Annotated in this window: 103 protein-coding genes, 2 tRNA genes and 1 pseudogene (2 of these 106 cut by a window edge); 16 read left to right on the forward strand and 90 right to left on the reverse strand. The window is 47.8% G+C overall.

Features of this window, described 5'->3' with window-relative positions; all coding sequences use genetic code 11:
• A protein-coding gene (tig, locus tag MKZ13_RS24460) for a trigger factor (RefSeq protein WP_339178895.1) crosses the window boundary here: on the reverse strand, positions 1-891 show its 5' portion. It extends 450 nt beyond the left edge of the window; only the first 891 of its 1,341 coding nucleotides appear in the window; it begins with the start codon at positions 889-891; the stop codon falls past the left edge of the window.
• Between the two features lie 138 nt (positions 892-1,029).
• Complete coding sequence (locus MKZ13_RS24465; protein ID WP_256704391.1) at positions 1,030-1,872, reverse strand: hypothetical protein; 843 nt, start codon at positions 1,870-1,872, stop codon at positions 1,030-1,032.
• A gap of 325 nt (positions 1,873-2,197) precedes the next feature.
• Between MKZ13_RS24465 and MKZ13_RS24470 the strand changes: the two genes are divergently transcribed.
• A tRNA-Arg gene (locus tag MKZ13_RS24470) sits at positions 2,198-2,271 on the forward strand.
• A gap of 624 nt (positions 2,272-2,895) precedes the next feature.
• Positions 2,896-4,125 (forward strand): MFS transporter, encoded by a 1,230-nt coding sequence (locus MKZ13_RS24475; protein ID WP_339178897.1) that lies wholly within the window; start codon positions 2,896-2,898, stop codon positions 4,123-4,125.
• 126 nt (positions 4,126-4,251) lie between these two features.
• On the opposite strand, the gene MKZ13_RS24480 is transcribed toward MKZ13_RS24475, so the two are convergent.
• From MKZ13_RS24480 to MKZ13_RS24490, 3 genes are all read right to left on the reverse strand, one after another.
• Entirely contained in the window at positions 4,252-8,220 is a 3,969-nt protein-coding gene (locus tag MKZ13_RS24480; RefSeq protein ID WP_339178898.1) for a S8 family serine peptidase, read from the reverse strand.
• Positions 8,221-8,613: 393 nt separating this feature from the next.
• Positions 8,614-9,384, reverse strand: a complete 771-nt coding sequence (locus MKZ13_RS24485) for a methyltransferase domain-containing protein (protein ID WP_339178900.1) — start codon at positions 9,382-9,384, stop codon at positions 8,614-8,616.
• Positions 9,385-9,583: 199 nt separating this feature from the next.
• A tRNA-Arg gene (locus MKZ13_RS24490) sits at positions 9,584-9,657 on the reverse strand.
• A 280-nt stretch (positions 9,658-9,937) separates the two neighbouring features.
• On the opposite strand from MKZ13_RS24490, the gene MKZ13_RS24495 reads away from it, so the two are divergent.
• A complete protein-coding gene (locus MKZ13_RS24495) occupies positions 9,938-10,231 on the forward strand; it encodes a DUF4870 domain-containing protein (protein WP_017692583.1) in 294 nt (97 codons plus the stop codon).
• 178 nt (positions 10,232-10,409) lie between these two features.
• Here the strand turns inward: MKZ13_RS24495 and MKZ13_RS24500 are convergent, their stop codons facing one another.
• Positions 10,410-10,766 (reverse strand): hypothetical protein, encoded by a 357-nt coding sequence (locus MKZ13_RS24500; protein WP_145325244.1) that lies wholly within the window; start codon positions 10,764-10,766, stop codon positions 10,410-10,412.
• A gap of 30 nt (positions 10,767-10,796) precedes the next feature.
• Positions 10,797-11,096 (reverse strand): hypothetical protein, encoded by a 300-nt coding sequence (locus tag MKZ13_RS24505; protein WP_145325243.1) that lies wholly within the window; start codon positions 11,094-11,096, stop codon positions 10,797-10,799.
• A gap of 192 nt (positions 11,097-11,288) precedes the next feature.
• On the opposite strand from MKZ13_RS24505, the gene asnB reads away from it, so the two are divergent.
• The gene (gene asnB, locus MKZ13_RS24510) at positions 11,289-13,133 is read left to right on the forward strand and encodes an asparagine synthase (glutamine-hydrolyzing) (RefSeq protein WP_221821026.1); all 1,845 of its coding nucleotides are present in this window, start codon (positions 11,289-11,291) and stop codon (positions 13,131-13,133) included.
• A gap of 145 nt (positions 13,134-13,278) precedes the next feature.
• Here asnB and MKZ13_RS24515 read toward each other — a convergent pair whose 3' ends face one another.
• The 9 genes from MKZ13_RS24515 to MKZ13_RS24555 form a co-directional block, all read right to left on the reverse strand.
• Positions 13,279-14,976 (reverse strand): methyl-accepting chemotaxis protein, encoded by a 1,698-nt coding sequence (locus tag MKZ13_RS24515; RefSeq protein ID WP_221820877.1) that lies wholly within the window; start codon positions 14,974-14,976, stop codon positions 13,279-13,281.
• Positions 14,977-15,387: 411 nt separating this feature from the next.
• A complete protein-coding gene (locus MKZ13_RS24520; RefSeq protein ID WP_221820878.1) occupies positions 15,388-16,248 on the reverse strand; it encodes an STM4011 family radical SAM protein in 861 nt (286 codons plus the stop codon).
• Positions 16,245-17,633, reverse strand: coding sequence for an STM4012 family radical SAM protein (locus MKZ13_RS24525; protein ID WP_339178908.1), 1,389 nt, complete (start codon positions 17,631-17,633; stop codon positions 16,245-16,247). The genes MKZ13_RS24520 and MKZ13_RS24525 overlap by 4 nt, the downstream gene beginning before the upstream one ends.
• A gap of 47 nt (positions 17,634-17,680) precedes the next feature.
• Positions 17,681-18,466 carry an STM4013/SEN3800 family hydrolase gene (locus MKZ13_RS24530; RefSeq protein WP_339178910.1) on the reverse strand — a complete coding sequence of 262 codons (786 nt, stop codon included), beginning with the start codon at positions 18,464-18,466 and terminating at the stop codon, positions 17,681-17,683.
• Positions 18,459-19,712: an STM4014 family protein gene (locus tag MKZ13_RS24535; protein WP_339178911.1), complete on the reverse strand. Its 1,254-nt coding sequence runs from the start codon at positions 19,710-19,712 to the stop codon at positions 18,459-18,461. Before MKZ13_RS24535 ends, MKZ13_RS24530 begins: the two co-directional genes overlap by 8 nt.
• Before the next feature lie 21 nt (positions 19,713-19,733).
• Positions 19,734-20,576, reverse strand: coding sequence for an STM4015 family protein (locus MKZ13_RS24540; RefSeq protein WP_339178914.1), 843 nt, complete (start codon positions 20,574-20,576; stop codon positions 19,734-19,736).
• Positions 20,577-20,929: 353 nt separating this feature from the next.
• On the reverse strand, positions 20,930-21,553 hold the full coding sequence (locus tag MKZ13_RS24545) for an XTP/dITP diphosphatase (RefSeq protein WP_017692573.1): 624 nt from the start codon (positions 21,551-21,553) through the stop codon (positions 20,930-20,932).
• A 1-nt stretch (position 21,554) separates the two neighbouring features.
• Complete coding sequence (gene rph, locus MKZ13_RS24550; protein WP_221820883.1) at positions 21,555-22,310, reverse strand: ribonuclease PH; 756 nt, start codon at positions 22,308-22,310, stop codon at positions 21,555-21,557.
• 119 nt (positions 22,311-22,429) lie between these two features.
• Positions 22,430-23,485, reverse strand: a complete 1,056-nt coding sequence (locus MKZ13_RS24555; protein WP_210109903.1) for a GerMN domain-containing protein — start codon at positions 23,483-23,485, stop codon at positions 22,430-22,432.
• A gap of 186 nt (positions 23,486-23,671) precedes the next feature.
• Between MKZ13_RS24555 and MKZ13_RS24560 the strand changes: the two genes are divergently transcribed.
• On the forward strand, positions 23,672-24,238 hold the full coding sequence (locus MKZ13_RS24560) for a phosphatidylglycerophosphatase A (RefSeq protein ID WP_339178917.1): 567 nt from the start codon (positions 23,672-23,674) through the stop codon (positions 24,236-24,238).
• A 161-nt stretch (positions 24,239-24,399) separates the two neighbouring features.
• Here the strand turns inward: MKZ13_RS24560 and MKZ13_RS24565 are convergent, their stop codons facing one another.
• The 5 genes from MKZ13_RS24565 to MKZ13_RS24585 form a co-directional block, all read right to left on the reverse strand.
• Entirely contained in the window at positions 24,400-25,053 is a 654-nt protein-coding gene (locus MKZ13_RS24565) for a ferric reductase-like transmembrane domain-containing protein (protein ID WP_339178919.1), read from the reverse strand.
• Between the two features lie 36 nt (positions 25,054-25,089).
• Positions 25,090-26,133, reverse strand: coding sequence for an FAD:protein FMN transferase (locus MKZ13_RS24570; protein WP_339178922.1), 1,044 nt, complete (start codon positions 26,131-26,133; stop codon positions 25,090-25,092).
• Positions 26,130-26,546, reverse strand: a complete 417-nt coding sequence (locus tag MKZ13_RS24575) for a hypothetical protein (protein ID WP_339178924.1) — start codon at positions 26,544-26,546, stop codon at positions 26,130-26,132. Before MKZ13_RS24575 ends, MKZ13_RS24570 begins: the two co-directional genes overlap by 4 nt.
• Before the next feature lie 198 nt (positions 26,547-26,744).
• Complete coding sequence (locus MKZ13_RS24580; protein WP_339178927.1) at positions 26,745-27,728, reverse strand: MBL fold metallo-hydrolase; 984 nt, start codon at positions 27,726-27,728, stop codon at positions 26,745-26,747.
• A 27-nt stretch (positions 27,729-27,755) separates the two neighbouring features.
• On the reverse strand, positions 27,756-28,499 hold the full coding sequence (locus tag MKZ13_RS24585; protein WP_339178929.1) for a methyltransferase domain-containing protein: 744 nt from the start codon (positions 28,497-28,499) through the stop codon (positions 27,756-27,758).
• A gap of 232 nt (positions 28,500-28,731) precedes the next feature.
• Between MKZ13_RS24585 and MKZ13_RS24590 the strand changes: the two genes are divergently transcribed.
• Positions 28,732-29,607: a DUF72 domain-containing protein gene (locus tag MKZ13_RS24590; protein WP_339178932.1), complete on the forward strand. Its 876-nt coding sequence runs from the start codon at positions 28,732-28,734 to the stop codon at positions 29,605-29,607.
• Between the two features lie 190 nt (positions 29,608-29,797).
• Here the strand turns inward: MKZ13_RS24590 and MKZ13_RS24595 are convergent, their stop codons facing one another.
• From MKZ13_RS24595 to MKZ13_RS24625, 7 genes are all read right to left on the reverse strand, one after another.
• On the reverse strand, positions 29,798-31,975 hold the full coding sequence (locus tag MKZ13_RS24595) for a glycoside hydrolase family 88 protein (RefSeq protein WP_339178936.1): 2,178 nt from the start codon (positions 31,973-31,975) through the stop codon (positions 29,798-29,800).
• 57 nt (positions 31,976-32,032) lie between these two features.
• Positions 32,033-32,854, reverse strand: coding sequence for a polysaccharide deacetylase family protein (locus tag MKZ13_RS24600; protein WP_339178939.1), 822 nt, complete (start codon positions 32,852-32,854; stop codon positions 32,033-32,035).
• 17 nt (positions 32,855-32,871) lie between these two features.
• On the reverse strand, positions 32,872-36,225 hold the full coding sequence (locus tag MKZ13_RS24605; protein WP_339178941.1) for a glycosyl hydrolase: 3,354 nt from the start codon (positions 36,223-36,225) through the stop codon (positions 32,872-32,874).
• A 128-nt stretch (positions 36,226-36,353) separates the two neighbouring features.
• Positions 36,354-37,859, reverse strand: coding sequence for an extracellular solute-binding protein (locus tag MKZ13_RS24610; RefSeq protein ID WP_339178944.1), 1,506 nt, complete (start codon positions 37,857-37,859; stop codon positions 36,354-36,356).
• 18 nt (positions 37,860-37,877) lie between these two features.
• Positions 37,878-38,765: a carbohydrate ABC transporter permease gene (locus tag MKZ13_RS24615; RefSeq protein ID WP_017692544.1), complete on the reverse strand. Its 888-nt coding sequence runs from the start codon at positions 38,763-38,765 to the stop codon at positions 37,878-37,880.
• A gap of 12 nt (positions 38,766-38,777) precedes the next feature.
• The gene (locus MKZ13_RS24620) at positions 38,778-39,707 is read right to left on the reverse strand and encodes a sugar ABC transporter permease (RefSeq protein ID WP_339185447.1); all 930 of its coding nucleotides are present in this window, start codon (positions 39,705-39,707) and stop codon (positions 38,778-38,780) included.
• Positions 39,708-40,039: 332 nt separating this feature from the next.
• Positions 40,040-42,346 (reverse strand): AraC family transcriptional regulator, encoded by a 2,307-nt coding sequence (locus MKZ13_RS24625; protein WP_339178948.1) that lies wholly within the window; start codon positions 42,344-42,346, stop codon positions 40,040-40,042.
• 314 nt (positions 42,347-42,660) lie between these two features.
• Here MKZ13_RS24625 and MKZ13_RS24630 point away from each other — a divergent pair, with 314 nt between their 5' ends.
• The 3 genes from MKZ13_RS24630 to MKZ13_RS24640 all read left to right on the forward strand — a co-directional run bounded on the left by MKZ13_RS24630 (position 42,661) and on the right by MKZ13_RS24640 (position 47,355).
• Complete coding sequence (locus MKZ13_RS24630; protein ID WP_339178951.1) at positions 42,661-44,016, forward strand: dipeptidase; 1,356 nt, start codon at positions 42,661-42,663, stop codon at positions 44,014-44,016.
• A gap of 962 nt (positions 44,017-44,978) precedes the next feature.
• Positions 44,979-45,614: a TetR-like C-terminal domain-containing protein gene (locus tag MKZ13_RS24635; protein WP_339178955.1), complete on the forward strand. Its 636-nt coding sequence runs from the start codon at positions 44,979-44,981 to the stop codon at positions 45,612-45,614.
• A gap of 154 nt (positions 45,615-45,768) precedes the next feature.
• Positions 45,769-47,355: an oleate hydratase gene (locus MKZ13_RS24640; protein ID WP_339178957.1), complete on the forward strand. Its 1,587-nt coding sequence runs from the start codon at positions 45,769-45,771 to the stop codon at positions 47,353-47,355.
• A 589-nt stretch (positions 47,356-47,944) separates the two neighbouring features.
• On the opposite strand, the gene MKZ13_RS24645 is transcribed toward MKZ13_RS24640, so the two are convergent.
• The 4 genes from MKZ13_RS24645 to MKZ13_RS24660 all read right to left on the reverse strand — a co-directional run bounded on the left by MKZ13_RS24645 (position 47,945) and on the right by MKZ13_RS24660 (position 51,300).
• A complete protein-coding gene (locus MKZ13_RS24645; RefSeq protein ID WP_074096289.1) occupies positions 47,945-48,316 on the reverse strand; it encodes a hypothetical protein in 372 nt (123 codons plus the stop codon).
• Positions 48,317-48,481: 165 nt separating this feature from the next.
• Positions 48,482-49,702, reverse strand: coding sequence for an N-acetylglucosamine-6-phosphate deacetylase (nagA, locus tag MKZ13_RS24650; protein ID WP_339178961.1), 1,221 nt, complete (start codon positions 49,700-49,702; stop codon positions 48,482-48,484).
• Complete coding sequence (gene nagB, locus MKZ13_RS24655; RefSeq protein ID WP_210109933.1) at positions 49,699-50,427, reverse strand: glucosamine-6-phosphate deaminase; 729 nt, start codon at positions 50,425-50,427, stop codon at positions 49,699-49,701. Before nagB ends, nagA begins: the two co-directional genes overlap by 4 nt.
• Positions 50,428-50,436: 9 nt before the next feature.
• Positions 50,437-51,300: a MurR/RpiR family transcriptional regulator gene (locus MKZ13_RS24660; RefSeq protein ID WP_339178963.1), complete on the reverse strand. Its 864-nt coding sequence runs from the start codon at positions 51,298-51,300 to the stop codon at positions 50,437-50,439.
• Between the two features lie 146 nt (positions 51,301-51,446).
• Between MKZ13_RS24660 and MKZ13_RS24665 the strand changes: the two genes are divergently transcribed.
• Complete coding sequence (locus MKZ13_RS24665; RefSeq protein WP_339178966.1) at positions 51,447-51,794, forward strand: hypothetical protein; 348 nt, start codon at positions 51,447-51,449, stop codon at positions 51,792-51,794.
• Positions 51,795-51,942: 148 nt separating this feature from the next.
• On the opposite strand, the gene MKZ13_RS24670 is transcribed toward MKZ13_RS24665, so the two are convergent.
• Positions 51,943-52,482 (reverse strand): DUF4303 domain-containing protein, encoded by a 540-nt coding sequence (locus MKZ13_RS24670; RefSeq protein WP_339178968.1) that lies wholly within the window; start codon positions 52,480-52,482, stop codon positions 51,943-51,945.
• A 170-nt stretch (positions 52,483-52,652) separates the two neighbouring features.
• On the opposite strand from MKZ13_RS24670, the gene MKZ13_RS24675 reads away from it, so the two are divergent.
• Positions 52,653-52,946, forward strand: coding sequence for a hypothetical protein (locus tag MKZ13_RS24675; protein ID WP_339178970.1), 294 nt, complete (start codon positions 52,653-52,655; stop codon positions 52,944-52,946).
• Between the two features lie 202 nt (positions 52,947-53,148).
• Here MKZ13_RS24675 and MKZ13_RS24680 read toward each other — a convergent pair whose 3' ends face one another.
• The 6 genes from MKZ13_RS24680 to MKZ13_RS24705 form a co-directional block, all read right to left on the reverse strand.
• Positions 53,149-53,373 carry a helix-turn-helix transcriptional regulator gene (locus tag MKZ13_RS24680; protein ID WP_017692532.1) on the reverse strand — a complete coding sequence of 75 codons (225 nt, stop codon included), beginning with the start codon at positions 53,371-53,373 and terminating at the stop codon, positions 53,149-53,151.
• 244 nt (positions 53,374-53,617) lie between these two features.
• Positions 53,618-54,607 (reverse strand): YhcN/YlaJ family sporulation lipoprotein, encoded by a 990-nt coding sequence (locus MKZ13_RS24685; RefSeq protein ID WP_339178972.1) that lies wholly within the window; start codon positions 54,605-54,607, stop codon positions 53,618-53,620.
• A gap of 271 nt (positions 54,608-54,878) precedes the next feature.
• Positions 54,879-55,895 carry a DUF4340 domain-containing protein gene (locus tag MKZ13_RS24690; protein WP_221820918.1) on the reverse strand — a complete coding sequence of 339 codons (1,017 nt, stop codon included), beginning with the start codon at positions 55,893-55,895 and terminating at the stop codon, positions 54,879-54,881.
• Entirely contained in the window at positions 55,892-57,286 is a 1,395-nt protein-coding gene (locus MKZ13_RS24695; RefSeq protein ID WP_339178974.1) for a GldG family protein, read from the reverse strand. The genes MKZ13_RS24690 and MKZ13_RS24695 overlap by 4 nt, the downstream gene beginning before the upstream one ends.
• Positions 57,287-57,290: 4 nt before the next feature.
• On the reverse strand, positions 57,291-58,007 hold the full coding sequence (locus tag MKZ13_RS24700) for an ABC transporter permease subunit (RefSeq protein ID WP_339178977.1): 717 nt from the start codon (positions 58,005-58,007) through the stop codon (positions 57,291-57,293).
• Positions 58,004-59,089: an ATP-binding cassette domain-containing protein gene (locus tag MKZ13_RS24705; RefSeq protein ID WP_339185448.1), complete on the reverse strand. Its 1,086-nt coding sequence runs from the start codon at positions 59,087-59,089 to the stop codon at positions 58,004-58,006. Before MKZ13_RS24705 ends, MKZ13_RS24700 begins: the two co-directional genes overlap by 4 nt.
• Positions 59,090-59,325: 236 nt before the next feature.
• Between MKZ13_RS24705 and MKZ13_RS24710 the strand changes: the two genes are divergently transcribed.
• Complete coding sequence (locus MKZ13_RS24710) at positions 59,326-60,408, forward strand: glycosyltransferase family 4 protein (protein ID WP_313771445.1); 1,083 nt, start codon at positions 59,326-59,328, stop codon at positions 60,406-60,408.
• Between the two features lie 65 nt (positions 60,409-60,473).
• Here MKZ13_RS24710 and MKZ13_RS24715 read toward each other — a convergent pair whose 3' ends face one another.
• Both MKZ13_RS24715 and MKZ13_RS24720 read right to left on the reverse strand, forming a co-directional pair.
• Positions 60,474-61,958: a DHA2 family efflux MFS transporter permease subunit gene (locus MKZ13_RS24715; RefSeq protein WP_221820927.1), complete on the reverse strand. Its 1,485-nt coding sequence runs from the start codon at positions 61,956-61,958 to the stop codon at positions 60,474-60,476.
• Between the two features lie 261 nt (positions 61,959-62,219).
• Positions 62,220-62,579 (reverse strand): hypothetical protein, encoded by a 360-nt coding sequence (locus MKZ13_RS24720; RefSeq protein ID WP_047841226.1) that lies wholly within the window; start codon positions 62,577-62,579, stop codon positions 62,220-62,222.
• Between the two features lie 186 nt (positions 62,580-62,765).
• Between MKZ13_RS24720 and MKZ13_RS24725 the strand changes: the two genes are divergently transcribed.
• Positions 62,766-64,004: a glycosyltransferase family 4 protein gene (locus tag MKZ13_RS24725; protein WP_221820929.1), complete on the forward strand. Its 1,239-nt coding sequence runs from the start codon at positions 62,766-62,768 to the stop codon at positions 64,002-64,004.
• Positions 64,001-64,171: a hypothetical protein gene (locus tag MKZ13_RS24730; RefSeq protein WP_221820931.1), complete on the forward strand. Its 171-nt coding sequence runs from the start codon at positions 64,001-64,003 to the stop codon at positions 64,169-64,171. The genes MKZ13_RS24725 and MKZ13_RS24730 overlap by 4 nt, the downstream gene beginning before the upstream one ends.
• A 145-nt stretch (positions 64,172-64,316) precedes the next feature.
• Here the strand turns inward: MKZ13_RS24730 and MKZ13_RS24735 are convergent, their stop codons facing one another.
• The 21 genes from MKZ13_RS24735 to modA all read right to left on the reverse strand — a co-directional run bounded on the left by MKZ13_RS24735 (position 64,317) and on the right by modA (position 81,918).
• Entirely contained in the window at positions 64,317-64,847 is a 531-nt protein-coding gene (locus MKZ13_RS24735; protein WP_221820933.1) for a GNAT family protein, read from the reverse strand.
• A gap of 249 nt (positions 64,848-65,096) precedes the next feature.
• On the reverse strand, positions 65,097-65,813 hold the full coding sequence (locus MKZ13_RS24740; RefSeq protein WP_221820935.1) for a glycosyltransferase: 717 nt from the start codon (positions 65,811-65,813) through the stop codon (positions 65,097-65,099).
• A gap of 96 nt (positions 65,814-65,909) precedes the next feature.
• Positions 65,910-66,626, reverse strand: coding sequence for a glycosyltransferase (locus tag MKZ13_RS24745; RefSeq protein WP_221820936.1), 717 nt, complete (start codon positions 66,624-66,626; stop codon positions 65,910-65,912).
• The gene (locus MKZ13_RS24750; protein ID WP_339178986.1) at positions 66,623-67,564 is read right to left on the reverse strand and encodes an NAD-dependent epimerase/dehydratase family protein; all 942 of its coding nucleotides are present in this window, start codon (positions 67,562-67,564) and stop codon (positions 66,623-66,625) included. The genes MKZ13_RS24745 and MKZ13_RS24750 overlap by 4 nt, the downstream gene beginning before the upstream one ends.
• Positions 67,546-68,373: an SDR family oxidoreductase gene (locus MKZ13_RS24755; protein WP_036605842.1), complete on the reverse strand. Its 828-nt coding sequence runs from the start codon at positions 68,371-68,373 to the stop codon at positions 67,546-67,548. Before MKZ13_RS24755 ends, MKZ13_RS24750 begins: the two co-directional genes overlap by 19 nt.
• On the reverse strand, positions 68,370-69,356 hold the full coding sequence (locus MKZ13_RS24760) for a polysaccharide biosynthesis protein (protein ID WP_017692517.1): 987 nt from the start codon (positions 69,354-69,356) through the stop codon (positions 68,370-68,372). Before MKZ13_RS24760 ends, MKZ13_RS24755 begins: the two co-directional genes overlap by 4 nt.
• A complete protein-coding gene (gene wecB, locus MKZ13_RS24765; RefSeq protein WP_339185449.1) occupies positions 69,349-70,440 on the reverse strand; it encodes a UDP-N-acetylglucosamine 2-epimerase (non-hydrolyzing) in 1,092 nt (363 codons plus the stop codon). The genes MKZ13_RS24760 and wecB overlap by 8 nt, the downstream gene beginning before the upstream one ends.
• A gap of 14 nt (positions 70,441-70,454) precedes the next feature.
• Positions 70,455-72,101 (reverse strand): glycosyltransferase family 4 protein, encoded by a 1,647-nt coding sequence (locus MKZ13_RS24770; RefSeq protein WP_339178992.1) that lies wholly within the window; start codon positions 72,099-72,101, stop codon positions 70,455-70,457.
• A 45-nt stretch (positions 72,102-72,146) separates the two neighbouring features.
• On the reverse strand, positions 72,147-73,286 hold the full coding sequence (locus MKZ13_RS24775; protein ID WP_091020900.1) for a glycosyltransferase: 1,140 nt from the start codon (positions 73,284-73,286) through the stop codon (positions 72,147-72,149).
• Positions 73,287-73,346: 60 nt separating this feature from the next.
• Positions 73,347-74,441, reverse strand: a complete 1,095-nt coding sequence (locus MKZ13_RS24780; protein ID WP_339178996.1) for a glycosyltransferase — start codon at positions 74,439-74,441, stop codon at positions 73,347-73,349.
• Between the two features lie 440 nt (positions 74,442-74,881).
• Positions 74,882-75,223, reverse strand: coding sequence for a hypothetical protein (locus MKZ13_RS24785; protein WP_051446920.1), 342 nt, complete (start codon positions 75,221-75,223; stop codon positions 74,882-74,884).
• A 1-nt stretch (position 75,224) separates the two neighbouring features.
• Entirely contained in the window at positions 75,225-75,524 is a 300-nt protein-coding gene (locus tag MKZ13_RS24790) for a hypothetical protein (RefSeq protein ID WP_237177808.1), read from the reverse strand.
• A complete protein-coding gene (locus tag MKZ13_RS24795) occupies positions 75,521-75,862 on the reverse strand; it encodes a hypothetical protein (RefSeq protein WP_017692510.1) in 342 nt (113 codons plus the stop codon). The genes MKZ13_RS24790 and MKZ13_RS24795 overlap by 4 nt, the downstream gene beginning before the upstream one ends.
• 23 nt (positions 75,863-75,885) lie before the next feature.
• Entirely contained in the window at positions 75,886-76,173 is a 288-nt protein-coding gene (locus MKZ13_RS24800; protein ID WP_339179001.1) for a nucleoside-diphosphate sugar epimerase, read from the reverse strand.
• A gap of 121 nt (positions 76,174-76,294) precedes the next feature.
• Positions 76,295-77,047 (reverse strand): amino acid ABC transporter ATP-binding protein, encoded by a 753-nt coding sequence (locus MKZ13_RS24805; RefSeq protein WP_339179004.1) that lies wholly within the window; start codon positions 77,045-77,047, stop codon positions 76,295-76,297.
• Positions 77,044-77,754: an amino acid ABC transporter permease gene (locus MKZ13_RS24810; RefSeq protein WP_036673453.1), complete on the reverse strand. Its 711-nt coding sequence runs from the start codon at positions 77,752-77,754 to the stop codon at positions 77,044-77,046. The genes MKZ13_RS24805 and MKZ13_RS24810 overlap by 4 nt, the downstream gene beginning before the upstream one ends.
• Positions 77,755-77,839: 85 nt before the next feature.
• Entirely contained in the window at positions 77,840-78,595 is a 756-nt protein-coding gene (locus MKZ13_RS24815) for an amino acid ABC transporter permease (RefSeq protein ID WP_339179006.1), read from the reverse strand.
• Positions 78,596-78,618: 23 nt separating this feature from the next.
• A complete protein-coding gene (locus MKZ13_RS24820) occupies positions 78,619-79,458 on the reverse strand; it encodes a transporter substrate-binding domain-containing protein (RefSeq protein WP_339179008.1) in 840 nt (279 codons plus the stop codon).
• Positions 79,459-79,756: 298 nt separating this feature from the next.
• On the reverse strand, positions 79,757-80,089 hold the full coding sequence (locus MKZ13_RS24825; protein ID WP_017692504.1) for a hypothetical protein: 333 nt from the start codon (positions 80,087-80,089) through the stop codon (positions 79,757-79,759).
• Positions 80,090-80,362: 273 nt separating this feature from the next.
• Positions 80,363-81,049 carry a molybdate ABC transporter permease subunit gene (gene modB / locus MKZ13_RS24830; RefSeq protein ID WP_221820951.1) on the reverse strand — a complete coding sequence of 229 codons (687 nt, stop codon included), beginning with the start codon at positions 81,047-81,049 and terminating at the stop codon, positions 80,363-80,365.
• Positions 81,046-81,918, reverse strand: coding sequence for a molybdate ABC transporter substrate-binding protein (gene modA, locus MKZ13_RS24835; RefSeq protein WP_221820952.1), 873 nt, complete (start codon positions 81,916-81,918; stop codon positions 81,046-81,048). Before modA ends, modB begins: the two co-directional genes overlap by 4 nt.
• A 237-nt stretch (positions 81,919-82,155) precedes the next feature.
• On the opposite strand from modA, the gene MKZ13_RS24840 reads away from it, so the two are divergent.
• Entirely contained in the window at positions 82,156-83,199 is a 1,044-nt protein-coding gene (locus tag MKZ13_RS24840) for a helix-turn-helix transcriptional regulator (RefSeq protein ID WP_339179014.1), read from the forward strand.
• Between the two features lie 141 nt (positions 83,200-83,340).
• On the opposite strand, the gene MKZ13_RS24845 is transcribed toward MKZ13_RS24840, so the two are convergent.
• Positions 83,341-85,413, reverse strand: coding sequence for a beta-galactosidase (locus MKZ13_RS24845; RefSeq protein WP_339179016.1), 2,073 nt, complete (start codon positions 85,411-85,413; stop codon positions 83,341-83,343).
• 277 nt (positions 85,414-85,690) lie between these two features.
• Here MKZ13_RS24845 and MKZ13_RS24850 point away from each other — a divergent pair, with 277 nt between their 5' ends.
• Positions 85,691-86,446, forward strand: coding sequence for an AraC family transcriptional regulator (locus tag MKZ13_RS24850; protein ID WP_339179019.1), 756 nt, complete (start codon positions 85,691-85,693; stop codon positions 86,444-86,446).
• 79 nt (positions 86,447-86,525) lie between these two features.
• Here MKZ13_RS24850 and MKZ13_RS24855 read toward each other — a convergent pair whose 3' ends face one another.
• The 27 genes and pseudogenes from MKZ13_RS24855 to MKZ13_RS24985 all read right to left on the reverse strand — a co-directional run.
• Positions 86,526-86,759, reverse strand: a complete 234-nt coding sequence (locus MKZ13_RS24855) for a helix-turn-helix transcriptional regulator (protein ID WP_076211193.1) — start codon at positions 86,757-86,759, stop codon at positions 86,526-86,528.
• Between the two features lie 9 nt (positions 86,760-86,768).
• The gene (locus MKZ13_RS24860; protein WP_221820956.1) at positions 86,769-87,245 is read right to left on the reverse strand and encodes a DUF2975 domain-containing protein; all 477 of its coding nucleotides are present in this window, start codon (positions 87,243-87,245) and stop codon (positions 86,769-86,771) included.
• Positions 87,246-87,453: 208 nt separating this feature from the next.
• Complete coding sequence (locus tag MKZ13_RS24865; protein ID WP_169480557.1) at positions 87,454-87,789, reverse strand: DUF3024 domain-containing protein; 336 nt, start codon at positions 87,787-87,789, stop codon at positions 87,454-87,456.
• Between the two features lie 41 nt (positions 87,790-87,830).
• Positions 87,831-88,100, reverse strand: coding sequence for a 30S ribosomal protein S14 (gene rpsN / locus MKZ13_RS24870; RefSeq protein ID WP_036605831.1), 270 nt, complete (start codon positions 88,098-88,100; stop codon positions 87,831-87,833).
• 318 nt (positions 88,101-88,418) lie between these two features.
• On the reverse strand, positions 88,419-89,615 hold the full coding sequence (locus MKZ13_RS24875) for a GTP-binding protein (RefSeq protein WP_339179025.1): 1,197 nt from the start codon (positions 89,613-89,615) through the stop codon (positions 88,419-88,421).
• A 312-nt stretch (positions 89,616-89,927) separates the two neighbouring features.
• A complete protein-coding gene (locus MKZ13_RS24880) occupies positions 89,928-91,148 on the reverse strand; it encodes an MFS transporter (RefSeq protein ID WP_339179028.1) in 1,221 nt (406 codons plus the stop codon).
• A 41-nt stretch (positions 91,149-91,189) separates the two neighbouring features.
• Entirely contained in the window at positions 91,190-92,383 is a 1,194-nt protein-coding gene (locus tag MKZ13_RS24885; protein WP_221820958.1) for an MFS transporter, read from the reverse strand.
• A 14-nt stretch (positions 92,384-92,397) separates the two neighbouring features.
• A complete protein-coding gene (locus MKZ13_RS24890) occupies positions 92,398-93,150 on the reverse strand; it encodes an ABC transporter ATP-binding protein (protein ID WP_339179032.1) in 753 nt (250 codons plus the stop codon).
• Positions 93,151-93,960, reverse strand: coding sequence for an ABC transporter ATP-binding protein (locus MKZ13_RS24895; RefSeq protein WP_221820960.1), 810 nt, complete (start codon positions 93,958-93,960; stop codon positions 93,151-93,153).
• Positions 93,941-94,837 (reverse strand): nickel/cobalt ABC transporter permease, encoded by an 897-nt coding sequence (opp1C, locus tag MKZ13_RS24900; RefSeq protein WP_145325175.1) that lies wholly within the window; start codon positions 94,835-94,837, stop codon positions 93,941-93,943. The genes MKZ13_RS24895 and opp1C overlap by 20 nt, the downstream gene beginning before the upstream one ends.
• Positions 94,837-95,769, reverse strand: a complete 933-nt coding sequence (gene opp1B, locus MKZ13_RS24905) for a nickel/cobalt ABC transporter permease (protein WP_133387061.1) — start codon at positions 95,767-95,769, stop codon at positions 94,837-94,839. Before opp1B ends, opp1C begins: the two co-directional genes overlap by 1 nt.
• Before the next feature lie 13 nt (positions 95,770-95,782).
• Positions 95,783-97,411 carry a nickel ABC transporter substrate-binding protein gene (gene nikA / locus MKZ13_RS24910; protein ID WP_339179038.1) on the reverse strand — a complete coding sequence of 543 codons (1,629 nt, stop codon included), beginning with the start codon at positions 97,409-97,411 and terminating at the stop codon, positions 95,783-95,785.
• 227 nt (positions 97,412-97,638) lie between these two features.
• Complete coding sequence (locus MKZ13_RS24915) at positions 97,639-98,940, reverse strand: opine metallophore biosynthesis dehydrogenase (RefSeq protein WP_339179041.1); 1,302 nt, start codon at positions 98,938-98,940, stop codon at positions 97,639-97,641.
• 56 nt (positions 98,941-98,996) lie between these two features.
• The gene (locus MKZ13_RS24920; RefSeq protein WP_221820963.1) at positions 98,997-99,791 is read right to left on the reverse strand and encodes an SAM-dependent methyltransferase; all 795 of its coding nucleotides are present in this window, start codon (positions 99,789-99,791) and stop codon (positions 98,997-98,999) included.
• A 43-nt stretch (positions 99,792-99,834) separates the two neighbouring features.
• Positions 99,835-100,695, reverse strand: a complete 861-nt coding sequence (locus tag MKZ13_RS24925; RefSeq protein ID WP_339179045.1) for a diaminopimelate epimerase — start codon at positions 100,693-100,695, stop codon at positions 99,835-99,837.
• 295 nt (positions 100,696-100,990) lie between these two features.
• Positions 100,991-102,216, reverse strand: a pseudogene (locus tag MKZ13_RS24930) (amidohydrolase).
• A 50-nt stretch (positions 102,217-102,266) separates the two neighbouring features.
• The gene (locus tag MKZ13_RS24935; protein WP_036673426.1) at positions 102,267-103,328 is read right to left on the reverse strand and encodes an LLM class flavin-dependent oxidoreductase; all 1,062 of its coding nucleotides are present in this window, start codon (positions 103,326-103,328) and stop codon (positions 102,267-102,269) included.
• A 240-nt stretch (positions 103,329-103,568) separates the two neighbouring features.
• The gene (locus tag MKZ13_RS24940) at positions 103,569-104,441 is read right to left on the reverse strand and encodes a LysR family transcriptional regulator (RefSeq protein WP_145325170.1); all 873 of its coding nucleotides are present in this window, start codon (positions 104,439-104,441) and stop codon (positions 103,569-103,571) included.
• 69 nt (positions 104,442-104,510) lie between these two features.
• Complete coding sequence (gene ssuE, locus MKZ13_RS24945; protein WP_339179049.1) at positions 104,511-105,059, reverse strand: NADPH-dependent FMN reductase; 549 nt, start codon at positions 105,057-105,059, stop codon at positions 104,511-104,513.
• 123 nt (positions 105,060-105,182) lie between these two features.
• Positions 105,183-106,100, reverse strand: coding sequence for an ABC transporter permease (locus MKZ13_RS24950; RefSeq protein ID WP_339179051.1), 918 nt, complete (start codon positions 106,098-106,100; stop codon positions 105,183-105,185).
• 61 nt (positions 106,101-106,161) lie between these two features.
• Positions 106,162-107,094: an ABC transporter permease gene (locus tag MKZ13_RS24955; protein WP_036605816.1), complete on the reverse strand. Its 933-nt coding sequence runs from the start codon at positions 107,092-107,094 to the stop codon at positions 106,162-106,164.
• Positions 107,095-107,135: 41 nt separating this feature from the next.
• The gene (locus MKZ13_RS24960) at positions 107,136-108,779 is read right to left on the reverse strand and encodes an ABC transporter substrate-binding protein (RefSeq protein WP_221820969.1); all 1,644 of its coding nucleotides are present in this window, start codon (positions 108,777-108,779) and stop codon (positions 107,136-107,138) included.
• Positions 108,780-108,952: 173 nt separating this feature from the next.
• Complete coding sequence (locus tag MKZ13_RS24965; protein WP_339179055.1) at positions 108,953-110,296, reverse strand: LLM class flavin-dependent oxidoreductase; 1,344 nt, start codon at positions 110,294-110,296, stop codon at positions 108,953-108,955.
• A gap of 322 nt (positions 110,297-110,618) precedes the next feature.
• Entirely contained in the window at positions 110,619-110,897 is a 279-nt protein-coding gene (locus MKZ13_RS24970) for a glutaredoxin family protein (RefSeq protein ID WP_221820974.1), read from the reverse strand.
• A 217-nt stretch (positions 110,898-111,114) separates the two neighbouring features.
• Positions 111,115-112,068, reverse strand: a complete 954-nt coding sequence (locus MKZ13_RS24975; RefSeq protein WP_339179058.1) for an aminoglycoside phosphotransferase family protein — start codon at positions 112,066-112,068, stop codon at positions 111,115-111,117.
• 193 nt (positions 112,069-112,261) lie between these two features.
• Positions 112,262-113,989, reverse strand: coding sequence for a glycosyltransferase family 2 protein (locus MKZ13_RS24980; RefSeq protein ID WP_339179060.1), 1,728 nt, complete (start codon positions 113,987-113,989; stop codon positions 112,262-112,264).
• Between the two features lie 66 nt (positions 113,990-114,055).
• Positions 114,056-115,343, reverse strand: partial view of a GT-D fold domain-containing glycosyltransferase gene (locus MKZ13_RS24985; RefSeq protein WP_339179063.1) — the 3' portion only. The gene runs 254 nt beyond the window's last position; only the last 1,288 of its 1,542 coding nucleotides appear in the window; its start codon lies off the right edge, out of view; its stop codon occupies positions 114,056-114,058.

Consider the following 115,343-nt stretch of genomic DNA (forward strand, 5'->3'; position numbering starts at 1 on the left):
CTCAGCCACTTTTTCTACAACTGCATTTTCTTGTGCAGCTTTGGCTTCGTCAGCTTTACGGGATTCCAATTGTGTTTTCAGGTCAGCTTTGTACTCTTCAAGAGTGTCGAATTCGCTAACATCTTTAGCAAACTCATCATCCAATGCAGGAAGCTGTTTGCGTTTGATTTCGTGAATTTTCACTTTAAATACCGCTTGTTTGCCAGCAAGTTCTGCTGCATGGTAGCTCTCTGGGAAAGTCACTTCTACGTCTTTGAAGTCACCTGTGGACAGACCCACAACTTGTTCTTCAAATCCAGGAATGAATGTGTTGGAACCCAGTTCCAGGGAATAACGCTCAGCTTGTCCACCTTCGAAAGGTACACCATCAACGGAACCATCGAAGTCGATTACTGCAACGTCGCCGTTAGCAGCGGAACCTTCATCGATTACAACGAGTTCAGCGTGACGTTGTTGAAGACGCTCAAGTTCTTCAGTCACTTCTGCTTCAGTTACTTCACCTTTTGCTACAGCAACTTCGATTCCTTTGTACTCACCAAGAGTAACTTCAGGTTTCACAGTTACTTTTGCTTTGAACTTGAAAGTTTGTCCTTTAGCGAATTGTTCAACATCTACGTCAGGACGATCAACCGGGAAGATATCCGTTTGGTCGATTGCTTCTGTATAAGCTTCAGGAAGCAAAATGTCGATTGCTTCTTGATAAAGGCTCTCTACACCAAAACGTGCTTCGAAGATGGAACGTGGTACTTTACCTTTACGGAATCCAGGTACGTTTGCTTGTTTAACCACTTTATTAAAAGCTTTGTCGAGTGCTGCAGTTACACGATCTGCATCCACTTCAACCTCAAGAACCCCAAGGTTCTTCTCTATCTTTTCCCAAGTTGCTTTCATTGTATACTTTCCCCTCCAAAATTCACATGTTCACGTAGACAATCACGTACAAAATAACCATTTTAGTATAAACAAGATTAGATTCTTTTTCAAGGGGAATCCCTTGATACGGTTTAAGGAAAACGTTTCCGGCCTCTATTAGCCATCCAATCCGGCAGATACAAACTGCTTCATGGAACGATAAGCCTGCTCCAGCCGAAAGCGCATTGCCCCTGTCACAGCATACATTGAGCGAGTATTTTCCTCATCATGCGAGCCACCCAGACTGTCTGCAACGGTCATATGTAGAGCTGCTGCCCATATATCTGTCATGGAATCATTTTCTTCCAACATGGATACATAATCACGAGTTCCATACACGGCCATGACATATTGTATCCATAACTCCTGAGCAAAATAAAAGAGCGTAGGTTCATGAACCTCCGTCTGATCTGCCACTCGTTCCAAAATCTGAACGATCTGGAGCGGGAATTCCTCTGGTTTAAGAGGCACGGTATCAATCTCGACTTCAACCTGCTCTTCGCCTCTCGTAAACAGGATCATACCTTGAACGCCTCGGCGACGCAAGGTTTGCAGCACCCGAAATTGAAGCAAAGGGTGAAGTGACTTCTCTTTTAACCAACTCGTAAGTGCCTCATCAATCTTCGGCAGATCAAGATAGGCCAGCTGCTCCAAAGCCAGCATTGTCTGTTCAGACAGCGGCTCTTCCATGACTGTGCGAAGCATCTTATCTGCATAGCCATCATCCTGTTCAAGCTTCATTCGGGCATGCTGTCGTGCCATGTCCTCCTCACTAATCTCTTCTTCCTCTTCTCGTTCTTCAAGAACGGCAGGCGAGGTTTCTTCATATTGAGGAAACGCAGCCTGAAGCCATTCGAGCAGGGCCCGCCATTCATCGTAGTGGCGCTCTTCCTGTCCCTGACATTGCAGCAAAAAGTGAAGCAATTTCATCGCTTCACCATACCGTTCATTTTCAAGCATAACTGTCAATTGAATCTGGTAATAGTCCAGCGTCTTAGGAAACAGCACAATATTGTTGTTATGCTCGGTTTCCGGGGTCGTGGATTCCTTAATGGGAGCACCTCCTCTATATCCTGAATCTCCAGTTGGCAACAACCTAAATAGATATATATTAAAACGATTGTTGATCTATTTTTTTGAGTTCTCCTGATATTCTAACATAACCTTAAATATAATGAAAAAAACGTTACTGCCGCCAAATATCATATACGAAAAACAGTTTAAAATAAAATGCTTGATATTCCTGTATGCATATGATAAAATCAATTTTGCTTGAAAAAATCATGTCTCAGTAGCTCAGCTGGATAGAGCAACGCCCTTCTAAGGCGTCGGTCGGGGGTTCGAATCCCTCCTGGGACGTATTAAAAAGAAGCTTCCTTCGGGAAGCTTTTTTTGCGTTCTGGGGATGAGAACCCCAATGGTTCGTCGGAGCATTCGCTTCGTTAGCACCACTTCGCAGTCTCGACTGCAAGGAGAGTATCCCTCCTGGGACGTATTAAAAGAAAACTTCCTTTGGGAAGTTTTTTTTGCGTTCTGGGGATGAGAACCCCAATGGTTCGTCGGAGCATTCGCTTCGTTACGTGCTCTATGTCACTGCATTGGAGGGCCCGCATTTGATCACTCTATAAGCAACAGGTGTCAGTATAACGAACATAGGACACTTTATTTGCTCCAAATTCAGCATCATGGAATTTTAACGAATCTTAGTGAGCTTATTTCACCATTCTGGGGTATTAACTCACTTATTTGCACTTCATAGCCTGATTAACGTCGCTGAGGTTCGTTAGAATCTGAAAATAGCGGTTTTACCCATTATAAGACCTCGTGGATTCGTTAGAGTTCACAGGTTAGTCAAGGCACCCACGGTCCATTGGGTGTTTTTTCATTTCATTGCTCAATATTGACATAGAATGTTATGCTTACGGAGTGGATTATGTAACAATCCATACATATTAACTTCTTAGGACACAGGAGATTTTATCAATGTCATCATCAATACAGCAACACTCATCTATCCATACCGAGGAAGAACATTCTTCAACATCCAAAAGATTCGGCCTGTTGTTAGCAGGCATTATCGTCATCGCCGCTACCATGAGGTCACCGATTACAGCAACCGGACCTGTAGTGGAGATGATCCGCTCAGATACAGGTATCGGCCATACAATGGTCGGGCTTCTGACCTCACTTCCTTTGCTCGCCTTTGCAGCAGTCTCCCCCTTTGCACCACGTCTTGCCAAACGGTTAGGACTCGAATCTGCTCTGCTATTGGCTGTCATGATTGTAACCATTGGGGTGGCCCTACGCTTGTTGCCTTCCGTTCTCTCCTTATATGCTGGAACCGCAATTTTGGGGTGCGGCATTGCATTAAGCAACGTGCTTTTGCCAAGTTTGATCAAACGCGATTTCCCATTGCGAGTAGGTATCGTCACCGGATTATACTCTGTATCCATGAACATATTTGGCGCCATTGCCTCAGGTGTGAGTGTGCCCGTAGCAGGAGCCACATCTATAGGTTGGCGTGCTTCGTTAGCCATGTGGGCCTTGTTGTCCATATTGGCGCTTCTCTTGTGGCTCCCCCAGATCGCCGCAGGACGTCAGCGAATGTTATTCATAGCCACTCAGAGTGAAGGGACGCCTGTACGTCTACGGACCTCTTCTCTGGCCTGGTTCATTACTTTATTTATGGGTCTGCAATCTCTAATATTCTATACAACGATTACCTGGCTTCCCGAGATTCTCGCTGAGCAAGGATTCAGCCCCACCTCAGCAGGGTGGATGCTCTCCCTAATGCAGATGGTTAGTGTACCAGCTACCTTTATCGTTCCAATCCTCGCCGGCCGAACGCGAGATCAGCGTGTTCTAACCGCGATAACGTGCTCTTCTTTAATTATCGGGTATGCTTTATTGTTAAGTGGCATCGCTTCGCTCGTTACCATTGGTGTCACGTTGGCAGGAATAGGTGCTGGAGCTTCATTTGGAATGGTAACCATGTTCTTCGTCCTTCGCACAAAAGATGCCAGACAAGCTGCCAGCCTGTCCGGTATGGCCCAGTCCTTCGGATATATGCTTGCGGCAGTGGGACCTCTACTGTTCGGCATGCTTCATGACTGGACAAAAGGATGGACCCTGCCGTTACTAATACAGGTCATTCTGGCCATCGCTTTGTTAATCGCAGGGATTCAGGCCAGCAAAAATAGAATGATCGGTTAGTCATACATTTCATTTATAAAAAACAAAACGGCCTCCATCCTGCAAATCAGGATGGAGGCCGTTTATGCATAGAACAATTCCTTCATTAATTTAATCAATTTTAATCAATTTCAATGAGGGATGAACTTACTTCACTTTTACCTTAATCGTGTCTGTGCTGGTCACTCCAGCTGCGTTAATTAACTCTGCCCGATACGTATACGTGCCCGATGCTTTCCCGGACAGTGTAGTCACAGCACTTTGCGCATTAGGTGTAGCCGAACGGAGTTCTTGCGTATCGATCAACTTATCATTTTCATAGAGACGATACTCTGTAGCGTTGGTCCCCCACCACAGGTTCATGGTCACCTTATAATGGCCGTCGCCATCCCAGTTATCGTGAGAAAGAACCGCTTTGCCTGGCGTTGCGTTGGTAACCCGAACAGTCAATGTCTGACTCCGCGTTGTTCCCTTGTCGTTGGTCAGCTCAGCCACGTACGTATACGTGCCATTGGCTTTGCCCGTGATCTTCGTCTGAGCAAACTGCGCCCAAGGTGCGTTGTAAGTCAGCTTCTGCGTATCAATCAAAACCCCGTCCTCATATAACTTGTAGCTAGTTCCGTTCTCACCCCACCACAGGTTCATGGTAACGATATACGAGCCCTCTGGCAGGCCGTTGCCTACCCAGTTATTGTGAGACAACACAGGCGTACCTGGGGCCTTGGTTGCCGGAGTTTCAGGTTCAGTCTCCACGGCTTCCAATTTCAGTGCCGTATTGGCTGTGCCCGCAAGCCCCTGTTGGTCTTTTACTGTAAGTTCAACAGCATACTCACCGGCTACAATCCCCTCCAAAGGAAGGCTGAAGCTGCCATCAGCTTGTACTTCAAAGACTCCTTCTTTATAAACCGAACCATCCTCTTTTTTCACAACATACGTTGCTTCCAGGGAAGCGGCCGGATCAAACGTGATGTCCCATCCGCTGGCAAGCGCAGGAGCTACACGGAAGTACAAGTCTTCCACGCTACCATTAAGAACAACAGGCTCATCCTCTCTGAACTCCAACGCTTCTGGTGCAGTTACAGCCGGAGCTGTCTTTTTCACCAAAAATGGCGAAGTGTCTTCCTTATAGGTTTTGCCGTCTGTACCAATAGTAGTGATGTCTACCGTATATAAACCATCCGGAATCTCAGTCACTTCATCGGTTGTGTAATCTGCATATGAGCCGTCCCAAGCAAGGTTGTATCTTGCATTGGCATTGAAGTTAAAATAGTTACCAAAGATGGAGCCGATATAACCATCTTGATAATATCCACCTTCCGGATTAAGACCATCATAGATCTCAATCAGGGCAAATGTCATTGGATTATAGAATTCCATCGCTACATTAAGGGTATCCAACGTACCATCAGCCTTCAATGGATAGTGGAATGGATTTTTCTCAGTGCCTTTTACGGTTTCAATATATTTAACCCCGCTCAACGTAACGTTGAAATGAGCAACATATGGCACAGTAAAAGTATTGGTTCCGTTTGAGAATTCAATGTATCCTTGTGCTTCTGTAGTTGCAGTAACCCCTCGTGGAACGGTGATTGTTACTGCAAGTTCTTCTTCACCATTCAGTGTGAAGGAACTCTTGTCTACCGCAACGGATACACCAGCGACATTACGAGTTGGATTCACATTTACGGTGTAATCCCCTCCACTACCATTAAGCGCTTCAACTTTAATCGTTTTGGTAATCGTCTTTTCATCTGTGCTCAGGAAATTACCGTAGTTGATACTTCCCGTGATATTCTCCTTCTCAACAACAGAGCCACTTTCTGTGTATTGAGTTACATCAAGCACTTTGACAAAAGCAGCAGGATCTATGGTATTTACAGCCTGAATACGGCCAGCACCTTGATCAAATACATCAAACTTGGTTGTATCCAGCACCTTACTATTGTTCATCAGTGCAACTTTGATATCAAATGGTGTCCATTCCGGATGTTTCTCGATCAGCAGCGCAATCAAACCAGCTACATGAGGTGTAGCCATACTTGTACCTGATTTACGATCATAAGCTTGTGCATAATCTGCGTCCGGCTCATCCTTGCCGTAGGCAGGAATCGTAGACAAAATGCTTGTACCTGGTGCAACAATATCCGGTTTGATGTCCAGTGTGACCTTTGCAGGTCCACGTGAACTGGATGAATTCATTTCATCGCCCGGAGTTTGGGAACGTTCAAAATCACTAAAGCTCACTTCAACGGCTTGGCCTGCGTCCAGCTCAGCCTTGATCACATCTCCATCTTCCTTGGACATGCTCAGTGTTGGAATGAGTTCAAAGTTATCGCCCAGACTTACACCGATTGGGCCGGGAATGTTGTTATATACAATAACAGCCAAGGCTCCAGCCGCTTTAGCATTGGCGATTTTCTCTACAAATGCGATTTCACCACGCTGTATTAATGCCACTTTACCTGTAAAATCCTTGCCTTCAAAATCAGTTGGCTTACCCAGTGCTGCAAATTCAAGTCCATATTTGCCTGTCAAAACAGTTTCAGGGTCTGCAGACAGGCTCCATCCCATCAGATCCAGACGGTAAACCGACTCTGTAACAGCCAGTGGAGCTTCAGTCGGAGCAATTACAGACTCTTCTTCCACAGGAGCAGCTTCAGGAGAAGCTTCAACCGGTGCAGAAGGTGATACAGATGGAGTATTTTCAGTATTTTCTTCTGTTGTAACTTCTTCTACATTCGGAACTTCAGCTTCGTTAGAAACTGTGTCCTCCACAGCTGCTGCACTTTCCTCATCAGCAGTTGCAGGTACACCTTGCTCCGAACCTTCTGGCTCTTCTGTTCCAGGTGCCGTACCCAGTTCAGGAGATTGTTCAACCTCTGGCACCGGTTGTTGTTCAGGTTGTGCCTCTTCGCCTTCCTCACCAATCCAGAAGTGGGTATCGGCTGTAATCACCTGGCTAGGTCCTGTAGAGTTACCTACTGTAATGGCCATTGCAGACGCACCCGGAGAACCGAGTGTATAACGGTTGGGACCACTGTTACCACTTGCAGCAACCGCTGTCACGCCAGACAGCATGGCATTGTTCAGGGCAACTGAAGTAATATAACTCGGATCGTTGGCGGCGTTACCTAACGAGAGATTAATTACGTCCATGCCATCTTGAACAGAACGATCAATTCCGCCGAGTACCCATGAGGTTTGACCACTACCATACGGTCCAAGTACACGGTAAGCATAGATATCTGCTTCAGGAGCCACACCAACAATACCGTAGTCCCCCGCCTCGCGAGCAGCAACGGTACCCGCTACGTGCGTACCGTGGGAGGTATAATAGGCGCTTCCAGTATCATTGAACTCAGGTTCACCCGAAGCTTTCCATTCTTGATATGTCGCTTCATACGGATCATTGTCGTTTCCAACAAAGTCCCATCCGCCTTTGTAAGCTTCCTGCAAATTAGGATGTTCATAGTCAATCCCTGTATCGATGACGCCGACTTTAATGCCATTTCCTTTGTAACCCAGATCCCATACTTCAGGTGCACCAATAAAAGGCGCTGTGTCTTTCATATACGGGTTCACTTCATCTGTCTCAGGCGCTATTGTAACTTCAAGGTCAGGATATACGCTGACCACGCCAGGTATTTGAAGCAATTGTCCCACCTGGTTTCCTTTAAGTTCAATTGCTACACCATTCAGGGCATATGCATATTCTTCCAATACTTCATGTTTGATTTTCTTCTGAGTGAGGCTATGTACAAATGACTGTTGTTGTTGCTCAACTTGAGTCACAGCCTTTGTTTCCATAGAGGAGGTAAAAGATTTTCCAGAGAGGGTTGATTCACCTTGCGCTACTGCAACAGGTTTATTGGAAAGCTCAACGATCACTCGGGTGTTCTCTCCACCCAGACCTTCCAAGCTTTTATCCAAAAATGGATCTGCGGCAAGTTTTGCTTCCCGTCCTGCAAGAATCTCTCTCCATTGTTTGGCTTCGGCTGTACTGGGTAAGTTGTCAAGCTGAATAACTGAATCTACGGGAGCGGCTCCAGCCGCGGGGAGAATAATGGAAAAGACCATCAGAACACTTAATAACGTGGATATCAATCGTTTACTCAAGGCTTAGCCCCTCCTTTTAAATGTGAATACCTCACCAAATGATGGGTTCCTGCTGTTTGTGCGTACTGCAATACACACTCCAATTTCACCGCCTATCTGCAAGAAGGATTGACCCTTGGTAAATTATTCTATCAAAATACCACATTTTCCTTCTAAATACTTACAAATATGATATAGAAATTACTTATATGGGTCTTGAGTATGATAAAATTACCCATTTGTAATTATTTGTCGTTTGAATATTCCACTTTTAAAATAATGCATCAAAAAAACCAAGAGCCTCTTTATCCGAAAGAGATTCCTGGTGTATAGGTGAAGCGTGGTTAGCATATAAAGGAATTGCGATAATTCGTTTAACATCGATAAAATTGCTACACATCACAAAATTCTACTTTATTCTGACTTCACGGCTTCAATACGCAGGCGCTTGTAATCGGCATACATCGCATCATCTTTCCAAAGGTGAGACATCACGATCTGACTGGTTTCATGGCATATTTGTTGTATCTCTTCATGATTGAGACCTTCAAAATAGTCCCCTCCAAAATGAGTCAACCAGCCTACTATACCTTGCTCACCATCTTCCAATCTGGTAGGACGGTCATAGTGATAGGCATGACGCACCACAAATCCACGTTGCTCTAAAATATGGCTATATTCTCCGATCGAAGGAAAATACCAAGGATTGCGTTCCGATGCACGAATACCCGTGTTTCGCTCCATAACCTGCTCTAATGCATTCACAATGGTCTGCACGTTCCCTTTACCACCGAATTCTGCTACAAAACGCCCTCCGGGCTTCAAAGATTTCCATATACTATCCACCACTAGTCGTGGGCTTCGCATCCAGTGCAGGGCTGCATTGGAGAAAACGGCATCATACAGTCTATTCGTCTCAAACTGATGACCGTCTCCTTCCACAAACTCAAGTTCAGGGAATTTCTCCCTCGCACGGCGAGTCATGTCTGGCGAAGCGTCCATGCCAATAACTTCAGCTTCGGTCAGAGAAATTTCATGTGTCAAATCCCCCGTCCCGCAACCCAGATCAAGAATGTATTCCCCTTTTTGGGGTTGAAGCCAAGAGATCAGATTTTTGCCGTATCCGGACACAAAAGCCAGTTTGTTGTCATACTCATCTGCTTGCCATTTATTTAATGATTTCATGAATACCACCGTCGCTTTCGTTATTGATATTCTCATTGTGGCATAGAATTGTTATTCTTTAAATATATAAATTCTATATTGTTTATAGGTATAACCAATAAGAGTGCTAACGAAGCGGATGATTCTACGAACTATTAGGTGTTCTCCTCCGTTGAACGAAAAACAAGAAGCTTCCCGAAGGAAGCTTCTTGTTTTTTTACGTCCCAGGAGGGATTCGAACCCCCGACCGACGCCTTAGAAGGGCGTTGCTCTATCCAGCTGAGCTACTGAGACAAATATGTATAATAAATTTTCGGCGCGGTTCTTATTATACTCTGTTTTCTATATTTTTCAATAGTTTTATAAAAAAATTAATAATTACACTTATAACTGTACTTTTCCGTGTTATTATCATACTCCAGTACCCTTCGGAATATGATAGCTTGAACCGGGCTATATTGAGGAGATGGGTACTACTTGAGCAGGATTTACTTCAGACATTTTCAATGTCAGGAATGCTGGGTAATCTTTTGCATACATACATTTCAATGATCCATTGAAGGAGAGAATCGTCATGAGACAGCTTTTATCAGCCCTATCCTATTTCAGTATTTTCTTTGCTCCGTTCCTGTTTCCGATCATTATATGGATTGTCGCCAAGGATGATTACATTGAGGGACATGCAAAACGTGCCTTATTCTCACATGTATTCCCCTTTCTCGCTGCCATTCCGTTATTTTATTTCTTCGTAACTGCGCATAGTCTGGGTTCCGCCGTTGGGTTTGTCATTCTATTCTTTGTGATTTACGGATTAAGTTTTGTGTACAACGTGGTCAAAGGGATTCAAGTACTGCGCGAGTATGCTTGATCAACATACCCACCTATTCTGACCATCGCATAACAAAACCCGCCGTTCAACAACGGCGGGTTTTTCCAGTTACAGATGCTGTCACAGCAACTGGCAACAGCAACAGATCACATCTACGTATAACTCAACATCGAACTCTACTCCGCTAACACCACATGTATTGCTGGAGCGTTACCTGTTAAGCCTGCCCAATCAGATAGCGCTGAAGTGTTGGACCAAGCAAACCAAAGGCAAACAGTTCACTTTGAAACCGAGCTTTATCTTCTTCGGCAGTAATGCCTTCGCTGTTCTCAAAGGCGGTTTCTGTCGCCTCTTCAAATGCGGTATGCATATTATTGTTATACCAGTCGATCGCCGAATCGGAGTGATTACGTACAATTCGAACAACTTCCAGCGAATTTCCGGGCTGAGTGGAGGCCACGTATACAAGTAATGACGGGTCTCCGGCATTTCCAGGCTGCACTTCAACCTCTGCACAGGACAACCCATCTACCTCAGTTAATCTGCGTATTTTGGCATCTTGAATGGCATACATTCGTATCGCGCTCCTTTTCCTTTGTGCTTATCATGTACTTTGTTCAATCTGGTATCGCGTCTCTGGTGTACCCAATCGATAAATCTCCCGATACACCTGTTGTAATACCGTTTCATACGCCCGGTTTACGGACTCCTCCGGTGTATCTGGCCATGGGAATACCATGCCAGGAAAGGCCTCTTCCTCCTTTTCCTGCATGAGATTGAGCAGTCCCAGTAATTGCTCCGCTTCCTGTGGTGTTGCCTGAATGATCCATTCATACGATGTTACAGACGGATCCGGAATAACGGAGCGGCCCATGACAGACACATAATACTTCATACTGTCCATTGCATGTTCTCTCCTTCACAGGCATGTTGAGGCCGTTGTCCCTAGAACTAGTTTCCGAAGAGGACAGACATTTTATGCCTGCTTTCGGCATATATTTGTTACGACCTCTGACGAAAAGACAACATTTGCTGGTTGCCAGTAACTAAGCAGCCATACGGATGAATGACTCGACCAAGAAAGGATGAACAAACCATGTGCGGTATTACCGGCTTCATACAGTGGAATCGGGATTTGACCCAGGAATCAGAGCTGCTGGTCCGTATGACGGATAGCTTGTCGAACCGGGGGCCTGACGCTTCAGGTACATGGATCTCCAATCCTTGTGCCTTTGGACATCGGCGTCTTAGTGTAATGGACCCCGAGAACGGCGCACAGCCCATGCATGCGTTACAGGGAGATACCTCCTATACCGTCGTGTATAACGGAGAACTATACAATGCACCCGAGTTGAAAAAGGAATTGCTCCAGCGGGGGCATCAGTTCCGCACGCAATGTGATACGGAAGTGTTGCTCGCCTCTTATATTGAGTGGGGACCGGCATGTGTTGACCGGTTTAACGGTATTTTTGCCTTTGCCATATGGGATGGGGGACGCGAACAGGTTTTTATCGCACGAGATCGCCTTGGCGTGAAACCTCTGTTCTACAGTAATGCCAAAGACACTCTCGTATTTGGTTCAGAGCCCAAAGCTCTACTTATTCACCCTGATGTGGAAGCCGCTGTAGGCCCGGAAGGATTGGCCGAAGTGTTTATCGTAGGGCCTGCACGGACACCAGGACACGGCGTATACTCTTCACTGAGCGAACTCAAGCCCGCGCACGCGCTGATCTATAACCGAAACGGTATCCGAACCTATGCCTACTGGAAACTGGAAAGCCAGAACCACGAACATAACCTGGAAGAGACGGCAGCCGAGGTACGCTCTCTCTTGCAAGATACACTGGAGCGCCAGTTGGCTTCGGATGTTCCAGTATGCTCTCTTTTATCAGGAGGACTGGACTCCAGTGCCTTGTCTGCATTAGCCGTGGATTATTACAACCGGACCGGGCAAGGCCAAATCAGTACGTATTCTGTCGATTATGTGGATAACGCCAAGCATTTCCAGGCGCATTCCTTTCAGCCGGGTGCAGATGGTCCCTGGATTAAGCGAATGGTGGATGAACTCAAGACCGACCATCACTGGATTGAGATTGAGAACGGAGAACTGGTTCATGCACTGACACAGGCCATGCTAGTCAGGGACCTGCCAGGTATGGCAGATGTAGACTCCTCGCTCTATTTGTTCTGTAAAGAAATCAAAAAAGGGGCCACCGTTGCCATCTCAGGCGAAGCAGCGGATGAAGTGTTTGGCGGTTACCCCTGGTTCCATCGAGAAGATATGCTGAACTCCGGTACGTTTCCGTGGTCTGTAGCGCCTGATATGCGAGCAGCATTGTTATCCCCGGATATTCGGGAATGGATTCGGCCACTCGATTATTTGGCAGACCGCTATTCGGATGCAGTGGCTGAAGTGCCTCTGTTGGACGGGGAAACGGGTAAAGCTGCACAAATGCGGGTGATGTCATACCTGAACATTACACGTTTCATGCCTACACTTCTGGATCGCAAAGACCGGATGAGCATGGGGGCAGGACTGGAAGTGCGGGTACCTTACTGTGACCATCGTCTGATCCAGTATGTGTTTAACATCCCTTGGGAAATGAAAATAACGGGCGGACGGGAAAAAGGTATTCTGCGTAAAGCACTCGAAGGTGTCCTTCCTGACGATGTGTTATATCGCAAAAAGAGTCCGTATCCGAAAACACATAATCCACAATATCTGGCCGCGGTCAAACAACAGGTACTTGATATCCTGGATGATCCCACTTCGCCGATTTTGCCTTTGATCGACAAAACTCAGATCCGGAATCTTGCGTCTTCACCAGATGCAGCTTCCAATCTTCCCTGGTTCGGACAGTTAATGTCGGGTCCCCAGTTATTTGCTTATCTGACTCAGATCAATACCTGGTTGCGGACATATAAAGTCGCTATTCGTTAAATCATGTTATGCATTGATTCATCAAGGTGAATTATTTAAGGGTGCCCAAACAGTAACTACTGTGTTTGGACACCCTTTATTACTTTTTTATAAGAATCTCTGTACGTATGCGTTCGTTCTTCATCCACATTCCACTCAGTTCAATTTATTGCACTTTGAAACGACTGACGGTCTGTTGCAACTGTTCTGCCATCAAGGAGAGATCATTGGCTGCGGAAGCAATCTCCTGCATCGCAGACAACTGCTCCTCAGAAGATGCACTCACTTCTTCTGTTCCGGCGGCCCCCGTTTCGGTCACTTCCATGATTGTTTTCATAGACCTATTAATCTGTTCTACCCCTGTTGACATTTGCTCAATTGAAGCAGAGACTTCCTGTGTTTGCCCCGCTACGCCCCCAACCGCCTCACGAATTTCATCAAATGTGGCTCCCGCCTGGTGAACAAGTGTAATCCCCTCTTGAACCTCTGCGGATACAACCACCATAGATTCAGCAGCATTTCGCATTCCCTTCTCAATCGATGCCACCAATGGAACAATTTGATTAGCAGAAAGCGCAGACTGCTCAGACAGCTTCCGAACCTCTGTAGCAACAACCTGAAACCCTCTTCCCTGTTCGCCAGCTCGTGCAGCCTCAATAGCAGCATTAAGGGATAGGAGATTCGTCTGTGCTGATATTTCCGAGATGCTGTCCACCATTTTAACAATATCCTGAGAGTGTCTGCTCAGTTCCTGGATCACGACCGACAGATTCGACACCGTCCCTTGTATAGAATTCATTTGACCTATCGCAGACTGAACTGACTCGCTACCCGATATTGTTTTTACGGAGACTTTGGTAGCTTCTTCAGACATATGGAGTGTGTTCTCCGTAACTTGTTGAAAGCCTGTCGTTAACTCATTCATCGTCTGGAATCCATCACTCGCCATTCGAACCTGTGTATCCATACCTGTTGCAATCTCACCCATTGTGATGCCCACTTGCTCTGTGGCGGTTGCTGTCTGTTCGGTGCTTGCCGTCAACTCCTCTGAAGAGGCAGCTACCCGTTCTGCACTGTCTCCTACCTGATGAATGAGTGTACGCAAATTTGCAGACATGATGTTAAAGGCTTGGGCGAGATCACCAATCTCATCCTTGTTACGGACCACAATAGGCTCACCAGTCAGATCTCCGTCTGCAATCCGGCTCGCGGATTGGGCAATAGCAGCAACAGGCAAGGATATCATTCTGCCAATGACATACGTCACAAGTGCCCCGATTAGAAGAGAAGCCACTCCAATAATTGCAATCCACCTAAGGACCTGCACAATCTGAAGATTAGCCTCCACAACGCCTGAGTTCATGGCATCTTGTTGATGCGTTTCCATACCTTCCACAATGCCTTCAAATTCAGAGATCAGACTTGGGGCTGTATCCTTCAGTAATCTTGAGATTTCACTGTTATTCCCCTGTCTTGTCAATGTCATAATCTGCTGCGCAAGTTCATAATATTGGCTCATCGCTTCATCCGATCGTGAAAGGTAATCTTTCATCTTTGAACTTGAAACTGATGATTTTAATTCTTCATTTAATGCTATGTAATCTTCATAAGCTTTATTAAATGCCTGTTCGTTCTCCGCACTGTCTTCCAGAATATAATTTCTCAAAGCAATCTGCTGTGATTTAAGATCAATCGACATATTTTTAATGAGTAATAGTTTGCTTGTTCTATCATTAATTAATTCTGTATACGTTTTCTCAACGGCTATAAACTGCGTATATGTTATAACCGTTATAGCCACCAATAATAACAGCACAGATGAGAAACCCATAAGTAATTTACGGCTAATTGAGATTTTTTTCATGTGTACTCCCCCGAAAGTTCAGATAACGTGCATGATACTCCTACATCCACCCTCCTTTCAATTAAATTGAGACTTTAGACCCAATTAAAAATATAATTCGCGATTATATGTACAAATACTATTCATAAAAGGGTCTTTTTTCCTATTCATACTAACCCATAAAATATAAAAATTGAATCATAAACTTAAAAATATTATTTTTCAAAATTGTCAAGGCCCTTTTAATAAAGAACACAAACACTAACTCTAGTCCCGTAAAACAAAAAAAACACCTTCCAGAAGGCAAGTCCAAACCAAAGGTCTGATCCTGCCTATACTAAAAGATGCGTTTGAAGTTACGCTGATATGTGGTTTAGAAACGAATAACCCTATTCCAGCTCCCCAGTGGAATAGCTAAATATGAAATGCCGGTCAACGAATCAATACCGGATTACGTTCAAGTAGCCCGCTGCCAAAGGTTTCTCTGAACGGGGAATCCTCCATATGGATATAACCGATGTAACAGCCACATTTTTTCATGCGACAGGGCCGATCCGCTGCCAAAGCCTGCAAACCATCGCGGTACAGATGTCCAATGATACGGCGATCCTTATAACACCTTTTCACATGCCCGGACCCCTGTACATAAAATACTTCCGAACCGGCAGAACATCGTTTGCCCAAGCTTTCATAATCCTGCAGATTACCTTCAAAAAGCGGATCAAGCCCACGTAAAAACTGAATCTCTTCCGGTGTGTAATACTTGGGCCGATCTTTGAAGGCATTGACCCACATATACACATCATCCGGTAAAGCCTGTCTCATCGACTCGATTGCGGGGAAAGCACTACGGAGTCCGACAGTACCGACACTAAAAGCAAGTCCCATCTGACGCAAGGTCAGACATTGTTTAACAAAAGAAGCCTCTTTTGTCTCACGAGGATGATACGTCGCCCAAAAGGCTGCTTTGTTCGCATCCAGCTCTCTCGCCCAATCCAGTTTGACGGACAGGTTGGTTTGAATTGCAACTTTATCCACATGTGGCATATGTGACAGCTCAACCATCGCTTCCCTGTACCACCGACGCACCAAAGCTTCACCATAGGGATTAAAGAAAATCGAAAATTGGTGTCCCTCAACTTCCTGCTCGCTCACCCAATTCACAAATTGACGCAATTGTTGTTCATCCACTTCCAACGTCTCTTTGGAATCCACGGTTTTGCTAAAAGGACAGTAGGGACAGTCGTAATTACAGGAAGACAACTTCCCCCGATAATACAAAGTCGCTCTCATGAGAAAACAAACCCTTCCATCTGTTCACGAATTTCGGCAGATATAAGCCAATCTCCAATCGCATCGGAGTAACCTAGTCCTTCTTCTGTCAGACGCAGCACCTGCTTGTCCTCATCACTCTCCAACTCCGCCATGCCCTCTGTCAACAGTTCAGCCAACCAGGCATAGTCGGACATCACATCGGTACCAAAGCGCTGTTGGTAGTCAGACAACGTCAATCCCTCGCGATGCAGCAAGGCTTTCAGAATAAAGCGCCGTCTCTGTTCCTCACGGCTTAACACGATGCCATAATCCGCCACATCGTAGCGCTCGGTCGCCACATAATCGGCAATGATGCTTTGTGTGGCCTTGTAACTCACGCCATACTTGGAAGCATAATGTACTTCACTCGTATAAGAGCGTGCGCCACATCCCAGACCAACCATGCCCTCCTCCTGACAGCTATAAGGCAGAAGCACTTTGGAGGACGACTGTTCTTTGGCAAATCTGCGCATCGAATATTGCACATAACCTTTACTTTTTAAAGTCTCACGTGCAGCTTTATACAGCTCCATCCGAATGTCAGGTCCCTGACGGCGAATATCATCAGGCTTCACGATTGTATTTTCCCGTGTATACAAGGGATAGATAAAGATCTCGCCCGGTTCGTAGGCCAGAACTCTTTCCAATGAATAGATCCACGATTCCACCGTTTGACCTGGCAAACCATAGATCAGATCCAGATTTAACAACGGGAAATCATACCGAGTAAGCTTCTCAAGCGCTCGTTCGACCTCCTGCGGTTTTTGTGGACGATAGATGGCAGATGCTTCAGCTTCAATAAAACTCTGGATGCCCATACTGATACGATCCACACTTCGTTCCTTCATGATGGCCAGCTTGGCTTCCGTAACGGTATCCGGCGACGTTTCCACCGAAATCGATGCTTGCGCAGGGTCCAGCCCCATCACATGTTCAGCAATTTCAAACAGACGATTTAACTGAACCTCATTTAATAATGTAGGCGTTCCTCCACCAATCGCGAACCGTGAATACGGTTTTCGAGATGTAATAGGTGCCCACTGCTTCGCCTGACGCTCCAGTGCATCCACATAGCGTTCATGTGTATCATCCCGTCGATCCGGCAGTGTGAACAGATTACAGAATCCGCAACGAGCAGCGCAAAAGGGAATGTGCATATATAAAAAATACGTATCGGTATTCTCTCGTTCCCACAGTGGCCCCAACGGTAGTGGTGGGTCAAGCTCCCGATAGGCGGTCTTGTGTGGGTACGAGTATAAGTAAGAACGATAAGGGAATGCCAGTATTTCACTGAGACTTGTAGCTATATTGGATCCGGACTGTGTGGAATGGCCTGTTGTTGTATGTTGTATATGTTTCTCCATCGGTTTCCTCCTGTCTCCGGTTGTTGTCCTCATAAGATCAATACATTCTATACTAAAAATTCACGGTAAGGTACCGTCCACACCACATCATGTGCGAGCCGATGTCCTTGATACCCGTCTTCACCGTAAGCTGTACCATGATCGGAAAAAGCCAGGCAATACGCAGGCCGGGCGCGTTTACTCATCGCCTCGAACAATGGTCCAAGAGCCTCATCTACATATCGAAGTGCAGCCCTTTGAGTTTCCACCGAGTCCTCCTTGGCTCCTTCCACAAAGTAACGATTGGGTCCATGAATGGCAGACACGTTCAAAAACATAAATATCTTTTCATCCGGCGCTGTCTGTTCAAGCAACTTTAATGCATGCTGTACCTGATGCTCTGTTGATTTGGGGTTGGTTACCCCAAAGTTCATTCGCCAGTAGCTCTGTTGGAAATAGCCGGGCAATACTTTCGCAAGCGGGTTTTTTTTCGTAAAAAAGATGACACCGCCAATACAGATGGTACGGTAACCTTCAGCTGCGAACCCGGATACGATATCAGGTGTATCAAACAGCCAGGTGTGTGGATGTGTTTTGAGCCCAGTATTCCGGGAATGAAATAGCCTAACATGAGATGCCTTGTCCGTATTAGCAGGAGTCGGCATAAAACCACCAAAAAAAGCATGGTGTGCTGCATATGTAAAACTGCCCGGGGTATGACGTTTCTCCCACGGACCCGAACCACACAGATTAGGACAATTCTCCTCTTCCAGCTTGGCTACGTCATATCGTAACGTATCCAGCGTAATCATTAACAGATCATGGGAGCCCACAATGGTGTTCATATCAGGCATGTTGAATAGGCTCCTTTCGTAAAAGTTCCATTTCCCACTCATAGGTTCCGAGGCCATGATGCTCAACTCTGTATAACAGATCTCCAAACGGATTCACATCCAGCACATAAGCACGCGGATTCGAACCACTCGTAAGCATCACATCAATCCCGGCTGACCACGAGTTGGGAAATGCAGACATGGCTGCTTGCGCTGCCGTCCTAACCAGCGACATCCGCTGTTCATCCAGCTCTGCTTCAGCAGGCAGCATACGCTCATTGCGCAGATGCAGATTGGTAATCGGGGTACGGCTCAGCCGCATAATCGCGTGACCTGCCTGTCCACCTGCAACCAGTTGGCGAATATCGTAGGCCCGTTGATCAAGTGTGGCTTTGGGCATCCATCGTTCAATCTGTGCACCTTCTGCACATAACCAGTTCATCAGCGTAGCAATCTCTTCACTGCGGGTATACTTGCGTAGACGTCCTTCATTGAAGAAAATCGTCTTGCCCTGCCTCTGTTCCATCCCCAACGTTGTTACAGCGATTTCATCACCCGTTCGGGGATTGACTTGATAGGCAACAACTCCTGAAGCCCCGGAGCCGCACGCAAGCTTCACAAACACACGATGCATCTCGGCAGCCTTCATTGAGCTACGCAGGTCCATATAATTGCGGATTGGCTGCGAAGATGGAAGCGCCGGAGGTACATCAACTCCATGTGAAGATAGATGTTGCTGACATGTTCTCTTGTCAAACATCAATTGGATATCGGCGGGATCATTCATGAATCGGACTTCAGGCCATGTTTCCCGAGACTCACGGCCGATTCGATCCAGACATGTTTTCCAGCCACGGAACCACTGAGCAGGAGCGTAGATTCTTCCCCACTCCTGTTCCAGCGCAAGTGCCTGTTCTGCGGAAAATTCTTCTGCTCCCATTTCACCCGTTAATGTTGTCGGTGACGTATCGTTCACAGCTCCAAGGAACAGTAGGTCACGCTCCACTTCCCACTCCTCACCAGGAGCATCAATCCGAATCAGGGGTACGGGCAGATTGGAATCTACTGTATCAGCGATGGTTCGACCCTGTCTCCAATTCTGGAGCAATTGAGCATATGGCAGTACAACCGCAGGTTTCAAACCCAATCTATGCCTAGCCTCTTGCAGCCCTTGTGTTCGTCGGTTATCAGGGTTTCCGATCAATAAAAAGGGCTGATCTTGCGTTAGATCATACACATCTATTGGCTGGTGCAGTCTTTCATTCATTCCCTTTACACCTGACATCAACTATTCCGTTAAGGATGGATAACGCCAGTCATCCTCATCACTCTGTTGCTGGTCGCTAACATCTACAGAAATACCCGATTGGTTCCAGCGACTGATCATTTCATTGGTCATGTAATGGTAACTTAGATCAAGATGTTTCAGTTTCTTGATCTTGTCACTGGCAAGCAACGCTTCAGCCCCTTCATCGGACAACGTTCCTTGCGATAGATCCAGTACTTCAAGTTGATCCAGAATAGGTGCTTCAGCTGCTGCTTTGGCAATCTCGTCCTGAATTTCACTGTCTTTCAGACCCAAGTAAACCAGCTTTGGAAATAATCCTTTTTCTAACAAAGGGAGTACATCTTCAAGTGATCCATCGAAACCATAATTATCCACACCCAGGTACAGTTCCAGTTTACGCAATTCAGGCAACTTGGCATGGGTGATTGAAGATAACACGTCTTTCGGCAGCCCACCACAAATAATAATCAATTCTTCAAGCTTGGCATGCTGGAGTGGTTCCAGACTGAGGCCGCTACTGCCCATTACAGAGAATGATTTTAATTCTGGAAAGGCACCTAACAGTGGTGTGAGATTTGTCTGGATAATCCACGATACTTCACATTCTTCGAATCCCATATCTCCAATAAACAGTTTCTTCAATGACGGAAAGCTTGGAGCCGACTCGACGAGCGTACCCATGAACTCATCAGGCGAATTTTCATAAGCCTGTCCCCAATCTCCGATGACCAGACTTTCCAATGAGCTGGCTTCCGGTTTAGCCGCCAGTTCTTTAATTAACTTTTCCATACGAATGCCGTCCTCATAATCATCGTAAGATACAACAAGCTTCACTTCTTGCATAAGTGGATCCCTCCGTTTAAGGTCATATGTGATTCGTTAGTTTGAATGTTAACCCATACTACACAAGGCTTGCAACTTCTTCCAACTCCAGTCCCAATGAGATTCCCAATCGTGCAACGTAAACTAATTTTCATATAGGTATAAGAACATACGTTCTATTATATAGTCACAGAAAATAGCCCTCACCATTAGGTATATGGATGGACCTCACCAAACCCGATCAAATACTTCATTTCATACAAAAAGCGTTAATGGCGGGCGAACCATCCCATCGGAATGCTTCTGTCCTTCCATTAACGCTTTGATGTTCACATATCATGAAGTTAAATCAAGATGTTCTGTTCCGTTTAATCTCAGCCTTCAAGTCTGGATACAAGCGCTCTCAGCGCGTGACCACGGTGGCTAATCGCCTGCTTTTGCTCAAGCGTCAGCTCTGCCATCGTCATCTCGTATTCAGGTACATAGAAGAGTGGGTCATATCCAAAACCGCCAGCACCTGCAGCTTGAGCCGTGATCCAGCCTTCCGCAGTGCCTTCTGATTCATACTTATCACCTGTTGTCGGATCGTACAGTACCAACGCACAGACAAAACGAGCCGGACTTAGCAGCGGCTGTTCGGTGTCCTCACCGGATTTTAACGATTCCAGTGTCTCCAGCAACTTTGCATTATTCTGTGCATCCGTTGCTCCTTCGCCTGCATATCTCGCTGAATATACCCCTGGCTCACCATCCAACAGGTCTACGCAAAGTCCTGAATCGTCTGCCAGAACAGGCAATCCAAGCGCATCACCAACCGCCTTGGCTTTCTTCCAGGCATTCTCCGCAAACGTTACGCCATCTTCTACCACATCCGGCAGCTCCGGATAGTCAAACATGCTCTTGACCTCTTTGCCAAGCGGTGCGAAAGCATGAGCGAATTCACGGACTTTACCCGCATTGCGGGTTGCAACAATGAGGATTGGGCTGTCCAAACTCATCTTAAGCTTCCCCTAATCCACGCACGCCGATCTTGAGCGCAATCGGTCCGAGCACTTCTTTTTGACGCTCGATCATCTCCAGAATTCCCTGTTCGCCCAGTTCCAACATGGCGTTCAGCTCACGGCGATCAAATGGTGCTTCCTCACCTGTTCCCTGAAGCTCAACGTATTTACCGCCGCCTGTCATCACCAGGTTCATATCCACCTTGGCTTTGGAATCTTCATCATAGTTCAGATCCAGTACAGGCTGTTCACCCACAACACCCACACTTACTGCTGCAATGAAATCCGTAATCGGGAATACTTGCAGTTTGTGCTGTTGGGAGATCTTGTTCACGGCAAGCGCCAGCGCTACAAACGCACCGGTAATGGACGTTGTGCGTGTGCCTCCGTCAGCTTGAATAACATCACAGTCCAAAGTAATCGTACGCTCACCAAGAGCCTGCAGATTAACTACCGAGCGCAGTGCCCGACCAATCAGACGCTGGATTTCCATGGTGCGTCCAGTTAATTTGCCGCGATTGGCTTCACGTTGGTTCCGGGTATGTGTTGCACGTGGCAACATGGAATATTCCGCTGTTACCCAGCCTTTACCCTGCCCTTTCATAAAGGGTGGTACACGTTCCTCTACTGTAGCTGTACAGATCACCTTTGTATCTCCAACTTCAATCAGTACAGAGCCCTCGGCGTATTTATTCGTGTTCACTGTTAAATTCAGCGGGCGCAGCTGTTCGCTGGTTCGTCCGTTTGATCTCATATTTTCTGCCTCCTACGACTTAAGCATCCTGTAATGTTGAACTTATTCACACTTTTACGAATCCCTTATATTTTACCAAAGAGTTCGGTTAAAAGCATCCTTAAGCATTTCTTCGTTCATTAAATCGGAATTTCGTTGATATATTCAGGCTTGGAAACCGGCGCACTGTAATCCCTGTTATCGTCACCCATGACCGTTTTTTGGCCATTCCATTCGATCTGCACTTTGGCATCCTTGCTGGCTGTGTTCTCCGCAGTGGTTAATACGACAGACTGTAACAGCTCGCTTGGCACGATATCCCCTTCGGCAAACATATCATCTTTCAAGGCAACCGTTACCGTGCCATCCTCTGCCGTTTTGACCGATTGCAGCTCCGTTCCGCCTGTCATGACCTCTTCCAGTTCTCCACCTTTGTCAGGTCCCTTGATCAGCTCATTCAATGCTGCCTGCACCCGATCTTCACCAGGTGTAACCAGACGTGTCACCGGAACATAATATTGGATGCCTGCTGGTGAAGCAGCGGAGAAATAGACCGTGACCGGGCTGCTATTCGTCACAAACGTATCACCCAGATCCAGATTGATTCCCACAGCCCGATTCAGCGGTTCAGGCAGCGGCGTGCTGTTTACCGGCATTTGCGTTAACTTTTTGCCATCCACCCAGATCTGCACATTCTCCACATCAGGTGTTCCCGTCAATGTCCACGTGACAGCTTCTAGCATTTTCCGTTCTTCCTTCGCATCATACTTGGCAAAATTACCCGAGAACTCAACGACCGCCAGCTTGTCATCCGCGTGAATCGTTACATTCTGCACAACCGTTCCCTGTGGGAGAACGCCCTGGAATCCTTCAGGCAGCATACCCGCATAGGCCCCGCCTGTGACAAGTGTATCCAGTGCTGTCTTCGGACTACTTGCGTCTGTTCCGGAAGGAAGTGTCAGGGATACCGGAGCGAGCAGCCCCTGCTGGTCTTGCAGATATACCGTCGTTAATGGGAGCATTGCGAGTGCACCATTTCCTTCGGCTGCCTGAATCATGGCTGCTTCCTGAATGGGCGGTGGTGGATCAACAGCTTCGGAAGACTGTGCTCCAAACATGCCGCAGCCTGACAATACCATAGGAATACTCAGCAGCGCTGCTGCCGATACCGTACGCAAAGATTGGATCTTTCTCATGATCACGTTCCCCCTCATCATTTTTACAGTTTGTACTACCATGTATACGAGCCTTTGTCCAAAAAATAACTAAAAGATAATCGCTTCGCTGAAAACTTATAATTATCTTTAAGAAACGTAAACAGGTTAATAACGTATTAGGAAGCAAGAGTAGGGACATTGCTAACTTCAGAGGAGGAATCGCCCATGGAACATCCTGAGAAAGAAAAAATCCCTTACAGCCTGAATAGCCGCAAGGTGGCGGAGGCAACAAGGGAATGGCTGCATAAGCGGGGCGTCACGATCCCTGAGATCGCAGAGCTGGTCATGTTATTGCAGAAAAAATATTATCCAGGTCTTACGATGGAAGAATGTATCGAAAATGTGGAGATGGTTCTCCGTAAACGTGAGGTACAGAACGCTGTTCTGACCGGGATTCAGCTTGATATTCTGGCAGAACAGGGGCAGCTCATATCTCCTTTGCAGGAGATGATTGAGAACGACGAAGGACTGTATGGCGTGGATGAGATTTTGGCATTCTCCATCGTCAATGTATATGGCAGTATTGGATTTACGAATTATGGTTATGTGGACAAGCTGAAACCAGGGGTGCTTGAACGACTGAATGACAAGAGCCTGGGCCCTGTCCACACGTTCTTCGATGATATTGTCGGTGCGATTGCATCGGCAGCGAGCAGTCGGATCGCGCATCGCAAACAATCCGAGCTTGAAGAAGCTCTGGGAGAAAAACCTGTCAGTGATGACGCTGTATAATACGTAACTCGTTTCATATCTGAAGCCATGTGGAACATTGGACATGCGTATGGATGCTTCGTTAAATAACTGTTCAATAAAATAACTGTTCATGGAAAAAGCGGCCTGATGGCCGCTTCTTTTGCATGTGTAACGATACATATTGGATAATCCACATGCTATTATTTCAGATGTTTAGGTCGTACCGTTCCCACCAAACCAAAACCTTCAACCCAATTCTGCTCGGAAGGTGAACCAGATGTTGCCCGTTTCGGTCCAATCGTGATTTCCGGGCCTTTGCGCTCTCGCAACATGCCACGCAGCACCGTGATACCGAGAATGCTGAGTCCGGTAAATACATACATCATCCGCATGATGATATTGCCAGAATCCGTTCCGGTAACCATGCCGTGAACCAGCAGACCAATGAACACTGGATAGGACAACATGTGGAACATGAACCACCATTTACGGCCCAGCTTGTTCCGCAGATCACTGGATAACAGGACAATCACTAATCCGTAGAAGGCTAACGTTCCCAGACCACTGCCGATCGGATGCACGGAGGCGGTAAAAGGAATCAGAAGTTCTCCCCAGCTAAATGGGCTGTAATGATCAATATATAACGTTAATGCGTGCACGAGTCCAAGTCCGAAGGCGAGCCAGGTCGTTCGAGTATGCCATTTGAACATGTCTGCTTTTGGTTTGCCTTTGGCCAGAGGCATCCCTTGCGCAATGCCCAGAAACACACCGGCAAAGAGCAGCACATAAGCAGCAATTCCACTAATTCGAATGATATTCCACGTTGGCAGGTAATCTACAATCCATTGTGCCATAACCGGCTCCCCCATATCTGTTAGACTTGTCCTCGTTTATAATAGACTGAAGCGATGATCCGGATCAAAACCGGGCCAGTGCTCAGCGAGCGTATCCGTATTCCCTCTAAAATAAATACTCCCATCCCGTGTCATCCACAGGACGTCATGCCGATCGTAATGTCGGTTTAACCAGCCCACGGCTTCGGCACTTCCCAGAATGCATACCGTCTTGGCAATGATCTCGCATTGCGAAGCATGCTGTCCCATAACGGTACACTGCAATACGTCCGTATGTGCGGGCTCCATCGTCCGGGGGTCAATGAGGTGATGTGCAAGGCTTCCGTCCGTATTTTGCCATTGTCTGCGGGAAATACCCGAAGTGGCAACAGCTCCTCGCTGTAAACGGATCGCTCCCGACGCAGCACCCTGATTCTGCAAAGGATCTGCTACTTGCAAGGTCCATTGGGAATGGTCTGGTGAACCCCATACTTGAATATCTCCACCCGCGTTAATCAACCCCGCCGGAATACGCAATGTTCGCTGCAACCAATCTGCGATTCGCTCCACTGCCCAGCCCTTAACAATGCCTCCCAGGTCCAGCTCAGCTCCGGGGTCCAGATGAACCATCCGGCTACCTTCCCGCTGAATCCAGCTCGGACGGCTGTGGTCATATCGATCTTCCATCCAGCCTGATGATTCAGGTGTTCTCGTTCGCAATATGCGTTCAAGCAATGGACGTTGCAATTGTCGTTGCTGCACCTTCTCGAAGCTTAGATCATATCCCGAAGCCTGAAGAGCCTGCGAGATACCCGGTTGAAAAATCCCTTCAGTAAGTCCAATATATCCATAGGCCAGACTCAAAACTTCATCCATCGCAGCGGAGATGGGCATCCATCCGGTCGAACCATTCAGACGATTTAGTTCACTGTCTGCCACAAATCGGCTGAAACGTTGCTCCTGCGTCTCAAACCAATTCTTCACTACGGTTGCTGCATGTTCAGCTTCTTCCCGCTCAGCGGACAGTTGCACTTCAACATCCGTGTTCATCGCATGGAATTGAAACCGGAGCGGACGAGTAACTTGCTCCGTGCGGCTCATGATGCACCTGTGCGTGACTGATAGTTGCCACTGCTGTATCCAGAGTCTGTACTCTGGTTATTTTGTCCGAAACGCTGAGAATCTGAATAATTCCCCTTGTTACTCGTGCTCTGATCTGGCCCAGCTGCTTGTGTGCTATCGGATGTTCCATTATATTGACTATCATTATTGTCATTGTCCTGCGTGTTCCAGTTGTTGCTGTCCGTTGTACTGTTGATCCATTCATCCATCACATCATCATGCGTATCCACTTGGCTTGAAGCAGTAACGCTTGTATCTGTGCCATTTGCTGCTGCGTAGGCCACATCAAAGGCATCCGAAGTTCTTACATATTGAAAGAGTGCAGCCACGGTCAACGTTGCTGCCGCTGATGCTTGCCATTTTCTCCATTGATTCCGTTTTCTTCTGGTCATCGCTCTTCCCTGCTTTCTTTAGGGTGTGTCTCAAGACACGCCCTAGCGAAGTTCATAGATGTATCATAGGCGCGCTGGCTTAAAAATAGATGAATGAACCGTTAAGAGAGGCTAAAAAGGCCCAGAACAGGTGAATTTCCTGTCCCGAGCCTCTATATAAGATCGTATTATCATTTCATATCGATATCATCATTCCGTTTAGATTTTATAATAGAACATGCCATCCGGTTGCTGCTCTTGCTTCATTACTTCGCGTCGAATTAACTCCTGCAAATGGGCCAACGTCTCACTCATGGCAAACCGCAGTTGATGGGTACCCAGCCGATTGCCAAACATGTGCACACAGATGTCATAAGCATTCGCCGGTGACTCCTGAATTCGCTCCGTCATCTTCTGAAGACGTTCCTCGTGATGAGCCAGCAATTGAACTGTCCGTTCGGTGAACTGGGCAAAAGGATTCCGATGCCCTGGATACGCCAGCTTGACATTTAGCCCCCCGAGACGTTGCAATCCTTCCATATAAGACAATAATGGCTGAGGGTCACTGCCGGGTTGCAGACTGATATTCGGTGAAATCTGTGGCAAAACTGCATCTCCGCACAGAATCTCCATGGACTCCGGCGCATAAAAGGATAAATGTCCTGGAGCATGTCCACCCGTCTCCACAGCAATCCAACGTTTCCCGCCCATATCGAGCCACTCGCCATCTTCAACGGGTGTGACATTCGGAAGTGGCGTGATCTGCGAAGTAAATGCCTTCATATGTTCATGTATCTGCTCAGTCTTGTCTTCCGGCATACCATGACGACCATAATAATCAGGTAATATTGTATTAATGCGTGAATCTGGTCCCCACATATAATCGGCCTCTTGGCGGGAGCGTGTGGACATTCGAACGGGTGCGCTCGTCATCTGTTGCATCCAACCCGACAACCCAAGATGATCGGGGTGATGGTGGGTCAGTACAATTTGACGAATATCGCTAAAGGTCCGGCCGAGATCTGCCAGCGCTTCACTCCATTCCTGTTCTGTTTCCGAATTACGCGGTCCCGGATCTATAATAGTTATCTTTCCACCCGGTTCTGATAACACATAACTGTTCACCCATCGCAAGGGAAACGACATGCTGATCTTGACCCGGTGTATGCCCTCTGTCATGGACATCTCTTCTGTGCGCTTCATGTTATCCCCCTTCCAGACTGTCTCTGTTCACTCCACAGGACGACGACCCACAAAAATCATGCGCGGAGAAGTCTGCTCGTCATATTTCTCTTCGTCATAGCCACCATGTACCTGATCTACCCGGAGTCCGGCGGCACTTAACATCTGACTCAGTTGATCCCGTGTGTACAACTTCACACGCTCCTGATATACCCGTGGTTCATGCCCGGATGTGGTATCCGTAATACGAATTTCCTTTTGCACAAATCCATCCTCAATCTTGCGGAACTCCTCAATTCGCTGTCCTTCATCCTCTCGGACGGAGTGCGGAACCAGATGACGAGTCACATAAGCCGTATTCATAAAATCAATAATGTAGCTGCCACCCGGCCGAAGCATGCGATGAATGGCACGTAATACTTTCAATTGTTCTCCGTCCTCAAGGAAATAACCAAACGATGTGAACAGATTGACTACGGCGCCGAAGCCACCTTTCAGCGGGAGTTCACGCATGTCCGCAAGACACCACGATACTCGGTGTTCAGTGTCCATTAGTCGGGCTTCGCGCAAAAGCACATCAGAAAGATCGACCCCGGTCACTCGTAATCCCGCATCAGCAAGTGCCAATGAGTGCCGTCCCATACCGCAGCATAGATCCAATACTTCAGAGTTAGGCTCAAGCTTCAACCATTTGATCATTTTATGTACTTCCTGATAGGCACCCTGCACATCCCGGTGCTTGTATACGAGCAGATAATCTTCTCCAAAACTCTTTTCATACCATTCCGTCATCCATTCTCGCCCTCCACTTGGTCACTGGCTCTCTATCTGTAGTACGCTTTGTTCAGGCCTCATCATTTCCGCTAGCTTTAATGTATTGTAACGTCTTTATTCTGCAAACTCAAAAAATTCCAGTAAGTTTCCAACATTGAAGAGCCAAAATGCACACGATATAATGTTAGACATATGCCTGTAAATCGGTTAATTATAAGAGGTTGTTCAAAAAGCAACAGGAGGTGTTCTTATGATTCGCATCGGACTTACCGGATGGGGGGATCAGGAAGATCTCTATCCAAACCGTACCAAAGCCAAAGACAAACTCAGTCTATACGGACAATACTTCTCCACTGTGGAGGTGGATAGTTCCTTCTACGCCGTTCAGCCGCGGGATCGAATGGCACGATGGGCTGCAGAGACACCCGAATCCTTTGCTTTTATCATCAAAGCCTACCAGGGAATGACCGGACATCTGCGGGGCAAGCCCTACTTCACCAGCACGTCGGAGATGTATAAGGCTTTTCGGGAATCACTGGAACCGGTCATTGAAGCCGGCAAGATGCAGGCAGCCTTGTTTCAATATCCACCTTGGTTTGAGTGCAATAAGGACAATGTCAATGAGCTTCGTGAAGTGAAACTTCGAATGGAGGGCATTCCGTGTGCCCTGGAATTCCGTCATCGCAGCTGGTATGAAGATAGCATGCGCGAGCGGACGCTTTCGTTCATGAAGGGGCAAGGCTGGATTCATAGTGTCTGTGACGAACCTCAGGCGGGTTTAGGTTCCATTCCTATCGTGCCACAGGCCACGGATTCGGAGATGACACTGGTTCGCATGCATGGACGCAATGTGTCCGGGTGGCATCAGAATGGTGCGCCCAATTGGCGCGAGACCCGTTACCTGTACCGTTACAACAAGGAAGAGCTGTTGGAGTGGAAAGGTTATCTGGAGCAATTGCAGGAGCAGAGCAAGGATGTCTACGTTATTTTTAACAACAACTCCGGTGGCGATGCAGCGGCGAATGCCCAGATGATGATGGACCTGCTGGATCAGCCGGTGAAGCCTTTCCCTGACCGTTCTGAACCGGAGAAGGAAGAAGGACCGGAGCAGCTGGAGCTATTTTAATACGTGCTATAAACGGAGTTATTCATATTATTGGGTGAAGGTAAGTGTATTTATCATTGCTATTATGCAGATCGGATTCGAAATTGGAAACAAACTAAAAGCGGCAAGCCTGGGGGCTTTGCCGCTTTCTTTAGCTCGTTCTCTACCTACTGAAGGCTATCCGCAAATATCCGTTCTGTTACGTCAAGCACTAGCGCTGCGCAGCCGTAACAGAAGAATCGACAGACGCCTTGGAGAGCTGCTGGTTCATTTTATACAATTCAATGCCAGCCAAGAGCACAATGCCGATTCCATGGGTATCGTTCAGATTCCATCCCAGATCATCGCGATAATACAAGGCGGTAAACGAGTACCCCGAACCCCGGCATACCCCGTATATATTACCTTTATAGTCAATCGACAAACGCGTCATGCCTTCCCATCCTTTGCGTACGGCCTCCAGATAAGGCTTCGGTTGTTCTAGCCATCCTTCCCGAATTCCACGGGCATAGGCGTAGATGAACATGGATGTGCAGGAGGTTTCTTCATACGAATCCGGGCGGTTCAGCACCTGATGCCATAGTCCATTTTCCCCTTGCAACGCTAAATAACCTTCACTTAAATCACGATAGAAACATAACAGTTCCGGCCGTTTCACATGATCATGTGGCATGATGGATAACAGTTCGGTTAATGAGAAAAGCACCCAGCCGTTCCCTCGTCCCCATGGAATACCTGTCGCCCGACCACGCACAAAATCATACACATGGGACATGATCTGTTGATCGGGAAGGTAGAGGTATTTACGGAACATCAAGAACTGATTAACCGCATCTTCCCAATACGTCCCATCGCCTGTTAACTGACCATAACGCATCAAAAAAGGTGTACTCATGTACAAGTCATCACACCACATCGTCTCCTGACGCATCTCCCCACTGCCGCGAACCCGGTAAAAGGCGCCATCCTCCAGACGTTCCTGCTCATCCGTAATGTAGCCCGCAATCCGATCCGCGGTATCTCTTCCCCCACGAATATCGCCGAACTCCATCACAGCAAGCAGCGTGGACCCAAACGAACCGCAATCATCCAGACTGTCGATGGCTGACAGTTGATTATTAATCCCTGCCGCACCGTACCCTTCCCGATCCCACAGACCATAGCGGTCAAATGAAGTGCTCAGTTCAATATGTTGCCGCACATACTGAATGTAATCATCACGTCCCAATTCCTGTCCCGTTTGGAGAAGTCCAAGCAGGGTGACGCCTAGCGGATAATTCCACTTTCCGTAATGTGTGTTCTCCAGATAGGGACGAACATGCGTATCCGGAAGATCTACTCGCCAATATACACCTTGCGCGCCATCATCAAATACGGTATCTGTTCGCACAATATCGGCGTGGGATGGCTCAGCGCCGGGAGCAAACACACCTGTGTACAGCCAGGGGTCCGTGCATCCCGCAACCGGATGAGGAGGTTTCAGTCTCCAGCCTGTGGAACCCGAACGCTCGGCATCTTCCAACGTGAATCCCCATGAGCCGCCAACTGCCTGAATTTCACCTTTCGCGAGCAGATCAGATGAACCGTAACGGCGCGGGAGTTCAACGCGGAAGTTACCGCTACTTCCAGCAGAGTATACTTCCGTGCCATCCACATACAGAGTCAAAGTACCAGCATGACGGCCTTTTAAAATAATTGGCGTTGATCCTGGCAAGGTTACATCCAGTTTGGACCATGCGTAGGCCACAGCGGGCTGTTCTGGACCAAAGATTCGGGCAAAAGAACCCATGCTCCGCTCCTCGTCTGTCCAGCCCCTGCGCGGATACCAGGAAAGGCCCGTTTCTTCTTCCGTCATACCATCATGAGGAAGAGATAATACAGGTTCATCGACAGGTTCCGAATATAACCATCCCTCCTGTCCCTGACGATCTGTCCCAGGAGTGAGGAAGTGCAGCGGGAAATTTTTGAAAGAGGCTGTTCCGTAGATCCCGCCGAATCCCACTTCTGTTTTGACAAAACACAGCAACACATCATTCCAGCCATAGTTAACGGAAATCGGAATCTGGGTTCTTCGCTCAGGAAATAATTCCTGCAACAGCTCAGACTTGAATACCTCTTCACCGTTCACATAGATTGTCACCGGACTATAACAGTTCAGGCCCGTATTTAACGTTGCATTTTGCTCGCTCCATAACTTGCCCCATACATACACGTATTGCCCTGCACGCGCCTCTACGCATTTCTCATTCAGATTCAGGTCGTAACGATAGTCCCCTAGCCTGCGAAAACCTCCCTGATGATAAGCTCTGAACAAAAATGAATGTTTCGGATGATCACCAATATAACGCTGAGCCACCGTAGTCAATATATCCGGAATTGAATCGTACACCTTGCCTGCAATCGCCTCGTTCTCATGAAAATAACGAATGATCGTCAGCTCCCTTCCTTATACCTTGATTCGTTCGCTTAGCCGCAATGTCTCTCCGCCCTGCACTTCAACAACCTGCTGATCTGCCGTGAACCAAACCGGGATGGCAGACGGATTATGGATGATGGATCGATCAGCCGAACACTCGAGTCGTTGTACCGCTTTCCAATAGGCAATCACTTCGATGTTCGTGGCATACCAGATATCGTCCCTGCCGCCAATCTGCTCACCGAACTGTTCGATGATCTCCCAATTGTCGTTGTCATTGAACTCATAACTGTGACCCCAGACGTAGAGTAATAGTGGCGTACCTGTTTTGGAATGTTGGATAAAACGTTTGGCATGCCCCGCCAGATCATGGTTATGATGACACGTCGGATGCCATTCAAGCGGGCGCTCTGGCAACGTGTATCTGCCATGTGATTCAACGGTACGGGCATAATCAATGCCAAGCCACTCCAGCTTCGAACTTAACGCGCGGTCGTACCCTCCATTGGGATAAGCCATACCTCGTACGGGATAACCGACACGCTTCTCGAGTGCTTTTCGGTCCTCAATAATCTCTTCGGTCAGCAGTTCATTCGGAACATAAGGCAGTGTAGGATGAGTAACGGTGTGAACAGCTACTTCATGTCCGGCGTACAGTTCCAAGACTTCCCCCGGCTCGATGCGGCCTGGATTGCCCAGGGTACCGGAATTCAGATTAAATGTTCCCCGCAGTCCATACCGATTACAGATATCCACCAGTCTGCGATCATGCACCACTCCATCGTCATAGCTGAGCGTTAACGCTTTCATCACACCACCTGGATAGCGGTCAAACTGAATACGATGTCCCATCCCTTACTTCCACTCCTTCATCTGAATTCTTCAACAGGTACATGACCTGCATCCTGTAATCGATGATGTTCCGAATCAAAATACGTACCTTCCAGCAGGCCGATCAATGTGTTGGTAATCCGCACTTCAATGTCGTTGTCTCCCGGACGCAACCAGGAGGCCTCTCCCTTCCACCGATACGGAGACCAGCATCTTACACCCAGGCTATGTCCGTTTACCCGCACTTCCACCACATCCTGCACACGCCAATCGCCAAATTCCAGTTCAAACGAGGCAACACCTTCCTCTGGTTCATCCAGCCAGAACGTGCGTTTATAACTCATTTCCCCGGCATAATGGGGATACAGAGGCTGAGGTTCAGGCCCGATACGAAGGGCCGTATCCGACTCTCGCACAAGCGAAACCATGCCTTCATGATGGAATTCCACACCGAATCTTCCCTGTAGATACAAGGGATCCACGATGCCATCCTCATCTTTCGTCACCTGCACAATCACCGTCATTTCGTTGAGACCGCTGTGCAGCAACTCCGTGATATCACAAGCGATGTTATTGTGGTCGGTTATTTCGATTGGATCGAATTGTTCTTTTTCAAGCAAATGCCCATTAATCTCCATCGACCAAATGCCTGAGATCGCCGCTCTGTCCATGAATAGAAGGCATGCAGGCAATACCGTTCTCAGCTCAAATGTGGTCGTATAACGGCACTCGATCGGGTAAGCAACGGAAGCCTTTTTCGGTGTGCCAAACACCTGATTAAACTGGACTGGCAGATGCTGCTGCTCCGATAATTCTGCCGCCTGATCAATAAACGGTTTCACAGCTATATGCTGGCTTTCCAGAATCACACCATTAGCATTGGAAGCCTGAAGATGGAATTGTCCCATTCGCAAAATGTTAGGCTGCACCGTTTCCAGTCGCCACGGCCCTTCTGAAGGGACCATGATCTTACGGGCCTGATTAGCTCCTGCCGATACATCCGCTCTGAACGTCGAACCCGTTTTGTCTGTTACATCCACCTTCGTTGGTACTGCCTCTTTCTTCGCAGCTTGTAAAGTAAGACGTACAGCATGCGCTTCATAAGGCGCCAGTGTTAGTGAAATGCACCATTCCCCGCCACTGCTCGTATATGGTAATGCCTGAAGCTGCCCTGTCTCCAGATCGAGTCGTTCTGCCACGAGACAAGTGTTCTCTGTCAGCTCCGTTCCATCCCACAGCTGTCTGGCGACCAGCTTTAATTGGCCCTTTAGGTCCTGCCCCTCCTGATTGGTCAAAAAAACCATATGCTCCCCATCGGACAATTGACGGGTGTGCATCAGCAGGGATGCACTTTCTTCCTCCATGATCCAGCAGATGGGTTCCGGCAATACCTGATCGAGCAGGAGGGAGATTAGCTCCAGCGAAAAGTCATCTCCCTGCCCCGTTCCTGCGGGTAGAAAATAGGCATTCCCCTCACCCTGATGCCACATGGTTTCACGGTTATCGTGATCTGTTGACCCGCTACGGCCCCAGTACACCTCTTGCGGCTGCTCGCCTGCACCAAAGAACTGGGCAGCTTCATCCCCCTCCGGACTTCCCGGCTGGATCGCAATATACGGAGGCATCCCAACAGAGATGACAGTTCCTCCCTGCCGAACAAATCGCTTCACCTGTTCCCAGGCCGCGGCCTCCAGATTCAGCATCGGTGGCAGAATCAGTACGTCATAACGGGCAACGCCGATCTGAATGATGCCATCCGTTAAGTCAGCTTCAGCCAACAATTCGGGGTCAAGGTGATCATAGTCACGTCTGTTTTCGAGCAGATGTGTCGTGATCCTCATCCAGTCCTTCGTTAGACGATCCAATTGTCCCCGTTCTGCTTCGTCTTCGCCGCTATACTCAAATCCATGCAGCGGATTACCCATCAGACTCCAGAATGTCGTTGTTGGGTCAAGCACGGCAATACGAATATCTGCTGCTCCGGTGCTCATGAGATAGCTCAACCGTCCGGTGTAATCCCCTAACTGCCGGAAATGCTTCCAGTATGGATTCTGTAAAAATTGAGATGGTGGTGCGTCATGCTTCGCAAGCCCACCAATCGTATAGAAAAAGGCGTGAAAGTTATAGAAATTGGTGCCCATGGCGGCCATACGATCAATCATCCACTTGGCATCCTGTAGCGTCATGGACCAGCCTACACTGTGAAAACATTCAATCAGATTGCGACTTCGGCCCAATTGCCGGGCAAGCGAACTGACCATCTTGGGATTGTCACGCATCTTTTGGCCGTATCGTTCCAGAATCCACGATAAGGATCGTCCGATTTTCTCATGTGCCGAATCACCACCCGGCATATGACTGAACAACTGGGTGGTCATCCGTACGCCAGGCACCTCTGCCGCGTACTGGATTCCTGCTTCCTCACACCAGTCATGCACCTGTTTGTGATAGGACTCCCTGAGAAGCAGATGCAGTGACTGATAATAGTCATACCGAATACGATGCGCGTCTGGAACATCACCATATAACAGCGCCGGTAGCGAATCGATCAGACTATAACCACAACGCTCGCTGAAATAACGGGGAAGCTGTTGCGACCAAGGGATACGACCTAGCGGTGCGATCTCATCCGAAAACATACCTTTGATTACGCTTTCAAATTGATCTCCAACCGCTGACTTATAACGCTCATGTGTCAGTTCAATAAAACGGCTCATCGCTTCCTTGTGGCAAGGATCAACAAAGTTGCCGTAATATTTGAAATCATCGATCTCTTTTTCCTGAAATATAATCAACTCCCAATCACCCACGGGAACATCCCACAGCAGACGAAACGCTGTTCGGTAGGTGAAGAACCGCTTGCGATTATACGAGGTGAGTCCGGTCTCCTGATACACTTGATCGGTCTGGATATTGCCGATTTTACCGCGCAAGTCAATGGATTCCTGCCACAACCGTTTGCCCTGTGCATCCTTGGGAATCGCCATGGCAACCAATACTCGTCCCCATGGCAACTCTAGATCCACAGCTTCTCCACCCTGAACCAACAACTGATGATGCACGAGCTGACGCTGCTTCGCTTCAGGGAAATCAAGGGTCACTTCCCCGCCGGCCATTCCACTCGGATAGGGATATTCGTCATATAACCATACCTGCATGCCGTGAGCAGCCGCCGCTTCCACTGCAACCCGCACCTTATCAAACCACGCTTCAGAGAGATAGGGAATCTGTAGTCCCTGACGCGGACAGATGAAGAATCCGCCTACACCTTGCGTGGCCATCTCAGCCACCTGCCGCTTAACCTGCTCTTCTTCCATATCCCCGTTCCAGAACCAAAAGGGATGGACCCTGTACTGCGCCTCGGGATTTTCAAAAGCATCCCCGTTCCACATGTCGCCTTCCTCCCTGCCTGTTCAAGAGTGGTGTCCAGCTTTACCAATACCGTTCATTTCAGTTCAAATAGGTTTGTTTTGTTTTGATTATACATAAAAAACCATATTCAGGAAGTCGTAAATTCCGACTACTTCAGTGCAGTGTACAGTTCATTGACTTCTTTCACATAATCGTCTCCGCCGTTGTTCTTCCACAGGGCAACAGCATCTTCGAATCCTTTCTCATCAATCTGACCTACGATATATTTGATGCGCGCATCATTAATGATATTGTCCAGCTGCGGTCCTTTCTGAGCATAAACATCAGAGATCAGCGGTTCGCCAGGATTGGCGATGACAATCTCTTCGTTGGCTTTCTGCACTTGTGCAACCTTTTCACGGACAGGTGTCTGTTGTACACGAAGCGTTCTGTCTTCCGGCACAAACATCAAAATCTGATTTAAGCCCTGCAGGTCGCGGAGCGCAAGCTTGTCAGTGCTCGGTACGATGTAGTCTTCTTTTTTCTCGTATTGCTTACCTTCCAGTCCGTTGTACAACAATGCCTGCAATTCCGGTTCATTCAGCTGATCCAGGAAGCTCAGTACCTTCTTCAAGTCTTCTTCCGTTTTGACACTGCTTTTGGAAATGGCAATCAGGCCGGAGTAGCCCGACGTTGGCATATCACGCAATCCCTTTGGACCTTCCATCGCTTGCAGCACGTCTACGCGCCCTGTCGCATTTGGGTCTTTATCCAGTATTTTCTGATCCATGCGCTGCGCATTATCTGCCACATCCACCATGACACCTGCTTGACCGTTTACAAATGGATCAGGCAGTTTGGTCGCATCCATCACGGCAAAGTCCTTGTTCACCAGACCTTCGCTATAGATTTGCCGGAAAAATTTCAGGGCTTCCATATATTCTGGTGTCTCATGCGCCGGGATCAGGCCTCCGCTGCCATCATCTCCCCATTTGTTCGGTGCACCGAACCATACCTGCATGTTATCCCACGGGCCCGTGAATTTGCTGGCAACCAGACCGTACGTATCATCCTTGCCGTTACCGTCTGGGTCATCCTTCGTGAACGCTTTCAATACATTGTAAAATTCGTCAATCGTCTTCGGCTCTTCCAGCCCCAACTTCTCCAGCCAATCTTTGCGGATTGTGACCCCATTACGTCCTAGGGCGCGTGCCCGGTAGATCCCATAGGTTTTGCCATCGATTGACGCATTGTTGGTGATGATTTCATTCATCTGGCTCAGATTCGGATAGTCTTTCAGATATGGACCAAGCTCCCAGAATGCTCCGGTTCGTGCCGCATTAATGAAACTTGGGGACTTCCCTAACACCACCATAATCTGAGGCAGTTTTCCCGAGGCCAATGTAATGTTGAATTTGTCTTCGTACGAGCTGCTCGGCACCCATTGCAGTTTCACATCCACCTTGGTCAATTCCTCAAGCTTCTGGATGACTGGGCTATTCTCCGGCGGATTCTCCGCTTCAAAGTTCGGCAGCATGATTGTAATCTGATCAGTGCCACCCGCAGCGGTTCCTGAACCTTCTTTGTCGGTGGAGCATGCGCCCAGAATTGTACTTAGTACCAGTGAAGCAGAGAGTAGCAGTGCACCTTTTTTGAATCCCGTTTTTTGTCCCATACGTTCTCCCCCTTGGCTTTAGCCTTTGATTGAACCTAACATGACACCTTTGGCAAAATGCTTCTGCAAAAACGGATACACCAGCAAAATCGGAATGGTACCCACAACGATCACCGCCATTTTGATCGACTGCTCTGGTGGCTGTACAAAATTGGGGTCCATGTTCGCCATATCTCCGACACTGGCCTGCGAGAGTAATACGATCTGTCTCAACATGACTTGCAGCGGCCATTTGTCACTGTCGGAAATGTACAGCAATGCCGAGAAAAAGTTGTTCCAGTGGCCTACGGCGTAGAACAAAGCAAACGTGGCGATGACCGGCTTGGATAAAGGCAGAACAATTCGCCACAGCACCCCAAGATCCGAACAGCCGTCGATGCGGGCCGCTTCCTCCAGCCCGGGCGGCATTTGTTGAAAAAAGTTTTTGACAACTATTAAGTTAAAAGCGCTGATCGCGCCAGGAAGCATAAGGGCCCAGTAAGAATCGAGCAGTCCCAGTCCACGAATAACGAGATACGTTGGAATCATGCCACCGCCGAATAACATCGAGAAAATCACCATGTTCATCATGACGTTACGGCCCCAGAAGTCACTTCTGGATAGTGGATAAGCCATCGTTAGGGTGAAGAACAGATTGACCAGTGTACCTGCCACCGTGATGAAAATGGAAACACCAATGCTGCGAAAGATCGTGGACGAGGAGAAAATATACTCATATGCACTGAAGGAAAACACCTTCGGAATGAGGAAAAAACTGCGTTCGGTGATCTCGGCTTCCGTTGCGAAAGAATTCCCTATAATATACAGGAAAGGAAGGACGGTTAATATGCCCAGAATCCCCAGCATGACGTAATTGAAGATATCAAATACCTTGCCGGCAGGGCTGTTGTATAGACGGCTGTTCATGGGCGCTCCTCCTTAATAAATTCCGGGGTGACCGAATTTTTTCGCAAGTTTATTACTGCCAAGCACCAGGATAATCCCCACCACAGACTTGAATAGTCCAACAGCGGTACTGTAACTGAATGCACCTTGCGTAATCCCCACCGTGTACACATACGTATCAAACACATCTGCGACATCCCGGTTGAGGGAGTTGGTCATCAGATAGATCTGCTCAAAACCGGTATCGAGGAAGTTCCCCAATCTGAGAATGAGCAAAATGACTATGGTCGTACGAATGGCGGGAAGCGTGATATGCCACATCCGCCGTAATCGTCCTGCGCCATCCACAATGGAGGCTTCATATTGTTCCGTATCGACACCTGCGAGGGCTGCCAAGAAAATGATTGTGCCCCAACCCATCTCCTTCCACATCATCTGCACAATAATGAGCGGGCGGAACGAACCCGGGCTGGAGAGTACATCAATAGGCTTGCCTGTAATCCAGGCGATCAGGTCGTATAACACCCCGCCCTGCGGGGTCAGGAACACGTACGTGATACTGGCGATAATCACCATGGATACAAAATGGGGTACATAGACCAGCGTTTGAATCGTTCTTTTGAAGAAAGCGACCCGAATTTCATTTAATAACAAAGCGATAATGATTGGTGCCGGGAAAAAGAAGATGAGATCATACAGGGCAAGGACCAGCGTATTACGTAATAGTCGGAAGAAGTCCGGATTGGAGAAAAAGTTCGTAAAGTTCTCTAGCCCCACCCAGTTACTCTCCCGGATGCCCAGGAAAGGCTGGTAGTCCTGAAAGGCAATGATGATCCCCCACATGGGCAAGTATTTAAAGATGACAAAGTACAAAAAGCCGGGAAGCACAAGCACATATAACCACTTGTTTCGTTTGATCTGCCTCTTCCAATTGGACTCCTGTTTTAATGGTCTTGTTGTCATATCCGCTTGAGCAGTTGCAGTGGCGTTGGTATTCCAGTCCGTCTTCCCGTTCATCATGTCTCCCCTCCCTCAACTATGTAAGCGTTATCAATTAACCTGATACTCAGCCTATACAGCCGATCTTTTTCCGGCAACCTTCATTTTTTGCATTGCTACGACATGATGGCCGAAAAGCCCGCTATAACGCCATTTTCACAAGAAACTGAACATAACGTAGCAGGTAGAATTGCACATTTTTGCGGGTTTATCCTTCTTTGTATCACGGTAAAAAAAGAAACAACCGGCATCCGCTAAAGCTGAATGCCGGGCTGAAATGACAAAGATTTAAAAGGTTATTGTCCAAACCATTGATCGCGATACTGACTCGGGGTAACTCCCTCCTGTTTCTTGAAGATCCGATTAAAATAACTATGCTGATATCCCACAGCCGCCGCAACATCATTGATTTTCATCGTTGTCTCCCGTAACAATTGCTTCGCCGCATCCATTCTCACACGTGTCAGATAATCAATAAAATTGATGCCCGATACCTGTTTGAAAGCCTTACTCAGTGCATAGGGTGTCATCTGCTCCTCGTCAGCACAGTTTTCCAGCGAAATGTCGCTGCGGTAATGTGTATCGATATACAACATCGTTCGTTCCACCACCAGCTTCAGCGGTTCCTGCGATCGGACTTCAACCTCTTGTATATACGGTATGAACACCTCATTCATCATCCATTGCCTCATCTGTACAGGTTCACGAATACCGGATAGTTGCTCATACATGTTGTAACCACCAAACAGCTTATAAGGTGTGACCCCCGTTTGCAGCATCATGTGCTGAATGCTACCGAGCAATTGAAGCATCATCTGTTGCACCTGAAATTCGGTACTACCCATCCGCGTAATTTCACTCATGAATTGTTCCAGCACACGTTCGGCTTCGGCTCGTTTGCCCAGCCTGACCGCCTGTAACAACTCCCGTTCCAGCCCAAGCGGATAGGAAGCTGCTTCATTTCTGCGGAAACACTCCTCATCCTCCAGATCGAGAATCTGACTTCCTTCCTCCACACTGCGATAAGCCACGGCCTGTTCCATCTCGACGAATCGTCCGGGCAGTTCCTGAAGTGAAGCTGCCGGGCGACTGACCATCAAGGTCACCTTCATTTTGAGCGTACGTCCAATGACTTCCACCAGTTCCTGTCCCCATAACAGCGCTTGTGACTTCACAGGTTCGTCCTGAGGAGCAATCACAAGCATGGCGGAAGACAGGTCATGAAAGTTCATGACACTGATCTGTCTGAAATAATTTTTCGCCACTTCCTGTGTAATATTCACTGCTGCAAAGGTGACTAATCCCGTGTCCTGGCTTCCAAATCTGCCTTGCAGCTGCTCGTACCCCGTAAAATACATCTGCACCAGCAGATACTGCTGACCCTCCAGCTCAAATCCGAGATGACGCATCCGCTGCTGAAGATCCTGCTCGTTATAGGCATATAGATGGCCCTGTACAAGTTGTAAGACAAAACTGTCGCGCAGATGGGGAAGCTGCTCCTGCAATTGGCGATGTGCCGTGACACTCCGGGAGGTCAGTTCGTTCCACTGTTGCTCCAGCAGCTCAAACTCGTCCAGCTTGGCATCCGTTGGTGTTGTTTCATTTCTGCCAGGCGTAAGCAGATGCAGCATCCGTGCTACAGGCGAATAGATGCGGCGGGAAGCAAACCAGGATAACAATAATCCCAGGATGAGACTGCCTGCACTGGCAATAACGATGATTTTGGATACCAGTTTTACTGGCGAAGTGACTGAGGTCAAAGGTGCTGCGGAGACGTAAGTCCAGTCTGAATCGATCCGGCTCAATGAACCGTATGAGACAGAATAGGTCTGATCCTCATATCGGAACAGGAATGAGCGGCTGCCCGCATGCTGGGCTACTTCTTCTTTTAGCTGCTGCTCAAAAGCAGAAGTCTCTCCCGGCGTTCCCGGATTCCCGGTAACCAGTGTGTTTCCTTCCTGATCCATAAGGAACGTTAAACCTTCGTCATACGGAGTAAGCGTTTTCAATAAACTGGCGACTTTCTCGTTATCCAGCGTGATGATCAGTGCACCAAACGGATTAATGCTCTCCCCCGGTATCTTATGTACTAGAACAAGTGCATTGCCTGCATCCGTATGCAGTGGACTATCGTTGGTCGAAGGTTCGATATCTCTGTTGATGCTGGAAACCCAATCTGTCCAGTACACGTGGTTCCCCATGGAAAGGTATCGATCATAGGCTTGTACCCTGGCTTCATCATTCAATTCGGTATAATCCCGATTAAACAAGATTGGCTTCGGCTCCTGTAAATACAGCTGTGCTGACTTGATCAGTGGATGGGAACCTTGTAACACGTATAAGGTAGTCACAATCTCCTGTGTTTCATTAAAATAATACACAAAATCCAGCGTTCGCAGTGCATTGCCAAACCTCGGCTCAAAAGCCCAATGGGATAAGTTCATCTCCAGATAAGCCAGCTGGTCATCCACATTGCGTGCCCGGTTCTCGATCTGGTTCTGATGCATCTGATTGAACTCGGTTTCCATCCGGCCAACAACCTGTTGATACATGACGATACCTGTGATTAGTCCGGGAATGCTGGCAATGAGTAAAATAAGCATGAGGCTGTTTCGATAAAATCGTCCTTTATGCCTTCCAGCCTTCAAATCGGATAACCGCTTGAATCTGCCAAATATTCGATCGCTCCTAGTCGGTTCCATCGCTGCTCACCTGCCTGCTTGCATCGGGTCTGACTGTCATGGAAACTTCCTCAACTCCCCTGAGAATATATGGATGAAATCCTTTTCTTGTATTATACGCACAATCCTCAGGTGAATGAAACGATCTGTAACCGATCATTTTTTTAACCAATGTTTTATTAACATGACAAAATGGATTACAATGAGATATAGCAAACATGAAGGAGGCCTTTTTAATGAAAGAACAGACTTATTTTGAACAAAATAGAGAAAAACACCTGGCAGAACTGAATGAATGGTTGTCCATTCCAAGTATCTCTGCCATTTCAGAGCATAAAGAGGATATTAATCGTGCAGCACAATGGGCAGCAGATGCACTCACACGTGCAGGCATGGAAAACGTTGAGGTCATTCAAACGGCTGGACATCCGATTGTCTATGCAGATCACCTGCATGCACCCGGCAAACCAACGGCTCTGATCTATGGACACTATGATGTACAACCTGTTGATCCGCTTAACCTGTGGGAGACGCCTCCGTTCGAACCTACCGTTCGTGATGGCAAGCTGTATGCCCGCGGCGCGACGGATGACAAAGGACAGATCTTCCTACATATCAAGGCAGTTGAAGCCATTCTCGCCGAAAACAAGGAACTTCCAGTTAATATCAAGTTCTGTATCGAAGGTGAAGAGGAAATCTCCAGCCCGAACCTGCCCATCTATCTGAATGAACATACAGACAAGCTGCGTGCAGACATGGTACTGATCTCGGATACGTCCCTGCTTGAAAAAGGAAAACCGGCAATCTCCACTGGCCTGCGCGGCCTATGTTCCATGCATGTGGATCTGAACACAGCCAATACCGACTTGCACTCCGGTTCATTTGGCGGCGGCGTACCGAACGCACTGCACGCACTCGTATCCCTGCTCGCTTCGTTGCATGATGAGCAAGGTCGTGTAAGCGTAGATGGTTTCTATGACGGCGTACTGCCACTGTCTCCTGAGATGAGAGAAGAATTTGTGAAACAGGGCTTCAATGAAGAACAGCTTCGTCAAGACCTCGGGCTGGAGCAATTGTACGGCGAAGAAGGTTACTCGTTCGTGGAACGTGTTGGCGCTCGTCCAACATTGGAATTGAACGGCGTATGGGGTGGTTTCCAAGGCGAAGGTAGCAAAACGGTTATTCCAAAGGAAGCTCATGCCAAAATCACCTGCCGCCTCGTGGCGGATCAAGATCCACAACATGTATTGGATCGTATCGAAGCACATCTGCGCGCTCACGTTCAACCGGGTACAACGCTGCATGTGAAACAGATCGAGAAAGCTTTTGCTTTCAATACCGATCCTTCGAATCCAATTCTGCAAAAAGCGGCAGATGCGTATGAGCACGTGTATGGCGTTCGTGCCCTCTTTACCAAAGATGGCGGCTCCATTCCGATTGTTGAGAAACTCTCACGTGTTCTCGAAATCCCTGCTGTCATGATGGGCTTTGGCTTGCCTGATGAGAATCTGCATGCACCAAACGAGCACTTCAACCTGGAGAACTTTGATAAAGGGTTGTTGACGATTGTTCAGTTCTTGAAGAGTTTGTAATCATCGTGTTTAAAACCAGTTCATGAGAGCGTGCTGAGTGGACGTTCCGGGGCCGAATCGTTCTTTAGATCGCTGTTATCGTCTGATTTTTTGGATTCCCCTTCTCAAAGGGTAAAATCCGACGATAAAGGCGAACGCTCCGCTTCTTCAGAATCGATTTCGTCCCCTCCACTACGTTGCAGCTTCTCGCATGACTGATTTTAAAGATTGAGCCTAACTATTGATTGGTTAGTGTAATGGGGAAAACAAAGAACGGCCTTCGGGTCGTTTTTTTGTTATTTATTTTGTTTCTTTATTCTTTGTTCTTTGGTTCTTTGGTGAAATTGTAGTTTTTTTTCATGGTCTCTTTTTATGATGGAGACGATGGAGACTTACTTTTAAATGGGTTAGTGTATTAGTGATAACAACATGGCAGCCCTATAGGACGTTTCTTGATTTTGTCTCGATCATTACGTACAGCTTGCTTTATCATGGCTGCTTCGAAGGATTGAGTCTCACTTTGATGGGTTAGTGTGATAGATTACCTTAACGATGGGCTACTGAACACTTTTTCGATTTTTTTCTCGATAACTTCGTTATCGTTGTTCCTATGACTGATTTTATAGACGGGGTCTCGGTTTTAATGGTTTAGTATATTAGAGATAACATAAGCGACCTTATAGTCCTTTTTTTTTGATTCGGTCTCCTTCACTAGGTTTCAGGCTCTTACCGTGGTTGCTTTATTGTGACTGGTTTTTGACGACGATTAATTTTTAAGGATTTGTGATAGAGACAAGACAAGCGGTGCCTTTTGAAGCTTTGGTTGAAACGATTGATATTTAGAATGCACCCTTATGGAGTATGTTGCGGATCGGGTAACGAAGATGTTGATAGCTAAAGGGGTTTTGTGGAGGGGAGGATCTTTAGGGATTCCTGCGTTTTGACTTGCTTATGTTCGGCGACTTCGGCGCGGGGCTTTTGCCATGAGTGTTTACCTGCTGTTATGCCCCAGCAAGCTAATCCAAAATGATGAGGTGAATGTTGTGTCTGCTTCTCACCTGACCAAAAATGCGTTGGCTCACTCGCTTAAATCACTGATGGAGCACACCCCGCTGAACAAGATTACAGTCAAACATCTGGTTGACCATTGCTGCGTGAACCGGCAAACCTTTTATTATCATTTTCAGGATATTTACGCACTACTTGGGTGGATCTATCAGACTGAAGCGGTGGAGAGTCTTACGGCGTACCGAAGCTACAGCACATGGACGGACGGATTCAATAAATTTTTTTGTTACATCGAGAACAACAAAACGTTCTGCTGCAACACGCTCAACTCGCTCGGGCGCACCCACTTGGATGTATACCTCTATGAAGTAACTCATGATCTGATCATGGGTGTTATTGATGAGCTGGCCTGTGGGATTAAGGTCCGCAGTGAAGACAAAGAGTTTGTCGCCAACTTCTATACCCTGGCCTTTACTGGGCTGATCATTCAGTGGATGAGAGGCGACATGCAAGAACCGCCAAAACAGATTATTGAGAAGCTCAGCGAGCTGATCGAAGGGAATGTCCTGAGGGCACTGCACAAGTATGAGAATAAGCTGCCATCTGATTAGGATGCGCGGCTTTTTTCGTATGTGATCTAAGCCTAGGTTTTAGACACCTTTCCAAAAGTGACCAAAAACTGGACACTCCCTTTCTTTTGATCATACCTTACGGGACCTGCAAGGTTTACATTAGGGATGTGATTACAGTAACTTTTGGAGGCGAATGATCGTGAAGAAAGAACATGGTAATAAACAGGTCTATTTTGTAGGCGGCGGCATTGCATCTTTGGCGGGTGCAGCTTATCTGGTCAGAGATTGTGGCTTTCCTGGAGAACACATTCACATTATCGAAGAAATGCCGATTCTCGGCGGCAGCAATGACGGAGCTGGTAATCCCGATCAAGGATATATCATCCGCGGCGGGCGGATGCTCAATGACGAGGCCTATGAGAATCTCTGGGAGTTGCTGGCTTCCATTCCTTCCATCGACCGTCCGGGCATATCTGTCCGACAGGAAATTACCGAATTTGACGAAACCAATCCCACACATTCCAATGCGCGGCTCGTCAACCGTGACGGCAAGGTCGAAGATGTGCTCTCCATGGGTTTTGATATGGCGGACAGGTTGGCGATGGGCAAACTGATTATTACTCCTGAAGACACGCTGGGGAAATTGCGAATCAACGACTGGTTTGGCCATCATTTTTTCAAAACGAACTTCTGGTATATGTGGGCGACCACCTTCGCCTTCCAACCTTGGCATAGCGCCGTGGAATTCAAAAGATACATGCTTCGCTTTTTTCACGAATTCCCGAGAATCCAAACGCTGGAAGGTGTTACCCGAACGCCTTTCAACCAATATGACTCAATCATCCTTCCATTGCATAACTACCTGGAACCGTTTGGCGTAGATTTCACGCTGAAATGTACCGTCACAGATCTGGATTTCAAAGACGGCGACGGCATTACGGTAATTCGGATGCATGTAAGACGCGACGGTACCGAGGAGATCATCGACATTCATGAAGGCGATCTGGTCATTGTCACGAACGGTTCGATGACCGAAGGTGCCGACATCGGCTCCATGACTTCCGCCCCAAAACTGAATGGCAAGGGCAGCTCATGGAAGCTGTGGGAGAACATTGCCGCCAAGAAACCGTTGCTAGGCAACCCTTCTTCTTTTAATGATCATGTGGATGAGTCCAAATGGGAATCGTTTACGGTCACCTTCCAGGATTCGGTTTTCTTTGATCTGATGGAGAAATTCACACGTAACCGGGCAGGTACCGGCGCTCTGGTTACTTTCAAGGATTCCAGCTGGTTCATGTCTGTCGTTCTGGCCTTCCAACCGCATTTCCGTGGTCAGCCTGAGCATGTCAACGTATTCTGGGGATACGGATTATACCCGGATAACGTGGGCGACTACGTGAAAAAAAGAATGTGCGATTGTACCGGGGAAGAGATTATGCAGGAGTTAATCGGCCATCTTCATTTCCAGGAACATCAAGAGGCCATCATGGCTACCGCCAACTGTATTCCATGCATGATGCCTTACATTACAGCGCAATTCATGCCAAGACTGAACAGCGATCGACCAAAGGTTGTGCCTGATGGCTCCACTAACCTGGCCTTCATTAGCCAATTCTGCGAAATTCCCGATGACGTGGTATTCACCGAAGAATATTCAGTCCGGGCAGCACGGATCGCCGTCTACACTCTTCTCGGAGAGAACCGGCCGATTGAGCCGATCAACAAGTATCAGTATGATGTTCGGACGCTGTTCAGCAGTTTTGTAACTTCGTTTAGATAACTGCTTTTAATGACGATTCAGACATAAGATGAATGAAGGAATGTTGGATGGATCTGTGGATGCGGATAGATCTTTGGAGATATATGTAGGATTCGGTGAGTAACTTTGTGATCTTTTAGGAAGCTTTGTTATCATAATTCTATTGATTGTGCCAAGTTAGTAAGATATGAGTTACTACATGAGTTAGCTTCAGAAGCTTGCATCCCCGTTGAACGAGTCCATGAGTGAATATGGTTGTTGCTGAACTGAAGAGTCGTTGTATAAAGAAAATAAAGAGAGTTCCGTCAGCGATGACAGGACTCTCTCTTTCGTTTACTGTTTACTATCTAGGACTGACACATAACACACATAACCTTAATCGAGAATGCACAACAGTCGTCTAAAAAACCTCACAAGCCTTATTACTTGAAATTTCGCAGGTTTGAAAATCTAACGAATCATAGACATCTTATTTACGCTGTAGACATGTTTAAGTACCGAAATATCGCTAAATTGCATTAAATAGCGTGTCTGAAATTCGTTACATTTTGTATGACAGCAAAATCATTGGAATAAGGCTTCAGAGATTCGTTAGCGCTACTCGCGCCACTTATGTGCGGAATGTTGTGAACTTCAGCATGTGCACAAGCTTGGATAAATGTGCGATCTCCTGCTGGACTCCAGAGGTGTCCGTACCTGCCATGGCCTGGTTCGCTCGCAGCGTCCTACGTGTGTTCAGCATACCTTCGATCAGTTTCATGACCGTGTTGCGTCCACGATGATCGACAATCATATACTTTTTGCGTGCATCCAGCTCTACCCATACGATGTTGCTGAATGATGTGAACAGATGCCTGCGGTACAGCTCCATATCGGTCTCGTTGTAATGCTCGCCATAAAAGGCATAATATCCGTGTATGTGCAACTTCTCCGCCAACACTGTGATGAACGGATCATGTTCGAGCATAGCGTTACGTTCCATGTTTCACGCCTCCGTTATGCGTGATCCGCAGATCCCGTCTTTTTGAGATCTATTTTAACATATTGTGCAAGGTGTTGCCTCTACACAGATAAAAGCCAAGTTTTAACTCCGAAGACCGATGCATCACATAATGAGAGTTATTAGCACGATACTAATTTACTAAATCTAATATGACTCACCGATCCGTCTGCCCTTGACCCACACACCCTCAATATCCAGCTCCGCGTTCAGCAAAACGATATCTGCCTGTTTTCCTTGAGCCAGGGAACCTGTCCGGTGATCAATACCCAGCAGGCGTGCCGGGGTCAGACTTGCTGCACGTGATGCAGCGTTCAGACTCAAGCCCACTTCCTGTATCAGGTAACGGAAACCGCGAATCATCGTCAGTGTGCTTCCCGCCAGTGCGCCGCCGTCCTTCAGTCTGGCCTCGCCATGCTTCACATTTACGGGCAGGTCGCCGATTTTGTACTCCCCATCATCCAATCCCGCAGCAGACATGGCATCCGTGATCAACACGAGTTGATCATCATGTTGCTTCAGCTGAGCGAGGATCGAGATCGCCGCAGGGTGTACGTGAATACCATCGGCAATCACCTCGGCGCTGATGCGTGGATCACTCAGCACGGCTCCCGCAGCCCCGGGTAGCCGGTGATGCAGCGGTGTCATGGCATTGAACGTATGTACTGCATGATGTAGTCCTGCCTCAACTGCCCGCTCCACCTCTTCATAGGTCGCATCCGTGTGACCAAGTGCCGCTGTAATCCGTTGTTCTCGCAGCCATGAAATGACTTCCAACGCGCCTTCACGTTCCGGTGCCAGTGTAACTTGACGGATCAGGCCAGGATATTGTTTCTCCCATGCTTCGAGCCAAGATACATCAGGCAGAATGATATGTTCCGGATTTTGTGCACCAGGCCATTTCGGACTGAAAAACGGACCTTCCAAGTGCACACCCTCAAGCTGTGCATATGGCATTTCACTCGAACGGTAGCGGTCCACTTCAGCAAGTACGTTATCCAGCCGCTCTTTCGGAGCCGTCATGGAAGTCGCAAGCATCGCTGTTGTTCCCTGCGTACTATGAAAAGAAGTGATCTTGTCCAACACCTCCGGGCTTGCATCCATAAAGTCTTCACCGTTCCCACCATGCACATGGATATCAATGAATCCAGGCACAATGAGGCCGCGTTCCGGTACAGGTACAGGCAAGGCCTCTTTCCTAATCTGTTCAGACAGACCTTCCGCTATCCCAGCATAGAGGATTTTCCCATCCCTCCAGGCTAATACACCGTCTTCCAATATCTCATTTGAAAGGAGCAGCTTGCCCCGAAGAAGAGAAATATTTTCATCATGCTGGCTCCCAGGTTCACGGCTATTCACCTCGGTCATCTCACCAGCCTCCCTGCGGCACGATCCAGCAATACCACCACATTTGGATGACATTGCAGAAGCGATGCAGGACAGGCCGTTGTGATTGGGCCCATGAACGCTTCGCGGATAATCTCGGCTTTTTCCTCGCCACGGGCAATGAGCAGAATCTGTTTGGCTTTCAAAATGGTACCGACACCCATCGTAATCGCCTGAGCCGGAACTTCATCGATGCTGTCAAAGAAGCGCGCGTTTGCCTTTCTTGTCTCATCTTTCAAATCCACGACATGCGTTCGTCCTGTAAGTTCAGTTCCCGGTTCATTGAAGCCAATATGACCATTATGTCCAATGCCTAACAGTTGCAGATCTACAGGTCCACGATCGTCCAGCCGTTGTTCATAGGAATTACATTCCTGTTCCAGATCGGCAGCCTGACCGTCAGGCACTTGCGTTCTAGCAATATCTATATCGATATGATTGAATAATTGTTCATTCATAAAACTGCGGTAACTTTCGCGATGTTCTGTTGGAAGCCCAACATACTCATCGAGATTAAAGGAAGAAGCCTGTGAGAAGCTGACAAGTCCCTTCTGATATAACGTGATAAGCTGTTTATATATGCCTACAGGGGAACTTCCTGTCGCAAGCCCCAATACAGCCCGTGGTTTGGTTTGCAACAAGCTGGCAATGAGGCCAGCACCTGTGGCGTTCAAATCTTCTTCATTTTCAAAAATGCGTATATTCATCTTCATCTGTCAGGCACCTCCGTTGTGTTGGACTCGATAAGATTGCACATTATGATAGGATTGTTCCAGTCTAGGGATAAAACGGTCAAAGTCGGCACTTACCATACCTGTGAACAAAATATCGATCACATGCAGCAGCGCAATACGTGAAGCCATATCTCCACGCCTCATGCCTTCTTCCAGAGAGGACGTAAACAGTGGAATGTCTGATACCGTTGCGAGTGTGTTACTTCCGTAGGAAGTCAGTGAAATCGTAGAAGCTCCAGCTTGTTTGGCACAATGCAGGGCATCGATGGTCTCTGGTGTTTCGCCTGAATAGGATACGGCCATCGCCACATCTCCCTCAGCGAGCGAAGATGCGGATGTAATCTGCATGTGTGAGTCGGAGAAAGCCGTACAGCTTTTGCCGATCCGCACCAGTTTCTGATAGAAATCCTGTGTAACAATCGAAGAGGTAGCCACACCGTACAGGTCGATGCGGCGAGCCTGGCACAATAATTGAACAGCTTGCTCCAATCTGCCCAAATCCAGCAAACGGGTGGTATCTGAAATAGACGCAAGGTGGTTGGCTTCGATAGCTTCAACAATTTTGGATAGTGAATTGCCCGCTACAATATCTTGATACGCCGTTTCATCAGATGCGTGGGATAATTCTGCGGCGAGTTTCATTTTGAAATCGGGAAAACCTTTGAAATGAAACGACTTGCAAAAGCGGGTCACCGTCGCCGCACTTGTGCCACTCTGCTCTGCCAGATGACTAATCGTCCAGCCTGGAATGTCCGATGGAGATTGCATAATGACTTCGGCAATACGTCGCTCCTGAGACGGAAGGTTATTCAGTTCTTGTTGCAACGCACGTAATATGGCTGCCATGAGGACCTCGCTTTATGAAAATTATTTTTATTTATTTTTAATAAATTAAGAAAATCATTTTTATAACTTCATTCTAATCAAGACGATCCTGCAAATCAAGAGGAATTTAACATGACTTTTGCAATAACAAAAGAAGGAGCAATTCAATGAATCGAAGACAACGGAGAAAGTTCATTCCTTCCACCTGGATTATTGCTACCAAACAAACAGAAGCACATGCCTATTATGCCCTCTATGCTATTGACTGGAAACGCGGCGGTCGGCTGAGTTGGGAAGGCTGGAATCAGCTCGAAGACCTGCTACAATTTCATATTCCGATCAAACGAAAAGCCGGAGGCCGAAAATCTTCTTCCCAGCCTGCTGCCAAAATTGCGAAAAGAGCACTCCATCTTCATCTGAATGAAACACAGTTCGAGGAAATGGAGCAGCTCTTTTATCAGCCATTTTCGAAGAAAAGATGGAGGACGTTCCTTCAAATGAATAGGAATCTATAAGTGATAAACTATTATGGATTCGGTTGTTTCATTTTTTCACGCTAAAACAAAAAAAGCCTCTTCCCTTCTTTGGATTAAAGAATAGGAAAGACTTTCGCGGTACAACGATTCAATTCTTTTGATTCAATTTAACTCAAGTTAACTCGTTCTAGTTGATGCCATCATATCGTTTTAAGAACTTGCTGGCTAAGCTGGGGACAGTCATCTGATGAACCGATTGATTTTCAATCTCCTCTGCCAGATCGTCATCTGTTAGAGAAACAAAGAACGTAATGTCTGCTTTGGCTTGTCCATACCGGGCGAAAACGTCATCTGCTGTCTCATTCACAACTTTGGCAATGATTCGAATGATCTCATCCTTATACTTCTGGATATCTTCTGTTGCATACAACAATCGGCTGATATGATTGAAGTGCGTATCCTCGCCATATTGATATTCGGAGCAGCCCCATCTGTAATAGATCTCGTCCTGCTCGCTGTCGCACAACCCCTGTTCCTTCATATTGGTAATATGTTTGCTTAATGAATCCTCTGTATTTACCGCCAAAAACAGGGTAACCCAATCACTGTTTGTTCCAAATGCACAAGCATATACTTTCTCACGCTGCACCTTAGCCAGCGTTTGTTCCAGATCGGATAGAAAACCCGCTCGAAATTGGTCTTCAAATTCATTTACTAAACCGTCCATTTAGCTCATCCTTTCATTATTAATGTAGATTAAGATTCAATTGGTTCATAATATATAGGTCTCTCAATAACTACAAGGTACCACATAATCGAAATTAACGCGCTTACTTCCTACACCCTTAAACTACTATGCTATAATAAAAATACGACTATCCAAGCGAGGTGACGCCGATGAAATGGGGAGAGATTACTGAATTACACCCAGATCGTTTTGTGCTTGTGGAAGCAATCAAGGCAAGCTCCAGCAACCGTGTCCGTCAACTAGAGGATATAGCTGTTATTCAAAACTATGATACTCCTCAAGAAGCCTGGAGCGGTTATAAAGAACTGCACAAGCTCCATCCGACACGCGAGTTATATGTATTTCATACGAGCAGAAGCGATGTTGAGGTAGTAGAGGAATTTTTCTCAGGAGCCTCATGCAAAATTGACTTTGAATTAATGAATGTTCAATTTTCAACATAAGCCATGTAATGATAACCTTTGAATGGTTGTCGTTGCGTGGCTTATTTTTGTACACCCTAGTTGTGTGACTCAATCCCGTAACAGCGGATCATCTGATGTAATAAACTATAAATCAGCAGCAAAAAAGCCTTGCCCCATTCTTCATAACAAAGAATAGAGAAAGGCTTTCATGCTGCTACTTAATCCTAACTGTAATTCGCAACTAAATCTTCAGTTCTCCAAGCTTAATCAGCTCGACAACTGCCTGCGAACGACCCTTAACATTGAGTTTCTGCATCACATTCGAAATATGGTTACGCACCGTTTTCTCGCTGATGAATAACTGCCCTGCGATGTCACGCGTTGTTTTGTCTTGAACCAGTAATTCGAATACTTCGCGTTCACGGTGGGTCAACAAAAATTTGCTTTTATGATCGATACCCTTCAATGTTCACCCCTCCTTGCTCGGGTTGTGTTGGTGTAACAAGGTTAAGGGGATACAGTCAACTCATCTTATGTCAGGTCAAGGGCGTTGGTTCAGTTTTATAAGAAAAATGGGCAGTAAACATGTGATTCATTGTCCAAAGATAACGTATGCAATTGGATATGTATTGGATCATGTAAAACAAACATGCCCCTGCAGCGGATGTTCCCATCTGCGCAAAGGCACACTTGTTCATCTGTCTTCAGAACTACCGATTCATTCGGTTCATCATGCCATCGTTATTATTACGGTTCATCAGGCCATCGTCAAGGATGCCATCACGGTTATTCGTATCTGTTCCGTTCGTTGGGAAGATGCGCTCCACCATCGATTGGAATGTATCGATCATGCCACTAACCGGCTTACCATTTCGAATATCTGTGGCATAGTTCTCCACATGCTCCACAAACTCCGGATTGGCTGATACATATACATTCTCGATGTTTGGTGCAAACTGCTTTATTTTGGCTGAAATCTTACCCTTTATCTCAGCTGATGTGTTATCGTCCGTGCTATCTACACGTTGTCCTTCACTTTTCATACCATAATGCCCATCATCCGTCCCACGTGCTTTGCCGCTATTTGTCAGACCACGCATCATGCCAATTGTGCCTGTGCCCATGGTTCCATAGATGCTCCGGTCATTCCCCATATGGCTGCGATCCGTTGCTGAATTTGTGTTCAGTCCTGGAGCAATTCCGCTTGTGCTGTACGGAGACATTGTGCCCGTACCGCCATTCACACGCATACCACCCATATCGTGATTCATGTTGCCCCCACGCATGGTATCACTGGCATGATTACGCATCGTTCCATTCAGCATGCTCGTACGACCATTGGACTTGCTTTCCAACTTACCTGCATGACCATCTGCCAAACGAACCGCCACATAAGCATTACGATCCGTTAACATGACACGGGCGGATTTAACTTCCTTCATCTCCGTGATGCGTTTTGCCAGCTCTTCACTGGATTTCAGGTCAGTCACATTGTGCATGCGATAACTTTTCGCACGGATGCCATCCAAGCCATTTGTTTCCACACCATAACGGTTAATCCCGTTGGCTTGCTGACGAACACTTTGCGTATGCATATTGTTGGTATCCCGATTCGTGCCACAACCTGTCAAACCGGCCATTACAAAGATTGCAGTAGATAATGATAACGTAATAGCTGTTGCCTTTTTGACTGCTGGCATGTATTCATCCTCCAATGTTTGTTGGTTTTGGTCACAAAGATAGGATGCGCTTCTGTACGTACCGATATGCTGAAAGGATATGGTACCTTACCCTGTAAATTTGGGTTTTCTTGTTTTGTTCTTGGGCTTGCTTATTGATCTTTGGTTTTGATCAGTGGACCGAGTTTCTTCGCTATTTAAAATAAAAAAAAACAGTGCTGCTTGTTCACAGCACTGCCTCGAAATAATATTTGCATCTCAACACAATAATATCACTTATCTTGCGCCCCGCTCATTTCCCGTCTGTTGATGAGGTTGTCGTTGCGTCATTTGCAGAACTCGATGACTCTTCCGAAGAAGTTGTGGATGCTTTAATTGTATCCGGCAATTTCTCTGTTTCCGTTAAACTGGTTGCATCCATGCTATATGCCCATTGACCATCCGGGGTAATGACCCAGATCTGATCCGGTTCGGATGGCACCGTAATTCCTCGATACACATCTCGAACTTGTTGCCCATTGACCGTCTGTTCAACAGACAGGGTGAATCGGGGAACGGAATTCTTCAGCTCGGACGCTTTACGAACATCATCTGCTGTCGACAGGTTTTTGATTTTGCCGATAAGAGATATGGCATCTGTGGCTTCAATCGTTTTTCCATTCAATGTCCAAGTCTGCTCTGCCGCATCGTTCTTCGATGTCGATGTTAACATCCAGGTAGCTGCTTCACCTTCCCACTCCAGAGACCCAACATTTGTCTCATCCATGTTAAAAGGTGTAGTGTCCAACAAATCACGACGAGACAAAGCTATGCTGGTAATCGCCTCTGTTTGCACAGCAACCACAGGACCCGAATCCACACGCACATAACGTGCATCATCTGCTGGAAGCTGGCCGCCAATAGCCAGTTTGATCTCCCGATTATCTTTGAGTTTGATATCCATACGTGTAGCATCTGTTCCCAATCCGTACTTATCCAGATCCGTCGGCGCTTCTTCCACTACCAGTTCCTGATTCGCACCACTCAGAGCATCCAGCCAACTGCTAACACTGTAACCGTTCAGGGGATAGGCTTTTGGCTCAACCATCTGCCATACACCATTTTCAAGCGTCAGGGTTGAAGATGCTGCTGTACCGGATGTCTCCTCCGTTGTGTCATGAATTGTAATAGATTGGATATCCCCGGATTGAATACCGAGCAATTTGGCTTGCACCGCTTCTTCTTCTCGAAAATAATTTTGACTGGCTGCGTACACCCAGCCCACAATCAGTACGATGACCACCAGAATCGTTGGGACCCATTTTCTCATACGCGTCTGCGCCTCCACCATAAGAGTACACCAATGATAACAAAGAGAAGTGGGAATGCTACTATAGCCACGAAGAAAATCGTTCTGGCCTGTTCGCCATTCAGGTATGCCATCTCATACCCGGCTTGTTCCCGTGGGCGAATCGTCAATCCATTTTCTTTCTCACTCAGATAGTTTACCGTATTCAAAATAAAGTCCCGATTGCCGCCATTCGCAATTTCCGAATCCTGCATGAAAATGGACGAGCCCAGAATAACCGCCTTCGGTTTGCCATCCTTCGTATCGGCTGCATACCCTAGTTCCACTGGACCCTGAATGTCCTCTTCGACATCATTGGTTGTTTCATTCTGCAGTAAACCGCCGATGTTCGTCTCCCCATAACTGTCATTTGAAGAATGCATTAAAGGTGAAAGGGTATATTTATCCTGTTCTTTGCTGGTCAACGCAATCGACAACGACAACATCGGATACAATTGGCTTGTATCAAGTTTGTCCGTAATTGCATGTGTACCATACTCCGGCACCACCCAGAGTGGCCCCATCGTACTGGCTTGCTGATTATCCACCATGACTGCATGCTCATCAACGACGCCATAATCAGCCATCAGAGCATCGATGTTTTTCCAACTGGATTTCATATCTTCTACAAATCCGAGGGATAATAACAGCTTGCCTCCATTACTCAGATATGTGCGAATGGCTTTTATTTCCGTATCACTGAGATCACGTTGCGGACCAATAATGGCGAGCACATCTGCATCTTCTGGAACCTTACCAGCTTGATTCAGTTGCAACTCTTCCGTCTGCACATTATTTTGTTCCAAGGAGGATTGCAACGTAGTCATCTGAGCGAGACTCAGCTCTTCATGCCCAGTCAAAAAGACCATTTTGTGCATCTCCGTGGATGACATATTCATGAGCGCCTGCGTAAGTTTTTCCTCACCTGTGAACTGATATGATCCGTCACTTCCGTCCCCTGTCGCGGTGAACAGACTGGCGATATCAATCACTTTGTGTTGATCTCCCTGCTCCAGCACAATGGAGCTGCCTGTTATGCCGTATTTGGATGCAAGCGCAGGTTCCTGCGTCAGATTATACTGTTTTATTTTCAACTTGCTATTGCGTTTCGTATATTCCTCGACCATATCCGTGACCTCACGGTTCAGGACGGTGTTGTTGGCATTTTCGACGGTTAACACCAGAATGTTGACGTCATCCTTCACATTTTTGATCGCAGTAAGAGACTGGTCAGATAACGTGTATTGTTTGTTCGAGGTCAGATCCAGCTGGAAGCCGCCAAGTGAATTCAGGAACAGTGTTAGCAAAATAAAGATGCCAATCACCGCTACGGACAGCACGGTACTGTTGGTATGACTTAACCATTTTTTCATCTTCTCACCTCCACCGCTTCCGTTCCACAATTTGAATGCTTAACAGCAGAAACACACCCGAAAGGGTGACATAATACAAGATATCCGGCCCACTAAGCACACCTTTCATGAAGCTGTCGAACCGGTTGGTCAGGGCAAACGGATCCAACCACTGTTGCAAAGCAGATCCTGTATTGCCTGCGAATGAATCAAGCATCCACAAAACGAGCAAAATAATAAAACCCGCCACCGCAGACACCATCTGATGCTGGGATAATGTAGAAGCGAACAGTCCAATCGCCATCATGCTTCCGCCCAGGAAAAATAACCCCAGCGCAGACATCCATACCGTCGTCATATCCAGTGTCCCATAGAACGACATGATGAGTGGATACACCAGACTACACAGGATGAGCACAACCAGAATGGCCAGAGAAGCAAGATATTTGCCAAAAATAATTTCTGTTACTCGTGCCGGAGAAGTCAGCAACAATTCATCCGTTCCTTGTCTGAATTCCTCTGCAACCAGTCGCATCGTTAACAATGGCACAACAAACAGCAGCATGGACAACGTATCGCCCAACACGAGACGATAATCGACAATACTCGGCTGGTAATACACAAAGCTTGAATAGAACAGCAAACTGGTCATCAGTACATATACGGCAAAAGCAAAATAGGACGTTGGTGACAGAAAATAAGCTTGCAGCTCTTTATTGCATACCGCCATCATTCGTCTCATTTGGAGTCCTCCCCTTTGTGAGCTTGGGGCGAATTATCAGCCGCTGTACTAACTGATGTTCCCGATATACTCGAAGAGTCGATGTCCGAATTTGCATCATCTGTGTCTGTTGCCTCGGTTGTGGTCAGCTTCAGGAAGATTTGCTCCAGACTCAGGTTCTCCTTCTTCATCTCCAGTATCGGTAATCCTGCACCTGACAAAAGGTAGAACAGCTCCTCCCGGAAATCTTCCGAGTTTTCTCCAGTAAGCAATATTTTAACCGTATTCGCTGCGTCTGAATTAAGTGAAGTATCTTTGGCGGTATTCGCATCCGATGCTTGAATGACTTCACTCCGCACCTTCTCCCATGGTGTCAGCACATTATGTAATTGCTCCGCAGTGGCCTTCACTTCAATCGACACCTTGAACTGATCCCCCATTGCTGATCCGAAATGCTGAGGTGAACCATCCAGCACGAGCTGTCCCTGATTGATGATCAACATTCGATTACAGAGTGTGCTCACTTCAGGCAAAATATGCGTACTGAGCAGCACCGTATGGTTCTCCCCAAGTTCCCGAATCAGATCCCTGATCTCAATAATCTGATTTGGATCAAGGCCCGATGTTGGCTCATCCAAGACCAGCAGATCCGGCTTGTGTATAATGGCTCCTGCCAGCCCAAGGCGTTGCTTATACCCTTTGGATAATCCACGTACCATTTGCCTTTCCCGACCCTGAAGTCCCAGTCTGCTAACCATCTCACTGACCCGCAGTTTAACCTCACGTGCCGGGACATCTCGCAAATTGGCTACGAATTTAAGATAGGACTGCACCGTCATATCGGGATACAGTGGCGGCGTTTCAGGCAGATATCCAATCTTGGAACGAACACGCTGACCCTGCTCATGCACCGATACCCCATCCACCATAATGGAACCTGCGGTTGGATGCACATAACCCGTAATCATACGCATCGTTGTTGTTTTTCCGGCACCATTGGGTCCGAGAAAGCCAACAATCTCACCACGTTCCATGGTGAAATCCAGTTGATGTACGCCGCGTTGCCCTTCGTAAACTTTGCTGACCTGTTTCACTTCGAGCACATCTTTCATCCTTTCCCGTTAAAATACCCGTGCACCATCGTTTAGGATAGATGATAGACACGGGAAGTTCCTTGTATATTACGGGAGCTATCCTAGCCTCAGCTTAATGACACTTAAAAGGCAGCTTAAAAATATTTGTCCAAAATGTGAACATTCTGACCAACACCCACACCCTGCGCTTAAAGCCAACGTAACATAGAGTACAGGAGAATGTGCTCCTGACCAAAAGTCAGAGGGTGAATCGTGTGAAAGTATTATTCACGTTTTATGTTCCGAGCGGTGGCGTGGATACGTTAAATCGACTGCGCACCGCTGTTCTGAAACGCCATGGCATTGAAGCGCACCTATTGTATCTCAACACAGGCTCGGGATTGCAGAACAACAGTGATACGCCCATTTTCACCGCGTCCAGTGACGAGGATATCCATCATATCATCCATACTCATCATTATGATGCCATCATTGCCACTTCAGACATCGCTATGCCCGGCCGCTTGAGAGGACTTGGTTATACCGGGCGAATTATTTTTGAAGCGCAGGGACTCGGAACACGCGATCAAGCTCTGGAAACGATACAGATGGGTGTCCCTTACCTTCAGGCCCATTGCGATGCTGCTGTTATACCTCCCACAGACCACCTGCTGGATATGTTCATTCATATCTGTCCTTGGCTTCATCGGTTTGTTATTCCCAATATGCTGGATACGGACACCTTCGCACCACTCTTAGTGGATACCCCACCCTATCCGGTGCTGGCTTGGGTAGGACGACTTGAACACAACAAAAACTGGCGTGAATATTTAATCATATCGAGTGAAATCGTCAAAAAAAATCCAAAAGCCAGACTATGGTTGTTCCACGATCCAACTTTGGCTAATCCAGAAGATGAAGTCATGTTCCGGCACATGCTGGCAGAATACGGGCTTGAGGATCGGATTGGCATCTTTATCAATGTTCCTCATTCAATGATGCCTGCATACTATTCCATGATCGCTGCTTCAGGAGGTATCATGTTGTCCACTTCCCTGCTTGAAGGATTCGGTTATGCCGTCGCTGAAGCCATCAGTTGTGGCTGCCCTGTACTCAGTACGGATTCGGATGGTGTGCGTTCATTTATCACACATAATAAGACTGGTAAGTTTTATCCAATTGGAAATGTAGAGGCCGCTGTAGCCGAAGCAAGGGACCTCATGAAAAACAAGAAACTGCGTGAGTATATTCGCATTCAGGGCAGACAGCATATGAGCTTGTCTTTTTCACCAGATCGATATGCCATTTCTTTCCGAGAAATGATGACAGCACTGCGAATTTTCCATTGAGCATAGCAAAAAAGGCAGTTCAGAAAAATTTCTCTGAACTGCCTTAGTATGGTTTTTATAGAATGTTAGTGTCCCATCATCATCGCAGGATCAGGCTTGTCGCCATTCTGAAGTTCTTCTTCCTGCATCGGCTTAGGTTTGCGCAGAATCAGACTGAGCAAACATCCGAACAATGCAATACAAGCGGCCAGGAAGAACGTATCATTGAAACCAGCCACCAAACCATGAACGATAGCGGTCGGCTCTGTACTCGTTGTATTGTCTGCGATTCTTGATGTAAGGAAGCCTGTAAGCCCTGCAACTGCAAAGGACACGACCACTTGCTGTGCAGCGGCCGTGAGCGGTGTAACCCGTCCGACCAACTTACGCGGAGCAGCATTCAATACATGCGTATTGAGTGGCATCATGGACAAGCCCATACCCAGACCCATCATGACCAGAGCCGTTATAATCAGGCCAAGACCTGTCTCTGCCGTGATAGAGGACAGAATAAACAATGCTCCCGAGATAATACCCAGACCCACGAAGGCCAGAGGTCTAGCACCGATTTTATCAAACAATCGACCACCAAGCGGCATACCCACTCCGGAAGCCAACGCCTGTGGCAGCAGAATCAATCCAGTTTCCAGTGCAGTGTATCCTTTGATCTGCTGCAAATAAAGCGGGATCAGGATCATCGCACCGAACAGCGCCACTTGAGACACCCATGCGAGAATAATTCCCCGTGAGAAATCAGATGATTTGAATACCCGGAGTTCGAGCAATGGATTTTGATGACGAAGCTCTACAATAATGAACAGAATGAGCGCTACACCACCCACAATGACACCGGTCAAAGTTGTTGCAGATGTCCAGCTCGTTCCACCCTCACTCACACCGTAAGCCAGCATCGAGAACGCAATTGGCGCCAGAATCATGCCGAGCAGATCCAGTGCAGGTGTGCGTCCACGATCTGTATCAGGCAAAAACTTGATACATAGAATGAAAGCTGCAATACCAATGGGCAAGTTAATCAGGAAGATCCAGTGCCAGCTCAGTGATTCAATAAACCACCCGGACAACACCGGACCCAATGCAGGGGCAAGCAGCATCGGAATTCCCAGCATCCCCATGATGGAACCTCTTCGCTCAGGCGGAGCCAGACGAAAGACCATTGCCATACCAATAGGAGCAACCATGCCTCCACCAAGGCCTTGAATGATACGGTAAATGATTAATTGCTCAGGTGATTGAGCGATCGAGCATAATACAGAACCTAAGGTAAACATGGCAATCGTGAACAGGAACACTCTTTTGGCACCAAAGCGGTCCGTTAACCAGCCTGCCAGTGGAATAACCGCAGACAAAGCCAGAGTGTAACCCGTAACCGTCCATTGAATGGTCTTAAGATCCGTCTCGAAATATTGAACGAGATTCGGAATGGCCACGTTCACCACCGTGCTGTCCAGTATAACCATGATCATACCGACGATAATAGCCAGGAGTGGCAGTATAATCGTTTTGATTGAAAACTCTGCGGGCTCCTGGGATACTGCTGTTTGTTCTTTCACGTTCTCCACACTCTTTTCCAGCCAGAGATCGCAGGCTTAGCCATGCGTCTCACTCGGCCTATATTGACGACCAATTTCAAACTATCGTTTTAAATCGTCGTTTTAAACTTTCGTTTAATACTGATCTAATTCTAATGAAAATACCTTTGCTGTCAAGCTATTTTTTCAGACAATTCTACTATGATGCACCACAAAAAAATGGAACAGGCACCTTCCCTGCTCCACACGTTGGTTAATTATGACTATGCAATGATGTCCATATCAATCTGCAAGCTTCATCATCTGATATTCTGACAGTATGCCCAATGTCTGACCGTGAATACTTCTGCAATATATTCGAATAACCAGATGCTTCGGTGAAGAGCTGTTGCTGATGATCCTCAGTTCATAAGGCTCGGATGACACATCCAGATTATGAATGACCTGATTACCGCCAGCTCCCCCCGTATTTGACGTTAGGTGAAAAAGGTGTCGGTACAGTTCTCCGTGAATACTGGCTCCACCAACAAATACATCCGTCCCTTCCTCGCCGCCCACATAGGCCAACTCCACATCCATGTACTTGACGGGAACAAATGTCTGTAACAGATTCTCATGAATCTCAAGTAAATATACCGCCACTGTAGATCCCTCCTTCGGAGCACATGAACCTTCCTGTACATAGGATATGCTTCCTCTCGTCCATTGCCATTTGCATTCACCCATTTTCGACCAATTACACGGAAATGCCCGACCTTCCGGTCCTCTTTTTTCATAGAATAAAAGGATAGAAGCTCGGCCGGTGCAGGCCGTGACAAGGAGGTCGCTATGAAAGTTCTGCTCGTTACGTATTGGGAGCTTACACATATGGGAGGCATTTGGACATATGTTAAACAACTGGCCGACAGGTTAATCGCACTTGGTGTAGAGGTTGATATCATGGGCACAAATGGTGCCAATAACGAAGTATATGTTCGTAATCTGAACCGCGCTTTCTCCAAGGATAAGGTGTGGCCCATGCTGCAAGCCAAACTCAATCCGACTGATCTGCCACAATTCACTGCCGATCCTCTTCTCGCTTATTATGAACTGAATAGATATGCCTTCGAGATGGCAGCCGCTTATCTGGGAGTGGACCACTATGACGTTATTCATGCGCAAGATCCGGTAGCTGCCGTAGCCATAAAACGCATTCTGAACCGCAATATCCCACTGGTTACAAGCTATCATGGCGCTCTTGCACGCGAAGCCTTTTACGATGCTCAAAATTCCAACCCACAGCTTACTCTCCCTTCATATTTGCAATCCAAGCGTGGACGTTATTTTCTCTCATTGGAAGAGCGAAGCGCAGCACAGTCCGAGCTCATTCTCGTGTCAAGCCACTGGATCAAGAGTACGCTTACAGAGTTTGCCGTTCCTGAATCAAAGTTCAGACAGATTCCCTATGCTGTAGATCTCCCAGCCTACCGCGCCTCAGCAGCTGTGAAGTTCCGCCAGCGACCACCTGCGGGCAAGAAAGTCATTGCCTTTACCGGACGACTTGAATACATCAAGGGCGTTCATGTGTTAATCAAGGCCTTAGCCAGTCTGAAAAACAAACGTTCCGATTGGGTCTGCTGGATCGCAGGAGAAGGCAATCTAACCGATGAATTGCGGTCACAGGCCGCGTCAACGGGTATTGGAGCCGATGTTGTGTTCTGGGGCAAGTTGGACAATATTCCTTCCTTCCTGCGCCATGCAGATATCTATGTCCAGCCCAGCCTGCAGGACACCCAGCCGTTCTCCGTTACCGAAGCGCAACTGGCGGGTGTACCTGTTATCGTCAGTGGTACAGCCGGCATGCCTGAGATGGTTGACCCTGGACGCACGGGATGGGTTGTTCCTCCGCAGGATGTCGACTCGCTCCGTGAACTGTTGGATGCACTACTTGAGGATCATGTTACCCGGAGAGCAGTGGGTGCGGCGGCGAAAGCCTGGGCTGAACAACACCGTTCACTGGAAGTGATGGGATTGCGTACATTTCAAGTCTACCAAGAAGCCATTTACAGAGGAGGACATACGATATGACGTTACTTGTACCGAGTGATCTATACAATCGCTGGTTTTCGACTCCAGTCTCCACACCTCACATCGACGTGGACTACGCTGTAATGAACGAATTGATGCAGAAGCTGCCTAAAGGATATGTATTTCCCGATCCTGCATCGATGGCAATCATGAATTCAAAAGATTGAGTTGTCCAATGATATGCCGACTTCATATAACATGCCGAAATATCAAACGAGGGGTGTCCCATCTGTCATCTGAATGACTGAGGACACCCCTTGCTCGCTTCAAATGTGTTCTAACGGCCTGAGAACACGCTATTTACAGATCTCTCTAATCTGTCGCCAACTTGGAATACATATTCAGATCACTGAACGTTTCGCCTACCCTCTCGTATGCTCTGAGAGTGCCTTCATATGTGAAATTGAGCTTTTGTAATAGCTTGATAGAATTCACATTACTGGGATCAACCTTTGCTTCCATTCGATTCAGCTTCATAGTCGAAAATGCAAGAGCTAACAAAGAAGAGATCGCTTCCGTAGCATATCCTTTCCCCCAGTGTGATCTGGCAATGTCATACCCAATTTCTGCTTTAAGATTGTCAAAATCCAGTGAATTATAACCACAGGAACCTATGATTTCGTTGGACTCTTGCGCAAAGATAGAGAACCGAATGGCCTTGTTTTCCTGAGCAAGATCATTCAGAAGCTTAATCATGGCTATAGCTTGATTTTCATCCGTAAAATGAGTGATATTCATAAATCTAGTTACATCCGGATCAGACCAAATTTTAAACAAGCTGGCCGCATCCGATACGTTCATTTTTCGCAAATATAACCGTTCTGTGTATAACTCTGTAATCAATACTCTTACCTCCATTAGTTTATTAATAGTTGGGTTTAAGATATTGATATCTGCGCATAGTCCAGTCCCTTCCGTGTATGAATCATTTCATTATACAGAGACTTCAGCAATCGTTCACCCTTTCTGTCCACGAATCTGTCCATAGAGCAAAAAAAGAGCTTACCACTTATAACACTTCAAAAGTGCTTCATAAGGGTGCTCTCGTGTCCATTTAACATCTATTCCATTCAGCCATCATTCCAAAGCCATCTACTTCCAGTACCCGCCAACCTGAAGTAAGTTGAACAGAATAGGCCGATGCTTCGCCTGAACCCGTTCCATCTCGGCAACGAGTTCCTTGAAGTGACGTTTGGTTCCCATTGACTCATGCAATCGGTAACACATCAGAGGTTCATTGTAGTAGAACAGCTCATACATTGGAAACAGCCTCATCCACATCTCATAGTCATGGGTGTAGCGAAAATCAGTGTCGAACAGTCCGAACCGCTCAAATGCTTCCATCTCTAACATGACAGTACAGCCGTTGATCGGACAACCTTCCAGCAGTACCTGCAACATCTCCAGACGACTTCCCACTTCCGGATGCACCGTATCCAACCATTCACTTTTCTCATTCACATAATGGTAGGCACCATGGCAGAATGAAGCCTTGACCTCTCGCATAAACGTCAGTTGTTTCTCCACCCGATCCAGCAGCATCACATCATCCGAGCTGAGCCAGACAAAGTAATCCCCTGTTGCATGTTTGATGCCCTCATTTAATGCAGTTGCGGTTCCACCGTTTTCTTTGTGAATATAGCGGATGGAATCCATGAATGGCTGTAACCGCTCCACATGCTCGGTTGACCCATCATCCACTACGATGACCTCGATATGCGGATACGTCTGGTGAATGGCACTGTGAACAGCCTGCTCGATATAAGCACAATTGTAAAAAGGAATGACGATCGATACTTTTGGCTCCATTCGGGCCTTCCCCTCCTCTTACTGTCTTAGGTAAAATGCTGCGCAAAGAGGGCGTTAATCAGCCATCTTTTGGCTTTCTTAACTGCCCTCCCTACGCTACCCGCCAAGCGTCGCTATTCGCTGCAACAGCGGTTCGCGATATCTGGACCATACCATGGATGCCTCTCTGCCGATGACATCCGCATGACGTACCGATCCCATTCCCCCATGCCACCGATAGGCAGTAAGTGGTTCATTCAGGTATGGGAACCGATGACCGTTTAGCAAAATCCGCATCCAGAGATCCAGATCATGGGTGTAGGGCAGAAGCTCATCAAACAATCCCACTCCGCTGAACAGATCCTTGCGGATCATGACAGTACAACCGTTGACCGGATTGCTGTTAACGAACACTCGCAGCCAATCCAGATCGGCCATCGGTTCAGGCCCACCATGCATTCTGGTAACTGCCGAATGCTCGTTGATATAATGAAAGTTCGTATGGGAGACGAGCACATTCTCGCGTTGCATAAACTCCAGCTGATAACGAATTTTATCCGGGTACAGATAATCATCCGAACTGAGCCAGGCTACATAATCACCAGAAGCATGGCGGATGCCATGATTAAGTGCCGAAGCCGTCCCGCCATTGCTTTTGCCAAGCACATTAATATAAGGAAGATAGGGTTGAAGCAACTCTGCATGCCGGGTTGAACCGTCATTCACAACAACGATCTCCACATGGGGATACGTCTGGTTCAGCGCACTATGAATTGCCTGAGGCACATAAGGGCAGTTGTAGAATGGAATGACAATGGATACTCTTGGATTCAACTTGTCGTCCTCCCTTGCTGGACACGAACATCACTCAGGATATCCTGAAGTGATGTGGCAAATGGAATCATCGGCTGCCAGCCAAGCTTGCGCAGCAGTGATAATTCCTCCTGTTTCCCCGAACCATCCGGACCAGAGGATGCCCCATCCCAGCGAACAGGGACTTCCGCTTCTGTCATGGACAACAGCAGATCTGCAATTTCACCAAGACTGCGCTCGACTCCAGACACCACCGGGTATACAGTACCGCTGGACCCGTGTACCAGGAGGGTCGCATACGCTCTGACTGCATCCCGCACATCCAGAAAGTCACGGGTATTGTCCCGTCCAGACAGACGGAATGCCTCGGTTTTGCCCGCCTGCTCACAGGCAACAACATGGCGTGCAAGCAGTGAACATATGCCTGTGGAAGGACCCGCACCAATCAGATTGCCTGGCTCCGCCAGCATGATCTGTTGTCCGAAGAGCGACATCCACGACAAGGACACCATCTCTTCCAGCGCTTTACTGAGACTGTATGGATGCGGAGGCTGGGGAATCCGGCCAGGTTCCGGCGTATATTTTAACCGCGATCCTACAATAACGGTTCGTGCTGTCGGACAACTGCGAAGCGCATCCAGCAGATACAGCACGGCCATCACATTGGTCTCCAGGACCAGTAGCGGATCAGACCACGAATCAGGCACTGAATTTTTGCCAGCGAGATGCAGCACATAGTCGGGCTGCACCTCGCCGATCAGATGACGCACTTGCTGTTTATCATTCAGATCACAGACATGGACCTGAATACCTTTACCAAATGAATACACATCCGGCCTCCGGACTACCGCCGCAACCACTGCACCAACTTCCCGAAAATAAGATACGGCATGTCGCCCGGTAAAACCGGATGCGCCTGTAATCAGAACTTTCTTACCTCTCAGCTCTGCTCCATCCATAATGCCAACTCCTTCAGCATTGTAGAATAATCCGGCAGGTCTGTCTTCACATCCTCGCGAGTGGACACCAGCGTACGGTCCTGCACTACACTGTCATCACGCACAATTGTCACATCCTGCTTATCCCAGGTCTGCTTGAACAATACAAGCAGGTCATGCTTGCTGACAGGTGCCGGATGAGCTAGGTGAATCAGACCACTAACCGATGAGGCCAGGTAATGGTCTACCCATTTGGCCAGCTCAAGTGTGGTCACACCGTTCCAGAATACGCGGGTATACCCTCCGACTTCACCTGTGCTGGACATAAACCACTGCATCAGACCAATGCCGCCCTGGCGGATCTCGGGTCCAATGATGGACGTACGGATCGTCAGATGACCTTCATCTTGAACTTCACCTAAGGCTTTGGTGATGGCGTAAGCAGAAGTCCCATCCGTAACATCATCTTCCCGATATGCTCCCCGTTCTCCGCTGAACACACAGTCTGTGCTGATATGAATCAGGCGTGCACCAATCGTATCTGCAACCCGACGCAGACGATGTGGCAGGAAACCGTTAATATGATATGCAGTAATTTTGTCCTCATCTGCGAAGTTGTTCAACACACCTACAGCATTAATAATCACATCCGGGTGCACAGCTTCTACCAATCGATCAACCATGAAGCTGTCGTTCACATCCAGGAGCAGACCATTGGGGTCGGTTACGTCCCGAGATGTGTAGAAGACGCTGTGTACACCTTGACGGCGGAAATAGTCGACCAGAATATGGCCGGCCATTCCGTTTCCACCAAGTATCAGCAGTTTCATGACAGGAATCCTCCGCGTTTCAGAATTTCACGAATCTCCTCTTTGGTCATGAGTTGGTGTTCAGAACTGAAACTGTTAAAGGAGACCGGGGGACAATTGGTATAATGTTCACGCAGACCCGGTATGCCCAGGGTAGGAAGAATAACCAGGTACTGCTCATCGTAGACAACGGTGGTCATGCTCTCGAATTCACTCATCAATATTTCATGAATTTTTTCCCCTGGACGAATGCCACGTTCCACAATGCTCACATTCTCCACACCGGAATCCTCAATCAGCACTTCCGCGAGATCAACGATTTTGCAGGTAGGCATCGTCATGACAAAGATCTCTCCGCCGACACTTTCCACCGAAGCTTTGAACAGCAAGGTAATTGCATCCTTCAGCGTAAGAAAAAATCGAGTCATACTCATATCCGTGATGGAGACCTGCCCTTTCTGGCGGATCTGATTCTTGAACAGATGTACCACACTGCCGTTTGTTCCCAGTACATTCCCACCCCGTACCGTAACAAACTTGGTATCACTGTGTAACAAGTTTGCATACACAATTAATTTCTCGCCGATCGCTTTTGTCATGCCATAGAAGTTGGACGGATTGGCAGCCTTGTCAGTTGAGATATAGATTACTTTTTCCACCTTGTTCTCAATAGCGGCCTCGATCACGTTCTGTGTACCAATCACATTGGTTTTGAGTGCTTCGTACGGTTGGTCTTCACACACCGGAACATGCTTGAGCGCAGCCAGATGAAATACATAGTCCACATGCTGGCAAGCCGCCGTCAAGGCGTCCTTGTCACGAATATCTCCAATCCGGAAATGAAGACGTGGGTCTTCAAATTCACGACTCATAGCCACTTGGCTGGACTCGTTCCGGGAATATACAATAATTTCTTTGGGCTGCTGGGGCAGTAGTTGAGCCACAAGTTCATAACCCCATGATCCCGTACCGCCAGTCACGAGTATACGCTTATTTTCAAACATGCATTTTCCCTCCAAGCAGAAATTTAACCACTTTACTGGATACATCTGTGGCTTTGTAACCTTGCGGGCAATCCCAGTCGCTAGACATCTTTGTCATGACTTTCACGCAATCAGCGATGCGCGCGGCATCCAGACCGGAGACTACATTGCTGCCACAATCGACCGTTTCCGGCCGCTCGGTAGTTCGACGCATCGTTACGGTCGGCACGCCCATAATGCAACACTCTTCCTGCACGGTACCGCTATCCGTAAGTGCACAGCGTGCATGACGTTCAAGCATTACAAAGTCGAAGAATCCAAACGGCTCGTGAAACTCCACCAGCGGGTTCATCTCCAGTTGCAGATGCTCCGCAATCCGGATCGCGGTACGCGGATGAATACTGCAGATCACACGCAACCCGTGTTCCTCTGCGACCTGATTCAGCCCTTTCATAATCTCCAGCAAATGAGGGGCATGATCTACATTCTCGGCTCGATGGGCAGTAACCAGGAAGTATTGCCCGGACTTCAGCTTGAGCTTTTTCAGTATTTTGCTGGAACTTACTTGCGCGTCGTAGTGTTGCATTACTTCATAGATGGGATTGCCCGTGAGCACGATGCGCCTGCTTGGTACCCCTTCACTGACCAAATGTTTCTTGCTCTGTTCCGTGTAAGGCATATTAACGGTGGAGATAGCATCAATAACCTTACGATTTTTCTCTTCAGGCACATCCAGGTCGAAGCAACGATTGCCTGCTTCCATATGAATAACAGGAACACCCATGCGCTCAGCCAATATTGCACATAATGCGCTATTGGTATCGCCGAGCAGCAGCAATTTATCGGGTTTCTCCTGCAATATCAGATCTTCCATCTGCGTAAACATCGAGGATAGCTGTCGTCCCAGAGTGGCCGCTTCATCCTGAAGAACGTAATCCGGTGCGCGCAGGCCCATTTCCTTGAAAAAGAGACCGCTGAGACTTTCCGTGAAGTTCTGTCCCGTGTGCACCAGAATATGTTTGGACGCGTACTGGTCCAGCTTGGAGATGATCAGGCTGAGCCGTATGATCTCAGGTCTCGTACCCAGCACCGTCATGATCTTCATCGTAATCCCTGCCTTCATCTTGTATTGGAACCCTTGCGCCCTGCTCGGCTACGTCCTGCCTTGGCAGATTTGCGTCTGCGACTAGCCGATTTCCCCATATGTGGACGCGGTCCCTTCGTTGTACGGAGTCTCCCCTTACGTCTGCCAGTTCCGGAAGTACGTTTCAGTCCCTCACGGTCTCGGCGAGAATGAGGTGCAAGTGGCTTGCGACGACGCTTCCGTGTTTTGCCCCTCCGTGGAATCAGCTTTGCAGCTGGGACAGTACCTGAGGCAACAGGAGCATCGTGACCCAATGCGATTGGAGGTAATGAGGAATGTGGCAACGCCTGGATGACGGTCAGCGGGAATAACAGTGCCCGAACCGTAGCCGGCTCCAGAACCAGTACAGTGCGTAGTCCGCCCTCTCCATGGGCATACACCGGTCCATTCGGAGGTTGGATATAAGCAAACCATCCGGGAAAACGCAATAACCACTGTGTCACCATCGTATGCAATTTTGTTCGGTAGGTTTCAACGCCGTAGAGCCTTTCCGCTTCTGTCCGATTGCGCCATCCTGTAGTTGAGGCCAGCTCTGCATCATTCAGCAAGGTTGTTGCCAAGGTGACAAGCGCTTCGGTATCGCCCGGCGGGGCCAGAAATGCATCACTGCCTACGGATTCCATTAGTTCCTTCAGTCCACCCTGAGCGAAAGCGATGACCGGTTTGGCAAAATAGAGACCCTCCAGTGCGGTCATGCCAAATCCTTCTTTGACCATGCTTGGGATGACCAGGATATCCATCGCGGTATATGCCAGAGATACGTTCTCTTCAAACGTAGTGAAGGTAAACCGGCGTGAATACCCGGATTTTTTCACCCGTGATACACACTCGTCGTAATACTTTTTATCCGATGGTGCCCCGATGATCCAGAAGCGACAACGCGAATGCGTTTCACAGATCCTCAAGGCCATATCCACAAAAGGTTTCAACCCTTTGGCATCATATATAAATGAAGAAATATAACCGATACAGGTCTGTGATGATTTGAAACCGAGCTCCTTACGCTTGCGTTCGCGCAGATGAACCCAGCGGTCCGGGGCTGGTAGCGCGGGTTCCCAAGTTGGGGAGATAATGGTCACTTTGTCACCTATGCCGGCTTCTTGGAATGGGGCTACAGCTGTCTCGGATATACCGATAATCCAATCCGCGTAACGCCCAATCATCTGGATCGCCTCGGTTGTATGTTCATTCGTATGAATGATCTCGGTAATCTTCCAGATGACTGGAATCTGCAGGGACTTTGCCGCTACAGCCGGCATCACATTAACGCAGGTGTTCGTTAACACCATATCGGGAGCAGTCTCCCGTATGAGGGAGACCGCTTCCTGATACGCTGGTGTATGGCGAAGATGCTCCGCATCATCTGCAATGCCCAAGTAAGGTGTGTACACACCGTGAAGCATCGGCAGAGTGCATATTTTGACCTGAATGCCGAATCTTCGCGCAAGCCCCGCAAGCTTCCCCTCCTGAGGGGCTACGAGCACACATTCAAAGATCGCACCGATCTCTCTCATAAAATGAAGCAGCAGCTTCTCGGCGCCTGTAATGCTGCGAGTATTACACACATGTGAAAATAACATCAGCTTTGGTTTCGTTGCCATGGCCGCACGGACCCTGTACACGGATATCCGATACAGGGTACTGTGCACACCTCCTCCCGGCCAGAATTAAGGGAATATGATGGTTAACATTTCATTAATTCTTTTGCCATACGTGTGGTCTTTCAGTGTACGTTCGAGTCCACGAAGTGCAATCTCACGGCGTTCCTTTTCATGAGTAAGATAATATTCCACTTTGTCGAGTAACTCCTGCGGCGAGGAATATGTCTCAATCTCCACACCCGGTTTGTAGAAACGCGCAATGTCATCCCGGGCGTCGGTCAGCTGCAGCGTCGTGGACGCGGCAATTTCAAACGTTCTAGGGTTCGGTGAGGCTGGCGGGATTTTGAGGTGATTATTATTGACGGAATCATCTTCGTGGGATCGATGCAGGTTGATGACAATTTTGGTGCCATTGTACACATCATTGGTCTCCGGCGGACTCATCCAGCGACCAAGTTCAATCTTCTCGCCATAGGCAGTATAGTCAGGCAGGCGATCCCACCAGATTCCGTTAAATACCGTATTGTGTGACATCAACTGAGGCATGATCGGATTGAAGAAGTATACCCGGTTCCAGTAGGCCGAGCCGATAAAGCTGACATCCCGTTTTAACGGGGAAGGGGTTGTAATTGGAAAGTAATGATTAGTGAATGCGGCAAAAGGGAGGTAGTGTACTGACGCGCAGCCGATTTGTCGATATAGATCGATACAGTTCAGTTCCAGCGTGAAGACATGGTCAAAATGTGTCACAATATCCAGCGTCATATCTGTATAGTACGGGTCATCCGTCAGCCAGATCGCCGTCTGAATGCCCGCTTGGCGAATCGCATCGATATGCTCGATGGGGATATCCATTCCATCCAGCACCAGCACAAGATCAGGACGCGTCTGCAGCGCAATTTCAGAAACCGGTTGACGCGGATCAGAGAGGGTTACTTGAGCTACCATACCCTGTAACGTGGCCATAATGGCCTCATCCAACGGGGAATAAGGGAAGCCTTTACCCGAGGATACATACAGCACATGAAGCTGTCGGAAAGGCAACGGTTCCTGTGCACAATTCACAATATAGTTGGCGCGACCGCGCAGATATCCTTCTTCCTTACCTGCGTCATATCCGGCATGTTGCCCATTTTTGCGCGCTTGATCAGCCAGGCTCAGTACGGGTGCATGAACCTTTTTGGTTTTACGGTGTTTGAGAGACATACCGCCACTCCTTTATTTTTTGGGATAGGGTTCTTGTTGATGCTGCACTTCAGACGTGGATTACAAATGTTCCAGCAACTGACCGATCCGGCGAGTGAATGTATGCTGGTTCATCGTGGTGAGAAGTCCACGCCACGCCATCGCCTGTCGTTCTTCTTCATGCTTCAGATAATAGTGGATCTTGCGCTGAAGTTCCGCTGCGTTGGTGAACGTCTCGATGTCATATCCCGGCTTATAATAACGGGGTAAATCTGCACGTGCATCCGTAATCTGCATTGTGCCGCATGCGCTAATCTCATACGTGCGTGGATTAATCGAGTGACCTTCAAGATGATGTGTGTTGCGATTGTCTTCCCCATTCTCGCAAGTCCGGTGAATGTTAATGACAATCTTGGCGCCATTGTAATAATCTACTGTCTCTCCAGGAGCAATCCATCCTTCGTGGATGAAACGGCCTAGTACATCATAGCGTGTCAATCGGTTCCACTGGCTACCCGCAATGAATACCTTTTTGTCCGCAAGAAAAGGGGCCAGCTCATCAAACAAGGCAATCCGGTTCCAGAATCCGGTACCGATAAAACAAATGTCGTGCTGATGCTGCGGTGCGGCGCGCCGCGGTTGAAACATGCCTGGATTCACCGCGAGTGGCATATAGATGACCTGGTTCGCTCCATGTCCCAGATAGAAGGGTACGGCGGCCTCTTCATGCGTGAACACGACATCATAATGCTGGCAAAGGGACGTTGTATCTTCGGTGAAATACGGATCATCCACAAACCACACGGCAGTTCGGATACCGAGTGCACGTATGCCTTTCACCTGCTCCACATGATCTGCGGGAAATACATGCAGACCATTCATGACGAGCACAACATCGGGCCGATGATGAGTGGCTTCCTGCAACATCGCTGCTGGCGATCCAACAACGCATTCACGTACAGATTGCTGCAGAGCCAAGGTGACACCTTCATCGATGGCATCGAATCCTTGCGGGATATATAACACCTTCATGTCCCGCAGGGTCGGTTCAAACATCTGCACCCGCTCCATCATGGCTTGACAGCCGCCGAATCTGCGGCCTTCTGCATATCCGCCGCGGTAAGCCGTTTCCGCTTCGGTCAGCGGACGGTGCCTTCGTTTTGCCACATTCTTCACCCTGTCTTCCTTCAGGAGATCTCACTTCCAGACTCTCCCCGAGATTGGTCTTCCCTCTAAAGGATATGCCTCGGGGTCAGATGCATCATGGACGGGTGTCCTGCAAGGCGCAAAATTGGCGCATGCCCTCCACATCCGCCTGTACGGGCATGTCCGCTTTTGCGGCGATGCAAATAGCCCGGAGGATCTGTCCCCCCGGGCTAACATCATTTGTTAGAGGATGTTCAAAAAGTCCGCTTTTGATTACGAAGGATGCCTATCGGCATCACCAACATCGAATATGAAATTCAGCCGAAATGTCCGTTGCTCACGTAGTCTTCCCTACGCTCCGCTACTCCATTTCTAGCTTCATCCCATCTTCTCGGTACTGAAAACCGGTCTTTTTGAACTGGCACTGTTAGTAGGTATCATTCGATGCAGGAATAATCGTGTCTACTCGGTTACTGTGCTTTGTACGCCAGCTGATGTCCGTCCTCGAATCCCTTGGCGAAACCCGCGTTGAATCCCTCGTTGTACGCCTCGTTGTATCCCTGGCTGTACGCACCGTCCGGGTTCGGATCGGTAGGGGTAGCCGGGACGACTGGTTGTACGGGCTTTGGACTCCGGTGCCGCCGTACCGCACGTTTCTTTTTTTTGAGCCACGCACTGCGTCCTTTAAGTGGGCGTTTGTGAAGAACACGTTTGGCTCTGAGCGCACGCAGTTTGCGAATTTTGCGCAGACGGGCTCCACGGATTAACAAAGCTCTTTTGGTTCTCAGTCGTATTTTCTTCTTCTTTAACATGTCAACATTCCTCCTGTATGTCCCGAACGATACGAATTGCACATCCGGGGTCTTTGAGCCACGGCAAGCCAGGCTCCCCTTGCTGGATTCGGGCCAGCCTGATTCCCGTAACCATACGAGACATTTCTTCCTGATAGCGACTCAGCAAACGAATGTTCTCGGCCAGACTGCGGGCGGATACTTCCGAATGAGCAGTTACACTGGCTACACTGTCCAGAATGCGTGCCAGCGCCTGCTGACTGTGTGCAATGGATTCGATAAGCGCCAGTTTGGCTTCCTGCTCACGCCGCATCAGACTCATTTTCCCATGTCTCCCAGATCCATGCCGCCAAACATGCCCCCGTCCATACCGCCGCCATCTTCGCTATCGTTCTGCACCATCACCGCTTTGAGATTGTTGCACAGTCCGGTCTCCATCCGGGTTAATCCTTCCAGCAATTCCACCAGCTGATCATGCATTTTGAGCGGCTCGCCTACCTGATCCCCATGCGTCAGAAAGGTATCCCCATTCAAATGATTCAGCGTCCAGTTCCGTACCTTCTCGGCCTCAATCGCTTTTGCCTCCAGGATCAGGGCAATATTCCACTGCATTTTGGCTGCTGCGTCCAGCATCAGAATGAGGCTCTGTTCTCTACTCATGTTCCTTCACCCGCCTTCCGGGCTTATTCTTCTTCTTGAACCGCGATCTCCCGCATGACTTGGATCAGCGTTTCGGCTACAGCCTCTTCCAGATCTGCAAGGCCCCCCAAGTAAGAGATAATGCTTTTGTTGATTTGCCCAGAGCTATCCAGCAGACCGTCAACGCCATCCAACTCCGGTTCGATATCTGGCAAATGATTGATGATTTCAGACATGCGTACAGCGACTTGGCGTTTGGCATCCAGCACACGTGCGATCTGCTGGTGAGAGTGTGCAATATGTGTGATGATTTCATCGATTTTGCTCTGCATGGTCCTCCTCCTTACCGTCACGGCCTGCTTCACCCATAGAAAAACCCGGCCTATCAGCATTTGCCTGTTACAGCATATGCCGGGCCGGGATCGTCAGTTACTACAGCTTGCGCCTATATCGTCAGATGACATAACTCCAGTCGGAAGAATATCGACTGAGGAATTGGCGAGTACGTTCCTGCTTGGGACGTACAAACACCTCCTCCGGGGTTCCTTCCTCCACAACGGAACCTCCATCCATGAATACAACCCGATTTGCCACCTCACGGGCAAACCCCATTTCATGGGTAACTACAATCATGGTAATCCCCTTTTGAGCAATGGAGCGGATGACAGACAACACCTCACCCACAAGCTCGGGGTCCAGCGCCGAGGTCGGTTCATCAAACAAAATCACTTCGGGATTCAGTGCCAGTGCTCTGGCGATGCCCACCCGTTGTTGTTGTCCACCTGACAACATACTTGGATACTCATTGATTTTGGCAGACAGTCCAACTTGTTCAAGCACATGCAGGGCACGAGTGCGGGCATCGGCTTTGGACATTTTCTGGGCAATAATTAATCCCTCGGTGACGTTATCCAGCACTGTCTTGTGTTTGAACAGATTATAATGCTGGAACACCATCGCTGTTTTTCGTCTCAACTGCACAATGTCATGTTTGCGTGCATGCTTGCAATCGACGGTTAATCCACTGATCTGAACCTCGCCCTCATCGGCACGTTCCAGAAAATTGACGCAGCGCAGCAGCGTTGTTTTACCTGATCCGCTCGGTCCAAGGATCGCTACGACATCACCCTGTTCCACGGTCAGATCAATTCCCTTCAATACTTCCTGCTTGCCAAAAGTTTTGTGTATGTTGGTTAGTGTAATCATGACACGCCTCCTTTGCTGTACACGGCAACCCGACGCTCAAGCAGAGCAGTGATCCGCTCGGCAATGATGGTCAGCCCCCAATAGATGAACGCTGCGGCGATAAAGGCCTCCAGAAACTTCAGACTGACGGATGCCACCACATCCGCTTTACCGAGGATATCCATCTGAGACACGGTAAAAGCGAGTGTTGATCCATGCAGGAACCCAACAAACATACTGCACAGGTTAGGCAATACAGCCCCGATTGCTTGAGGGATGATGATACGTCTTAAAGCCTGGAATGTGCTCATGCCTACAGCGTGAGCCGCCTCCATCTGGCCGATATCCACAGCAAGAATGCCTGAACGGATAATCTCGGACATATAGGCGCCCGCAGTGAGCGAGAAAGCAATCAGTACAAATACGAGAATAGGAATCGACGAGGATTGAAAAGCCCAACCGTAACGTTCCGCCAGCTTATCGATAATCATCGGAATACCGTAATAGATGAGGAATAGATGCATCAGCATCGGTGTTCCACGCAGGAATGAAACGTAGAAGTCAGCAATGCGGTGAATCCACCGCACGCGATAAATACGGATCAGAGCCGTAGCCAGACCGATTCCGAAGCCTGCAATCAACGGAACAATCGTAATGACAAGTGTCAGTGGCAATGCCTTCAGGATTTGAAAAAAAGATGTATAGATAAACTGGAGATCAATCGACATATGCTCACCCCGCTATTCGTTTCAGTGAGAGTTCAAAAAGTCTGGTTTTCAGTACCGAGAAGATGCCGCCAGGCATGATTCGTAATCAAAAGCGGACTTTTTGAACAATCTCTTTCAGGCGTTTGGCTCGAATTGCCGGTTTGTGTACAACCCTCTTGCGTTCATGACGCTGGAGTCTGCGTTCTGCAAAGGCAAATCCTTTTTCAAGCATAATGACAATGACATAATAGACCACAGACAGACTGATATACACCTCAAGTGCGTGCGACGTGGCCGAAATTAACGTCTGCCCTCTGCCCACCATATCCATGACACCAATGGAGAAGGCCAAAGAAGTATCCTTCAATGAACCAATTAACGTATTGGCCATGTTCGGAAAAGCAACAATCAGCGCCTGCGGAACAACAATCCGTCGAAAAGACTGGAATGTGGTCATACCCGCAGCATAGGCTGCTTCCGTCTGGCCTTTATCCACACTGCGCACCGCTCCGCGAAAGATCTCGGCAAAAGATGCCGCGTCACTAAGCGCATAGGTCACAATGACAAATAACAACGGGTCGGTTCTCGACAGGTCGATGCCAGTGGGTTTGAGCAACTCGGGAAGTCCGTAATACACCAGGAATAATTTGATCAGGATCGGTGTGCCCCGCATGAATGAGACGTACAGGGTAGCCAACTGGCTTAGTACCGGAATCCGATACAGCCGGGGAACGGCCAGAAGCACGCCGCCCACCAGTCCGAGCACGATGGAACCCCCCAGTACAATCAGTGTTATATGCAAATATCGTAGCAGTTCCGGGATGAAATCCAGAACCAATGACAGATCAAATGATTTTCCCATTACCGCTGCACACCTTTCTCAGACTACTCTTCAACCGTATAGTCAGCTCCAAGCCACTCTGTGCTCAGTTTGCCTAACGTTCCGTCTTCTTTGATCGCTTTGAGCGCTTCGTCCACTTTGGTTTTGAGTTCCTGCTCATCTTTGTTCAGAATGAAGTACACTTTGGAGTTGGAGAGGGCATCGCCTACCGTTTTCAGCTGAGCATCAACCGCATTATTCTGATAATCAATGGCAAACTGAGTGCTGATGGTGGCATCCACCCGGCCTGTTTTGATCTGGGTATTGGTATCCTCACCCGCTCCGGAATAGACGATATCAATCCCGTTACCGTTCGCTGCATTCCATTTCTCAGCAAGTACAGCCGCATTACTTGTAGCACCAACAATCAGTTTTTTCCCTTTGAGATCCTCAATCGATTTTACTTCCTCATTTTTCTGACTTACGACAATTTTATTTGGAAAAATATTATAGGCTTCATCATTAAACAGGAACTTGGCCTGTCTCTCATCATTCACTTCCATCTGGTGAGCGATCAGGTCAATTTTTTTCGTTTCCAGACTCAGCAGCAGGTTTTTGAAATCCATCGTGCTGAATTCGAATTCATACTCAGGCAAACGTTTGTCGATCTCCCTGATCAGTTCCACATCATAACCTGTTAACTTGCCATTCTCATCAATGAAGCAGACATTTGGGAACTGTGTGCCTGTTCCTACAATGATCTTTTTCACTTTGGTGTCACCTGCTGCCGAAGCAGATTCTGAATCATTGCTTGCAGTTCCAGTGCTGCATCCAGCCAGTACCGCCAGCATTGTAATGAACAGCAGTGCTGTCCGGAATTTTTGAATCCCCCGTTTTTTAACCATTCCCAATCTCCTCCACAGGCTGTTATCACAGCGAATATGATGTGTACTCCCCATCCTCAAATCTCTTAACAAACCATTCTTACTTGTATACTCGGAATTAGGTTGAACAAAGAATATCATTACAAGTCATCTTTGGGCAATAACTAAACTAATAGGACATCCTGATAAGGTTATAGAACTTCTCTATAGGACAAGAAAAAGCCATCCTCCATATCAATTGGTGGATGGCTTCTTCTTGTATGACTCTCACTGATTATACCATTTTGGCGGTGCATCACCTGGTGTATACACTACTCATCTATCTGCGACTCGCCCATTTAATTTTACGTGCAACTTCCACTCGCTGTAATTGTAAGAGACCGATCCGTTCCTCGAACTTCTTGCGTTCGTCCATGGAATGAGCGGCATGAATCTGGTGGCACAGACCTGTCAGTTTGCTGTTGATGTAATCAAACCGTGTCCATAACTCCTCTTCAGGTGTGCGCTGCTGCTCCGTCGCCGTCTGAAATATTTTGAGTTGGCGGATAAGGGATTGTTGCCATTCCTGATCCTGAATTTGGATGGCAAAATGCAAAAGATCCAGATAGTCATCAATTTGCAACGAAACGCCGCAATCAGATTTAGTGTTCATCGTCGTCTCTCCTTATTTCAGTACTTGGCTGGAATCCATTACTTCTATCTTACAGGAACAAGCCCACTGAAAGCGAGTACTGAACGATTAAATTTCGGGAAAATTTTTATTTTTTTATGTTAAAACAGCTTTACATTTCCATTAAGACCAATTTGGCAGGATATTGATATTGGTACATATGAAATTGGTAATAAAAACCCGCGTTAAGGAAAAAAGTTTGTTCCTCAAAACGGGTTTTTCATCATTTTATATATAATATTAACACATACTAAATTAGTCATTTTTTCCATCTCGCTGCTGTCTGGTCATCAGTAACATGAGAAATGAGATGATAATAATGGAAACAGTCCATGCCCAAGCCATGGTCTGATTGCCCGAATCTACAGCGACATAGATTGCGGTGGGTACCGTTTGTGTTTTGCCCGGAATATTGCCTGCAATCATCAGTGTCGCACCGAATTCACCGAGTGCCCGGGCAAAGCCCAGGATGAAGGCGGTCATCAATGCTCTGCCTGCGAGCGGCAAGGAAATGTAACGAAAGACCTGCCACTCATTCGCTCCAATCGAACGACCCGCATCCTCCAGATCACGATCCACACCACTGAATCCCGATTTCATCGTCTGATACACGAGTGGAAAAGCAACCACCACCGAAGCAATCACCGCAGCCCACCAGGTGAAAATAACCGGTGCGGAGAATAGGGCTTCGATCCATTGTCCAAACAGACTTTTACGCCCCAGTATGACAAGTAACAGAAATCCAACCACCGTCGGAGGAAGGACTAGCGGCAGCATAAATGCCGTTTCCAGCAGAATCTTTCCCCGAAATGAAGAACGTGACATCTTCCAGGCTATCGCAATTCCGAGCACCGTGGCCACTACGCTGGATAATAACGCAACCTGAAGCGATAAGCGCACCGGTGACCAGAATACGGACCAGTCTATGGCGTTCACATTCATTCCGGAATTGTGAATCCGTATTTCTTGAAGATATCGAGCACTTCAGGGGTTTGTAAATACGCATAGAATTGTTCGGCTTCCGTACGGTGTTTCGTTCCTTCAATAATACCTACCGGATAATTGGCTGGTGTGTAGCTATTCTTGTCCACCTCAAACGCAATTTTCACCTGATCCGAAGTAAGAGCATCCGTTTTATATACAAATCCTGCATCTGCATTACCTGTCTCTACATATTGAAGAACCTGTCTAACGTCTTTCCCCTGCACAAGTTTGCTTTCCAGTTCATCCCACAGCTTGGCATTGGTCAGAGCTTCCTTGGCATAGGTTCCCGCAGGCACACTTTCCGGAATCCCAATCGCTACCGTCCTGATGGAGTCGCTGGTGAGATCCGTTTCACTGGTTACTGTGTGGGTCCCATCTGCTGGCACAATCGCCACCAGTGAATTCTGTAGCAAGTTCTTCTGATCGCCCGATGCAATCAGGTTTTCATCCACTAGCGCATTCATATTTTTTGTTGCCGCCGATACAAAGACATCAGCCGGGGCACCCTGTTCAATCTGCTGTTGCAAGGCACCCGAGGCGCCAAAGTTAAAATTAAGTTCTATATAAGGATTAGCTAGCTCATAATTGTTTTCAATCTCTTTCATCGCATCGGTCAGACTTGCCGCCGCAGAGATTGTCAGATCTACCGTTTCCTGCGGATCGGTATTTTCTGCTGATGAACTTTCACCTGATGCCGCTGGTGTTGAGGTCGTTTGTTCTGCACCCGTGGATGTATCCGTAGTGCCCGTGTTTGCGCCGCAACCAGCCAATACAAGAGCCAGTCCCAGTGACATACTTCCCAACACATATCCAATTCTCTTTCTCATTCATTTCTCCCCCAACGTTATCTTTAGATATAACTAGTTATAATTGATTATATCTAATTATACACAAGACAAAAAAAATGGGAAGGTGATTAAGATCACATTTGGCTTTTGTTATCTGTCCTATGCGTGTATTGCGTGTTCTCAGGTTTATGGCATCCCTCAATTAATGATATAGTACAAGAAACATTCATAACAAAACCATCATTGCTCTATACCTTTGAAGGAGGATCTTCACTTATGACGGAGGAGCAATCCTACACAACCGAAGAAATATCCAAGCTACTCAAAATATCGAAACTGACAGTTTATGACCTGATCAAAAAAGGAGACCTCGTCGCATACCGTGTAGGTAAACAAATGCGGATTGATGCTACCGATCTGGAGGCATATAAACGTCGCTCCAAGCAACTTCAGTCCTCAGGTCAGCGTATCCCGACTCCTCATCAGACCTCGGCATCAGGAACTCACCCAGGTCAGGGTGATTTTCAGAGAACTTCCTTACAATCAACTACACCCGTTGGGTCTGCGCATGCGATTACTCCAGCGAGTTCTGCCCATGCAATGACTGCTGTACCACGGCATCTGGTCATAACAGGTCAGGATGTCAGTCTGGATATTCTAATGCGCCATATGGAAAAACAAACTCGGGATATTCGTCCGCTACGCTCGTTCATGGGTAGTCTGGATGGGCTTATCTCGATGTATCGTGGGGAGTCCGATCTGGTCAGCACCCATCTGCTCGACGGAGATACGGGTGAATATAACTTGCCGTATATTCGCAAAATTCTGACGGGGCGGTCCTATGTTGTGGTAAACCTGCTGTCACGTCCTGCCGGACTATATGTACAGCGTGGTAATCCGCAGAACTTACAGAATTGGACCGATCTGAGCAAGCCTGAACTGAGACTAGCTAATCGGGAGAAAGGTTCTGGCGCGAGAGTATTGCTGGATGAGCAACTTCGGCTGCATGGAATTCCTGCCGCAGGTCTGATCGGATATGAAACCGAGGAAACCAGTCACATGGGCGTGGCTGCCAAAGTCAGTTCAGGTGAAGCTGATGTCGGAGTTGGCATTGAAAAAGCTGCACGACTTGTGGGTCAGGTTGATTTTGTCCCGCTCACTCAGGAGCGCTATGATCTGGTCATGCTGAGGAAACAAGGTAATGAAGCCTGGACTGAATCAGTACTGCGAATTCTCCAATCGCCGGAGTTTAGGCAGGAACTGCAATCATTCGAGGGATATGATGTATCCCGGACAGGTGAGATTTTGTACGAAGCATAGGTTTACGAAAAAAACACCCCATTACAGCCCATGCTAAACGGATGCTACACCAGATGCATATACAAAACGCCTTGCAATGGCTGCAAGGCGTTTTTGGTGTTTCTTTATATATATAACTCATTATATTGAAGAACAGGCTCCTCATTGCGGTAAATCGATCTCCAGGATGAATACACCATACGCGGGCATGTTGATCTCATTCTGAAGTGTTGTACCGGACAGTAACTCTTTTGCTTGCTTCTTAAGCTTAATGGGTACTTGTTGATCCGAGTAGTTGAGTAAAAATACATAAGCTTTATCCTTACCGGAACGGATACCAAGCTCAACTTCGGACGGTACCTCTACCAGATCACCCACAGGTGAAGATAGCCCTATTTCATCCAGAATAGCATCAACGACCGGTTCATTGTAAGCCGCTCCATAATACCATACTTGCCCCTGACCTACCGTACGTTTGGTCAATGCAGGACTACCTGCATAATATTCGGATGTATACTCAGCCATGACCTGCACCTCAGGATGCTCCACATGAAGAACTTCGTTAAATCCGGCCGTTGACGTTCCCTCCTGAAGCCGCTCACTCGTCCCATTCCATTGCAGTTTGGCTGCTGGAACGGTTCCTTTTATTAAAGTAAAGTCCTCTACGGTTACACCACACAACTCAGCGACAGCCCCAGGGAACGGTCTCATATAACAATGCCCCTTGAGATCCTTATATCCGGTGCGAGCACCGAAAAACAGAGTGCCTCCTTGACTGACATAGGCTTGGAGAAGTTCTGCTGTCTCGTCTGTCATGATGGCCGGGTGAGCATAGATGATCACCTTATATTCGGATAACTCCTCCAGTGTTGTCGTTGGTTGCAGTGTAACCATGTCCGTCGGAATATGACGATACTGGAGCTGCTTATACCAGGAGCGTACACTCTGTTGCTGAAGCGGACCGTGCCACTCGTCCAACTCCCCGTCCCACAGGTTATCGTAATCCTGTAGGATCGCAACATCGGCTTGATATGTAGTACCTGCAATAACACGCCCGATCTTGGCAAACTCTTCCCCTACTTGCGCAACCTCGCGTACCCTTCTGTTGGGTTGATTATGGTAATCATTGATGCCATGCCAGTACATCTCAGTGCCAAATGTTGCTGTCCGCCAGCGGAAGTAGACGAGTAGATCTGTTCCGTGAAGAACAGATTGATACGACCATAATCGGATCTGGCCCGGTCTTGGCGTACCCATGCCTATACTGTCAACCCAGCCTCCTGGCCCAGACTGTTGTTCCATGACGCAGAAGTTCGGTGACATGTTACGTACGTTCGACAGTTTCATGCTCCAGGCCCGATCTTGTAATGAGTTATCGTCTGTCCCTGGGAAGATCGTAGCAAACTGCGGATACGAATCATAGGAGAAGAAATCCAATAGCTCCTCTGTCATTTCATGATTATCCAAATGTCCAAACGTACCGTTTGTTGTGATCCAATGTTCCGGGTCCAGTTCCCGAATGATGTCCACCTGAAGCTTGGCAAATGAAATCGTATTGGCTGATGTGAATCTCTTTTCATCCAATGCCAAGTGAGGATTGGGCGATGGACTAACCATATTTCGGGTAAGGTGAACTTGAGCCCAGTCGGTATAGGTCTGACTCCAAAAAACGGTTCCCCATGCCTGGTTCAGATTCTCCAACGATTCATAACGATTCTTAAGCCATTCACGGAAGGCGACATGATCTGCCTCAGCGTAGAAAACATCCATATGACAATTGAATTCGTTATCGATCTGCCAGCCAATAAGAGCCGGATGATCTTTATAGGCAATCACCATATTGCGCACGATTTTTTCACATTGCTGTCTGAAGATTGGGCTGCTGTAGTTGGTATGACGCCGCATTCCGTGTTGATACAACACCCCGTCCTTATTTGCGTTTAATACTTCAGGATATTTGGATGTTAACCACGCTGGTGGAGTTGCAGTGGGTGTTCCCAAAATAACACTCAAACCGTATTGATGCGCCAGATCCAGTGCCTTTTGGAAAAAACTAAAATCGAACTGGTCTTCTTCTGGTTCAAAGATGGACCATGCGAATTCAGCCATCCGAATAACTGTGATATTCATCTCTTTCATTCTACGGAAATCGTCCTCCCACAACGCTTCCGACCAGTGCTCAGGGTAATAACAGACCCCCATTTTCAATTCATCCATTTGGATTGATTTTGCCACCTTTAATTGCCCCCTTAACCTGCCATATTGCCTCCATTCTATTGGAACCTTCACATATAATAAATGACAAGATTATGCGACTTATAATAAAATATTGTCATTGCCTAAGATTCAAATAACAGTAGGCTGAATCTATTTCAGTTCACTACATAAAAATATTGCGTTTAAATGGAGGATGCACGTGAAAGAACACATCTTTCTCCCCAAGCCGGTTTTCCCCAGACATGTATGCTTTCCCGATTTTATTGGAGGGTACAGTGATTTTCCGAAACATCATGTGCATCGAGAATATGGCACCACTGAAATTAACTTGGATCAATGTTATAACCTGCACCTTGTCCTGGACGGTAAAGGATTTCTGGACACGGGAACCGCTTGTTATGAGCTAATGCGTGGGCAAGGATTCCTCTATGGTCCCGGTCTCAGACAAACGTACTACTCAGATTTAGATGATCCTTGGAGCATTCGTTGGATTCATTTTTACGGTGTTCGTCTCGAAGAACTGTTAAATGGGAAAGGCGTTGACGAGCCCTGGTTGTTTCAGTGTTCCAACTTTCCGGTGGTTACCGCGCTCATGGATCGATTACTGGAGCTAGGCAGAGGCTATCAAGTGGAGGACGAGCATAGTGTGGCAGCTACACTCTATGAGCTTCTGACCCGATTGCAATCCGCAGCGAGTCAAATCAATGTTTCTTTAAATCACACTTCAGAGCGAATTCGTGAAGCAGGGAATTATATTCGCTCTCATAGTAATGAGCACATCACACTTGACCATGCTGCCGGGATTGCCGGATACAGTACAACATACTTTAGCCGCAAATTCAGTCAGACGTTTGGCATCTCCTTCCCGGAATTCCTCTTGGAATCCAGGTTATTACATGCGAAACAGCTGCTCGCAACAACCAACCTTTCCATTAAACAAATTACGCTGGAAACGGGATTTTCACAGTCAAGCTACTTCATCCGCTGTTTTAAAACCCAGGAAAACGTAACACCTATGCAATTCCGTATGATGCACAATCATTCGTTATAGGGCACGGGACGTATTCCTTGATCAAGACGACGTAAAAGAAGACTCTGCATACAACATGCAGAGTCTTCGTCGGTCACTTTTATAAATGCTCATTCGTATCTTCGTCCTCGTCAGCCTTATATTCCAATATATCTCCAGGCTGACAATCCAGTGCTTTACAGATCGCATCCAGAGTGGATAAACGGATCGCTTTTGCTTTTCCTGTTTTTAATATGGAAATATTGGCGATCGTGATCTCAACTCTCTCTGCAAGCTCGGTAACCGTCATTTTCCGCTTTGCCAACATCACATCAATATTGATTATAATGGCCATATATTCACCTCAGACCACTAGGTCATTTTCTGATTTGATATCAATCGCTTCCTGTAACAATCTTTGGAGCACAGCGGAAAATACTGCAATGACCAATGAAGCAAAAACAGGAACCATCCCCATAAGAATGAGGCCTGGGGCATCATCTTTCTCTGCGACAACATAAACAAATGGCAACATCACAAAATAGAGACTACTGATTACAATAGCACAATATTTTATTGTTTTTAAGGATTTCACTGACATTAGAGAGAACGCTTCATTTTTGTCGATGTAGCTCAGCAGACGAAATGCCTGGTACAGTGCAACAATAAACGGAATAACGGACACATACATAATAATCACTATGGGGTATAGTGCACCTGCATAATTCGGATTCACCGGGTTATTTGCTAACCAGGGTATGCCGAATATACATAAGGCAAGAATGGGAGCACCAATAAGAAACACAGCCAATTTTAAAAAGATGGTTGTACCTCGCTTCACAAAAAGCACCTCACTTGTTTTAAGTGATATGAATTTATCATAATATTTATCGTTTTACAATAAATTTTTATTGCAAAACAGATTTTATTTATTCTTTTGCCCATTAAGGAAGAAAGACCAAAAGAATAGCCCTCTCTTTGCTTCAATGTTTCTTGGACACAAAAAAAGTCCAAAGATAGCCACTGCATGTGGTTATCTTTGAACTCGCTCATGTACGCCAGAACAGTCCAGCCTCATCCCGTTCCACCTGCTCGAGAACATTCTCAAAATCGGAACAAGGTGTAATAACATCTACCGGATTCCAGCTGCTCTGTTCATCTCTGGCATACACTTTCCACTGATTTTCTTCCCAGTAAAATCGGGCAATATGCATCTTGTCCCATTGATACCGTTCCTCGGCGGGTCTTTCTTCGGTCAAGATCAATTCATTGTCATTCATCTCATATGTCAACTTCACCATCGTACGTAGTGGCGCAGGAACCTTCTCGTGAATATATCCGTTCATTACGGACTGAATTCTTCGTAACGTAAACGAGTCCAGCATGAAGATGCACATCCTTTCAGCCAAATACACCCTTGATCATTTTACCAACTGGATTTCGTTACACCAGGAATCTGTCCTTGATGAGCCAATTCACGGAATTTAATCCGAGACACCTTGAACTTACGTAGATAACCCCGCGGGCGGCCTGTCACTTCACAACGGTTCTTTAGTCTGGTCGGAGATGCATTACGCGGCAATTTCTGCAATGCTTCATAATCCCCTTTTTCCTTCAACTCCCGGCGCAGGTCCGCATATTTTGCCACGATTGCCTGACGTTGCTTCTCACGTACCACTTTAGATTTTTTAGCCATGAATGACAGCTCCTTTATCCATTGAATTTATGTTTATTTATCTATATAAATTGAACTAAAGAATATTTACACTGCACACTCCGATGACAGAACAACCTTCCGATCGCTGTTATCCCCAGATTTTTTTGATTCCTTTTACAAAGGGTAAATCCGGGGATAGCGTATGCTTCCGATGTAGCTTTCTTGCAGAAAGCTTGTAGGCGAACGCTCCGCTTCTTCAGGTTCTTTCTGTCCTCTCCGTTTTGTGTAAATGTTTATTTCAATTTATATAGATGTGCTTATACAACGCTACTCCCAATGCAAACATCATCTTCCGAGTTATACGACTTCCACAGGCCATGGCAGCGGATTGTCGAAATGGCCCCAGTCAGCCAGCATTTCTTCATCACTAAGCAGGCACTGGTCCAGCTCGTCTTCAATGCTCTCACGCTCCATTTCGATCCCAATCATGACAAGTTCCGTCTGACGATCTCCCCACTGGGCATCCCATTTCTCCAGAACATCCGGTTCGTTACGTAAAATCTCTTCTTTGTCCGCTTCTGGCAACGCCGCGACCCAATGTCCCGCAGGACCGAACTGAATGGATGGCCCTGCCTGACTGAGGCTTGCAGCAACGTCCCCTTCAGCCGCGAGCCATACCAAACCTTTGGCACGTACCACTTCTTCCGGCCAGTAACTCATGAACTCAGCCAGACGGGAAGGATGGAATGGCTTTCTGCGGCGATATACGAAGGAACCAATGCCATATTCCTCGGTTTCCGGTGTGTGCGACTCCTTCTCCAGTTCCTGAATCCATCCAGCGGACATGCTCACCTTCTCGAAATCAAAGCGGCCTGTATTCAGAATCTCAGACGGATTCACCTGTCCATTCTCGGTCCGAATGATCTTGGCGTTAGGCTGTAACTTGCGGATGATACCTTCGAGCTTGTTCAGCTCGGTTTCATCGACCAGATCACATTTGTTCAGCAGCAGTACATCACAGGTTTCGATCTGATCGATCAACAAGTCTACGACGTCACGGGTGTCCTCATCTCCGGTCGCCTGGTTACGATCCAGAAGACTCTGTCCTGATCCAAAATCATGCCAGAATCGATTGGCATCCACCACCGTTACCAGACAATCCAATCGGGCCAGGCGAGTCAGATCAATACCCGACTCCTCATCGGCGTATGTAAAGGTCTGTGCAACTGGAACAGGTTCACTGATTCCGGTGGATTCGATCAAAATATAGTCATACTTGCCTTCGTTCACCAGCTTCTCAATCTCTTGCATCAGATCATCCCGCAAGGTGCAGCAGATACAGCCGTTGGACAGTTCCACCAACTTCTCTTCAGTACGAGACAAGGTTGCCTCCCCCTTGACCAGCGCAGCATCAATGTTCACCTCACTCATGTCGTTGACGATTACGGCAACCTTAAGCCCCTGTCTGTTGTTCAACACATGATTCAAAACCGTCGTTTTCCCTGAACCGAGGTAACCACTCAGTACGGTTACCGGAACTTGCTTTTGTGTCATAGATCTCTACTCCTTATATGTGCAGTCTGTGTAATTCAGATCTTAATAGTAATTATTACGATTAATAATAATGACTATAATCCTGTTGGACGGTCGTTGTCAAACTATTTTTGATTCAAGCTGCAAAAAAACAAAAAAAAGGCTCATGACCGGCCCTTGCACTTTCGCATCCTGAGGATACGTTTTGGCAAGAAGTGAGTCATAAACCTCCTCTGTAAATGTTCGCAATACATGCGGGATAGGCTAGACAGCGGACTATATCAATATAAATTAGAAATTGAAGTGATCCGTGTAAATGTTCTTTAGTTCAATTTATACAGACACCACAGATGTAGCCTTATTCCCCGCTTCCATCCGTTGCCTGAACATCAACACCAGAAGCATAGCCGCAATAGAGAGCAACGTGCAGATCATAAACATGGTCGAATAAGAACTCACCTGTACAATGAATCCCATCGCAAGTCCTCCCAGAGAGAATCCGAGGTCATACGAGGACATGAAGATCCCCATGAGTACATATCTGGAATCCGCAGGCAGCACAAAAGACAGATATGTGGTTAATGTCGGGTACAACAGTGCCAGGGCAAAGCCGCTGAACACCGCGGAGAGATACACCAATGGCCCGATGATCTCCATTAAGCTGAGTAATTGGGTACCCAGTGCTGCACACAGCATTAACCCTGCCATCAGCCAGGTATTCCAGCTACCGTCGGACGGAATTTTTTTGCGCAAAATAAACCTGCACAGGATCACAACCAATCCCTGTATCGTCAGAAATACCCCTGCACTCGCCATTCCGGTGGATACCATATACAGGGGAAGAAAGGTCGCTGTCGCCCCAAAGACGCAGGACGCAAACAACATCACCACACTGCTAATCAGCAGTGGCGTACTGCGCCAGATGCCGCCGAATGAACGAAACATATCGCCCAAGGTGTACGATTTGTTCTGCACGGTACTCCGCGGCAAATCCACATTATATCCAATCAGAAGTGGCAGCGCCGCCAGTCCGATCATCAGCAGCGTAAACGCCAGATCACTGGCATTTTCCCAGATTTGTATGGCGAGGATCGGAATGACCAGAGAAGGAACCATCGTAAACAGGGTGTACATGGACAGCCCCTGTGCCCGGTCTTTGTCCTCCAGCTTTTCCACAATGCCTGCCTGCATCGTCATGGAGAAAAAGGCCGTAGCTACCCCTTGCAGGGCCCGCAACCACAGATACGTCTCCACACCAAAAACAACAAACAGCAGCAGCGTTCCCGCATGCAAAAGCAACAGCCATTGCATCACTCGAAGCGGCCCATGCTTACCCAGCAGCTGCGCTGCAAAAGGTCTCAAGAGCATACAGGTGAACATATATGCCCCCATCATCAGACCAATCTCAGCCTGATTCAATCCAGCGGCTTCGCTTCTCAGAGGCAGAATAATCGTCAAAGCTGAATTTGCCGCAAAAAATAAAAAGGCCAGCATATAAAACCGGATAAACGAAAAGGATACCGGATTTAATTTTCCATTGGATGTTGCTGTCATTGAAGCCTTCAAACGTTCGTCACCACTTTCTCTCCTGGCAGTCAACTCACAGATGTACCTGTCACGGGTCTTCGCCGTTCATAGGCAAAAACGATCATTACCGCTCCTAGGATAGCACAGATCATGTACATAAATGAATAGGAAGAGAAGTCAGCGACGGGTCCCATAATCACACCACCCAGAGAAATCCCCAGATCAGCCATCGCGATAAATAACCCGATCAGGACGTTCCGGTTCAGCTTAGGCAACACAAAAGACAAATAGGTCGTGAGCGTCGGATACAGAATGGCTTGAGCAATGCCCATGAATATAGCCCCGACATAGAAAAAGACTACGCCTCCTGTCACCGAAAAACTCACACATTGGGCAGCAACGGCCAAAAGAAACAGGGTACCCATGATAAAAGGAGAATGCCATCTCCCATCAGAAGGAATCCTTTTCCGGAGCATGATTCGAGCCAGCACAACCGTCCCGGCCTGAAGCATCAGATACACACCCGCATTCCCATTTGGTACTTGGCTCGCATACAGCGGAATAAAAGTTGTAATTGCACCAAATACAACGGAAGCCGCAAGCATCAATACACTGCATCGAAACAGAAACGGATTTTTCACCAACTGAGCAAAGGATTCCCACATACTCACGTTCTGCTCCGAAAGATTCTCAGCAGATTGCTCTTTGCTTGGTTCCATTTTGGCGGTATATCCGAAGACGCCCGTACAGACGGCAATGCCGATCAGAACCACTGTAAAATAATCCATACCACCCGTCTGCCAGATTCCTAACGCGATTACAGGCCCCACGATCCCCGGTATATAACTGAACAACGAATAATACGAAATTCCCTGTGACCGATCTTTCTCCGGAAGAGCATCAATAATGCCAATCTGCAAGGCCATGGAGAAGAACGCTGTTGATACACCTTGTAAAATACGAGCAACCAAATAACCTCCGAGTCCCGTAAAGGTATATAAAATCAGCGCAAATCCATTGATGATCAGAATCAAACGCAATATTTTGATCGGACCGTGCTTTTGAATAATCCGACCTGCCCAGGGTCTGAAAAACATGGTTGTGAACATATAAGCGCCCATGATCAGTCCAATCGTTGTACCGCTCGCGCCCAAAGACGCCCCTTGCAATGGGATGATCACGTTAAGAATGGCATTGGCACTAAAATACAGAAGAACCAGTATGTACAAGCGTAGAAAAGGCCAAGACATCGCTCCACTCACAATGGGTGTTCCCCCTAAAATGTAATTAAATGCTTCAATAATTTCTTCGCATAGTCTGACTGAACATCCTTTAGCTGCTCAATAGGAACGATCTCTTCAATCTGACCCTCTCTGAAAATGATAACCCTGTCACAGATATAAGCTGCCGCCTGTATATCATGCGTGATAAAGACATAGCTCAGCTTGTAGATTTCCTTAAGCTCTTTCAACAATTGCAGTACCTGAATCTGAACAGACACGTCCAGTGAGCTGATCGCTTCATCGAACACGATAAGTTTTGGGGCTGTCGAGATGGCCCTGGCAATGCACACTCTCTGAGCCTCCCCGCCGGATAGTTCATGCGGATATTTGGATCTATAGGAAGGGTCCAGTCCAACTTGATTCAGCAACAGATCTACCTTTTCTGAGTTGCCCTGATCCTTCCGTAGCTTCTGCTGCGCTTGCATAGGTTCCATAATGGCAGCTTCCACATTAAGAAATGGATTGATGGATGACGTATAATTTTGAAAAACGGCGCTGAGGTTACCCATCCGTACACGTCGATCCTGTACGTCTTTACCATCCAGCGAGATCGTTCCACGATCCGCCCGTTCAATGCCCAGGATCATACGGCCCAACGTCGATTTGCCGCTTCCGCTTTCACCGATGATGCCCAGACATTCGCCATGCCGGCATTCAAAAGTAACTTGTTTCAACACCTGTTGTTTGTGCTTGGAGAACAGTCCGCCTTGGCTATATGATTTTTCAATACCTTCCACCTTTAGCATCTATAAGTCCTCCTGCATCAACGCCTTAAAATGATTGCTCAGCTCCAATCGGGTAGAGACCAGATACTTCGTATAGGCATGCTCCGGCTCTGTCAAAACAGAATGCATGCTACCACGCTCGACGATCTTGCCGTCTTTCATGACCATCACGTCATCTGCAATCTTCTGAACGACGCCGAGATCATGGGAGATGAACATCATGGAACAGCCCATGCGTTCGCGTAATTGAATCAATTGCTCCACCACTTCATATTGGGAGATCGTATCCAGCGCCGTTGTCGGCTCATCCGCAATAATGAGATCGGGCTCAAGCACCAATGCCAGTGCAATCATGATTCGTTGCAGCATCCCACCGGACAGCTGATGTGGATATTGATTCAGAATCTCGCGCGGATGTCTGAGCATGACGCTTTCCATGGCATTGATGATTTTTCGCTCAATCTCGCGGGTGTTCCAGCCAAAATGCTGCTGAAGCGTCTCCCGAATATGGACACCAATGACACAGGAGGGATCAAATGCACTCATGCCATTCTGCAAAATCATACACAGATGTTTGCCCCGCTTACGCCGCATCTCCGGTTCCGAAAGCTGGTTCAGGTCTTCGCCCTGAAATAACATTGTGCCCGATTGGCGAATCCATGGCTTGTTCAGTCGCATGATAGCCCTGCACGTAACGGACTTCCCGCTACCACTTTCCCCCACGATGGCCATACAGCTTCCCTGCTTAACTTCGAATGAACTGTTATGAATGATCACTTTACCTGTATTGGTATCCCATACTTTCAAATGTTCAACCTCGACTATATTCATAAGCCGTCTTTCTCACCTCACTTTCGTAAGACTTGTCAGACTTACCTTGAGAGGTCATCAATTTGGGGTCCAGAGCCACTTGAAGGGCATCCGATAGAAAATTAAAAGCAGACACCACCACCACAATGGCCAGGCCTGGTGCCAACATCAATTCAGGTCTGGAGAACATGACTTCCCTCGCCTCATTGAGCATCATCCCCCACTCCGCATGCGGAGCCTGGATTCCAAGCCCCAGAAAGGAAAGGCCGGAGATCTGCAACATCATCGAACACATGGAACCACTGGCAATGACAGCAATATCGGCAAAGGTAACTGGAACAATATGTTTGGTTATAATTCTCAGATTGGGTGTGCCGGAGGCTTTGGCGAATTTTACATAATCCATATCGGAGAATTGCATCACAGATGTTCGAATAACACGAGCAAACCAGGCCCATTTCATCCACACAAAGGCAATCAAAATATTCTCCAGTCCTGCACCCAGAATACCGACCACCGCCAGTGTCATCACGTATCCGGGGAAAGACAGCATAATGTCACAGACTCTCATGATCCACGCATCCACTTTCCCCTTGAAGTACCCTGCGATGAATCCAACAATGGCCCCGATCAGAACAGACAGACTTAACGCAACCAAAACCCATAACACACTTGGACGGATACCATAGATAAGCCGGGATAATACACATCTGCCCAGATGATCATTGCCTAATAGATAATCCCAGGATGAGGAGGCATAACGAAGCTTCATATTCACTTGTCCAGGATCATGCGGCGCAATAAGAGGGGCGAAAATGCCCGCTATAATCATGACGATAATTACCATCAAAGAGGTCATGGCCAGCTTGTCTTTGCTCAGATTTTTCAATATTCGCATCAGAATTCCTTTCTCAAACGAGGATTCATCGCCGCATTAATGATGTCGGATAACGTGTTAAATAAGACAAAGGTTACAGCCAACATCAGAACATACGCCTGAATAATCGGAAAATCCCTGCTTAAAATGGATTTTACACTGAGCCTACCGAGTCCCGGCCAGGCAAATACATTTTCGATGACTACCGTACTGCCTAGTACAATCGGGATCGCCATGCAAAAGATGGACACAGCCACCTGTAATGAATTTCTTAGAATATGCAGAGTAACTTTCTTCTCACTCAGACCACTTGCCCGTGCATATAACACATAGTCCTCATTCATATTGCTCAGCATGGAACTTCGAACCGTTCGGAAGTAAATGCCCGTATAACTCACCGTGATTACAATCACCGGCAGAATGTAGCTTCGATACGAGTCCATGCCACTAGTAGGTAACAGGTCCAGCTTGACGGAAAAATACCAGATCATCATGGCTGCAAGCCAGTAGGATGGCATGGCGGTAAGGAAAAATGATACACCTCTGACCGATCGATCCAGCAGCTTGCCTTCTCTCATGGCACAGATCACACCCAGCAGGATGGACAGCGCAATAATGAATACCGATGAGACAAGCGTTAACTTCAATGTGTTCATAAAAGCCGGCCCCATCAATGACCATACGGGTTCACCAGATACATAAGAGTTACCAAAGTCCAACTGCACAACAGCCATGATCCAGTTCACATACTGGATCATGAACGGCTGATCGAACCCCAATGCCTTGTTCGTCTGGGCAATTAATTCCTCTGTGATCTGCGGAACTTCCTGTGCCTGTAACACCACAACCGCCGGGTCCAAGGGAGATAGATTAATCAGAACAAACGTTATAAATGAAATGATAATCAGTAAAGGGATGGTTAACAGAATCCTTTTGACGATATAACTTCCCATAGCCATCTCCGCTCTATTTAAAATTCATTTTTTCAAAAGGTAGTTCATATTGGGTCTGTTTGAATGAGATTCCATCAAGATTCTCAGGAGCGACTACGGTGACACGCCCGTTGGTAATCGGGATGAAGACTGCTTCATCATGGACGATCTTCATAATGTCAGCATACAGGGATTGGCGTGAAGCCTCATCCGTGGAGACCATAACCGCATCGATTTTCTGATATAGTTCATCTGCTTCGGCAATTCCGCTTGTCGTATGTTTGTATGCTGAATCAGACGTAAATGCAGCAATGGTACTCTGTGGATCATAGGCCAGCCCCCAGGTTTGATTAAAGAGCAGGTCATATTCCCCGGTGGCTCTCCGATTCGCAATGGAAGTGGACTCTTCGCCCAAGATTTCAAGCTGAATTCCCAATTCTTTCATGGAGTACTGGATCAATTCGGCCTGTATTTTCTGTGAAGACGAGTTGCTGTCATAGTATAATTTCATGGCTAAAGGCTGACCGTTCTTCGTTCTCACCCCTCCACCATCTGCCAATGTCCAGCCAGCTTGGTCCAGAAGATTTTTAGCCAATTCCGGATCATACTCCCGTTTCTTCAGGTCTACCTTGGCGTAATTGACATTGGCTGAAAATAGCGTGTCCGCTACAGTCTGCGTTCCGTTGAAAATATCTTTACTGATCGTTTCCCGATCAATGCCCACCCATAACGCTTCCCGCACTGCCGTTTCCTGAACCGGACTATTCTGGCGACTGCTATTGGCTACGATCATATTCGTATTCATTGCTTCACTTCGGACCACTTGATAACCACTAGATTCAGCCAATTGATCCATGGCTTCGACATCGATACTATCTGCTCCCCGGTCATCGGTGAACACAAAGTTGATCTCTCCCTTTTGTAGTGCCAGGAATGTCGTTTCACCTGCGGGAAGAACCTTGGATGTGATTTTCTTGATTGCAGGTGCACCACCCCAATAGTCTTCATTGGCTTCAAACGTGGCATTCTCTTCGACTTTATGAGCAGTAAGCTTGTATGGTCCTGTGCCGTGGAAACCACTTACTCCGTCTTTGGTTCCACCATCCTTGAAATCCTTGGGTGATATGAAGACGTAAGGTCTTGTCATTGACAATTCCACCAGTGCCGGATAATAGGCTTCCGACAGCGTCAGCTCCACCGTATGCTCATCGATTACCTTTACACTCGTGATTTTGGTAGACAGCTTGATCCAAGCATGTTTTTCGGCATTTGCCTGTACTGCATCGATATTTTGTTTAACCGCCTCTGCGTTGAACGGCTCCCCATCATGGAATTTCACATCTTGTCGCAGATGAAAGGTATAAGTCTTGCCATCCTCGGAAATATCCCATGATTCAGCCAGCAATGGCTTGATTCCGTCAGGGGTGTTTTCCACCAGAGACTCATATACCATCCCTTGCGCAGGCATGGAGCCTGTATACAGATGAGGGTTCATATCATTAATATCTTTGGCAGAAGCATAGATAAGTTCCGTTTGTACTTGGCTATTGGCAGGCTCCGTTTGTGCGCTCTCTTTCTCTTTTGGGCTCTGTCCGCATCCGGCGAGCAGCGCAATGGCAGACACCAGCAATAGTATGGATGTAAAAGTAAGACCCTTTTTCACAACATTTCCTCCTGATGATTAAGTTACAAGCAGACCTTGTAGGTTACATCGGACCACTCCGATTGCAGTACCATCTTCCGATCGCTGTTATCCCCAGATTTTTTTTGATTCTCTTTTCCATAGAGAAAATCTGGGGATAAAGGCGACCGCTTCGCTTCTTCAGATTGGTTCTACACTCTCCGTTATGATGTAAACATCAGGTTCAACTTGATTAATTTGAGATGTAATTAAACCTTGTTACTTACAAGTCCGGTGCAGATCATGCGAATATCCTCGTCAAAGGATTGGATTACAAAGGCATTGGACAAGCGCTGGTCCGGGTGTGCGTCAACCACTTCCTGAATTTTCGCCTCATACCTGGCGATAAATTGATCAATGGTTGGACAGCTCACATCGAGGTGTCTGGCTATGCCCTGAATGATTTTGATGCGGTAGTAATCTTCCTTGGGCATACGAGGAATGTCCAATTCCCCTTCGCGGTTCATAAACGTTTTACGGAATGGGACTGCTGAAAAGTCGAAATATTTCCCTCCCGAATCGGGTTCCGAGAATGGATCAATCAATAATGAGGTGTACCGTATGTATAATAAATACTCTTGATGAATGACCTGCAGCTGATTGAAATTCTCGATATCCTGGCGTGATATACTCTCTAATCGAACCGGATAGTTGTCATCCGTCATGAACTGAAGCAGGTTGACTCCCTGAATATCAAGTCGGTCCGTAATATTCATAATCTCCTGCCACTGTGCCCGCATTTCCCGTATCAAAACTTGTGTAATCGGACCTTCAGGATACATCTTGTATACGTACTTCTGAATATCCGAATCTCCAAAGATGGCTTCTAATGAAAAGTCATTCATGAACAAGGGTGGATGCACGTACAACGAGATATTTCTCGTTTCCGCCTCCAGTGGGGATCGCATCACTTCCAGCACAATACCCAAACGATCATACACTTGGCGTAGCTTGCTGACCTGTTCAGACGGGTAACGAGTGGAACCGATATAGACCTTTTTCTTAACCCCTGTTGTAATCACATGATTGGACGGATGTTCGTGCATCCAACGGGTATCTCCAAGGTAGGTGGAGAAGCTGATCACTTCCGGCTCTGCATTCCGCTCTCTCATGTAATGGGTCACGAGTCGATTCGACCCAAACGTTGGAGAAATCAAAATGATACATTTCAGTTGTTTAATGAATTCATTTTTCATTTGTTCCAATACATCGATATAAGCATCGGTGGTAACCGCCAAAATGAGTGTATCCCATTCACCCTCAATGGTGTCATATCCCTTGAACACATGATCAACGTAACACTCACCTGCGAGCGATTGATGTTTCTCATTTTGAATGCTGACCTGAATACGTTGATTGTTCTCTTCAAGGGCTGAGAATACGGATGCTGAACGAACCGATTGTCTCCCCGCAATGCCTATACTGCAGTTGAGATGATCTTTGAGCGTTGCCGCAAGCTGAATGGATGCAGGTCCGGTTCCGAGTATCAGAATTCGCTGAAGATTACTCATATATGCCTCCTATATTCAAAGTTCAATCTGGACTCCATCGGGATTGACTTGGATGGTTATGCTTTTTGATACAACGCAATATCGAACACATCATCCGGGCGCAGGATCGTATCCACCAGCTTCCACTTGTTGCTGTCCGTCTCTCTCATGGGATAATTGAACAAGGACTTCAACTGATCACCGTATCTCATGGCTACAACCACCTGCGCATTCGTCAGGGCATGCAGTTGATCAAGCAGCTCATATTTAGGGGCCACCGTAGAGCTGAAAATGATATGGGTTGCTTCCCTGGTATAATCCAGATCCTCCAGCAATGTTGACTCCAAACGAATCTTCAAACCCGTACCCAGTGTATCCACCACTTTTCGCCCGAGTGTAATGGACTCTTCATCAATATCGATCCCGACAACCTGTGCACCTGTTCGCTTGGCAATGAGTAATGGTGTCATGGGGAATGAACCGGAGCCTACCAGCAATACGTTGGAATCGGAGGTGACATGGAAACTACCAAATTCTTTATCGATACACTCTTCTATATTTTTGAAATAATCGGCAATCTGCACATCCCCGTTCTCTAACTTCAATGCACGATATTTCTCCATGATCGCCACACACTGGGCGGATTTATTTCTTAACTGCCATACAAGCGAATCCAGTTCTTCCAACTCCGAATGCTCCAACTGTTCCCAGGCTGCCTTATTGTTCTGATCAGTCACAAAGCGGGAGTAGTCATTGATCACAGCCTCAAGCTCTGCACTATGCTGAATCGTATGATCATACTTGTTCGCAAGCTTATCGAATTTCTCTGCAAATTCACTCAAACATGTCTGAAAATGGACCAATGTGATCATTTCTTTTCCCCCTATACGTTGTCTCGATCATGTATCATGTCCCTCATGCGTTTACAACGCTCCATTCTGCTGGAGCATCTATGAAGGCTTTGCCCTGAGCCACGATGCCAACAGATCCCTCAATCGTAATGCTCCCAAGTTCTGCGCCATCCCACTCGGCCACCACTTTGATTGCACCACCGGGCTGCTTGATGTACTGAGTAATTCCTCTCTGCTGGCTCCATGCGAGATACGCTCCTACGGAGGCCGTACCCGAACCACACCCTCTTTCCCAGATCAGACTGTCCAGCTCCGGAACATAGATGAGTGGGGCCATTTCTTCCAAGTGTGATTGATATAACAAGATACCAATCAGCTTATCCCCCAGGGTTAGTCCCAGTAATCTTGCAAGGGTCTGTGCCCTCTTCTTCATCGTATCGTCGAAGTCATCAACTTCGATCACGATATGGATGAACTCAGCGTACCGGATGATCACCATATCGAGTTCGATGCCTTCGTATCGGATTGTTCGTTGTTCGATCTGCTTCGGAATCGGCATGCTTACCTGGCAGTCGTATTCGTTCTGCTGTTTCTTCACATGGCACATGATCAATTGGTCAGTTCCGGAAACCTCCAACATGATATCCATAGATTCCTGATGTGCCAGTCCTGCTTCAGATGCGAGGTGTGCTGCAAGTGCCATACAGGCATTGCCACAGAACTCTCCTCCGGCCATTTCCAGATGAGAAGCAGCTTCCGGTCTCCTCGTTGGTTCAATGAATCCCACTTGCTCAGCGTAAACGTTGTCATACGACATTAGGCGGGTAGCAATATGACTGTATTGCTCGGCTGCATGATCTGTTTTAACCAGAATCGTCATGTTTTGGGTGGGACTGAACTTGATAAAATCGATCTCCTGTTTCATCGCAGCGACTACTCCTGTTCTCCTTTTTTATCTAATAGTAATTATTACGATTAAACGTCGAGAAAAATATAGCACATCTTTTTGGGAAGCGTCAACAAATATTTCCATTAAAAAAATAAAATTTAACAATACCTTTAGCTGCTCTTCCTGTAAGAAAACTCAAACAGAGCTGACGCTTCTGCGCCAGCCCTAGCCATAATTACACCGTCTGATAAGATTCAACAAATACGAAAAACGGTTGCCGCAGAACGGAACCGTTTCGATCTGGATATGATCCAGGGATAAACTGCGTCCCTCACTCCTGATGTGCTTGCACATTGTGCAATGCCCGTTCAGCCAGTGCTGCCAGAAGATGTGCTCCCAGCGGCAGAGCCCGTTCATCCATATCAAAGCCAGGGTGATGCCACTCATGCGGGCCAGAGGTGCCCAGGAAGAGGAACAGGCCCGGAACTTCTTTTTGATAAAAAGAGAAGTCCTCACCTGCTGGAGAAGGTAGCGGTCTAACACTATTCAATCCAATCTCACTTGCAACTTGCTCCGCCGCAGATGCGAGAGACTCATCGTTGACCACGGCAGGTGTCCCTGAATCCAGCGAACCGTAGCCCGTGTGCCATAAGCTGCTGCCACACCGGCGACTACCTGATTGAAACGCTCGCGAATCCGTGCACGCACTTTCTCATCAAAGGTACGCACTGTGCCATCGAGTATCGCTTCATCCGGAATGACGTTCCAGGCTGTGCCGCTGTGGAGCTTGGTGACACTGATTACAGCACTCTCCTGTGCTCCCACATTGCGACTCACAATGGCCTGTAATGCCGTAACAATATGTGCGGCAACCACGATTGGATCAATGCCGGCTTCAGGCACGGCTGCATGGGTGCCTACACCTTCCACTTTGACAACAAAACCGTCTGCTGCTGCCATCAATGCGCCTTCCCGAATGCCCACCGTACCTACCTGGAGATCAGGTTTGTTATGTAACCCGAATACCGCCCGAACATCGGATAATGCGCCAGTCTGGATCACTTGCCGAGCACCCGTTGCTTTTTCCTCCGATGGCTGGAATATCAACCGTACTTTTCCCGGTAGAATGGACTCGCGCTGTTTCAGTAATCGTGCAGCACCAATCAGAATTGCCGTGTGCACGTCATGTCCGCAAGCGTGCATCTTTCCATCTACTTGGGAGGCAAATTCCAGCTTTGTCTCTTCCTGAATGGGCAGCGCATCAATGTCCGCTCTTAAGGCAACAACAGGACCGTCCCCTTGACCCACTTCAGCGACAAGCCCTGTCCGCAGCACATATTCGTCTGCAATACGAACGCCTTCCTCTTCCAGCCAACCGCGAATGGCAACTGTCGTCTCCTTTTCCTCGCCGGACAATTCCGGGTTACGATGCAAATGTCGTCGAATGGTGATTAAACGTTCCGCGAATTCTTCCGCCCGTTCACCGTCCAGTTCATGCTCGGGGCCCTGTACTTGTTGCTCAGAATGCTGCTTGGGCTGTTCCAGATCACTTTTCATCACATGGCCTCCCATTCGTATATATTCACTGTTATATTCACTGCCTAATTCTATCCGATTGCAGCTTCCTGTTCCTTGGATTCCAGTGCAAATTCACTGAGTCCCTGCTCTGCCAGAATCTCACGCAACAATTCGAATGAACGAATTCGCTTGGTAAAGTCCCGTGTAGCTGTAGTCACAATGAATTCTTCCACAGCAAACTCCTGCTGGAACTTCAGCAGCGCCTGACCTACGCTTTCCTTCGTACCCCGGGTCACACTTGGCTCCAGAATCTCGATCCGATAGGTTTCGTTTGATTGACGGCCGAATTCTTCCGCCTGTTCCACAGAACCGACGGTCAGCACCTTACCGCTCTCCAGATGAATCTTCACCAGCATATGCTCGCTCGCAAGCCCTTCCGCTTCTTCCTCACTTTCGGCCACAATTAACGATATGGCCAGTGCAGCATAAGGCTCTCGTCCCTGGGAACGATCAAATTGTTCACGATATACACGGATCGCTTGAAGCGCTACCTCTATATTACTGTTAATGAACAGCGAAAAGACATATGGGAGTCCCAGTTCCGCAGCCATCCCTGCACTATCAACACTTGCTCCAAGTACGTACAGCTCCGCTGGAATGTCGGACACAGGCGAAGCGCTGAGACCTGCAAGTGGATGCGACTGATCTTCAAGCGGCTCATTGTGGATGTATCGTTTCACCTGAACGATTTTCTCTTGAAGAGATGCGGCTTCCTGAATACCTTCCTGCAACGCCTGTGTCGAACGTGGTAACCCGCCTGGTGCACGGCCGATTCCCAGGTCAACTCTTCCTGGTCCAAGCGCTGCGAGGATATTGAAATTCTCGGCGACTTTGTATGGACTGTAATGCTGGAGCATTACTCCGCCAGACCCCAGCCGAATCCGCTTTGTATGCGCAAGCAAGTGGGAGATGAGTACCTCCGGGGAGGAACCTGCAACATGCCCTGAATCATGGTGCTCCGACACCCAGAATCGATGGAATCCAAGCTGCTCTGCCCGCTGTGCAAGCTCAATCGTATGCCGAAAAGCATCCACCGCCGTTTCCCCTTCATAGATGGGAGTCTGATCCAAAATGCCAACACGAATACTCATATCCTTCTCCTCCTTGATTGTGCTGAACCACTATTCTTGAATCACTATTAAGTTGAACTGGAGATGTTACACTTTATCACTCCGATTGCAGTACCATCTTCCGATCACTCTTATCCCCAGATTTTCTTTACTCCCTTGGTTCAAGGGAAAAATCTGTTGATAAATGCGCACGCTTCGCTTCTTCAGATTGGTTCTGCACTCTCCGTTTTGGTGTAAAAGTCAGATTCATCGTTAGACGCTCTATAACTTTCGCAGCAGTTCCCCGAAGGGCTCTGCCAATGGCGAATATTCTTCTTTTAACGTGACGACGCTGATCTGCAACGATACACCAGCCACCTCATGTACCTGAATGGGGAACAACTCCTGATTCTGCACTTCCTTCTTCACCGTGAGTCCTGGGAGAAAGGCAATGCCTGCCCCTTGCATAACCAGTTTCTTCGCCGTCTCCGAATTATCAACATGATATGTAATATTCGGCGGATGTTCCAGCGAGTCGAAAGCCCGGTGAATGCGAAGCCAGTCCAGTGAACCACATTCGAAAAAGACCAGTTGCTCATTCCGGATGGCTTCCATGCTGACATGCCCGCTCTCAATGAATGGATGCCCTTTGTACACATAGAGCTGGATCGGATCTTCATAAAAAGCAACCGTACGGATCGCAGGATGCATGACCTTGCGCACAAAAGCAAGATCGATCTCCTGACCAAGCAGTTTGGCAATCAGCTGATCCGTCGTTGCTGTCGTCAATTTAATATTAATTTCGGGGTAAGCTTCCTTGATCTTGGGTAGAAAATCGGGAATGACATAGTTGGATACCGATACTGTACTACCAAGCCGCAGAGCATCCGGTGTTGTCCGGCGCTGCTGAATCTTCTGCTTGCCCTTCTGAATCACTTGCAGCACTTGCTGCGCATATGGCAGGAATTTCCGACCTTCCTCTGTCAGCACGATTTGTTTGCCAAGCCGATCAAACAACTTGCAGCCCAGCTCCCTTTCCAGTGACTGAATGCGAGCTGTGACCGAAGGTTGGGACAAGAAGAGTACTTCGGCAGCCTTATTGAAGCTTCCATAATGATTGATATATACAAATGCTTCAATATTCTCGATATTCATGAGCGCCTCCGTATCCACGTCCGCAGACGTTTGATCTTATATTGATTTATCCAATATATTTACTCGGTTTTACGATATCGTAATCCCATCCTTTTCCAGTGTCAATATCAATTCATCCAGCGAGCGATCCAGACGTGTGGTAACGTCTGCCGAGAGTACAAATTTCCCATCATCCAATCGTTCAATTCCCTTATCCACAGCATACACTCCGCCCAAGATATGTCTTCCACCAAGGGCTGCCAGAACAGGTTTCAATGCATAATCAATGGCGAGCAGATGAGCAATAGAGCCACCGATAACGAGTGGGAGTATCAACTTACCCCGTAACCCTTCTTGCGGAATCAGATCCAGGAACAGCTTGAGCACTCCCGAGTACGATGCCTTGTATACCGGTGTAGCCACAATAACTGCATCCGCCGCTTCCACGACAGCAAGTGCATCACGAATGAATGAGCTGTCAAACCGGGCTTGCACCAGATCGTCAGCGGGCAGATCCACAACGTGAATAACTTCAACGGTGGTGCCTGCCTCCGTTAATTTCTGGCTGCTGTAATCCGTCAGACCTGTCAAACGCGAACGTTTGGAAGGTGATCCTGCAATAATGACAACATGTGACATGAATATCTCCTCCTCAAGCGTAAACGGCTGTCGCCGTCCTCTGGTGGCACAGCTACCGTTTCGCAGTGAAATATAAAAATGGATAGGGTGAAACTTATCAATTCTTATATTTTGGAATAGCGGTCAAGCCGCTCCTTTTACTTTGGGGTCCAGCCGATCGCGAATATCGTCTCCAATCAGGTTAACCGCCAGTACAAACAACGTGATCGCCAGACCCGGGAACGTACAGATCCACCAGGCAACCGTCAGATAACCTCTACCTTGTGAGAGCAATGCGCCCCAATCCGGAATTTCCTTCAACACCCCAAGTCCCAGAAAACTGAGTCCGGAGCCCGTAAGGATCGATGTCCCTACGCCCAGTGTTGCCATGACCAGCAAGGGTGACAACGAATGTGGCAGTACATGTTTCCAGAAAATACGTGCATTGGAACCGCCCAGTGAACGTGTCGCTGTAATGAATGGCAGACCTTTAACTGATATGACCTGCCCACGCATCACCCGTGCGTAGCCCGGAATGGAGGAAACCGCAACAGCCAGTGCAATGTTCATCAGTCCTGGCCCGAGAGCAGCTGCAACAGACAATGCAAGGAGCACGCCTGGTACAGCCATCAGAATATCGACAGCCCGCATCGTGATGGTATCAACAATTCCTCCGGCATATCCGGAGATAATACCCAGAGCACTACCGACAATACCGCCCACAAGAACGGAAGTAAATCCAATGAGCAGCGAATCCCTGCTTCCATGCACAACCACACTGAAGATATCCCTACCGAAATAGTCCGTCCCGAACAGATGCGCAGCAGAAGGAGCCTGCAGAATGGCATCCGTCATCATCTGAGTTGGATCATAGGGCGCAATCCAGCCGGGTACAATCGCACATGCCACAGTAAACACCACCACCAGCAATGCTGCATAAAAGAATAATCGGGATACCGCGAATGAGACGCGATAGCGCCAAGGGCGGCGATTCCACAGACGGATACGTCCTACACTGCCGGCCCATGCTTTTTTGTCACCAGCCAAAGGTTTCATGCTCATGAGCAACAACTCCTCCTTTCATAACTCCGCGTCAGGACACATCTGACTGTTCTATCCATGATCATGTGCGGACTGCACGCCGAACCCGGGGATCAATGTACGAATACGAGATATCCACCAGCAGGTTCAAGACCACATAGATAATGGATGTAAAGAAGACAACCCCTTGCACCACTGGCAAATCCTTGGCCATTAGCGCATCCGCAATAATTCGGCCGATTCCTTGTCTGGAGAAGACAGTTTCCACCACAACGGTGCCCGCAAGCAGATCACCGATCAGCATGCCGATTACCGTTACAGCAGGAATAAGCGCATTACGCAGTGCATGACCATACATGATGGCACGCTCCGAAAGTCCTTTGGCCCGTAATGCCACAATAAACGGTTCATTGATCACTTCCAGCATGCTGTTCCGCACCATCCGAACGATAAATCCTGCACCCACGAGACCCAGCGTAGCCGCCGGAAGAACCAGTGAGCTGAATCCGTCGGACCCCATGGCCGGGAACCAGCCAAGCTGCACCGAGAATAACAGGATGAGCAGTATCCCCGTCCAGAAGGTTGGCATGGAAATGCCAAACAGTCCAACGAGCCGGGCGACGAAATCAATCACGCCATTGCGATGAATCGCAGACAATACACCAAGTGTTATTCCAATCGTGATGGCAATGATTGAGCTGAGTGCGGTCAAAGCCAGCGTAGCCGGAAAATGTTCCAGGATTTTGGGCAGAACCGGATCGGAATTGATCATTGATTTACCAAAATCCCCACGCAGCATATCACCGAAATAGTTCGCAAACTGGATGTAAAACGGCTGATCCAGTCCAAGCTGGACCCGCAGATTCTCGATCATCTCCGGGGTAGCCGAGGACGGGTCCAGCATGAGCAGAACCGGATCACCCGGCAGAAGATACATGATGCAGTACACCAGCACCGAAGCTCCGAAAATAACCAGAAGCGATGTTGCAAGTCGTGACAGTATCGTTTGAACCATACCGGGATATCTCCTTCCTGAATCTGGATTGGCCGTTCATGTTAGGGCTGAATGCGGACGTCGTTAAAGAGTGGATACCCCAGCGAATCGAACTTGATGCCTTCGACCTTTTTGGATGCTGCGACCGTATACGGAAATACATAGATTGGCAAGATTACCGCTTGCTCAATCAGGTATTGTTGGATCTGATTATAGATCTCCACACGTTTATCAGGATCCGTCTCGACCGCTCCCTGCTCTAACAGTTCATCGATCTTTGGATCAGACAAACCGGACAATGTCGGACGCTCGCCCTCTGCACTCGTATGATAGAAAGCGTACAAGGCATTAGGATCAGAATTGACCTGACTGTTGCCATAGAGATCATAATCCCAGTTCTGATAAATGACTGTTGCGATATCTTTTGTAATCTCGACTTCAACGGCAATGCCAATCTGTTTCAACTGTTGTTGGATAATGGCGGCAATGTCATTGCGTTTCTCCCGATTGGGCGAACCATCAACATACCGCAGGGTCAGCTTCTGCCCGTCTTTGGCACGAATACCATCAGCGCCTTTCACCCAGCCTTGTTCGTCCAGCAGCTGATTGGCTTTGTTAATGTCCGGGTTGATGCTTCCTTCCAGCGATGCATTATAACCCAGGATTCCAGGAGACAGTGCGGACCACGCACGTTCGTAGTTGCCCAGATACAATGTTTTGACAATCGATTCCACATCTACGGCGGATTGTACCGCCTGCCTTACTTTCACATCATCCCAAGGCGCTTTGCGCAGATTGAAAAAGAGTGTGTATGGTAACCCAACTGTGTTGGCCTGCAACAGTTGCTGGTTCGGATCGTTTTTCAATGCAGCAACATTTTGCGGTGGAACCGTCTCGGCAGCGAGTACCTGACTACTCTGTACACTTCCGATCCGCGTTGCTTCTTCCGGTACAATTTTGAATGTGATCGTATCCACATGTGGTGCAGCTTTATTTTCAACCGTCTCAGGCCCCCAGTTGTAATCCTTGTTTTTGGCAACGACGATATCCGCATTTTCATCCCATTTCACAAAGGTATACGGACCTGTGCCCACCGGATTTTTACCCAGCTGGTCGCCATATTTTTGGGCAGCTGTAGGGGATACGATCCCCAGCAGTGCCTGGCTCAAGTTGCCAAGAAAGGCTTGCGATGGTGATTCCAGATTTACCTTGATGGTATATTCATCAATAACTTCGGAGGAGCTATACGGTCTAATCAGGGCAAGGGAATTGGCAGCTTTGGTGGCCGGATCAATCACCCGGTCCAGATTGTATTTCACGGCTTCCGCATTAAACGGTGTACCATCATGGAACTTCACGCCTTCACGCAGCTTGAATGTATAACTCTTGCCGTCCTCGGATACGCTCCATTCCGTGGCAAGCCACGGTTTGATGGAACCATCCGGCAGCTGCACGACCAGATTGTCGTAGATCGTTCGGATGGCGCGTACAGTTACAGCAAGCCCACTGCGATGAGGGTCCAGTGTATCCGGTGAAGTTGCAAGTGCAAAAGTCAGGTTACCTCCTTCGGCTTGCCCGGCCTGCCCCCCGCCTGATGCCTGTGCCGTACTGTTCGTGCTGCCTCCCGCCGATCCGCAACCGGATAATACCATCACCAATACTGCTGCCAATGCCATATATTTCATCCATGAGATAGACCTGTTCATATCGCTTCCCCCTCTGTGTATACAGGTGTCATTTAATTGATGTTTATACCCAATACTCTATATATCCTATGAGTTAAGTCGGTTTTAAAGTAGTACAAAACGTAGTAATTGATTTCATTACCGGTTGGAGAAAACAGCCAGACAACATCAGATGCTCGTTCGCTCCCTATCAGTTATGCCAAATCAGATACAACTTGCTTCTTCGCAGCCGTATAACGGTTAACCGGAATCTGTACCCCAAGGTTACCTCGCAATGTATCGTGTTCATAGTCCGTACGATACAGGCCGCGTTCTTGCAGAATCGGCACAACGAGTTCCACAAAATCAGACAATCCACTCGGCAGTTCCGAAGCAATAATGAAACCATCCGCTGCTTCCGTCTCAAACCATTTCTGAATCTTGTCAGCGACCTGCTCCGGTGTTCCCAGGAATTTGCTGCGCGGTGTTGCTGCCCGCAGAGCCACTTCACGCAAGGTCAATCCCTGCTCTTTGGCATCCTTCTTGATCTTGTCGGTTCCACTGCGGAAACTGTTGCTTCCAATGCCATTCAGCTCCGGGAACGGTTCATCCAGCGGATATTGGGAGAAATCATGGTGTTCGAAGAAACGTCCCAGATAATCCAGCGCTTTATCAATGGTAACCAGGCTCGCGATCTCCTGATATTTCTGTTCAGCTTCCTCTTCCGTCCGTCCAACAATAGGATTGATGCCTGGCAGAATAACAATATCCTGTGCAGAACGTCCATAGGAAGCCGCACGTGTTTTGACATCCTTATAGAATGCCTGTGCATCTTCAATCGTATCGTGTCCGGTAAAGACAGCATCCGCTTCTTGCGCCGCCAGCGTTTTGCCATCTTCCGATGAACCTGCCTGGAAAATCACCGGCTGTCCTTGCCGTGAACGGGCAATGTTGAGCGGCCCCTGTACGGAGAAGAATTCTCCTTCATGATTAAGCGTGTGCAGTTTGGATTGGTCGAAGAATACACCGCTCTCTTTGTCTCTTACAAAGGCATCATCTTCCCAAGAGTCCCACAACCCTTTGGTTACCTGTAAATATTCCGCGGCAATGCGATAACGTTCCGGATGTGAAGGGTGACTGCTCTTGCTATAGTTCTTCGCTGTACCTTCCAGCGGAGAAGTCACGACGTTCCAGCCTGCACGGCCATCACTGATCTGATCGAGGGAACCGAACTGTCTGGCTACGGTGAACGGATCACTATAGGATGTCGAGAGGGTACCCACCAGTCCAATACGTGAAGTAACGGCAGCCAAAGCGGAGAGGATACTGATTGGCTCGAAGCGATTCAGGAAATGCGGAATGGATTTCTCGGTAATATACAGACCGTCTGCGATAAAGACCAGATCAAACTTGCCTTCCTCCGCTTTCAGTGCCTGACGTTTGTAGAATCCAAAGTTAACGCTGGCATCCGACAGAACCTCCGGGTGTCTCCATGTGGTGTTGCTTCCTCCAACCCCATGAATAATGGCTCCAAATTTCAAACTGCGTTTCGCTGTCATATGCACTCCGCCTTCCTTGGATTAGAATCTTCAAAAGAATGATCAAGGGCCAACTGAACTGATTACGTATGCAAAATAACTTAAAAGTTAACTATTCCTATGAGTTTGGTTTGTTTTAATTTCACAAATCTTATCACTGCCCCGTAAAAGGGTCAACAGCGCGACTAATAGATTTTTTCTATATGAACATTGAAGATGTAAATATGACCATTTACATCCCAAGTGAGCCATAGCTTTTGAACGTTCCAGCTGCTGTACAAATGCGATCTTGCATCATGCAGCAGCCGGAACGGCTTGCTCCAAAGGTATATATCAACTCCCGTTAGACTGCTGCCGCTTCGTCCGCTCGTGCCAGAAGTTCAGCCAGCTTCTCCAGATCAGGTTCCAGCAAGGCTTCAAACTTGCCGTCCCCTCCCACTTCAATGACGGGTACATGCCGAATACCATATTTTGCTTCAAGCACATCACGCAGCACGTCATTGCCCTGCACTTCAATGTTCTCAAAAGGCTGGTTTCGCTCTTTCAGAAATGCTTTCACTTCCCCGCAGAAATGACAGCCTGTTTTGCTCCACAGCACGACTTTTTTGGTTGATGATGACATCGACATACCTCCTGATTAGTTTTAAGATCAAGATCTGGGCGATTGAATATGAACGCCCTAGACCTTCAATTCCCATCTGTTAAATAAGAATTATGGCTCTAAATGTACTCCTGTGCCCTACCTGCGTCAATGGATCTGCTAATAGAATAAACCTATAACCAAATAGAAAGATTAAATTATAAATTTGAAAGATGGCTTATTTTACAGGATTGAATCGCTATTGGCCCCTCCTAACCTGGTTAAAAGCTTGTTTTGCTAAATCAGTGTAGAACTCGATCTGATCCGGACTTCGATCTATAGCCCACCTCAGGGTATCAAAAGCTTTCAATAACAACACACGGCTCGCTTGATTCAGTTCGCGCTCTTGCTCTTGTGTGCCTGTCCCATATCCTTCTAAAAACGCTTTCAATTCTTCCTTGTCAGGACCTTCACCCCGTAGCTGGCATTGCATGAGTTGAATGATATCGCCATACGGCACGACGGTGACCTCCGCATTCCCCCAGTCCAGAAGGGTAATCTCACCCGTTGAACTTACGATTGTATTCTTCAAGGAGAGATCGCCATGGCATAAACCAAAGCTGAACTTTTGCAATTTCAATTGTTCGAACCACTGCCTTACGAGCTGTGATTCCTTCATCGTAATGACACCAAGCTCAATCAATGGATCTTGCTCCGTGAGACTATTGATATTGTATTGCACATATCCTTGCCAACTGCCATCTGATCCTGCATGAGGGGGAGAGTAAAATTGGTTTTGTACGGGATCATGCATTTCCCTTCCGAAACCTGCCACCGGGATGGATTGCATACGTTGTGTGTACTCACCGAGTTTCCTCCAAATCACAGACGTGGGCACTGTCGTGTCCAACCCGTTATCCCCTTCCACATACGTTTGAATCATATAGGCATGTTCAGCGTTGACCCCAACGGACAATGTCTCTGGCCCAGGAATACTGGCACTCGCCGCTTGTTCGATGCACCATTTTTCTTTCACAAAGGTAGAATATGTATCTGGATCGTTCATGCGTACAACCACTTTATGACTTGCCGTCTCCACCAGGCAGACCTGATTAACAAAACCTTTACCGATGATATGATGTGAGCATGTTACTTTTTCCAGCAAAAAATCACTGGCAATCTGTTCGGCTTGTCTGACTATAGAATTCTTCATCCCGCATCCTCCCTATCCCTATATCATGATCCCAAGTTACGCTTGATGATAACTGCGTTGGTCATATTGTAAAAAGAATTCGTTGATCTTTCAATTATTCGGATGCGGAATGAATCAGAGCGATTCCACAGGGTACCGCTACATTTTCCATTCCGCATCATGCTGCTGATTCGCATAACTAGATTGCCTGACATTACAGATCTGGGTTCAAGAGCTGAGGTGGGGCGATAATGGGCCAGCCTTCTTCCATCGCATTCAGTTGGTCCGCAGACACGCTGACAATATGCCCGGAATGTACACCCCAGCGTTCTGCGGCATAGACCGATACAAATCGTCTCCGCTTGTCTCCGCTGATCTGATATCGAATCTCGGGTGCATCCACTGCGGCAACAATACTTCCTTCTGCCCATCCATTGTGAGAACCATGAACCGCTGTCGTATGCACCTGTTGTGATTCCCTCGGCCATTTTTGCACGTCCCCCGCTGATATCAGTGCTTCTCCGGCAGGAATGGCGAGCAGATCCGGCTTGGCAACCTGAACAGGAGATATTCCACGCGGTACAGGGATGTTCAGCTTACGCCGCCGACCGCCAGTTAGAGTATAGACATCTCCTTTGGCATCGGACAGGAACGAACCTTCCGGGTAGAAGTCATAACTGTGTCTGAACTGTAATGCTGGATCTTGGCTGCCCTGCGTTGAGATTCGCTGACGCGGATCCATTGGGGTTGTGTCACCATCCTCTTGTTGACCGGATGGGGTACCAGAGGTTTGTTCTCTAGCCAAGCGAGAGGTTTCGGCAACCAGCGCATGAGGATCTCCCCACTTTTGGCTATAAAACTGCTCGTTATCCTTATTCACTACAGCAAAGTCTTGCTCACCCAAGGCTTTCATACTGACACTTCCGAAGTGGTGGATAAAAGCATCCCCGGCTACCGCAAGCTGGTATCCTGCCAGCTTCACCCGGATGATCCAGTCATCATCTTCGAAATTGCCCACCGTGTACCCTTCGTCCAGATAACCTACCCGTTCCAGCAGCTCCCGTGAGAACAGCCAGCAGAATCCGACCAGGCGATCGGTTATTCGATGTTTGTCTGCATCCGGACGATTATGTGTGGCGGCAAAAGACCACATCTCTTCTACCTCACGGTACGGAACCTCAATCTGCTGATCCCCACCAATATAGTTGGTCACCGGACCCACCACACCAATCTTTGGATCACTGGCAAGACAAGTCATCATGTTATCCAGCCAGCCCGGAGTAACAAGCGTATCGTTGTTCAGCACGATGATATGTCGTCCTCTCGCCATCATCAGCCCATGATTGACACCTCCGGCAAACCCCCGGTTCTGATCCAGGGCAGCCACCCTCACCATGCCTCCTTTGCGGAGCATGGCCTCGGCAGTTCCATCCTTGGAGGCATTATCCACAACAATGATCTCGAAGGGGGCAGGGGTATGCTTTTCAATACTGGACACACATTTCAGCACATACTCCCGCTGATTGTACGTGGGGATAATAATGCTAACTCCTTCAAAAACAAGACCAAACGAGCTCTGTCCCTGTCGGACACCTTCGTTGTATCCTCTGGTATACCCCTGTTTGTAGAGCCTGGCGCCTTTGGGTGTGCGCCTGCTTTTGCCTTTACGTCTGGATTTCCGTATTGAGCGACGACCTGCTGCATGCAGGACTGCCATGTCAGATCGCGAGACATCGTGTTGTGTGGCACGGCGTGCCGCTTTTTTTTCGCTGCTTATGCTGCCATTCCGGTTGTTTTCACTGCGGCTGTTGTCACTGTGAGTGCTGATATTTGGAATGATGTTCAGATGACTGTGACCCTTTCGACGGACAACATTTCGAGCATTAACCTTGTTGTTACGACCATGACGTCCTTCCCCGCGCTGTTGATCGGGTGTGTTCATGTTGCTCCCTCCATTTCCACTTGTCCGTGAGACCAACACGCACATAACCAGCCCCCGGACGGTCCACTAGAGTTGAAGCTCTCCTGTTACCAGTTTGTCAGCCAAATGTCCAAAGTCCAGAGCGACCTTGCCGAGTTCACCTGCAATTCGCCGACACAGAATGACCGCCGGAATTCCCGCCGCCACTAACGCGATATCAAAAGCATGTTCTGCGGTTTGCTGCATCACCCTCGGAATATCCATAACTCCTGCCACAGAACCAATGATGCCTGTGACATGAATCCCTCGGCTATGCAGCAGTGCCGCAAGCTCTGGTGCCTGGCTGCCTATGAGCAGAACCCGCCGTCCTTGCAGCAAGGGCAACACCAGGCCGGACTGATGCAGACTGTAATTGATCGTGGAACTGGTCAATTTCAGCCGGGACCAGTCGATCCCGAAGTGGCGTAATACCGGGAATAACAGCCCCTGGAAGGTCGGTGCCCGCGAGATCGGCACGCCAACCCAGTCGGCGGCCTGTATGGCTTCCGCAAGCATCGCGCGGATGTCGGGGGTTGAGCATGGCACCCCTGCATAGGGCAGAAACGGTGCCAGCTCCTGCACTTCCTGGCCTGGCAGCACCGTATCGGCTGCCAGCGTGAGCAGTTCGCCATCTCCGAGGCGAACGACAGACAAGGGGCGCTGCGCATCCAGCGCCGCCGTGATGTGTCCAGCCATCTCATGAGGGCTGGACAGCCGGGCCAGGCTGGGCGCGTATTGGCGGAATCCCGCCGCGATCAGATCTGCCGCCGCCACGGCAGGCAGAATGTGATCCGGCGGGATGTGCTGCGCCACCAGCGCCTCCCCGCCGGCGAATACGCCGTCGCGGTAGCCCTCGGCGTAGCCGCCGGGCACGGCCTCCGCCTGCACTGCGTGCTCCGCGGGCGGAGGCGGCAAGCCCTTCGCGCTGCCCGCATTCGCGCCGGCAGCGCCTCCCCGCCCCGCGGGGGCGACACCCTTCGGGTGTGTCGCCTGGCGCGGGGCGGGGCCAGCACCGCTGGCAGGCATCGCCGGTGGCGTGCTGGCTTGCGGTGCTGGCAAGGGCGCACGGCGCATCGCCGTGCGCTGCTTGGCGCGGGCAGCGGCACGCCGGCCCCGCGCTGGTGCCGGCCTGCGCCCAGCAGTGGCCTGGCGCAGGCCGGCTTTACCTTTGCCGGTGCGGCTGGCTCTTGCCGCTTTGCTCGCACTCGCAGAGCCAGCTTTGCCTGCTCTGCCAACAACACTGCCTGTGCTGCTCGCTTTCCTTGCAGCAGCCTTATGCGCTGCGCCGGCAGATGTACCCGCTTTGGTCAGGGTACTACGTTTCCCTGACTTCAGA

Origin of the sequence: Paenibacillus sp. FSL R5-0701 (assembly GCF_037973995.1) — a bacterium.
In the GTDB taxonomy this organism is placed as follows: Bacteria; Bacillota; Bacilli; order Paenibacillales; family Paenibacillaceae; genus Paenibacillus.

Coding starts and splice junctions, on each gene's coding strand:
- MKZ13_RS24560 (WP_339178917.1), top strand. CDS start 23,672: ATGGAACATCCTGAGAAAGAAAAAATCCCTTACAGCCTGAATAGCCGC.
- MKZ13_RS24515 (WP_221820877.1), bottom strand. CDS start 14,976: ATGAAAAAAATCTCAATTAGCCGTAAATTACTTATGGGTTTCTCATCT.
- MKZ13_RS24840 (WP_339179014.1), top strand. CDS start 82,156: ATGACGGAGGAGCAATCCTACACAACCGAAGAAATATCCAAGCTACTC.
- MKZ13_RS24565 (WP_339178919.1), bottom strand. CDS start 25,053: ATGGCACAATGGATTGTAGATTACCTGCCAACGTGGAATATCATTCGA.
- MKZ13_RS24880 (WP_339179028.1), bottom strand. CDS start 91,148: ATGACAGCAACATCCAATGGAAAATTAAATCCGGTATCCTTTTCGTTT.
- MKZ13_RS24805 (WP_339179004.1), bottom strand. CDS start 77,047: ATGATTACACTAACCAACATACACAAAACTTTTGGCAAGCAGGAAGTA.
- MKZ13_RS24575 (WP_339178924.1), bottom strand. CDS start 26,546: ATGACCAGAAGAAAACGGAATCAATGGAGAAAATGGCAAGCATCAGCG.
- MKZ13_RS24895 (WP_221820960.1), bottom strand. CDS start 93,960: ATGAATATAGTCGAGGTTGAACATTTGAAAGTATGGGATACCAATACA.
- MKZ13_RS24935 (WP_036673426.1), bottom strand. CDS start 103,328: ATGAGTATTCGTGTTGGCATTTTGGATCAGACTCCCATCTATGAAGGG.
- MKZ13_RS24640 (WP_339178957.1), top strand. CDS start 45,769: ATGATCGTGAAGAAAGAACATGGTAATAAACAGGTCTATTTTGTAGGC.
- MKZ13_RS24810 (WP_036673453.1), bottom strand. CDS start 77,754: ATGTCGATTGATCTCCAGTTTATCTATACATCTTTTTTTCAAATCCTG.
- MKZ13_RS24540 (WP_339178914.1), bottom strand. CDS start 20,576: ATGCAAGAAGTGAAGCTTGTTGTATCTTACGATGATTATGAGGACGGC.
- MKZ13_RS24960 (WP_221820969.1), bottom strand. CDS start 108,779: ATGAACAGGTCTATCTCATGGATGAAATATATGGCATTGGCAGCAGTA.
- MKZ13_RS24795 (WP_017692510.1), bottom strand. CDS start 75,862: ATGAGTAGAGAACAGAGCCTCATTCTGATGCTGGACGCAGCAGCCAAA.
- MKZ13_RS24700 (WP_339178977.1), bottom strand. CDS start 58,007: ATGAGACGAATGATGGCGGTATGCAATAAAGAGCTGCAAGCTTATTTT.
- MKZ13_RS24920 (WP_221820963.1), bottom strand. CDS start 99,791: ATGATCACATTGGTCCATTTTCAGACATGTTTGAGTGAATTTGCAGAG.
- MKZ13_RS24725 (WP_221820929.1), top strand. CDS start 62,766: ATGAAAGTTCTGCTCGTTACGTATTGGGAGCTTACACATATGGGAGGC.
- MKZ13_RS24615 (WP_017692544.1), bottom strand. CDS start 38,765: ATGAACAGCCGTCTATACAACAGCCCTGCCGGCAAGGTATTTGATATC.
- MKZ13_RS24800 (WP_339179001.1), bottom strand. CDS start 76,173: ATGCAGAGCAAAATCGATGAAATCATCACACATATTGCACACTCTCAC.
- wecB (WP_339185449.1), bottom strand. CDS start 70,440: ATGAAGATCATGACGGTGCTGGGTACGAGACCTGAGATCATACGGCTC.
- MKZ13_RS24875 (WP_339179025.1), bottom strand. CDS start 89,615: ATGACACAAAAGCAAGTTCCGGTAACCGTACTGAGTGGTTACCTCGGT.
- MKZ13_RS24785 (WP_051446920.1), bottom strand. CDS start 75,223: ATGTTAAAGAAGAAGAAAATACGACTGAGAACCAAAAGAGCTTTGTTA.
- MKZ13_RS24605 (WP_339178941.1), bottom strand. CDS start 36,225: ATGTGGAACGGGGATGCTTTTGAAAATCCCGAGGCGCAGTACAGGGTC.
- MKZ13_RS24730 (WP_221820931.1), top strand. CDS start 64,001: ATGACGTTACTTGTACCGAGTGATCTATACAATCGCTGGTTTTCGACT.
- MKZ13_RS24975 (WP_339179058.1), bottom strand. CDS start 112,068: ATGAAGAATTCTATAGTCAGACAAGCCGAACAGATTGCCAGTGATTTT.
- MKZ13_RS24645 (WP_074096289.1), bottom strand. CDS start 48,316: ATGGAACGTAACGCTATGCTCGAACATGATCCGTTCATCACAGTGTTG.
- MKZ13_RS24685 (WP_339178972.1), bottom strand. CDS start 54,607: ATGCCAGCAGTCAAAAAGGCAACAGCTATTACGTTATCATTATCTACT.
- MKZ13_RS24670 (WP_339178968.1), bottom strand. CDS start 52,482: ATGGACGGTTTAGTAAATGAATTTGAAGACCAATTTCGAGCGGGTTTT.
- MKZ13_RS24790 (WP_237177808.1), bottom strand. CDS start 75,524: ATGAGTCTGATGCGGCGTGAGCAGGAAGCCAAACTGGCGCTTATCGAA.
- MKZ13_RS24585 (WP_339178929.1), bottom strand. CDS start 28,499: ATGACGGAATGGTATGAAAAGAGTTTTGGAGAAGATTATCTGCTCGTA.
- MKZ13_RS24915 (WP_339179041.1), bottom strand. CDS start 98,940: ATGAGTAATCTTCAGCGAATTCTGATACTCGGAACCGGACCTGCATCC.
- MKZ13_RS24620 (WP_339185447.1), bottom strand. CDS start 39,707: ATGACAACAAGACCATTAAAACAGGAGTCCAATTGGAAGAGGCAGATC.
- MKZ13_RS24635 (WP_339178955.1), top strand. CDS start 44,979: ATGAGTGTTTACCTGCTGTTATGCCCCAGCAAGCTAATCCAAAATGAT.
- MKZ13_RS24925 (WP_339179045.1), bottom strand. CDS start 100,695: ATGAAACAGGAGATCGATTTTATCAAGTTCAGTCCCACCCAAAACATG.
- MKZ13_RS24950 (WP_339179051.1), bottom strand. CDS start 106,100: ATGAGCATGAAACCTTTGGCTGGTGACAAAAAAGCATGGGCCGGCAGT.
- MKZ13_RS24855 (WP_076211193.1), bottom strand. CDS start 86,759: ATGGCCATTATAATCAATATTGATGTGATGTTGGCAAAGCGGAAAATG.
- rpsN (WP_036605831.1), bottom strand. CDS start 88,100: ATGGCTAAAAAATCTAAAGTGGTACGTGAGAAGCAACGTCAGGCAATC.
- opp1C (WP_145325175.1), bottom strand. CDS start 94,837: ATGCGAATATTGAAAAATCTGAGCAAAGACAAGCTGGCCATGACCTCT.
- MKZ13_RS24580 (WP_339178927.1), bottom strand. CDS start 27,728: ATGAAGCGCACAGAAGAGATGTCCATGACAGAGGGCATACACCGGGTC.
- nagA (WP_339178961.1), bottom strand. CDS start 49,702: ATGACCGAGGTGAATAGCCGTGAACCTGGGAGCCAGCATGATGAAAAT.
- MKZ13_RS24675 (WP_339178970.1), top strand. CDS start 52,653: ATGAAATGGGGAGAGATTACTGAATTACACCCAGATCGTTTTGTGCTT.
- MKZ13_RS24940 (WP_145325170.1), bottom strand. CDS start 104,441: ATGAATATCGAGAATATTGAAGCATTTGTATATATCAATCATTATGGA.
- MKZ13_RS24750 (WP_339178986.1), bottom strand. CDS start 67,564: ATGGATGGAGCAGAGCTGAGAGGTAAGAAAGTTCTGATTACAGGCGCA.
- modB (WP_221820951.1), bottom strand. CDS start 81,049: ATGAATGTGAACGCCATAGACTGGTCCGTATTCTGGTCACCGGTGCGC.
- MKZ13_RS24815 (WP_339179006.1), bottom strand. CDS start 78,595: ATGGGAAAATCATTTGATCTGTCATTGGTTCTGGATTTCATCCCGGAA.
- asnB (WP_221821026.1), top strand. CDS start 11,289: ATGTGCGGTATTACCGGCTTCATACAGTGGAATCGGGATTTGACCCAG.
- MKZ13_RS24690 (WP_221820918.1), bottom strand. CDS start 55,895: ATGAGAAAATGGGTCCCAACGATTCTGGTGGTCATCGTACTGATTGTG.
- MKZ13_RS24775 (WP_091020900.1), bottom strand. CDS start 73,286: ATGTCTCTCAAACACCGTAAAACCAAAAAGGTTCATGCACCCGTACTG.
- MKZ13_RS24695 (WP_339178974.1), bottom strand. CDS start 57,286: ATGAAAAAATGGTTAAGTCATACCAACAGTACCGTGCTGTCCGTAGCG.
- MKZ13_RS24740 (WP_221820935.1), bottom strand. CDS start 65,813: ATGGAGCCAAAAGTATCGATCGTCATTCCTTTTTACAATTGTGCTTAT.
- MKZ13_RS24965 (WP_339179055.1), bottom strand. CDS start 110,296: ATGACAGCGAAACGCAGTTTGAAATTTGGAGCCATTATTCATGGGGTT.
- MKZ13_RS24600 (WP_339178939.1), bottom strand. CDS start 32,854: ATGGGACATCGTATTCAGTTTGACCGCTATCCAGGTGGTGTGATGAAA.
- MKZ13_RS24890 (WP_339179032.1), bottom strand. CDS start 93,150: ATGCTAAAGGTGGAAGGTATTGAAAAATCATATAGCCAAGGCGGACTG.
- MKZ13_RS24630 (WP_339178951.1), top strand. CDS start 42,661: ATGAAAGAACAGACTTATTTTGAACAAAATAGAGAAAAACACCTGGCA.
- MKZ13_RS24570 (WP_339178922.1), bottom strand. CDS start 26,133: ATGAGCCGCACGGAGCAAGTTACTCGTCCGCTCCGGTTTCAATTCCAT.
- MKZ13_RS24590 (WP_339178932.1), top strand. CDS start 28,732: ATGATTCGCATCGGACTTACCGGATGGGGGGATCAGGAAGATCTCTAT.
- MKZ13_RS24970 (WP_221820974.1), bottom strand. CDS start 110,897: ATGTCATCATCAACCAAAAAAGTCGTGCTGTGGAGCAAAACAGGCTGT.
- MKZ13_RS24500 (WP_145325244.1), bottom strand. CDS start 10,766: ATGTATGCCATTCAAGATGCCAAAATACGCAGATTAACTGAGGTAGAT.
- MKZ13_RS24465 (WP_256704391.1), bottom strand. CDS start 1,872: ATGCTTGAAAATGAACGGTATGGTGAAGCGATGAAATTGCTTCACTTT.
- MKZ13_RS24955 (WP_036605816.1), bottom strand. CDS start 107,094: ATGGTTCAAACGATACTGTCACGACTTGCAACATCGCTTCTGGTTATT.
- MKZ13_RS24545 (WP_017692573.1), bottom strand. CDS start 21,553: ATGAGTTTGGACAGCCCAATCCTCATTGTTGCAACCCGCAATGCGGGT.
- MKZ13_RS24760 (WP_017692517.1), bottom strand. CDS start 69,356: ATGTTTGAAAATAAGCGTATACTCGTGACTGGCGGTACGGGATCATGG.
- opp1B (WP_133387061.1), bottom strand. CDS start 95,769: ATGGGAAGTTATATCGTCAAAAGGATTCTGTTAACCATCCCTTTACTG.
- MKZ13_RS24525 (WP_339178908.1), bottom strand. CDS start 17,633: ATGGAGAAACATATACAACATACAACAACAGGCCATTCCACACAGTCC.
- MKZ13_RS24495 (WP_017692583.1), top strand. CDS start 9,938: ATGAGACAGCTTTTATCAGCCCTATCCTATTTCAGTATTTTCTTTGCT.
- MKZ13_RS24530 (WP_339178910.1), bottom strand. CDS start 18,466: ATGCCTGATATGAACACCATTGTGGGCTCCCATGATCTGTTAATGATT.
- nagB (WP_210109933.1), bottom strand. CDS start 50,427: ATGAATATACGCATTTTTGAAAATGAAGAAGATTTGAACGCCACAGGT.
- MKZ13_RS24820 (WP_339179008.1), bottom strand. CDS start 79,458: ATGGTTAAAAAACGGGGGATTCAAAAATTCCGGACAGCACTGCTGTTC.
- MKZ13_RS24555 (WP_210109903.1), bottom strand. CDS start 23,485: ATGAGAAAGATCCAATCTTTGCGTACGGTATCGGCAGCAGCGCTGCTG.
- MKZ13_RS24625 (WP_339178948.1), bottom strand. CDS start 42,346: ATGCTTATTTTACTCATTGCCAGCATTCCCGGACTAATCACAGGTATC.
- MKZ13_RS24980 (WP_339179060.1), bottom strand. CDS start 113,989: ATGAACACACCCGATCAACAGCGCGGGGAAGGACGTCATGGTCGTAAC.
- MKZ13_RS24610 (WP_339178944.1), bottom strand. CDS start 37,859: ATGGGACAAAAAACGGGATTCAAAAAAGGTGCACTGCTACTCTCTGCT.
- rph (WP_221820883.1), bottom strand. CDS start 22,310: ATGAGATCAAACGGACGAACCAGCGAACAGCTGCGCCCGCTGAATTTA.
- modA (WP_221820952.1), bottom strand. CDS start 81,918: ATGAGAAAGAGAATTGGATATGTGTTGGGAAGTATGTCACTGGGACTG.
- MKZ13_RS24505 (WP_145325243.1), bottom strand. CDS start 11,096: ATGGACAGTATGAAGTATTATGTGTCTGTCATGGGCCGCTCCGTTATT.
- MKZ13_RS24825 (WP_017692504.1), bottom strand. CDS start 80,089: ATGAACACTAAATCTGATTGCGGCGTTTCGTTGCAAATTGATGACTAT.
- MKZ13_RS24755 (WP_036605842.1), bottom strand. CDS start 68,373: ATGAAACTGCTGATACTTGGTGGAAACGGAATGGCCGGCCATATTCTG.
- MKZ13_RS24865 (WP_169480557.1), bottom strand. CDS start 87,789: ATGCTGGACTCGTTTACGTTACGAAGAATTCAGTCCGTAATGAACGGA.
- MKZ13_RS24485 (WP_339178900.1), bottom strand. CDS start 9,384: ATGAAATCATTAAATAAATGGCAAGCAGATGAGTATGACAACAAACTG.
- MKZ13_RS24520 (WP_221820878.1), bottom strand. CDS start 16,248: ATGAGAGCGACTTTGTATTATCGGGGGAAGTTGTCTTCCTGTAATTAC.
- MKZ13_RS24660 (WP_339178963.1), bottom strand. CDS start 51,300: ATGGCAGCCATATTACGTGCGTTGCAACAAGAACTGAATAACCTTCCG.
- MKZ13_RS24475 (WP_339178897.1), top strand. CDS start 2,896: ATGTCATCATCAATACAGCAACACTCATCTATCCATACCGAGGAAGAA.
- ssuE (WP_339179049.1), bottom strand. CDS start 105,059: ATGTCACATGTTGTCATTATTGCAGGATCACCTTCCAAACGTTCGCGT.
- MKZ13_RS24535 (WP_339178911.1), bottom strand. CDS start 19,712: ATGAATGAAAGACTGCACCAGCCAATAGATGTGTATGATCTAACGCAA.
- MKZ13_RS24665 (WP_339178966.1), top strand. CDS start 51,447: ATGAATCGAAGACAACGGAGAAAGTTCATTCCTTCCACCTGGATTATT.